This window comes from Streptomyces griseoflavus (assembly GCF_014649995.1).
Classification (GTDB): domain Bacteria; phylum Actinomycetota; class Actinomycetes; order Streptomycetales; family Streptomycetaceae; genus Streptomyces; species Streptomyces griseoflavus.
On the sequence record NZ_BMUC01000009.1, the window covers coordinates 178131 to 285465 of the forward strand.

The window sequence follows — 107335 nt, forward strand, 5'->3', positions numbered from 1 at the left end:
GCCGCTCTCGACCTCGCCCGCGCGATCAACGGGGGTGCTTGGTGAGCCGCCGTGTGCCGTTGCGCTGGCAGCCTGACGACGGCAGTGCCGCGATCCTCACCGCCTACGCCCGCCGTGGTGAACGCCCCGGCCAGGTGCTCCGCCGCGCCCTGCTCCTCCTCGCCCGCGCTGACGGCATCCTCAACAGCCGCGGACGCGTCACACCCCGCGACGGAGGCCGGCCGTGAAGCCTCTGACTCGCCGGCAGCGGGAAGTTCTCGTGCTGGCCGCGAACGGCAACAGCAACGCTCAGATCGCCGCCTGGCGGGGCGTGACCCCGCATTCCGTCGGCGAGATCCTCACCGCCGCCTACCGCCGGCTCGGTGCCGCGGACCGCGCCCAAGCCGTCGCCATCGCATTGGCCGTCGGCGAGATCGGCGTCCACCAAATCCACATCCCCGACCAGCAACGAGAGGCAGCAGCATGACCGACTCCCGCCCCCTGTCCGACGCCGACTTGCTCGCGTGGGCGGTCGTCCTCGCCTACCGCGACCAGCAGGAGCGTGACGGCATCACGATCCTGCTGCTGCCGTTCCCGCCCTGCCCGACCTGCGGGGAGACGGTCCACGAGGCGATCGCTTCGTGGGTGCGCGAACCACTTCGGGAAGAAATGACCATCGACGTCCGCCCCTGCGAGCACGACCACAAGGCGACCATTGCCGACCTCGAGCGGATACACGATCACGCCAGCGAGATGCTCGACAGCCTCCGCCTCGACAACCGGCTCCCCGGTGAGGAGAGTCGGACCACCGAGCAGATCGTCGCCGAAGCCCGTGCCCGCGTCGGGCAGCCGGAACCGACTGCGATGGAAGCGGCCGAGCCCGAGCTGACCGTCGAGGAAGCCCGCGATCTCGTGGACGAGCTCGGCACCGACCTGTACTGGGCCCAGGACCGTCTCGGGTTCATCGGGGAATGCTGCGACATCGCCGACCGGGAACAGCGCCCGATCACGACTGCGGATGTGCGGAAGTGGCTGAAGGGGGCGCGCTGTGGGCGGCAGCTGGCCGCCGACGCGGCAGCAGCGGCCGGAACGACCGAGCCCGCCCCGTGGTCACAACTAGAAGCCCACGCCTTCAACGCCGTGCAACCCGCGTTGAACAAGGCGGGGGCGTGGCTGCCGATGTCCCATCGTCGCGCTGTCGCCAAGGCCGTCCTCGCCGCCGTCCAGCCGCACCTTGCCGGGCACTACCAGCACGCCGTCGACGCTACGGTCGCAGCCGAGCAGCGCGCCGATGAGGCCGAAGCCAAGCTCGCCCGAGTCCAGCAGCTTGTTGACGCCTACCCGTGCAACCTCGACCCCGCCCTGATCGCCGAAGCTCTCAACGAGCCCCGCCCCACCCCCAACACCGGCCCGTCCGTCCGCGAGTGCGCCGAAGCAGACCGCGAGTACTGGGAACGCAAGGACGCCGAGGAGGCGCCGTGAAGTCCTACCGAATCCTCGTCACCGGCAGTCGTGACTGGCCGTCCCCGGGCGTGGTGTGGACTGCGCTCAACGACGTCCAGGCCGAACTCCTCCCGTCCGGCCGGCCGCTGGTCGTTGTCCACGGCGCCTGCCCGACCGGAGCCGACGCGCAAGCAGCTGACTGGGCTGCGATCGCCGGGCAGTTCACCACCGGCGTCGTCGAGGAGCGGCACCCCGCGGACTGGCGGCCCGACGGTGTCCTCGACCGGGGCGCGGGCTTCCGTCGCAACGCCGCGATGGTCCAGGCAGGCGCAGACGTCTGCCTCGCGTTCATCAAGGACGGCTCCCGCGGAGCCAGCCACACCGCCACCCTCGCCGAGAAGGCCGGGATCCCCGTCCGGAGGTGGCCCGCATGACCTCCCACCGAATCGAGGAGAACGCCGGCCACTGGTGGCTCGTCTGCGGGAAGTGGCGGCGCCTCCACGCCGTCCCCGGGAAGGTGATCACCAGGCAGGAGATGCGGGACGGCATCGACGACAACCAGCCCCTCCCCGCCAGGCCGTGTGCGGGATACGCCGCGGCTGGTGGATGCCCGGCATCGGATCACGGCTCGGACTCCGCCGCTGCACCGCATGCTGCCGAGCGCTCGGCATACCCGCCGGCCGCGGAACCCCCGCCAACCAGACCGAGGAGCAGACGTGACGATGAGCCAGGCCCTTGCCTACGTCCGGGCGTGGATCCGGAACCCGCGCGGCCACACCTACCTGTCCACTGGTTGCCGCCACGGGGAGCACGGCTACTGCCAGTCCCACACCGGCCTGTCCGGGGCGAAGAAGCCGAGTCGCTGCAAGTTCTGCGGTACGCACTGTGTCTGCGGATGCCACAAGGAGGCGCGGCCGTGACTGAGCAGCTCGCCCTCGACGTGCCCCTCCCGGCCGCCCCCGTACCGGAGCCCGAGCCGCGCACCTACTGGGAGAACCGCGGGCCGAACCTGTGGGAGCCCGTCACCGTCCGCACCCGCTACGCCATCCCCGGCCCGCCGCCCGACGTGCCCTTCCCGCACCTCGCGACCGGGCCGACCGCCCCGCGGAACGTCCTCGTCGAACGGGCCGACGGCTCCCGGGACGTGCGGCCCGTTCGGCTCCTCCGCACCCGACAACCCCGCGGTCGGTGACCGGGCGCATGACAGCGCCCCCGCTCCTCAGCCCGAGGAGCGGGGGCGCTGGCGTGTCGGGAAGTTAGTCGGCGGGCAGCAACCGGTTGATGGTGGAGCGCGAGACGCCCGTCGTCTGCTGCACCTCCGTGCGCGTGACCTCCGCATCCCGCACCGCCCACGTGATCAGCGGGTCACGAAGGTCCCGCACCGACGCCCAGCTCGCCAGCAGATCTCGTGCCACCGCCTGAGCCAGGCTCCCGCCCGGCATTCCGCCCAGGCCGGGCAGCTCCCACGCCGGGTGGATCGGCGCCTCGGTCGGGTCCGGCGCGAACGCCAGCGCCTTCCGCAGGCCATCCTCGATCTGCCGCTCCAGCCGGGCCACGATCAGCCGCGCGAGCGGCGCCAGGTCGTAGTCGTCGCCCGGGTCGGCCTGCCCACGCTCCGCAGGGGTGGCCATAGCCCGCAGTGCGGACGCGTCGACCTCGTCCACCGGCCGGCCGTACTCTTCGGCGTCCTCTGCCTCGTCGAGCAGACGGCGCGCGCTGTCGAGGTGACTGCGGAGCCGCTTCACCGCGGCGAGGTAGCGCAGCGTCCGCGTCCACGGATCGATGGCGTCGGCTTCCGCCGTACCCCGCTCCTCAGCGGCGAGGGTGCCGGGAACCTCCAGCTTGCAGACGGCGAGTGGCTGGAGTCCGTCCATGAGCTCCAGGCGGACGCCGTGCGCTTCCGTCGAGTCCGCCGCCCAGGTCTGCGTGCCGACGGAGCGGATGACGTACACGCCCTTGTCGCGGGTTTCGGTGGTGATGTCCATCAGGTGTGTCTCCTTGCTGGCGAGGGCGGGTGTCAGGCGGCGAGCTGGGCGCGGAGCTGGCGGGCGAGGTTGATGACCGCGTCCATGGGGATCTGACGGGTGCTCTGGTGCTTGACGCGGAGCCGGCCGCCGTCGAGGAAGGCGATCCCGTTGACGATCTCGTCGGGGCCGTCCTCGATCTGGTCGGTGATCGTGATCTGGGAGGACCGCAGGAGGATCGCGGCGTGGATGCGGTCGCCCTCGTCGGTGATCGCGTTGAGGCGGTCGGCGAAGAGGGGGGCGAGGCCGGTGATGGTGGTCCACGTGTAGCCGGTCTTGCGGGTGCGGGTCTTGACGGTGGGGGTGACGGTCGTGGGCTCGGCGTGGGCGGGGTCGGCGTAGGTGTAGGTAGCGGTGAGGTCGATCACGGGGCCGGTCTCCTTGCGGACGGTGCGCTTCATCGTGCCGATGGCGATGCGGGCGGCGAGGGAGGCCGCATCGATGACCCACCGGCCGGCGACCTTGGCGGCGGCGACGACGCCGCGGCGGCACCAGGTGGTGATGGTGCTGTTGGTGACTCCGGCCTGGGTGGCGGCGGCGGTGGTGTTCATCGAATCCCCCTCGTTTCGATCGGTACGTTAAGACTGTATCGAACGATACGGACACGGGCAAGCGGTGTGCGTGGAACTCCGCCAAAGGACCGCAGTCGTGGCTTCCCGCTGTGCCAGAATGCCGCCCTCAGCACCAAGGGGGGCGCATGATCGAAGTGAAGGGCCACAACGGGCAGATCGCCTTCGACGGCCAGTACGTCACCATCACCCGCAAGGGCATCCTCGGCCGGCTGTCCGTCGGCAAGGGCGAGAAACGCTTCCACATCTCGCAGATCAGCAGCGTCCAGTGGAAGCCCGCCGGCCCGCTCGTCAACGGCTTCATCGCCTTCTCCGCCGCCGGCGGCAACGAACGCCGCTCCCGGTTCGGCAGCCAGACCTCGAACGCCGTCAACGACGAGAACTCGGTGATCTTCACCACCAGGCAGAAAACCGCGTTCGAAGAACTCCGCAAGGCGATCGAAGCCGCCATCGCCAACCACCACAGCGGCAACCCGAGCGCGGCACCCCCGCCCCCGTCTGTCGCCGACGAACTCGCCAAACTCGCCACCCTCCGAGACCAAGGCGCGATCACCGACGCCGAATTCCAACAGCAGAAACAGCGACTCCTCGGCGGATGACACACCAACGCCCCCACCCCTGGATGGGCGGGGGCGTTGCCGTGCTCAGGCGCGCGACACAGTGAGCGCCGCCGGCAGCGGTGGGGCGTCCATGCCGAGCGCTTCCGCGAGAAGCATCCGCGCCACCGTGTCCCGCTCGAAGACGGACCGGCCGACAGGCATCGACAACACCCTCGTCCCGTCCCGCAGGACGACGAATGCGCCGAAGAAGCCCGCGTCGGTGATGCCCGAGTCGACCAGCTCCACATCCAGCTCGGCCAGAAGCCGGGGGAGTGGAGCGTCGAGAAGCCGACGTGTCGACAAAGCGGGCGGCTGCGGGCATGCCTGTGCTGCTACCGTCATGGAAGGCCTTCCTTCTGGCGAGGGATGGACTACAGGTCAGCGAGGTGATGACTCGCTGGTCGAACCGGCCGGGCGGGTGATGACCGCCCGGCCGTTCACGTTCCTGAGGAGGACTCTAGAGCAGGCGGGGAGGGGCGTCCGACCTGCGACTTTCTTATGCCGTCACTCGAATGGGTGAACGGAATTACGGGATGGTTGCACGAGAAGATCAATGCGTTGATGCCGCTCACCTGCGCGAGCGGAAGCCGCCGAATTTCGGCGGGTTGCACGAAATGCGGGGCCGCAATATCGGAACAGCCGGAAACAAGATGACCGGAAGTGATCGGCCTGGCCTGATCAGTGCGGTAGGACGTCGTCGAGGTAGGCCTGCACCGGCTCGTACAGCCCGTAGGGCACGTACTCCTTGATCTCGCTGTGGCTCACCCAGGCGACCGCGTCGAGCTCCTCCTCGTCCGCCACCCGCGCCTCACCCTCCAACGGCTCGCACGCCGTGTAAGACATCAGCCGGCCAGTCTTCGGATGAACCCGCTTACCGAGCACCTTGACCGCGTCCACGACCAGCCCGGTCTCCTCGACCGTCTCCCGCACCGCCGCCTCCTCGACGCTCTCGCCATCCTCGATCGCTCCGCCAGGCAGCGCCCACAGAAGGTCGCCCTCCTGCTCGCTCCTGCGGATCATCAGCAGCCTGCCGTCAGAGACCACGACGGCCATGGACAGTGCGGGATTTTCGGTGGTCGTCTCGGTCGTCATACAGTCGCCTCCAAGGCGTTGAGGATCGGCGGGAAGATCTGATCTGCGGGGATGAAGCGGGTCAGGGCCGAGCGGGGTACGAACGCGACGTCGACGTTCTCGAGCGGGTCCCGGTTCGTGGCGTCCCCGGCGAGGTGGTCGGCCAAGTAGTACGTCGCGAGCACGCCGGTCGCCGGGTGGACGCGCTCCCCGAGCTGCTCGCGGATGGTGCAGTGCACCCCGGTCTCGCCGTGGGTTTCCTGCACGGCCACCGACTCGGGTGCGGCGCCAGGCTTGACCATCCCGGCAGGGAACTGCCAGCGCAGCTCTCCGTCCCCGCGCCGGCACACCAGCAGAACGTCGGGCCCGCGCAGTACGACGGCGATCGCCACCCGCAGCGCCTGGGCTTCTAGGCGCGGGGCCGGCGGGCGCAGTAGGAGTGCGAACCGTCGCTGCACCGTCTCACCCGCCTGTTCATATGCCGTGTCGAGGATCTGCTGCACTTCGGTCCGGTGGGTCATGCCCGGCTGGGCATGCCACCGGCTGATCGTCCGCTCGCTGATACCGAGGTGTTCCGCGAACGCCTCGTTCGTCAGTCTCATCGCCTGCTGCAAAAGGCAGGCGGTGCGGGCGGTCCAGGTCTCTACGACGTCCACTCTGGTGGCTCCCGTGCTCGTGGCGCTCGGGGTTGGCAGGCTGGCGGCAGGCTGATGTCGCCGCCGTGTCGGGTCGGGCTCGTTATGGCGTTGTCGTGTCAGGCTGGCGTCCTTCTGCCGCACGCGCAGGGGGCGTTGGCTGAATGGCATGAAGAACTCCGCAGGTCACTCCGACGGCTCCTGGCTGCTCGGGTCGCTCTTGGCCGGCGGCCTGGGCGGGAGTTCGTCTGTCTCGTGCGTAAGCCAGCGCAGGAAGCCGTTGATGTGGTCGTTCATTGTTGATCCGACCTCGCCGACGGCAGCCTTCGCCTTCTCGTACAGCTCTGGGCTGTCGGGGCGGAAGGTGCGGGCTGTTTTGAGGTGGATTCCGGCTGGCATGGAGAAAGAGTCCCACAGTGGATTGCCACGGTCCAGAGTCCGCGCTACGTTAGTGGAGTGCCACTCGGCAGCGTCTTCCACCGCTACCAGTGCGCCCAAAACCAAAAACGGCCTCACCTCGGGCTTCCACACACCGAGGCAAGGCCTGACCAACAGGTTCTGACAAGGAGACCACGTTGGCTACCACCGATCTTATCGGTGCGCTCGAGCGCACCGACCGCGAGGGCGACACCGCCCCGCTTCCCGCCGGCGCCCTGCCGGTGCTCTCCCGCCTCGAAGCGGCGTTCCCGCTGATCCAGGCGGTCGCCCAGTACGAGACGGCTGTCGTGCACCGCGCTCAGTTCGCCGCGCTCGCCGAGGCCGACAAGCTCACCGACCTCGACGCCGACAGCCTGGCGCACGCCGAGGAGCTGATGGACGGCGCCCGCGCCACCCTCGCCGCCGCCGGCCGCCTCGACCTCATCGGTTTGGCGTCGTGATGGCCGCCGACATTCCCCGCCCGGAGCCGACGCCGGATCTGCCGCCGCTGCCCGCCGACACCGCCGCCCGCCGCCGCGCCCTCAAGGTGCGGAAGTGGTGAGCGTCGCCGAGCAGGGCGCCGCAGCGAAGGCGCTCGCCGCACAGACCCAGCAGCGGATCCAGGAGGCGAAGTCCGCCGCCGCTGCCACCGAAGCCGCCCGCCGGGCCCGGCAGCGCTAGACCCCCTCATACCGCCGCGGGCGGCGGGGATGACGTTCCCCCGCGGCCTCCGCCGCCCGCGGCTTCCAACCCCTTCCACTGCACCCGAAAGGGCACCTCCATGTCTCCGTTCCTGTTCTCCGCCGACCACGCCAACTCCGACCTGGGCGTCCGGTTCCGTTCCTCGATCACCGTCGCCGAGGCGCTGACCATGTCGATCTCCGAGGTGTTCGCCGAGTACGCCGAGGCCCGTAAGGCGGGTGACCGGGTGTGGATGGCCGCGGTCCTCGACTACGCGGCCGGCCTCGACCCGGAGCTGGTCGACGAGCTGACCGGCTTCGACCGCTACCCGGCCGCCGCCTGACCCCACCGACCGCCGCCGCGCGGTTCCACCCCCACCGCGCGGCGGCACCAGCCCTGCACAACCCACTGATCACCAACCGAGAGGAGCCCGCAATGGGGTCGTTCAGCCGCAAGGTTTCCGAGGCCGCCACCGAGGCCGCCGACACTGTCGCGTCCGCCGCCATCCGCGCTGGCCGGAAGGTCGCCGGGGAGAGGGGCGCCGACGCCGCGAACGCACTCACCGGACGCCGCTACGCCCGCTGCCCCGAGGGCTGCATCAACCGTGACCCCAACCACAGCCACTGACCCCCAGCCCCGGACCCGGCGTGACGCTGCCGGATCGACTCCGGCCCGGGGCACGCACCGCCACCATCCACTGACCCGAGAGGAGCCCGTCATGGGTCTGTTCAGCCGCAACAAGCCGGAAGTGATCGCCACCGGACAGGAAATCGACGAGGCCGGCCGGGCGCTCGCGAACGGCGACGAAGGTCCCGCCAACCGCCTGTGCGACCGGACCGGCAAGGACAGCCAGCGGGTCGCCATGGCGATCCTCGCCGCCTCCGTGGACCACACCCCGCCCTCCGGTCACTGATCGCCCCTGATGGCCGCCGACAGCGCACACGGAGCCCGCACCGACGACAACCGCCGTCCGCAGAGCACCGCCTCGTGGCAGACCAGCGCCCCCGGCGACACCCGGATTCAGGGCCTCACCCCGACCACCACCAACGACCACATCCGCCGACACTCCCGCGTCACCGCCAACTGAAAGGACCGTCATGCCCGCGAAGGACGACTGCTGGGTCTGTGGACGCCCCGGAGCCGAACCGGAGCGCACACTCCTCGGCTTCAAGAAGCCCGTCTGCCCGCCCGGACAGGGCTGCTCCAGCAACCAGACCAAGCGCTAACCCACCACCCCAACCGAGAAGGGACCCACCCGCCATGACTGCCAGTCCGCCGAAGGTGAACGGCCACACCCGGCCGCCGGCCCTGCAGGTCTTGGGGGACTGGCAGCCCATAGGAGCCACCCCCACCGAGCCCGCACCGGCCGAAACCCCGGCTCCCAGCCAGACGTCCGCGCCGCAGCCCGAGAGCGACCTCGTCGCCCAGGCGCAGGCCGAAGCGATCCGCGCCAAGGCGTGGGCCGAGTCCGAGGAGCGCCGCCTCGCCGCCGAAGCCGAGAAGGAAGCCGCCCTCAAGCGCGCCGAAGCCGAAGCAGACGCCATCCGCGTCAAGGCCGAAGAGGACGCGCGGAAACTGCGCCTCGCCAACGACCGGGCCGAGCGCAAGGCCATCGAAGAGGCCGCCGCGTCCGAAGCGCGGATCGCCGAACACAACCGGCGCCGCGACGACGCCGACCGCGCCCGCGAAGACGCTGCCCGGCTGGCCGCGGAACAGCAAGCCGCGGTCAGCGCCGAGGCAGCAGAGGTCGCCGAAGCCGAGGACCGGTGGCGCGGCTACGCCCGCAGCTTCTACATCGTGTGCGCGATCGTCGCCCTGCCCGTCCAGGTCGCAGCCTTCTACAACCCGAAGGCGCTGTGGCTGATGGCCGCCCCGCTGATGCTCGAGGGCGGTGCCTGGGTCGTCCTCAAGGGTGCAGCCGCCGCGGTCGCCTCGCACCGCCCGCACTGGCACTACCGGCTGATCGCCTGGCTGCTCGCGTTCCTCGCCGCCGGCATCAACCTGTGGCACGGACTTGCAGCGTTCGACCCCGCCACCGCGATCGGCACGGCCTTCGCTTCGATCGCCGGCCCCGGCGTGTGGGACCTCCACGAGCACGGCCGCATCCGCAAGCGGGACGGGGTCCCCACCCGCCGGGAGCGCAAGGCGGCGGAGAAGGAAGCCGAGCGGATCGCCGCCGAAAAGGTCGCGGAGGAGAAGCGCCGCGCCGCGGAGAAGGAGGCCGCTGAGAAGGCTGCCGAGGAGGAGGCACGGCTGCTTGCCGAGCGCCGCGCGGGCTTCTTCCCGAAGGTGTGGGAGCACGCCGAGAAGCTCGCCGCAGACCTCGGCGAGACGACCGTCACCGAGGCGATCTGGGAGCGCGCCAAGCTCGACGTGGAAGGCGCGAAGCCGGGTGAGTCCGCGGAGGCTCTGCGGATGCGTAACGCGGCCCAGGCGAGGGTCGAAGCGGCTCGCCAGAACCGACCCGTGAACACCCTCAGCAAGACCACAAACGCCCAGCGTGCTGCTCAAATGCCCCCCGGTCCGAACAGGGTGCTGAAGACGCGCGCCACGCGCCGCCCGGGTGACACCCCGAAGTACGTCGGAGTCGCCCGCAAGCAGGCCGCCATCACCGCCAAGAACGCCGCCAGCAACGCCCGCTAACCCACCCCCCTGGAGTGATCAGAAGATGAAGGCCACCATCCGCCGTATCGCCGTCTCGACGACCGCCACGATCGCCCTCCTCGGAGGCGCCGCCGCCACCGCCACCGCGGCGCCGGAGCACGAGGCGACCGTCCTCGCCATCGCCAAGACCGACGCCGAGCCCGGCCGCGACTTCGCCCCTAACGGAGGTGTCGGCGCCCCCCTGCAGAACCCCGGCACCAACCAGATGCCCGCCGGCTACAACGAGCAGATCCAGACCCAGGCATCCGGCGGCGCCATCGGCGTCGGAGTCGTCGCCATCGTGGTCTTCGGCCTCATCGTCTTCTTCCGCGTCAAGGGCGGCCACCTGAAGGTCGGCGACGCGGTCGTCGTCACGTTCCTCGGTGTCGCTCTCGCCGGAACCGCGATCGGCGGCATGGCCGACCAGATCACCGGGTCCGGCGTCGGCGCCCTCAGCAACGTCCTCGGTGGCCTGAGCCGCTAAGCCCGCACGCGGGGCCCCACACCGGGGCCCCGCCCCCTAATCGCGAAAGGACCACCTGGTGGCCACCGAGACCGAGCCCACCGAGCAGCAGCCGGGCATCCCGCCCATGCCCGCCGAGCCGCCCCACGCCGAGCAGCCGTCCCGCGGCGACCGCATCAAGACCGCCTTCACGCAGCAGCGCAGCCACGCCACCGCCCGCACCAAGGACTGGCTCGCCGGACACGACATCGACCACCTCACCGCCATCCAGCTCGCCACCGACAGCAAGCAGCGCAAGCACGACGCGAAACTCGCCCAAGCGCAGCGCATCGTCGCCGAAGCCCACGGCCGCTTCGCCCACGCCAAAGCCCGCGCCGAAGCAGGCGAAGACGTCAACGCCAGCACCCTCGCCAGCCTCGGAGGCCGCGTCGCCGCCGAAGAGTCCAAACTCGCCGCACTCCAGGCCACCGTTGTTCTGCCACCCACCGACCGAGAGATCAACACGGCCCGTGCCAGCAAGAAAGCCGGCCGTGCTGCGATCGTCGCAGGCGGCAGCCTCGGAGGCCTGTCCATCCTCGGCGGGGCGATAGAGCAGGCCGCCACCGGACAGCCCATGCTCCTCACCGTCCTCGGCACCGCCGCCGGCTACGGCTGGTACCTGATCTCCCGCCCCTTCAGCCGCGGTCAGGCAGGTGAGGTCCCTTTCCCGATGACCCCGGCCAGCCTGCCCGCCACGTTCCAGGCGGAGCCGGCCGGGGGAGCGACGAGCATCGGATCGCACGTCGTCATGAACGTCGAGCAGCTCGCCGACGACGCCAAGCCATTCCCGCTGCGCAACGCGCGAACGCCTGACCAGCTCGCCGAGTGCGTCCTCCTCGCCGCCCGCGCGGAGAACGTGCCGATCGTCGAGGTGTCCGACGTACAGCGGCAGCCGTGGGGCTGGCAGTGCATCGTCCGCGTTTCCGACGGCACCCCTGAGGCGATCATCGAGAAGAGCGGCGACCTCGAGACGAAGTTCGACCTGCCCACGAACGCCGTCCGGCCGCAGCCCCTCCGAGCCCGCCGCGCCTGCGCGATCCTGCGCCTGGTCGACGGCGACCCGTTCGCCACCGCCCCTGGCCTCCCGTACCGCGCCCCCAAGTCCCTGTCGATCTCCGACAAGTTCCGCATCGGCACCTCAGTGGGCGGCGACCCGCTCGAGACGTCCCTCGCCGGCGTCATGGGCCTATGGGTCGCCGCTTCCGGTGGCGGCAAGACCAGCATCCTGCAGGCCCTCGCCGAAGGCGTCACCGCCTGCCGCGACAACATCACCATCGACCTCGACCCACACGGCGACGGCCTCGAAGACCTCGGCGACGCCGTCCGGATCACCGCCCGCACCAACGAGCAGATCGAAGCCGTCCTGCTGTTCTTCCTGGTCATGTCGAAGGCGCGCGCCCGACTGAGGGCGAAGCTCGGCATGGGACGGAAGTGGAAGGCCAGCCCGCAGCACCCCGCGGTCACGATCTTCTTCGACGAGTTCCCGAAGGCCACCGACCTGGCCAAGCTCCTCGCGTTCGACCTGCTCCTCGTCGGCCGTAAGGAACTCATCACGCTGGAGCTCGCCTCCCAGGGCGGCACGACCCGGTACCTGAAGGAGAACGTCGCCCAGATGATCGCCCTGCGTGCCGTCGGCCCGTGCAAGGTCGGTGACACCCGCGCAGTCTTTGGCGACGGGGCGGTCAAGGAGGGCTACCTGCCGCACAAGCTGTCCCCGGCCACCGAAACCGACCCCAAGGACGCCGGCCACATCTATGTCCAGGGCGTTCCCGGGATGGCGGACGAGCCGATCGAGTACGCCATCCACGAGATCCCGTCCGCGGTCCTGCGGCAACTCGCCACGGAACGCCTTGAGGCCGGGCTGCTGGACCCGGACCAGGACAGCCTCGACGCCATGAAGGGCGTGGACCTGCCCGAGTACGCCGAACCGGTCTGGGACGCCGAGGGCAACCTGAAGAAGCCGGCCCCGGTCGAGCTCCTGTCGTGGGAGCAGCTGCTGAAGCTGTGCGGTGCCGAACCGCCCGCGGGCTCGGAGTTGACGGACGGGCCAGCGCGGGCCGCAGTCGAGGACTCAGTGGCAGTGATGGAGAAGACGGGCGTCGACCGGATGAAGACCGAGCCGCTGCTCGCCGCCCTCCAAGAGTTTGACCCGGATGCCTACGACGAGCTGGGTCCTGACGAGTTCAAGGCGCTGATGAAGCAGGCGGGTGCCGGGTCTCCGATCACGCTGGGTCCGATCGGTGAGGAGAAGAACCCGCGCGGCTTCAAGCGTGATCGACTCCGCCACCTCCTGTGACCGTTATGTGAAGTATGCGCGGCTGATCGGCCGGAGATCAGCCGCGCTCACACCGAAACGCCGCAGGTCAGCCACTGATCTAGCTCTCGCTCCGTCATCGCTCAGACTCCGCTCCGAGCGACACCTAATCAGACCCTGCGCGGTTGCTGACCTGCACTTTTTCGAAGCGAGCAGCCCCGATCAGCCGGAACAAACCCACACAAACCAGAAACGGAGAACACGACCATGGCCAAGTCCTGGAGTGCCGCGCAGGCGAAGAAGTTCGCGCGCGAAGTCCGCCTCGGCAAGCCCTACTACTTCGTCTACGACGTCGCCCGCAACCGGGCCCCCTACGAGGACTCGAAGCTGTACAGCGAGGTCGTCTTCACCGGCCGCGCCGCCTTCACCGGCAATCCCTGCACCGACAGCGGCTACAGCGCCCACACCCTCTGCCTCAACTACGGCCCCATCTACGACGAGCCGCCCGTCGGCATGCGCAACGTTGCCGGGCCCGGCCCGCAGGTCGGTGCCCCGCTCGGCGAGGACCACTCCGCGTACCTCGACGAGGCGGAGATCCGCGGCATGGAGAAGCTCGCTCGGCAGGGCTCCGTCCCGGGCGCCCGTCGCTGCCGCGGCCGCCGCGCCTGAATCCCCACCCCACCACTAGAAGAAGGAGGCCTGACCTTCATGGGTAGCGACTACACCCACTAGTCCGTCCGTGACTTCGTTACCGCAATGCAGCGCGGTGACAGCGCTGCTGCTGAGCGGATCGCCCACGAGATCACCGAACGACACGAGCGCGGCGCCGCTACCAAGGGCGAACTGTCCGAGTTGTCCTGGGCGAACGCCGCCACCCCACTCGGCGGCAAGTAGCTGTGCCGGGGCGCCCCTCGAATGCCTGGAAGCGACCAGGGGCGCCCCGTCTACCCCATCCACCCGAAGATCGACGAGGAGAGCCCCATCATGCCCCAACCCATGACCGACCAGGAATGGGAAGCCCAGAACCGCTACCTCAGCCAGAACGAGGCAACCATGCTTGGACTGTGCTGGCACTGCGGCGGCCAGGGCGTCAACTGGACCGCGTTCGGCGGTGTACAGCGCGAGGTCACCTGCGGAGTGTGCCTTGGCGACGGCACGGCCAGCTGATGACCACCACCATCACCCGGCCGACGCCGGCGGCTCTCGACCTTGAGACCCGGCTTGCCCTCGTCGAAGCCGCGATGACCGCCCGCCTCGACCAGGCCGCCGTCGCCTTCGAGGTCAACACCGCCCACTTGCCCGGCGCCGACCCCGTACCCGCCGCACCCACCGAAGTCGTCCCGCTAGCCCCGACTGCGGCACCCAGCCCCTACAGCACGCCGATCGCCGACCTCCTTCACCGCGCCCGCATCCGACTCGAGACCGACGGCTGGTGCCGCGACGCCCTCTACGACGAAGACGGTGCCATCTGCCCGATCCGCGCCATCCGCCTCGAAGCCCACGGCGCCCGCAGCCTCGCCGACGACGCCTGCGTGCTCCTCCTCGACCGCATCCAAGCCGACTTCCCAGGGGCGGAGACGATCCCCTCCTGGAACGCCACCCAGACCAGCTCGCAGCCCGTCCTCCAAGCGTTCGACCGCGCCGCCCACCACGCCCACACCCGCGACATCTAACCCCCACCCGAAGGGACCCCAGCATGGCCCTCACCCTCAAGCCCGGACACTCGTGGGACATCCACCAGACCTACGGCCGGCTCCTCGATACCGGAACCGTCCCTGACAAGACCTGGGTCGCCCTCATCGTCGACGACCGCACAGGCGCTTTCGTCGTCGACTCCGGACTCCACGCAACCCGCAGCGAAGCCGTCGCCGCCGCCGTGACCAAGTACAGGCAGTAGCCCGCCCACAACCGCACCAGCGGCGTATAGGCCCGCACCAACAACCAGAAGTGACGCCCGTCACGCTCTATCGGCACTCTCGGAGCCGACGCCAATTCGCATCCCCGAGACAGTAGAGCCACCAACTCGAACCCACCAGGAGGAACCCATGGCACGCAGCCCCAAGGAACTCGCGCAGCAGGTCATCAACGAGATCGCCGAAGGCGCGGTCGACGCCACCCGCCAAAACGTGAACTTCGGCACCCGCTACGGCAGCCAGAGCACCACGAACGTCTCCGTTGGCGGCGACCGCATCAGCGGCGACTACCACGCAGGCGACTACGCCGAGAACGTCTACGGCGACCAGACCAGCTGCTAACCCGGTCGGAAGGCCGTCTACCGCCAGGCGCACGGCTACCCCACCCGCTAACCCGACACGAAGCCCGGAGACCCGCCATGTTCGCAGAGCTGTTCGTCCTGCTGTACGTCGCTCACCTTGCCGCGGACTACCCGCTGCAGACCGACGACCAGGCCGCACACAAGGCGGACTCCGGAGTGAAGGGGTGGCAGGCCAACCTGATGCACGCCGGAACTCACGTCGTGGCGTGCGCGGTCGTCCTCGCGGTCGCGGCCGTCGCCTTGGACGAGACTCCCGGCGTCTGGGAGGGCATCGCGGCGCTCGTCTGGATCGGCGGCACTCACGCGGTCATCGACCGCAGGTGGCCCATCCGCTGGTGGATGGAGAACACCGGGCAGAAGGAGTTCATTCAGCACGGTGGTGCGGCGCACGTCGACCAGGCCGCGCACGTCATCGCATTGGCTGTTGCCGCACTCGGGATGGCTGCCTGATCGGCCGACAACGAGGGGCCCCGGTCGTTCACTCGACCGGGGCCCCTCCTGTCACAACTCGGACACACCGGCCCCACGCTGACCTCGTCCTGGCGCATGATGCCCACCCGAACCAACACCAGGGGGGCCCGTGTTCAACCGTGACCCGGAGAAGGCCGCACAGAAAGCCGCGGCCAAGGCGCAGAAGAAGCAGCAGCGGCAGGAAGCAGCCGAGCAGCGGCGAGCCGACGCCGAAGCACTCAAAGCATGGCGGGCAGCACACCCCGCCGAGAAAACCCTCAACACCGCGGCCATGCTGAAAATGTGGCCCTCGTCGAAGATGGGCGTGACCGCACTCGGCCCGATCAAGGGCGGCACCGCAGAGTTCGTCAACGCCGGCGCCCACAAAGCCTGGACCGCAACCAGGCTCATCGCTGGCGCCGCCACCCTCGGAGCGTCCGCCGTCGCCACCGGCCGGAAGAACAAGGGTGCCGCCGTCATCAACGTGACGTTCGGGAACGGGGCTGCGGAGACGTACACCGTGAAGCCCGAGCCGGCCTATCTCAAGGCCGCCAACCAGTACGTGACCGCGTTCAACACCCTCGCCGCGCAGCTGGCGGAGGAAGACGACGCCTAGCCGGCCACTTCAAGGCCCTGGCCGTCGTCGACGGTCGGGGCCTTCCGTGTGGGTACGGCGCGGGCGAGCCACCGGCCGTCGGTCATGTAGCGGGGCATCATCACCGGCTGGAACCCGGCATCGACCAGCTGCGCGAGGCCTTCGACGCACTCGTCTTCGGTGTCCGCCTGGATACTCACCCGGATCGCCATACCCGCAGTGTGCCCCGCCCAGGAGGCGGGCGGGGCGGAAACACGGAAGCGGCCTGCCGGGGGGGTTGTCCGGCGGGGCGCTTCGTTATGCGGTGCGGACGCCGTTCGAACGACCCGGCATGAGGGGCGGTGGCGGCGTGGGGCTGCGGCGGGGCACGTGGGGAAGGGAGTGGTCGGGTCGGAGCAGGCACCACCAGTCTAGGCCGCTGGCCATGCCGCATTCGTAGCGGTCGGCGCGGGCAAGCTGCGTCTCTTCGCTCATGCTGTGGACTCCTCGTCCGAGCGGACTGGTCCCTCGCGGAACCAGTGGTCGGTGATCAGCGGCGGGCGGGTGGTCATGGGCGCCACGACTCCTTGTAGCCGGGCCGGTCCGCGTAGATAGAAGCTATGATGCGGATCTGCCTGCCGAGTGCGGCTGCGATCTTCACGTAGGAGTCGGCGCCGTCAACGGCCTGCTGGAAGACCTGCTGGTAGTGCGCGAGGGCCTGCCGCTTGGCCTCGACCTCTCGCAGCACCCGCGCCGGATCATGCTCTGCGATGTGGTCGGCTGTCTCGTCCTCATCCGGATGGAGTACGACGGGGATCGGCTCGCCGGCGCGGACCGGGAGGCCCTCTACGGCGACGATCCCAGTGGCGTCTGCGCGGGCCACCCACTCACCGCCGCCGCGCTGCCGTTGAGCCACCCACGCGATCCGCTCGTCCTCGTCGAGCTGGGCGCGTAGCCACTGCACGAGGTCATCCATCCTGCGGCTCCTGGTGGTTGGCCTGCTCTGTCGTCTTCTTGCTGATGCCGGGGCCGCCGATCTGTTCGGGCGCGCGGGTTGGCTGAGTGTTGCCGGGCCAGCGGATGTGCCAGCGGATGTACTCACGGATGAGTCGTGCGCGGTTGCGGTCGCCGACTGCTTTACCAAGGGCTTCCCACTCGTCGTCGGGGATTCGGATCGGGCGCATCGGGGTGTGCCGCTCGGTGTTCTGCTTGGCCATACGGTCATCGTAGGGATGTATATGCATGCGTTCCACCATAGGGGTTGCTGTGTATATGCACTAGGGGCTACGGTGTGCATATACACGAACCGTTCGGTGGTCGCGCACAGCGGCCTGCCGCGTGATCGGAGTCCGCATGACCCACGCCGCCCAGGCCGCGATCGTCGCCGCCGGTACCGCCGTCGTCCTCGCCCCTATTGACCCGCAGCTCCTCCGTGGCGACGAGCCCGAGCCGGCGCCCCTGACCTTCACCGCCCTCCTCCTCGCCCACGCCAAGGCCGAGCTCGCCGCGAAGGTGCGCGCCGCCCTCGGCATGCCCGGCCGCCAGATGCGCGAGAACGAGAGCGAGACCGCCCGCCGCGTCGGCGTGTGGTCGCAGCACGAACTGAACGCCGTGTACGAGCGGGTCGGCGGCACCGTCACCACCCGCACCGTCCAGCGCTCCACCTACGGCAGCGAGTCGACGTGGGAGGCCACCGAGATCACCGTCACCGTCGACCTGCCCGGCGTCGGCACCGTCGAGGTGTTCACCGACTGGTACGAGGAGTACGGGGGGCGCGACCTGCCCCTCATGCAGGCCATCGCTGGCGCCGACCTCATCGCCGCCTGAACCAACTCCAGGGCCCGGCCCACCGGCCGGGCCCGCCGATCCACCGCGCAACCGAAACCGGGGGAACCACCCATGCGCAACTACGCCACCGCCCAGCTGATCGGCGACCGCACCCACCAGTGCGACGCCACCGCCGTGTCCACCGCCCCGTCCGGGGCCCGCGCCTACGTCCTCCTCGACGGCATCGGGTCGTCCGACGAGGTGCGGGACTGGACCCGCCAGGCTGCCCGCCGTCTCGCCCGTGCCGCCGCGCGTCGCGGTGACGCCGAGGCCGGCCTGCGCGCCGTCTACAGTCGGTACGCGTCCGAGCCCGACCGGCAGGGACCGTGGGGAATCGGCGCCAAGGCCGCTGCTGTCGTCGCCGTCACCGCGCCCGGCCAGCCGCTCACCGTCGCCTGGTGCGGCGACGCCCGCGCCTACGCGGTCCGCGGCAGCACCGCCCGCCGGCTCACCAACGACCACAACCTCCGCCGCATCTTCCCGCCCCGCGACGGCAGCCCCGGCGGCAACCGCAACATCGTCACCTCCTGCCTCGGCGCGGTCGAGACCGACGAGGAGACCATCAACGAGTGCGGGCACCCCGCCATCGAAACCGCCGTCTACCGCGCCGACACCTTCCGCCTGGTGCTCGCCTCCGACGGCGCCTACGAGCCGCACGAGGACGCCGGCCACCACCTCCCCGACCAGCTGATCGGCATGCCCGGCGAAGCCGCCCGCCACTTCGTCGACACCGCCGTCGCGACCGCCCGCGCCGTCGCCAACCCGTATGCCGACAACGCCACCGTCCTCATCGCCGACATCCGGCCCAAGTAGGGAGCCTCGCATGCCCGCCGTCCCCGCCTTCACCCCCTGCCCCGGCGGCTTCATCACCGCCCAGACCCTGCCCGACGGCCGCTACCTCGTCGAGGGCTTCGTCCTCACCCTCAACCCCATCGACGACCCCGACACCCCCCGCACCGACCCCGCCTACCACTGGATCGCCGCCAACGAGGACGAGGCCCGCAAGCTCGTCGCCGAGTTCACCGCCGACCTCACCCGCCTCGCCAGCCGCAAGGACGCCTGATGCCCGTCACCATTGCCTTCCACCGCGTGGTCGTCCGCGCCCCCAGCGAGGAGACGGCCACCGGCTGGCACGTGGTCATCCCGCCCGCCGACGCCTTCGACCCGCTCCACGTCCGCGTCACCCCGGTCGCCGAGGTTCGGGCCGGCGACACGGTGATCGGCACGATCCAGCCCCACCACGACCACCTGCTGAACCCGATCGACCGGGCGCAGTGGGTGTCCTACTTTTCCCACGCCTCGAAGCCGCAGACCGGGGACGCCCACCCGTTCGACCCCCGGCACTGCGGCTGGTGCACCCACAACGGGCAGCTCCGGCAGATCGGCGCCGGCTCCGACTGGTGGACCGTCGACGGCTGCACCACCTACTCGCCCGACAGCCTCCTCCTCGTCGTACCCCGCGAACTCGTCTGACCCCGGAAGGATCCCGCATGAACGCCGAAACCCAGCTCGCCATCGCCGTCGCCCACGAGAAGGCCGCCAGCCTGTGGGAGCAGGCCGCCTACGAAGCCGACATGGAAGGCGACGCCGCCACCGCGATCCTCCGCATGGAAGCCGCCGACCACAACAGGCGCGCGGCCCAGGACGTACTCCCCGCCGACCGGTGGGAAGTCCGCCGCGGAAACGAACTCCTCCACGTCGCAACCACCCGGAACGAGGCGGAGGCCCGAGGGCAGGAACTGATCCGTAAGGAGACCGAAACGCCGGACGTCGACATCCGGTGGGTGTGCCTGGGCTGCGAGTACGAGGACATCGAGTGCCCGACCTGCGAGCAGGGCCCGCCGAAGTACCTGACGGCGCGAGGGGCTCTCACCAGCTTGACCTACTCCATCGACCGCTACACGACGGCGTGACCGTCACCCTGGGAGGCCTTCGTGTTTGACATCCCCGACACCGTCACCGAGACCATTCGCGTCGGCCAGCTCACCGCGGGCCGCATCATCTTCCTGCCCATGGCCGGACACCGAGTCGAGGTGGAGTCGGTGCGCGCCGATGGCCGGTACGTCCACGTCGACACCACGCACGGACACGCGTTCATGTGGCTCGCCACCGACCACCTGCGCGCCCTCCGTTGAACCAGCCCAGGTGGGCCCGCACCGAACCAGTGCGGGCCCACAAGCATGCCCGACCGTGCCATTGGCCCAGCAATGTCAACCCTGTAGTGCACCATTGGCTCAAGCGTCACCCGCTTCCCGCACCACACGAGGAGCCCGCCGTGCACGACCACCCCACCCCCGAAGACGGCTACGAATGGCCGACCTGCGTCACCCCCCGCTGCAAGCGGCAGCTCTGGGTCGCCGAAGCCAATCGATGGGCATGCAGGCCCTGTGAGGACGCCACCGCCCAACGCATCCGCGAACTCCCCGCCCTCTTCGCCCAGCTCGACACGACCGCGGCGTTGATGCGCGGCTCCCGACGACCCGGCGGCGCCACCTCCGGCAGCAAGACCCCGCCGATTCCACCCCGGCTGGAAGTCCTCGCCCTTGTCGGCCCCGGCGGAATCGACGCCCGACTGTCCGCAATCGAAGACGCGTGGCGATCCGCCCTCGGCTGGACCATCGCCCCCTGGCGCGGCTCCCCCAAGCAAGCCATCCCGCACCTGGTCGAGTTCCTCAGCAACAACCTCCTTTGGGCCTGCTCCAGCTATGAGGAGATCGGGCAAGACATCGACGACCTCCGCAAGCTCCACGCCGAATGCGCCGCCCTCGCAGCAGGAGAGAAACGGCCCGGCCGCGTCCAAATAGGCCTCTGCCCCACCGTCGTTAACGACAACTGGTGCGGCACACAGCTCACCGCATCCACCGGCAGCCACCGCATCCACTGCCCCGAATGCGGCAACAGGTGGGAAACGCTGGGGGAGTGGCGGGAACTCCGCGCCGCACAAGAACGGGTACTCGCAGAAGCGGCAGGAGTTGCGGCATGACGATCGCCATCCTCGCCATCGTCATCAGTCTCGGCTCCATCATCGTCAGCGGCATCTCGATCTACCTTGAATGGAGGTGGCGATGACCTGCACCGGTCGACTCGCCAGCTGCGGGCCGGTCGTTGCCCGCTGGACCGGCCACAACGGCTACACATTTCTGCTCTGCCAGTCCTGCCTCGACGCCTGGTTCGACAACGCCGACGACGATGACGCCCTCGAACCGGCGGCGTGGGAATGGATCGAGAAGCGACGCGTCTGGAAGTTCCACTCGATGATGGTCCTCCCCGACCCACCACACGTCGCGGAGGCCATCCGCGACCTCCGCCGCTATGGCGCGGCGCGCTACTGGAGGTGAGGGCAACGTGACCGCCCCGCTGCCGCATGCGGCGGACAGTCTGCCGATCGTCACCGCCAACGACGGCCAGCCATACCTGCCCTGCGAAGCCGTCCTCATCCTCCTCCGAGCCATCGCCACCTCCTGCCGAGACCTCGCCGACGACCTCGACTGCGACCTCCACACCGCCGGCGCCGCCATCGACGTTGAAGCAGACGCCCTCGAGTTCCGCGCCATCGCAGCCACCCAGGAGACCCCATGAGCGACATTGCCGACTTCCTGCGGGCCCGGTACGGCGAACGGCGGGCCGTCGCCGAAGCGGCAGCATCCCTGCAAGACGATCCGGAGAACGGCTGGGTGATCGCCGACGACTCTGCCTATGCCATGCCGGGCAAGCGGCGATACATCTCCCCGCACATCGGCCTGACGCACGAGCCGGAGTCAGCCGACCACATAGTCGCCAACAACCCCGCCGTCGTCCTCGTCGACCTCGACGCCAAGCTTGCTCTGATCGACGAGATCGAACCGCAGCTCGAAGAAGACCCACCAACCGATGCAGAACTACACGCCCTCGAATCCCACCCTGCCTGGAAGTACCGCACCACCAGCGGACCCCGGAAACAATGGGCCGACGTCGACGTGCCACCCTGCGACGACCACGGAGAACCCGAACCCGGCTGGGAACGCAACGTGGATGCAGGCCGCGACGGCTGGGAACGGTGGGACTACACCGAAGAGTCCTACTGGCGTCGACTACGACCCGAGGGACCACTCAAGCCGCGCATCCCGCGCGCGCTGAAGATCCTCGCCCAGCCGTTCGCCGGTCATCCCGACCACAAGGGCGAGGAGTGGGCTCCGTGACCGCCCCACCCTGGGGGCACAAACCGCCCGCCGTCGAAGACGTCACCACCTACTGGACCAGCAAGCCACCCTCCATCTCCCAGCGATGCAACTACTGGATCATGCGGCACCACAACGGAACATGGCGAACCAACCGATGGCTACGGCGAGACGGCTACCACGCCGCCGCCGAACGACTCGGCATATGGATCTGGGAATACCTTCACCTCATCCGCCCGCTCCTCGACGAAGACGACAGCCGGAACTAGGCAAGCCACTTGACGAAAATCCGCCTATCTGTAATCGTGATCCTTGATCGTGGAACACGAGTCACCACACGCTTCTGGAGCCCCCGCCGTAAACATCCCGGTGGGGGCTTTCGCGTACCCAGGGGAGGTGCCGTGGTCGCCTACCCCAACCCCGACGGGCTCGACATCCACTTCGCTCAACTCGAAGGCAACCGCGACCTCGGCGACCTCTGGGAAGCCGCCCGCACAGCCGGCGTGAAACCCGGCACCATTCGTGTCTGGGTCACCCGCAAGAAGATCGAACCAGTCCTCATCGCCGAGACCGGACCCGTCTTCCACCTCCCCACCGTCAAAACCGCAGCGGAAGGCGGCGCCAAACACCGGCCCGCCGACCCCGCAGCCAACAGCCGTGGCCCTCACCAGCACGCTGCCTGATCTCCCTGCGCTGGTCATCGCAGGGCCGGCCTCGTAGCGCCATCGCGCTCGGCCACTCGTCCGCCCTGGTCCTAGTGGGGGGCCAGGGCGGACAACAACCCCGTGCGGGGCGGACCGGTCGCCGCCCCAGTCCCGCCGCCCACCCCGTCCCGGGCGGCGGGACACCCAACAGCAAGCGGTCTGATTGGAGAACGCAATGGCCAGCATCGTCTTCAATCAGGCCCTCGGCCGCATCGCACACCTCGCTTCCCTCCCCGCAGCGAACGACGGCCTCGTCCTCATCGCCCTCGAAGCCAGCGGCCTCGAAACCGACGCCGTCCTCCGCGACAAGCAGACGTTCGCCGCCGTCGTCGCCGGCACCACCAACGAACAGACCAGCGTCGGCCGCAAGCCGCTCAGCGCGGTCACGGTCACCGTGGACGACGCCAACGACCGCGTCGCCATCGACGCCGCCGACATCACCTGGACCGCCCCCACCGGCAACCCCGTCGGCGCCGTCGTCATCTGCTACGACCCCGACACCACCAGCGGCACCGACGCAGACCTCATCCCGCTCACCAAGCACGACCTGACCTGGACCCCCGACGGCAACAACTTCGTGCTGACCATCGCGGACTTCTGCCGAGTCAGCTCCACCGCCTGAGCCGTGGCCAGCATCAGCGACGACTTCAACCGCCCCAACAACAGCGACCTCGGCGCCAACTGGATTGAGGTGTCCGGCGACTGGTCCATCGCCTCCAACCAGCTGTCCCCAGGCGCATCCGGCGGCACAATCATCCTCCGCGCCGCCACACCCATGGCCAGCAGCGACCACTACGCGCAGGTCACCATCGCCGCCACCACCACAGCCAGCCAAGGCGTCTGGTGCCGCGGCAACGCCAACATCACCTCCGGCTACCTGTGGCGCAACAGCGGCACCTCCTGGGACCTCTTCGCCGTCGTCGGCGGCTCCTTCGTCATGATCGGCACCTACGCTGTCGCAGCAGCACCCGGCGACACCGCCCGAGTCCAAGCCGTCGGCTCCACGATCAAAGCGTCCGTCAACGGCGTCCAGCGGGTCTCCGTCACCAACACCGACGTCCCCACCGGCACCAACGTCGGCATCCGATCCGAGTCCGTCGGCGCCCTGCGCTACGACGACTTCACCGCAGCAGACATCGCCGCAGGCGCCACCCTCGGCACCGCGGCCTCCACCGACACCGCGCAAACCCTCGCCGGCGCCAAGACAGCTGTGCTCAGCCCTGCGCTCCAAACCGCGACCGCACGCAGCCTTGTCGGGGCCAAGGCGTCGCTGCTACCCGCCGCGGTACAAACCGAGGCCGCCCAGCCCCTCGCGGGCACGGTCAGCCGAAGCCTCGACACCGCCACAACCCACGAGGCGGGCCGGCCCCTCGAAGGCGCCAAAAACGCCGCCCTCGCCCCCGCCCTGGAGACCAACACAGCGAGACCACTCGTCGCAGCAGGCCCCGACCAGGACATCGACATCACCGTAGGCACGCCACACAGCGCGCCCTACACGGCAAGCCCACCGGCCGCCAGCAGCTGGAAGGTGGGCGCGCCATGCTGATCCCCGCCACCTCCACCGAATACCTGCACATCCCCGTCACCGCCCCCGCCGGCATCGACCTCACCAGCACCCCAGTGCGGATCGCCGTCGTCGCACACGGAGACAACCCCGCCGCCGGCGAGTGGCAAACAGCCGAATGGGCCGACAGCCAAGCCCGCATCCTCATCGGCCCCGACAGCGGCACACTCCTCACCCGCGGCACCTACCGCGTCTGGATCGCCATCGACCCACCCGGGCCCGAAAACATCGTCCGCCTCTCCGGCACCCTCAACATCACCTAACCCCCCCTCGCGCCCGCGGCGCCCAACCGAGGAGGCCGCGTGGCCGACAACCTGACCAACACCGGCGAGAACCGCGTCCTGGACTTCATCCTGGGCCTGTCCGCCACAGCCCCCACGCCACCACTGAAGGTGGCGCTCGTGACCGCCGCAGGCAGTGACGCGGCAGCCGGAACCGAAGTGACCGGCGGCTCCTACGCCCGGCAGAACCTCAGCGTCGGTGCCGCGGTCGGCGGGGCCACCACCTCCTCGGCCGACCTCGTCTGGGCAGGAATGCCCGCCGGGACGATCGTCGGCTGGGAGATCTGGGACTCCGCAGGCACACCGGTGCGACTCTGGTACGGGCCGCTCAACGAACCGAAGACCCTGTCGGCAGGCGACGAGTACAGGATCGCGGCCGGCGATCTGGACCTGTCGATCAGTTGAGGGAGGCGACATGCCGTCCCTGTCCACGCTGGTCGACAACTTCAACGCCGCAGCGCTGAGCCCGGAATGGGGCAACGCCTACGGCGGCACGTCGGTGGTGGCAGGCCAGGCCCGGGTGCCCTGCACGGTCGGCTACGCCGGCTGCCAGACCGGGTACGCGTGGACCCTCGCCGGAGCAAGCTTCTTCGTGCAGGTGCCGACGACGCCGAACCCGACCGGCGCGACCGCCGAAGCCTATGCGGCAGTGACCGTGCAGGGCACCGTCGAAGGCACGCGCGTCGGCTTCATCATCAACAAGGTCACCGGCATGCTGCGGTGCGTGTCCGAGACGGGCTACTGGGACGACGCCGCTGTCGAACTCGCCTACGACCCGGTCGCGCACCTCTTCCTCCGGCTCGCCGACGACGGCACCAACCTCACCTGGTCCACCTCACCCAACGGGACGACGTGGACAACCCGGCGCACCCTCGCCACCCCAGCCTGGATCGCGGCCGACGCCGAACTGTGCGCCCTCGACATGAGCGCCCACCGCGACGGCGGAGCCGACGACTACGCGGCCTTCGACTACTTCAACACGCTCGATGACGGCGCCGTCAGCTTCGGCAGCGGCGAAGGCAGCGCCCAATCCTCCGCCACCGCGGTCGGCATCCTCGTCGCCCACGGCACCGCTACAGGCGCAGCCACGGCCACAGCCACCACAGCCGGGGCAGCCGCCTACCACGGCACCGCCACCGGCAGCGCCCAGAGCAACGCCACCGCCGTGTCCGCCGACACCGACATCCCGGAGGTGGCCGAGTTGTCCGCCGGAGACTGGGACCTGTACATCGAGCAAGGCGCCACCTTCCTCCAGCGCTTCACCGTCGACGACGACCCCGACTTCACCTGGGACGGCTGGACAGCCCGCTCACAAATCAGGTCCGAAGCCTCCGCGCACGGCGACCTCCTCCTCGACCTCACCGACTACCTCACCATCGACGGGCCAGAGATCCGCATCCAAATCCCCGCCACAATCACCGAAACCCTCACCCGCAACGGGCGCTGGGACCTCGAAGTCGTCAACGGCTCGACCGTCGTCCGCCTCCTCAACGGCCGGGCCATCGTGTCGCCGGAGGTGACCCGGTGAGGATCCGAGTCTCCGGTGAACGCCCCATCGACGCGATCACCGTCAACGGCGCCCCCTCCCGCATCGTCACCGTGACCGCCGGCCTCGTCTCCTCCGTCAACGGGAAGACCGGCGGCGTCACCATCGACGCTGAAATGGTCGGCGCCGACCCGGCAGGCTCCGCCGCGGCAGTCCTCGACACGGCAGTCCAAGCAGCCACCGACGCGCAGGCTGCGGCCATCGAGACAGCCGCAGCCGACGCCACCGCGAAAGTCACCGCACACGCCACCGCGACCGACCCCCACGGCGACCGCGCCTGGGCCAGCGGCCAGTTCCTCCCTGCCAGCGGCGGCACCCTCACCGGCGGATTCTTCGCCGACCTGCCCGTCCGAGTCCTCTTCGCCAAAACCACCAGCACGACGCAGCACGCCGGCACCTTCTACCAGGCAGGCACATCCGGCGCGCACGTATCCGCACTCAACGTCGTCTCCGACAACCCGCAAGGCAGCGCGTTCCAGCTGTCCGGCAAAGAGACCGGCCTCGGCACCGCGAAGATCTCCCACCTCAACCCCGGCCCCGACATCAACAGCGACGCCGGCGCCGCAGCCCTGTCGCTGGACCTGAAGCGCAACGGCATGGGCGGCACGGCCGCGCAGGGCATCTTCGTCACCGCGACCGAAGGCGCCACCACCGGCAACCTCATCGTCCTCCGCAACAACGGCAGAGACGACTTCGTCGTCAAAGGCAGCGGACGCGCCGGCGTCGGAATGGACATCGGAGAAGCACCCGAAGCGTCACTCGAGGTCAAGCAGCCCGACACGACCACACCCGGCCTCGTCGTCTCCGGCATCGCCTCCACCACGTCGCCGCTGTTCCAGACCAAGACCAGCGCCGGCACCGCCACCTTCGAGATCGGCAGCAGCGGGGCGATCGTGCACCGAGCTGTCGCCTTCTTCACCGGCGCCCTCCAGCTCGGCTCCACCAGCACCGACTTCGGAGGCTCCGGCGGCGTCGTCCTGTCGATGAAGAACGCCACCACCGCACCGTCGACGAACCCCACCGACGGGGTGATCGCCTACGCGCAAGGCGGCGTCTTCAAGGTCCGCTCCGCCGGCGGAGTCATCTTCGACACCACCCGGCGCACCGTCACCGGCGCCAAGGGCGGCAACGCCGCGCTGACCAGCCTGCTCACACAGCTCGCCACCATCGGACTCATCACCGACAACACCACCTAACCCACACCCCGGAGGCCCGCGCCCATGGCCGCCACACCAGACCTGCCCCTGTGGGCATGGAATCTGATCATCGCCATCCAGCGACACGAAGAACTCCACGGCAAGGAAGACGCCTGCCTCGGGGGCGTCCTCAAAGCCGTACCCGCCGACGTCCGTCACCAGGCAGAAGCGATCAGCAGCTACGTCCAGAAGGCCAGCGGTAACCAGATCGCCGACAGCGCCCTCAAGAACTTCGCGAACATCATGGGCGACTTCTTCAGCGACGCCAGCCCTCGGCAGGAGGAGGCGGTCGACGGATGACGCAGCCCCGCGAGTCCGGCCTCTACGACTGCCCGCACTGCACGGACGCCGTCGTCGACCTCGACGAGCACCTCAAGACATGCACCGCGCGCAAGCAAGACGAACTCGCCGACGCCCACCGGCTCATCGCCGAACACGAGCAGCAGCAGACCAAAGCCTGCCTCGCCGAGATCGAGCAGGTGCTCGCCAAGTACGGGCGCCGCCTCCAGATCACCCAACCGCAGATCAGCATCGTCCCCACGTAGGAGACCGCCATGCCCACCAGCGACAACGAGGGCAAGGACTGGTCCCTCGACAAGTTCCGCTACCACCTGCCGAACACGGTCACGGATGTCGGGCCGGGTGAGGGGACCTACGCGAAGCTCTTCCGACCCGTGCACGGGGGCGTGTGGTGGACCTGCATCGAAGTCCACGGACCCTACGTGAAGCGCTTCCGCCTGAAGTCGACGAAGACCCGCAAGATGTACGACGAGCCCCACGTCATGGACGCCCGCAAGGCGCCCGACCACCTCTTCCACCGGGATCTCGTGATCTTTGGGGATGTGCTGGAGCACGTCGAGCGGGACGACGCGGTCGCCCTGCTCCAGCGCGCAGAGGCGGCCGGGGCGTGGAACATCCTCGTCAGCGTGCCGATCGTCGACTCCCCGCAGGGCGAGGTCGACGGCAACCCGCACGAGGCGCACCTGCACCAGTGGGATGCGGACGACATGGACGCCGTGATGGCGAGTCTCGGCGGGAAGGTCGAGTCCATGCGTGGGAACACGCTCGGCTGCTGGTGGTGGACGCGGACGTGACCGCCCAGATCTTCCGCTTTGAGGTTCCCGTCGACGACCGGTGGCATGAGATCGCCGGATGCAGCACCCCGCTGCACGTCGGCTGCCGCAGCCCCTGGACCGTCGAGTTCTGGGCCTGGCAGCGCGAAGACCTCCCCGCCCGACGCTTCCGCGTCTTCGGCACCGGACAGCCCATCCCCGACGGCACCCACTACCGGGGCACGACCATCGCACCCGGCGGACAACTCGTCTGGCACCTCATCGAACACCCCTGAACCACAGGAGCCCGCGCCATGGCCCGCTACCGCAAGCGCCCCGTCGAGATCGAAGCCCACCAGTGGCACCAGAACGGAGACCACCCGCAGGACGGACCGGCTGACCGAGAAGGCAAGGTCGTCCGCTACTTCCGGCGACCCGAACCGGAGTACAGCGGTCAGCTCACGCACGAGCCGTGCGGCCGGATCTGGCACGACCACGGCTGGATCGACACCCTCGAAGGCGGCCACACCGTCTGCCCCGGAGACTGGATCATCACCGGAGTGCAGGGTGAGTTCTACCCCTGCAAGCCCGCCATCTTCGCCGCCACCTACGAGGCGGTGACCGGCTGATGGCAGGCGTACCCAGCTACCGGCAGCTCGCCGAACGCACCCTCGACCAGACCGCGCAGGAACTCAACGCCATGCCGCAAGGCACCGTCTCCACCCACGAGATCCAGGCCCGCGCAGCCAAAGCCCAGGTCTACGCCCTGGTCGCAGCCACTCAGGCCCTGCTGGAGATCGGCGACGTCCTCCGCGAGAACCTCAAGCGAGGTGACGCCTGATGGCCCGCCTGCAGATCCTCGAACTCCCCGAAGGCAGCGGCGACGACCGGCCGCCGTTCGTCCTCGTCATCGACCAGTGGGACGTCGACACGCTCGAAGCCACCACCATGCTCACCGAGTACTGGGACGCCTTCGGCAAGAAGATCGGCGCCCGAGGCGTCCTCTTCTGCGACCGCACCATCGACATCCCCGCCAACGACACCACCGCATACCTCGACGCCCCGTCCGCAAGGCAGGAAGTCGTAGTCGAGCTCGCCGGACAAGACCCGCAAAGCGTCATCGACGCAGCGATACGGAAGGCCAAGGACGACCCGCAAGCAAGGCTCCAGTGAGCGGCGATACCGAACGCAGCCCTGAGGAGTAGACGTGCCGGCCTATCTCGTCATCCACCCGCGGGACCAACGGCGCGACGACCTCCGCCTCTCAGGCGACGACCTCACCCTCCGCTTCGAAGCCGGCTGGGCCATCTTCACCGACAGCCAAGGCGACTGCCTCGCCATCCCTTGCGGGCAAGGTGCCAGCATCCAACGCGACGATGAGCCGCTGCCCGAGGGGGAACTGACAGGCGGTGCGCAGGCGTTGAATAAGTAGGACCCCGGCGAGTGCGCTAACACTCCCGGGGCGTGGCCGATCTGATGAGAGCAGACCGACATGACCAACGCTACACGCCTCTGTGACCGCTGCGGCGCAGACATCAGCGCCCTGCACCGGAACGCCCGGCGCTGCAAGACCTGCCCCACCCGCCAGCCACTGGGTGCCATACCCGAACGCGCCTGCGAGATCTGCGGCACCATCTACATCCCGAAGCGGCGAGACTCCGTCTGCTGCTCACGGGCTTGCAACGGGCTCCGCTACAACCGCCTCTACGCCGCCCGACAGAAGGCCGCAGAACCAGAGCGGACCTGCCCCGGCTGCGAGACCACCTTCAAGGCGTGGCGCACTGATCAGAAGTACTGCACCCCCGAGTGCGGTAACCGGCACCGAGCCCGCCGCGCTTACCAGTACGCAGACCTTTCTGACCGCCCCTGTCAGCGCTGCGGCACAGTCTTCACCCCCAAGCAGTCCACCTCCGTGTACTGCTCCCGGTTGTGCAGCCGCCGTGTCACCTACGCCCGATACCGGCCGCAACGCCTCGCAGCCACCAAGGCTTGGGTGAAGGCCAACCCGGAACTGCGACGAGCCATAGCGGCGCAATACAAGGCCAATCGCAGGATGTGGGAGCAGCTCAACCCAGGCAGCGTCGGCATCCTCAGCAAGGACTGGCGCAAGCTCGTCCGCCACTACCGCCACCGCTGCGCCTACTGCGGCGGCAACGAAGGCGGCATCCACATGGAGCACGTCATACCTCTCTCCCGCGGAGGCCGGCATGCCATCGGCAACGTCCTCCCCGCCTGCCAAAGCTGCAACCTGTCAAAGGGAGCCAAGCTCGTCGCTGAATGGAAGCGAGATGATTCCGCATGGTCGCCGGACGTGAAGCAACCCCCGGAGATGCCGCTGACACTGAGCGCCTGATGCGCTACTGGGCCGAGGGCCCCGGTGCAGCCAAGATCGCCTGGGGATCAGAGGGGGACTTCGAGCGCTGCCGAGTCCAGCTGGGGAAGTACGTCAAGCCCGGCCGGATGCTCGACGGCCTCTGCTCCAACCTGCACAAGCGGGCCACCGGAGAACGCCCCGGCCCCAACGCCCACGGCGGCAAGGACACAGACTGATGCCCAGCCAAGGCCGGCGATCATCACCCCTGCCGAAGGGCTGGCACCGCATCCGCGGCCGCATCCTCAAGCGGGACGGCCACGTCTGTCAGTGGCCCCTCGCAGCCGGCGGCCTGTGCGGAGAGCCAGCCAACCAGGTGGACCACAAGCAAGGCGCCGCCCTGGGCGTCGACGATCACAGTGACGCGAACCTCTGGGCCCTGTGTCAGTGGCACCACGATCAGAAGACAGGTCGTGAGGCATCGGCCGTGGCACATGCCAAGCCTCCTCGGCGACGGCCGGCCGAGGCTCACCCCGGCTTGATCAACTGAGTCAAGTCGACCTTGATCGATCTCAGGGTGATCATGCCTCCAAGATCACCCTGGGGGGTGCCTCCAAGATCATTTAGATCTGAGGATCGGGCACGTTAGCTTGGCGCGATGCGCGCGACTCTGGGGATCTCGTGATCATGGCCTGACCTGCGGAAACGCCCCTGAGGCGTCGCCGGCCTGCACGGCCCCTCGCGTGTCACGAACCTGTATCAGTGCAGGTCACAGCACAGATTGGCGTCACGCATCGCCGTAGACTGGGATGCATGAAGACGAAGCGCTGCGAGCACTGCCGGGAGCACCTTGGTGCACGGCATGCGCACAATGCGCGCTTCTGCTCGGGCCGCTGTCGCATGGCTGCTCACCGAGCCCGCCAGCGGAAGTCGGATCCGGTCCCGGCCGCGATGACACGCCGTTCTCAGTGGGTTCGGTACAGCGACCGCAAGGTGCCGTTGTCGGCCCGCGGCCCAAGGAGGGCGCCGGCCTCGTCGACCGACCCGGAGACCTGGAGCTCATACAGTGCGGCGAAGCGGTCGACGACTGGAGTGGGTGTCGGCTTCGTCTTGAGCCCGGTGGATCGCCTGGTGTGCATCGACCTCGACCACGCCTTGCATGGCGGCGTGCTGGCCGGCTGGGCGCGAGAGATCGTAGATCGGGTGCCGCGCACGTACATTGAGGTGTCGCCGTCCGGTACTGGCCTGCACATCTGGGGCTACGGAACCGTAGGCCGGGGGCGCCGGATCAGGCGCGGAGAGGCCTGCGTCGAGGTGTACGACCGTGGCCGCTACATCACGATGACGGGCAAGCCGTTCGAGGGTGCTCCGTCTTCATTGGCTGATCTCTCGAAGGTGCTCGACGACTTGCTGTGAGGGGGTGACCCTGATGGCTGGTCGCGGCATGGCGCCGAAGGCGACGCGGTCACGCGCCCGGGATTCGAAGGCCCGGGATGCGGAGCTGAACCGCGTAGAGGACGACGGGGAGCTGCGCGGCCCGCTACTCCCCGAGGGTGTTCTTCCCGACGACGAGGATTGGCATCCGCGGACCCGGCAGTGGTGGGAGACGTGGCGTAGGTCGGCGCAGGCGCAGGTGTTCATCGAGACGGACTGGGACTTCCTCCTCGACACAGCTCTGCTGCACCACGTGATGTGGACGAAAGGCCGCTGGGAGTTCGCGTCTGAGGTGCGGCTGCGCGCAGCGAAGTACGGGGCCACCCCGGAGGACCGGATGCGGCTCAAGCTGAAGATCGAGACTCCGGCTGACAAGCAGGCTCCAGTGGAGACGCCGCGGTCGACGTCGGATCGGCGGAAGAACCTGCGGATTGTGAGCGAGGACGCCGGTTAGGGGGTGCCATGCCGTGGCGTGGCCCCCAGTACGACGGCGAGTTCCCTTCGCTCGGGCATCAGATCGTCGACCACATCGAGGAGTACCTCTGTCACGGCCCTGGCGACGTTGTCGGCGAGCCGATCGAACTGGACGATGAGTTCTACGCGTTCATCGTCAAGGCATACCGGCTGGATCCGGAGACGGGCCGGCGGGTCTACCGCAGGGCTTTCCTGTCCCGGGCGAAGGGCCGGGCAAAGTCGGAGATCGCCGGGATGCTGGTGTGCGCCGAGGCGTTGTTCCCGGTGCGGTTCGACGGTTGGGATGCGAATGGGGAGCCTGTCGGCCGGCCGGTGAAGTCGCCGTTCATCCGGTGCCTGGCCACGGAAGAGGGCCAGTCCGGGAACACCTACGACAACGTGTCGACGATGCTCGAGTATCTCATCGAGCACCATGGCGATGACTTCCCCGGTATCGACATCGGCAAGTCGGCGCAGTCGTCGAGCCGGATCATCCTTCACCACCAGCGGGGTGAGATCACTCCGTCGACTGCGTCGTCCGCAGCGAAGGATGGCGGTAAGGAGACCTTCGCGGTCTTCGACGAGACCCACCTGTACGTGCTGCCGGAGCTGCGGCGCATGCACGGCACGGTCCGCAGGAACTTGCGTAAGCGCAAGGAAGCCGAACCGTGGTGCCTTGAGACGTCGACGATGTACGAGCCGGGTCAGGACTCGGTCGCCGAGGCGACGCACACCTACTTCAAGGCCATCCGTGAGGGCAGGATCCGTGACGCCGATGCGGCGGGCCTGCTCTTCGATCACCGGCAGGCCGCGGACGGCATTGACCTTGCTGACCGAGACGCCTTGCTCGCTGGCCTCAAGGAGGCTTACGGGCCGGCGGCGGCCTGGATGGACCTGGACGGCATCATCGCCGAGATCTGGGATCCCCAGTCCGCGCCCTCCGACTCCCGCCGGTACTGGCTGAACCAGCCGGTCGCTGCGGAGGACGCGCTACTGGACCCGGGGGAGTGGGCCAAATGCGCGTCGGATGAACGTCTGAAGGACGGGGACGAGATCGCGCTCGGCTTCGACGGCGGCAAGACCGACGATGCGACTGCGCTCATCGCAATGCGGGTCTCCGACCGGCTCGTGCAGCCGCTAGGAATCTGGGAGCGCCCCGAGGGCCCGCTGGGCAAGAACTGGGAAGTCGACCGCAAGCAGGTCTCCGACCTGGTGGCGCACGCCTTCGGCCGCTTCCAGGTCCGGGCGATGTTCGCGGACGTCAAGCTGTGGGAGTCGTACATCGACGAGTGGGGCGAGACGTACCGCGACGAGCTGTTGGTGAAGGCGTCGGCACGGTCGCTGATCGGATACGACATGCGCGGCCATCAGCAAGAGCTGACGAAGGCTACCGAGGCGCTGGTGCAGGCCATCCTCGACCGGAAGATCGTGCATACCGACGACCCGGTTTTGAAGCGGCATGTAGCCAACGCCCGCCGCAGGCCGAACAAGTGGGGCGTCTCCTTCGGTAAGGAGTCGCGGGAGTCCCCGAAGAAGGTGGACGGTTTCGCGGCGATGCAGTTGGCGGACATGGCCAGGCGCGCCTTGCTGGCGTCGCCGGACTGGTCCAAGAGGCAGAAGAAGCGGCAGCGCACTGGGCGCGTCCACGGGTTCGCGTGAGCGAGGGAGGGGGCGCGCTGTGCCGTTGATGGGCAATGACGAGGCGGTGTCGACGGCACGGCGGCTGCTGAAGCTGCGCGAGGTGGAGCAGCCACGGCTCCAGCGGATCGCCGACTACATGGCCGGCAAGCACGCGAGCGTCTACGTTCCTGCGGGTGCGCGTGCCGAGTACCGGTGGCTGATCGAGCGGGCGAAGGTGAAGATCCTTCCGCTGGTCGTCACGGTGGTATCGCAGAACATGTATGTCGACGGCTATCGGCCGAAGGGCGCGGACGACAACGCTTCGCCCTGGCGGGTGTGGCAGGCGAACAGGCTGGACGCCCGCCAGCATGGCGTGCACCGGGCTGCCCTCACCTACGGCGCCGCCTATGTGGTGGTGATGCCGGGCAAGCCGGTTCCCGTGATCACGCCGTTCTCGCCGCGGCGTCTGACTGCGCTGTATGCGGATCCGGTGAACGACGAGTGGCCGCTGTTCGCGATCGAGGACCGCGTGGAGAACACGGCGAAGGGCCAGCGGCGTGTGGTGCGTGTGTACGACGACCAGGCCCGCTACACGCTTGTCGGCAACGTCGACGGCTCCGGTCTGAAGCTGGACGAGAACGGCGTGATGCGACACGACTTGGGCGTGTGCCCGGTGGTCCGCTTCGTCAACACGGATGACCTTGACGGCGACGGCGTGATCGGTGAGGTCGAGCCGCTCATCGATGCGCAGGACCAGTTGAACATGACCACGTTCAACCTGCTCATGGCGCAGCAGTATGCGGCGTTCCGGCAGCGCTGGGTCACGGGGATGGCGCCGCCTCAGGACGACGACGGCAACCCGATCGAACCGTTCCGCTCGCGCGTCGACGGCGTCTTCATCGCCGAGGACGCGGACACCAAGTTCGGCGAGTTCGGCCAGACGGACCTCAAGGGATATCTCGAAAGCCGCGAGGCGACGATCCGGCACATGTCGACTCTGTCGCAGGTGCCGCCCTACCACCTGCTCGGACAGATGGTGAATCTGTCCGCTGAGGCACTCGCCGCGGCCCGTGACGGTCTCGACCGGAAGATCGATGAACGAGAGTCCCTGTTCGGTGAGGGCTGGGAGCAGGCTCTTCGCCTCGCCGGCCTGGCCTCGGGTGACCACTCGGCGTGGGAGGACACCGAGGCCCAGGTCGTGTGGCGGGACACGTCAGCGCGGTCGCTCGCCCAGACGGTGGACGCCCTGGGCAAGCTCGTGACGATGCTGGGGGTGCCTCCGCAGGAGCTGTGGGAGAAGATCCCGGGCGTCACGCAGACCGACGTGGAGCGCTGGAAGACGACAGCCGAGCAGGGTGACTCGCTGGGCCGGCTGAACGGCATCATCGAGAAGCAGATGAAGGCATTGGATCCTCCACCTGCTGAGCCCTCTCCGATGCCGGACCTGGTGCTCTGATGGCCAACCCCGGAGCGCCCCAGCGGTATCGGCGTATCCAGGCCCTGGCGGCGGCCCGCCTTGCACGGCACGTCTTGCAGGTGTGGCGAGAGCTGATGAATCCGGCGAAGATCGACGCCTCCTGGCCGGCTGTTCAAGCAGCGCTCAAGCCGGTGGTGCAGGAAGCCCGCGAGCAGTCCGCGGTTCTGGCCCGGTCCACTTACATGGACGCTCGCCGCGATGCGGGGATCGACGACGGCGACTTCACCCCAGAGGATCCACTGCCGCTCCTCGTCCACCGCCTGGAACGCGCTCTCGACGTGACGGGTCCAGTCGAGTTCAAGAAGGCCATTGCCGCAGGCAAGACGCCTCAGCAGGCCATGGATGCTGCCGCTGTCCGTCTCGTCGGGAGCACTCAATACCTGGCCTTGGAAGGCGGCCGGCAGGCCATGCAGCGGTCGATCGAGGCCGACGAGCAAGCCACGGGCTGGGCGCGGGTCACGGACGCTGATCCGTGCGCTTGGTGCGCGATGCTCGCCTCGCGAGGGCCGGTGTACAAGTCAGCGAAGACCGCGGGTGATCCACGGCAGGGCGGCAACCGCTACCACGACCACTGCGGGTGCCAGGCGTGGCCTGCGTTCACGAACGACGAGCCGTTCATCGGTGTCGCCGAACAGCTTTATGACGACTGGCTGCGGACAACGCGAGGCCACGGCGGCAAGCACGCCGTCAACGCGTTCCGCCGCTGGTGGGAGTCCGAGGGCAGGGCCGCCTACACCGCGCCCGACCGCCCCTGATCTCAAGCTCTGGCGTCCTGGTGGCGTCAGCTAACCGAATATCGCCCGCGTCTGCGGGGACCTTAGGGCCGTGCTGGACACGGCCCTTTCTCATGCCCAGAACGAGGAGGGACCGTGCAGGACACGGCCGACACCACGCAGACTGCAGGACAGTCTGACGCCAACACCGCCGACATCGCCCAGCAGCCGGACGTACAGCCCGGCGGCGGAACGCAGGACACCTCGGCAAACCAGCAGCCCCAGGGAACGGACCCGTGGGCGGACCCCGAGGCGGCCCGCAAGGAGATCGAGAAGCTCCGTAGGGAATCGGCGGGCTGGCGCACAAAGTACCGCGAGGCCGAGCCGCAGCTGACCGAGTACCAGCAGTGGCAAGAGTCGCAGAAGACCGAGCAGCAGAAGCTCCTCGACGCCAAGGAGGCGGCGGAGCGCCAGCTCGGTGACCTGCGCGCCACCAATACCCGCCTGATGGCGGCGGCCACGCACAACATCCCGCCGGACCTGATCGACCTGCTCGGCTCCGGCAGCGACGAAGAGATCAACGCGCGTGCGGAGATCCTCGCCGAGCGACTCAAGGCGTCCGCGCCGGCCGCCGCTCCCGCATCGCAACGGCCCGTCGAGGCCCTCACCCCGGGCGCCGCTACGGCGTCCGGATCAGCCACGGCCAGCCCGGACGAATGGATCCGGCGCATGGCCGGCCGCTAACCACGTTCACCGCAGCACCGGAATCACCCGCACGGGGCCGGGGTCGCTGCATTCTCGAAGGGAGACCCCGTGCCTTACAACTCGCTCATCAGCCGGGACGCCAGCAACGACCCGCTGGTCCCGGAGCCGGTGTCCGCCGACATCATCCAGGACCTGCCGGGCGCTTCGGCGCTCCTGCAGCGGGCCCGCAGGGTGCCGATGTCGTCCAAGACGCAGCGCCAGCCCGTCCTCGACGTGCTGCCGCTGGCCTACTTCGTCGGCGGCGACACCGGGCTGAAGCAGACCACGTCGCAGGACTGGAAGAACGTCGACCTCGTCGCCGAGGAGATCGCCGCCATCGTGCCGATCCCGGAGGCTTACCTCGACGACGCCCAGATGCCGATCTGGAACGAGGTCCGCCCCCGGCTCGTGGAGGCGATCGGCGCCAAGCTCGATGCGGCCGGCCTGTTCGGCCTGGACAAGCCGTCCACCTGGCCGGCAGCCGTGTACCAGTCCGCGGTCGCCGCGGGCAACACCGTCATCTCCGGTGCCGGCGTCGACTTCGCTGTCGACGTCGCGGAGGCCGCAGGCAAGGTCGCCGCGGACGGCTTCGCGGTGAACGGCTTCATCAGCCGGCCCGGCCTGACGTGGAAGCTGAACACCATGCGCTCCGAGCAGGGCGTGCCCATCTACCAGCCGAACCTGCAGGGGCAGCTGGGCGGCACCCTCTACGGCTACCCGATGTCGGAGCTCACCAACGGCGCCTGGGACATGTCCGAGGCCGAGCTGCTGATGGGCGACTGGTCCAAGGCGATCGTGGGTGTGCGTCAGGACATCAGCTTCAAGCTGTTCACCGAGGGCGTCATCTCCGACGACGACGGCAAGGTCGTCCTCAACCTGATGCAGCAGGACTCCGTCGCGATGCGCGTGGTGATGCGGGTGGCGTTCGCCACGGCCAACCCGGCGACCCGCCTCAACACCAACTCGGCGACCCGGTCCCCGTTCGCCGCGGTGCAGACGACCACGGCCGCGTCCTGACCCGGGCCTGGCCGGCAGCCCCATCCGGTGGGCTACCGGCCAGGCGCAGATCGGAGTCCTTGTGCGGGTCTTGGCGATGCTCCACGCCTACCCTCCGGCCCACAACGCGGGTGCCGAGTGGGCGGCGCACAGCCTGCTGCGTGAACTCGCGGCACGCGGCCACGACGTAGATGTACTGCTGTCGCAGCCTGCGGCGGCGGAAAGCGCCTACGAGGTCGATGGCGTTCGTGTCCACCCGTACCGCGGCAAGAGCGACCCCGGGCCGTGGCTACGGGGCGACGGCCGCGCCCAGGTGATCGTCACCCACCTGGAGAACACGCCCCGGGCGTCCGTGCTGGGGGAACTGCACCGCATCCCGGTCGTGCACCTGCTGCACAACACCTTCGACAAGTCGAAGGCGTGGCTGGTGAAGGGGTCGCCCATGCTGGTGGTGTACAACACCGCGTGGATGGCGGCGGATGCGGAAGCCTGGTGGCGGGTCAACCGAGGGGACCGGCCGATGCCGTGGGGCATCACGGTGCACCCTCCAGTGGCTGTGGAGGACTACCGGGCGACTCCGGGAGACCGGATCACACTGATCAACCTGACCGCGGAGAAGGGCGCGGAGGTCTTCTACGCTCTGGCGGAGCGGATGCCTCGCCGGAAGTTTCTGGGGGTGGTCGGCGGCTACGGGCAGCAGATCATCCGCGAGGACTTGCCGAACGTGGAGATCATGCCGCATACGCCTGGCCATCGGATGGCGAAGGACGTGTACGCCCGTACCAAGTTCCTTCTCGTGCCGTCGGTGTACGAGTCCTATGGGCGTGTCGCGGTCGAAGCCATGTGCTCCGGCATTCCCGTGATCGCGCATCCAACGCCTGGTCTCACAGAGGCACTCGCCGAGGCGGGCACCTTCTGTGACCGCGACGACTTGGATGCATGGGAGGACGCCGTCCGACGGTTGTCCGCACCTGCCGCATACAAGCAGGCTTCGCAGGCGTCGACGTCCCGCGCAGCGGAGCTCGACCCGGCAAGCGAACTCGACGCGTGGTGCCTGGCCATGGAGGGAGTGGTCAAGCGTGGAACCCCTCGCTAGCGTCGCAGATCTCCAGGATCGCCTCGGGCGCCCTCTCGCCGCTCAGGAAGAAACCAGAGCGCAAGCGCTACTCGCGGACGCCTCGGCACTCGTCCGGTCCTACACGGGCCGAACGTTCAGCCGCACCGACGACGACACCGTCGTCATGCGCGCCCAGCAGGGGGAAATCCGCCTGCCGCAAACACCTGTTTTGAGCGTTACCGCTGTTGTGGCCGTGGGCGCGGGCGGCGCTCCTGACCTACCCGTCATCGGCTGGCGGTGGGACGGCATCGACACCATCCGCACATCACCGGAGAGTCCGGCTATCAACCTGCCCGAACTCTGGGCTGACGAGGAATTTGAGTCCTACCCCGGCACCTACCGGGTGACCTACAGCCACGGCTCAGCCGAAGTACCGGCCGACGTGGTTGCTGTCGTGGCCCGCATGGCGCTGCGCACCCTGACGTCGCCCACCATGGCGGGCGGTGTAACCGGGGAGACGATCGGCCCGTACAGCTACCGCACAGATGGATCAGGGGTCGGAACCGCGGTGACATTGACCGACGACGACCGCAGGATGCTCGAGCTGGCGGGATACCGGCGCAAGGCCGGCACAACCATGGCGAGGTGGCGATGAACAGCCGTCTTCGCATCGTCGCCAGAGTGCATGCCATGCCGCCCGAACATAACGCAGGCGCAGAGCACATGCTCGTCTCCATGCTTCAGGCACTCGTCGAACGCGGGCACGACGTAGAAGTATGGCTGTCACGCCGCGCGACGGCGACGGACATCTACGAGTACGACGGTGTACGGGTGATCCCGTCGGCGGCCCGCCTCGACTTCACCTCCCAGGTACGCCACGCGGATGTCCTGGTCTCGCATCTGGAGTGCGTCCCGACCACGGCGGCCCTCGCTCGCGGCTTCGGCAAGCCGATGGTCGTGGTCTGCCACAACGACCACAGGCCGACACTCAGAGACATCGCGTCCGGCGCGACTGCTCTGGCCGTCTACAACTCCGAGTGGATGAGCCGTGAGGCCGGAGTGTTCTTCTCGGAGTTCCCTCCAACCTTCCAGCCCACCCGAACCCTCGTGGTCCGCCCGCCCGTACACGCGAAGCGCTACGCGGTGAAGCCGGGCCAGGCTGTCACGCTCGTCAACTGCAACGCCGACAAGGGAGGGCTGCTGCTCGCCGATCTCGCGCGACGTATGCCCGACCAGCAGTTCCTCGCCGTCGAAGGCGCCTACGGCGAGCAGATCCTGCCCGACCTGCCCAACGTGCGCGTCTTGAAGCACGCCCCTGGCGGCGAGATGGCCACGAAGGTGTACCGGCACACCAAGGTGCTGCTCATGCCATCGGTCTACGAGTCATGGGGGCGCGCCGGCGTGGAAGCCATGGCAAGCGGCATCCCCGTCATCGCCCACCCGACGCGAGGGCTTTGTGAGTCGCTTGGGGAAGCCGGTGTCTTCGTGGACCGCAATGACCCCGAGGCGTGGCAGACGGCGCTACAGCGTCTCCTGGGGGATGCGGCGGAGTACCGGCTCGCCTCCAAGCGCGCCCGGGCCCGAAGCGCAGAGCTGGATCCCACTGAGGACTTGACCGCTTGGTGCGACGCGGTTGAGGAGGTGGCCAGTGCGCGAGCTGCCTCACGGTGACGTTGTCACCATCGTCCGGCCAGGCCCGTCCACGCAGGACGAGTACGGCAACGACAAGCCTGGCCCACCCGTGGAAATCCCCGTAACCGGATGCGCCTTCGCACCCCGTAGCGGGTCGGGCGCTTCCACCGAGCTCACTGATGCCCGCGACACCGTCATCACGGGCTTCACCTTGTACGCCCCCTACGGCACAGACATCCGGGCCACCGACCGAATACGCGTAGACGGGCAGATGTACGAGGTCGAGGGCCTGCCTGGCTCCTTCCGATCTCCCTTCACAGGCTCGACCGGACCCGTAGTCGCTGCCCTCGAACTCGTCACCGGTTAGGAGGCGAAAGATCTCGTGGCCGCAAGGTTCAAGGTGAAGCGGAAAGGCATCGGAGAAATGCTGCGCATGCCCGGTATGCAGGCAGAGATGCTGCGCCGCGCCGAGCGCATCAAGACGATCGCCCAGGCCACTTCCCCCGTCGACGAAAACAGCCCACGCCCCGGCCACTACAAGGCGAGCTGGGAGACGGACAGCACTGCCCGGGGCGGACGGAAACGCGACAGGGCAGTTGCCTACGTCCGCAACACCGCCTACTACGCCCGCTGGGTGGAGTACGGCACGGAGCGAGTTCCCGCCCACCACGTCCTGCTCCGCGCGGCACAGACAGGCGGAGCAGACTGATGTGGCCCGATGTCGAGGCGGAGCTGATCGCCCGTCTCAGCGCGGCCCTCAGCGTGCGCCACGTCACCGACCTGCCTGCCAACCTCCTCGACGCGTTGCCCATCAACCAGGTGCAACGAATCGGCGGCGAGGACGACGGGATCCGCCTGGATCGTGCGCTGGTCACGGTGGACAGCTATGCCAACGACCGTGCCGGCGCCTCGCTGCTTGCACGGCGAACACGTCAGGAACTGGTCGAACGTCTGAGGGGCGTACAGACCACCCGAGCGGTCTTCGGACGGGTAGCGACGATCTCGGCGCCCGCCTGGCGGCCGTATGAGAACACTGCTCTGCGCCGCATGGGCGCCACCTACGAGATCTACTTCCACCCGGTCTCCTGACCGGCTGTTTGGCCCGCGCCAGGCCCCTTTCAGTTCCCGCCCGTGCGCGGGCTTCACGCATGTCTGGAGACATCATGGTCAACATCACCCGCGCAGCGGATCTGCTTGCGGTGGGAGCCAATGGTGGGGGATGGACGGCTCCCGTCGGGTCGACGTCGCCGGGGGACCCGGAGATCCAGCCGGTGTCGCCGTGGCTGCCGCTTGGCGCCATCAGCGACGACGGCCTGGTGCAGGGGTTCGAGGAGGACTCGGAGTCGTTCACCCCGTGGGGGTACACGGCGCCGATCCGCACCACCATCACCAGCAGCCTGAGGACGTTCGGGCTGACGGTGTGGGAGACGGGTCGGACGACGGTGCAGGCGCTGCAGTACCGCCTGGACACGGCTGACCTGACCCCGACTGCGGGCCTCACCACGTTCGCGGAGACCGCGTCCCCGTCGCCGGACCGGCGGGCGTTCTGGTTCGTCGTCCTCGACGGTGACGCCTTCCAGCGCGGCTTCTACGTGCCGGAGGGGGAGATCACGGAGCGGTCGGACGTGAACCACAAGCAGGACGAGATCGCGGCCTACGAGTGGACGATCACCGCCTACCCGGACGCCGCCGGCAACACCGTCTACCACTACGACAGGGTGCCGGAGACCGCGGAGTACACCGGGTCCTGAAGACGGGTGGACGGGCCGTAGGCACCCCCATAGGGCCAGGTGCCGCCGTTGGCGCGGGCACGGCCCGTCCACCTCTACACCATGCCCGCGCCGCACGATGAGAAGGAGCCCGCGCCGTGGCCAGTACGCGCAACACGACCAGCACCAGCAGGAAGCCTCGCAGCGCCTCGCGCGCTGCGACCCGTCCCGCGCGCCGTGAGGAGCCGGACGTCGAGCCGGAGACCGCAGACACCGAGGTGTCGCCGGCGGAGGCGCAGGAGATCGAGGCCGAGGGGTACGTCACCGCAACACTGTGTGGCGAGGAGGTTCAGGTTCTCCCGCCGTCGATGTGGCGCATCTCGTGGCAGAACCTACTGGCCACCGGGCAGCTGTACGCCTTCGCCGAGAAGGTGCTGCACCCGGAGGACTACGACTTTTTCGTTGAGATCGATCCGACGAACGCCGAGTTCGAGGCGTTCGTTGCGGAGGCCGGCGATCGGGCGGGGGAGTCGATGGGAAAGTCCAGGGGACGATCGCGATCTGGCGGAGGCACTCGGAGGCGGTAGAGGCCGATCTGATTGATCGCCACTACGACATCGCCGAGGTGCTCACTGGCAAGCGATCGTGGCGGTGGCTGCGCGTGTTCATCGAGCACCTGCCGTCGGAGTCGCACACGATGACCGCTCTCCGTAACGAGCTGACCCCGATGCAGCTTGCTGAGCAGGCGGACCGGGGTGAGCCGGAGAAGGGCCGCTGGTCGCAGCAGGAGCAGCTCCTTGCGGCGGCGGTGGATGCGATCCGCCGTCTTGAGTGGGTGCTGATCTGCGTCAACGTCGACAAGAAGAGCAAGCGGCCTGATCCGCCAGAGCCGATGCGCCGGCCTGGGGCGGGGCCGAAGAAGACGAGGGCGCAACTCACTGAGGGCAGTGCGAACCGGCTGTTTGAGCTGCTGCAAGGGGGCGCCGCGTAGGGCGCTGGGAGGGGGCTCCTGGTGCCTGCTATCTCCGTCGGCTCCGTTGAGGTCGATGTTCTGCCGAACGCTCAAGGCATCCAGTCGCGGCTTCGTGCCGCGCTGGTGCCGGCGGCGACGACGGTGGGTGATGAGGTCGGTCGGATCATCGGCCGGCAGATCGTTACTCACATCACTCCGGCTGTGCGGGACGGGGTCCAGGGCGGGGCGAGGGCTGCTCGGCCTGCGGCGACTCGGGGCGGGGAGCAGGCTGGCGGGGCGTTCGCCCGGTCTCTGCGGGCCCGCCTTGAGGCGGCTTTCCGCAGCATGCCTCGTCTGGATGTGCGCCTGTCGGACACGGGTGTCGACGCGGACCTGGCCCGTCTTCGGGCTCGCCTGGAATCCCTTGCGGGCAAGACGGTCGGGATCGACATTGACGCGGCGTCCGCTCGGGCGCAGGCCGCTGATATCGAGGAGCGGCTGCGCCGTATCGGTGCCGCCCACCCCAACGTCGCCGTCCGCGCGGACACGGCGGCTGCGATCGCGCAGCTGCAGTTGCTGCAGCAGCAGATCGACGAGGTCAGCCGCGATCCTGCCCGGATCCGGGTGGAGACGGATGGCACGTTCGGGCAGCGCCTGCGGGCTCAGGTGCAGGCGGCTGAGGCGTCGCTGCCGAACATCAATCTGACCGCCGACTCCAGCGCCGCCGAGGTGGAGATTGCTCGGCTGCGGGCGCAGCTGACCGCGCTGCGGGATGTGCGGATCGGTGTCGACATGGACACTGCTACGGCGACGGCGCGGATAGAAGCGATTCAGGCTCGCTTGCAGGCGTTGTCGGCGTCCGATGCGGACGTGGCTGTGCGTGTGGACGCCGGGGCTGCTCACGCGCAACTGCTTGCCTTTCAGGCGCAGGTGAATCGGCTGGATGGCCGGCGGGTGCGTGTCGATGTCGACACGGGTGTGGCGCAGGTTGCGCTGGGCAATTTGGCGTTTGCTGCTGTCGCCTTGGGCCCGGCGCTGTTGCCGATTCTGCCGGTGGCGGCTGCTGGTCTGGGCGCGATCGCTGCTGCGGCGACTGCTGCGGCCGTGGGCATCGGATCGATCGCTCTGGTGGCGGTTCCGGCGTTCATGCAGATCGGGAAGGTTTTGCAGGCGCAGAAGGCTGCGCAGGATGCGTCGACGCAGGCGACGATGCGCGGGGGGCAGGCGTCTGGGCAGGGCGCTCAGAAGGCCTTGCAGATGGCGTCGGCTCAGCAGTCGCTGGCGTCGGCGCACCGGAATGCGGCCCGGCAGATCCGGCAGGCTGAGCAGGGTGTTTCGGATGCGGTCCGGAATGCGGCGGAGGCGAATGAGCGGGCCGCCGACCAGGTGAGTTCTGCCCGTCAGGGCTTGGCGGATGCGGTTCAGCAGGCCGCGGACCGGCAGGAGCAGGCGCTTGAGCAGGTGCGCAGCGCTGAGGAGTCCCTTGCCAACGCGCAGCGCTCCGCCCGGCAGGCTCAGGAGGACCTCAACGACGCCCGTGAGGACGCGGCCCGACGGCTTGAGGACTTGGAGTCCCGGCTCGCGAACGCTTCCCTCAGCGAGCGGGATGCTGTGCTGGCGGTGCAGGACGCCCAGGCCAGACTCACTCGCATGCGGGAGGCTGGCGACGCTGTCGCCTTCGCTGACCAGCAGCGGATCCAGCTTGCCTACGACCAGGCGGTGCAGCGGCTCGCAGATCAGCGCACGGAGACGAAGCGTCTGACGGCTGAGAAGAAGGCTGCGGACAAGGCTGGGGTTGAGGGCTCGGATCTGGTGCTGGACGCGCAGGAGCGTCTGCGTCAGGCCGAGGCGGGTGTTGCTAGTCAGCAGAAGGCTTTGGCGAAGGCGCGTAGGGATGCGGCTCGTCAGCAGGTGCAGGCGCAGCGGGATATTGCTGAGGCGCAGTTGCGGGTTGCTGAGGCTCAGCGGAATGTGACGCGCACGCAGGAGGATGGCGCGCGCTCGGTGGCGCGGGCTCAGGAGAGTCTTGCTGCGGCTCAGCAGTCGGCGGCGGATTCGATTGCTTCGGCTCAGCGGCAGATTGCCTCCGCGTCGCTTTCGGCGGCCGGGGGCGTGGATCAGGCTGCCCTCGCTCAGCAGAAGTATGAGGCGGAGCTGGCCAAGCTGACTCCGTCGGCGCGGGAGACGTTGAACGCCTTCGTCGGTTTGAAGGATGCGTTCGGCGCTTGGTCGCGGTCGCTGCAGCCTGCTGTGATGCCGCTGTTCACGCGGGCTTTGATCGGTTTGAAGAACGCGCTGCCTGGGTTGACGCCGTTCGTGCTGGAGGCGGCGGATGCGATCAGCGGGCTGCAGGACCGAGCGTCGCGCGGTTTCCGGTCGCCGTGGTGGAAGGAGTTCAAGTCCGACCTTGAGGGCTCCATCAAGCCGGCGATCACCGGCCTGGGTATCGCCTTCGGGAACGTTTTCAAGGGAATGGCCGGCGTCATGCAGGCCTTCTTCCCGCGCATGGATTCGATCTCCTCGCGGATGCAGACCATCACCGGCCGCTTCGCGAATTGGGGCACGTCGCTGAAGGGCAGCCCGGAGTTCGAGCGGTTCCTGTCGTATGCGTCGGAGCATGGGCCGATCTTGGCGGATGTGTTCCGGCAGATCGGTTCCGCGTTCATGAACGTGGGGCAGGCCCTGTCGCCGCTCTCTGGCCCGCTGCTGAAGTTGATTGGTGGGGTAGCGGAGTTCATCGCGGTCGTCGCGGACAAGGCGCCGTGGTACATCATGCTGCTGTACGGGATCGTCATCGCGACGAAGCTGTGGACGATCGCGATGGCGGCCCTCAATTTTGTGATGACCGCCAACCCGTTCGTGCTGATCGGTATGGCCATCCTCGCCGTCATGGCGATCGTCATCTATGCCTACAACCGGTTCGGATGGTTCCGGGCGGGTGTGCAGGCGGTCTGGGACGGCATCAAGGTCGGGGCGCTGTTCCTGTGGAACTCGGTGCTCAAGCCTGCGTTCGCCGGGATCATGACCGGTTTGAAGGCGGTCGGTGGTTGGGCTCTGTGGTTGTGGAGCACGGCTATCAAGCCTGCTTTCGACGGCATTGTCTTCGTCGGTCGGATCTTGCTGACGGCTCTGGTTACGGCTGTTCTGCTGCCGATCATTGCCGCGTTCAAGCTGGTCGGCTGGTTCGGTACGTGGTTGTGGAACACGGCGTTGAAGCCGGCGTTCGATGCGATCGCGGCTGGCGCGTTGTGGTTGTGGAACACGGCCTTCAAGCCCGCCTTCCAGTGGATCGGTGACAAGGCGAAGTGGCTGTGGAATGCGGCAATCAAACCGGCCTGGGCGGGTATTCAGGCGGGCGCGAAGTGGATGTGGGAGACCATCCTCCGTCCGATCTTCCGCGCTTTTGTAGATGGGCTGAAGACGCTCGGGGGCTGGGCGAAGTGGCTGTGGCAGTCGGCCATCAAGCCTGCCTGGGACGGGATTGTCGCGGCGGGGAAGTGGGCGTGGGAGAAGGGCATCAAGCCTGTCTTCGACGGCTGGAAGAAGATCATTCGCGGTCTGGGTGGTCTCTTCAGTGACGCGGTCGCGTCGATCAGGACGCAGTGGGACAAGCTGAAGGACGTCGCACGCAAGCCCGTCCAGTTCATCGTCGACACCGTCTACAACAAGGGCATCGTCGGCGTCTGGAACAAGGTCGCGGACGCGTTCGGTGCCCCGACACTGAAGGAGTTCAAGTTCGCTTCTGGCGGCATCATGCCTGGTTACACGCCGGGCCGTGACGTCCACCAGTTTGTGTCCCCGACGGGTGGCCGGCTGGAGCTCAGTGGTGGCGAGGCCATCATGCGGCCCGAGTTCACCCGCGCTGTCGGTAGCAATTTCGTCGGCACGATGAACTCGATCGCCAGGTCTGGTGGGGCGCAGGGCGTGAAGGCCGCTCTTGCTCCGATGCTGGGCGGCAACCCGCGCACCCCGACGGACACGTCGCTGCGCTACTCCGGCGGCGGAGTCGTGCAGCGGTTCGCGGACGGCGGCATCTTCGGCTGGATCAAGGGCGCCGCGTCGTCTGCGGTCGGCGCCGGTTCGGATGCCTGGAACGCCATCAAGAAGGGCGCTTCCTGGCTGAAGGACGGGCTGGAGAACTCGGCCCGTGCCGGTGTGAAGCACGTCGTCGACCCGCTCCTGCGTTCCTTCCCGGGCATGGACACCGGCTTCGGAGCCATGCTGCGCCGCATCCCCGATCGGATCATCGACTCGCTGTTCGGCTACAGCAAGGAGGCCGACAAGCGGGGCGCCGGCGGTGTGGGCGGACCGCGTATCGCGGCAGCGCTCAAGTGGGCGAAGACGCAGGCTGGCTTGCCTTACCAGTGGGCCGGAAACGGCAACCCCTCGTGGGACTGCTCCGGCTTCATGAGCGCGATTGAGAGCGTCATCCGAGGTCAGAAGCCTCACCGCAGGTGGGCGACGATGGCGTTCTCGGGGCGGACTGCACCTCCCGGGTGGGAACTGCGGAAGAAGTCCCCCTTCATGGTCGGCATCACCAATGCGGGTGTCGGTCACACCGCGGGAACGCTCGGCGGGGTGAATGTGGAGTCCCGCGGCGGTGACGGCGTGGTCGTGGGTAAGCGGGCCCGCTCGTACAAGGACCGCCTGTTCGACTCCTGGTACGGATTCAAGCCGGGGTCCTACGACTCCGGCGGCTACCTGCAGCCGGGCCTCAACCTCGCCTTCAACGGCACTGGCCGGCCGGAGCCAGTGTTCACGACGGCGCAGGCGAACGCTCTGACGTCGCTCGCGGCGCGGTCGGCGCAGCAGCAGCTCGGCGATCTGCAGGTGGCGGTGTACGTCGGCGACCAGCAGATCACCGACATTGCGCGCGCAGAGGTCCGCACGGCGCAGGGCGAGCTCATCCAGGTACTGAACGCGGGCTGAGGAGGTCTCCATGCCGATTCCCGGGAATCTCCTCAGTCCGACGACGGAGATGGTCGATCCGAACATCTCCGGTTGGGCGGCGAAGCTGAACGCGACGCTGGTGAAGGGCGTGGGCGGCCGGAACGGGGACGGCTGCCTCGTCGTCAAGAGCGTGGCGGCGGGGGAGGTGCAGGCCCGCACCGTCTCCTCCTACCCCGTCGCGGCCGGGACGACGTACTACGCGTTTGCGGACGCGTCGGGGTCGGTGCCGGAGCGGATCGGGATCCGCTGGCTGTCGGCGACGGGCACGGAGGTGTCCGTCTCGTGGTCGCTGACGACGCTGGCGGCGTCGTCGGGCTGGCATCGGGTGTCGGTGGCGGCGGTAGCTCCGGTGGGGGCGGCGCAGGCGCAGGTGCTGCTGTCGTCCACGCCGGCCGGGGCTGCGGTCAACCACTTCTGGGAGAACGTCTACCTGGGGCAGCCGATCCGCACGACCGGCAACCTCCTCCCCTTCACGACGGAGTCCACGGAGGTGGACGCGTCGGGCTGGACGCCGGTCGTCAACGCGACGATCAGTCGGCAGGTGCCGGTCATCAGCTGGTCCGTGACCAACTACCTGGCCGGCGGTCACGCGCTGGCGATGACGGCGGTCGCCGCGGGCAACGCGTCCATTCTGGCGGTGGACCGGCCGACGGTCACGCCGGGCGAGGAGTACCTCGCCTACGCCTACCTGCAGCCGCCCACCGTCGCCTCGACGGCGTGGATCGAGCTCCGCTTCTACGACAGCGTCGGCAACCAAATCCAGGCCACCCGAAGCGTGCTGGCGCCTCCGACTCCGGCGACGGGCATGTACCGGCAGCAGGTCGCCGCGACCGCCCCCGCGAACGCGGCCACCTGCTCGATCGCGGCAGGCCTGGATGGCGCGTCGGCGGGGCAGGTGCTACGGCTGGAGACGGTCGCGATCCTGGCCGCGCCTGAGCTTCAGTCCGGGAGCGTCCTGCCGTATGCCGATTCCAGCTTCGAGCAGGGCATCGCCGGGTGGACGGTGGCCTCCGGGGTGGCTGCGCTGGCTCGCACCGCACCGTGGGGGGCGTCCGGTCTGGCGGGGTCGTATGCGCTCGCCGTCACCAGCAGCACCGCCACCCAGTCCGTCCTCCGCTCGGTGACGATGCCGGTCACCGAGGGTCGAAACTGGCGGGCCATCGCCTACGCGCACCCGGCGGCCGGAACGTGGTCGACGGTCACCGTGCGGGTCCGCTGGTACGACGCCGCGGACACGGACCTGGGCGTCAGCGCGGGCACGACCTACCTGCTCCCGGGCTCGTCCTGGTACGGCATGCAAGCCGACCAGGTCGCGCCGGCGGGCGCGGTACGGGCGGCGATCGAGATCGTGCCGACGGCATCGAGTGCGGGCGCGGTGCTGCACCTGGACTGGATCGCCCTGTGGGAGGTGCTGCCGCTCACCACGGTGGCCGCCGATTCCGGTAGCGGCTACGTCACGCTGACGCTGCGGGAGCTCCCGCCGGACTCGACGCTGACCGTGTACCGGGTGGGGTCGGACGGTGCCCGCACCCTGGTGCGCGGCGAGGGCGGGCTGATCGACGGTCAGGCCATCACCGTCGATCTGCTGGTGGTGGAGGACCATGAGGCGCCGCTCGGACGGCCGGTGTCCTACCGCATCGAGATCCGGGACGCGGACGGCGACCTGTCCACGCGCGGCTCGGACACCGTCAGCCTGGCCCTGGACGACATCAACCTCGCGTGGTTGAAGGACCCTGGGAACCCACAGAGGAACCTGCGGGTGATGGTGGAGACGGCGCCGAACTGGCAGCGCCCCATCGAGCAGAGCAGCCACATCGTCCGCGGCCGACGCAACAAGGTCATCTTCTCTGGGCGCAGGCAGGGCCTCGAGGGGGACCTGTCCGTCTGGACTCGCTCCGACGAGGAGCGCGAGTCGCTGCACCTGCTCCTCGACTCCGGCAACACCCTGCTGTGGCAGGCGGCACCGGGCATGGGCGTCGACGACATGTACGTCGCCGTCGGCCAGGCCACCGAGGGCCGCACCAGCCCGCTGGCGCAGGACGAATGGCGGGCCTGGCAGCTACCGCTCGTCCAGCAGGACATGCCCACCACCACCGGCGTCAACGGCGCCGCGGGCCGCACCTGGCGTGACGTCCTCACCGAGTTCGCCACTGTCGCGGACGTGCTGGACGTGTACGACACCACCGAGGATCTGCTGCTCGATCGCCGGGGGTGAACGGTGTACCCGGTATCGGATCGCTTCCTGGCGCGGCTCGCCGAGTCGCACACGCCGGCCACGCAGGTGCAGCTGCTGCTGACCAGCGGGCGGGTCATCGACCTGGACCACACGGGCGGCAGCGTGACCGTGGACCGGGGGCAGGCGATCCGCCGCACCTGCACGGTTACCGTCCCCGATCCGGCGCTCATCCCGCGCACGCCGACGGATCAGCTCGCCGTGTACGGGGCCCGACTGCGGGTGTCCCGAGGCGTCGAGTACGGCGACGGCACCAGCGAGTTGGTTCCACTGGGGGTGTTCCGGCTGGACTCTGTGGGCGGCGACGTCTCCGAAGGGCCGGTCACCCTGCAAGGCAAGGGCCTCGAGGCGTGCGTCGCCGACGACAAGTTCACCGTCCCGTACCGGGTGGCGGGCACGGTCACCTCGGCGGTCACCGAGCTGGTGCGCCGGAGCCTGCCGGGCGCGGACATCGTCAGTGAGATCGCCGACCAGCCCATCGGCAGCAGGGTGTTCGATGTCGAGGCGGATCCGTGGGCGGGCTGCCAGGAGGTCGCTGCCGCAGCCGGCGCCGAGGTGTACGCCAACGCCGACGGGGTGTTCGTCATCCGGGTGATGCCCGACCTGGCCACAGCCGACCCGGTGTGGGCGGTCGAAGCGACCGAGGGCGGCGTGTATATCTCCGGCAGCCGGGCCATGACCAGCGACGGCGTCCACAACGCGGTCCTCGCCCGTGGGGAGAACACGACCGACGGCATCCCGCCCGTCTCCTACCTGGCCGTCGACGACGACCCGGGCAGCCCCACCTACTGGGGCGGCCCCTACGGGCACCGGCCCGCCTTCCACTCCTCGCCCACCCTCGTGAGCGTGGGCGCCTGCCAACTCGCCGCCCAGCTAAAGCTGCAGGCGGCGAAGGCCCCGAACGCCTCCGGCGACATCAGCTCCCTGCCGAATCCGGCGCTGGAGCCGGGGGACGTCATCCGGGTCACGCACCCCGACGGCAGCCGCGAACTCCACCAGATCGCGAGCTTCTCCGTGCCGCTCGACCTGGGCGGCGACTTCCCCATCGCCACGATCAGCGCGAAGGAGGACTCGTGACGTCCGGGCACTCCACCAACCGGCAACTCGGCGCCGCACTGAAACGTGCCGCGCAGCGCGCCGGCGAGCAGACCCCGGTGGTGCGCGGCGCGGACTGGCGGCTCGCCACCGTCACCGCCGTGTCCGGCGGCGGCCTCGTCGAAGTCGACGGTGTCCTCGAGGTCCGCCGTCTCGCCTCCTACGCGGCGCCCGCGGTCGGCCAGGTCATCGTCATCAGCCAGTCCTCCAGCGGTAACTGGCTCGCGCTCGGACCCCTCGCCACCTGATCACACGACTCTAGGAGGGGCGCGTGCCCACATCAGATGCGTTCGGCCAGGGCATCAGCCTCATCTCACTGACCGACGCCCCCGACATGTCGAAGGCGATCGCCGACCTCGCCGCCGGCGTCATACCCCGCAGCATCCTGCGGTTCGCTTCGGCGTCCGCGCGGACGGCCGCGCTCGCCGGCGACGCCGCGCCCGTCGAGGGCATGCTGTCCTACCTGATGGACGTCGACCGGCTGGACGTGTACACCGGGTCGGCCTGGGTGGAGGTGAGCACCAAACGGGAGGCGTCGTCGGTGGTGATGGCCAGCACCGGCCAGACCAGCGGCCAGCTCCTCACCGGTCTGTCCGTCACCATGGCGACCCGCGCGGGCGCCACCTACCGGCTCGAAGCGAGCGGCCTGGTCCGCTCCACCCTCGCCAACGACCGCATCGACCTCCTCATCCGCCGCGGCACCACCGTCAGCGGCACGCAGGTCGGCGGCGGCGTCCACTTCTCCAACGCGGGCGCGACGGGGGAGAGCCTCACCGCGGTCGGCTGGGACACCCCCGGCGCAGGCACCACCACCTGGGTCGTGACGATTAGCGGCGTCGGCTCCGGACTCGTCGACCTCACCGCATCCACCGCCTTCCCGGCCACGTTCACCGTGAAGGAGATCTGATGGGCTACCTGACGACCGCCGGCTACGAGCTGGCCGGCATCATGGCCACCGACCCGTGGCAGCCGGCATCTGGGTCGCTCGCCCTCGGCGCGCTGGAGACCCGCGCGATTCCCGTCGACCTGTCGTCCACCTCGTACCGGACGCTGTATCGGGTCGTCCTGGGCGCCGTCACGCCCGGCGACATGCTGCGCATCGACGCCGACGCCCGCGTCACCAACAACTGCGGGTACACCATCGGCGTCGGCTGGCACCTGTGGATGTACGACTACAACAACCCGCTCAAAACCAACGGGCCGTGGTGGCGGATCTCCCACCTCATGGGCGACAACGTCGACCGCACCCGGCACCACATGCCGCTCCACATCAGCACCCTCTACCGGATGCCCGACGACTGGCCCGCCGGCCACCGGCCCGTCATCGTCCTGCGCGCCGACGCCCACTCCACCGCATGGCAGTCCGGCGACACCCTCACCGTCGACGCCGGATACGGGCAGCTCATCGTCGAGCACTACAAGCCCACCATCTGACCCTCGACCCCTCGCACGCCCTGAGCCACCCAGGCCGGGGCCTTTCTCATCCCTGGAGGCCTCATGGCCTGGTATCCCGGTGCGGTCAAGATGGAGCTGCAGCCGGAATCGGACGCACAGCCCGCGATCCGGCCCACACAGCTCATCGTCCACAGCATCGTCGCCCCGTGGACGGCCCGCCGCACCTACGAGTACTGGCGGGACTCGACGAACCTGGAGTCGCACTTCGGTCTCGGCTACGAAGGCGACCTGGCGCAGTACATCGGGACCGAGACCCGGGCTGACGCCAACGCGGACGCGAACCGGCGCGGCGACGGCACCGGTGCGGTGTCGATCGAGACCGCGTCAAACACCTCCGCGACGGACCCGTGGACGGACAAGCAGATCGAGAAGCTGATCGCCCTCGGCGTGTGGCTGCACCAGAAACACGGCATCCCTCTGCGGATCTGCCGCAGCCACTCCGACCCCGGCTTCGGCTACCACTCCCTGCACCGCGAGTGGTCCACCAGCGGAACCGCCTGCCCGGGCAAGGCGCGCATCGCCCAGTTCCGGGAGGTCGTCTTCCCCGGGATCGTGGCCCGCGCCAAAGGCGGCACCGCCCCGGCACAGCCGAAGCCGTCCACCACCCCGACCACGGAGAACAGCATGGACCTGACCAGTCAGGTGGCCCTCGGCGACTGGGTCCCCAAGGCGTGGCCCGACGACAAGGGCCTCGCCGACAAGCAGATCACCGTGAACACGGCGCTCGGCTCCGGCTACGCCCACAGCCGGCGGGCCGCCGAGAACACCGCCGCCATCCTCAAGCAGCTCGAAGCGCTGCGCATCGAGGTCGCCCAGCTGCGCGCGGCCGTCACCAAGGGAGCCTGACCCATGAAGATCTTCGGCAGAGAGCCTGCGCTCCTCATCGCCACCGTGTCCGCGGGCCTGTCGCTGCTCGTCACGTTCGGCTTCGGCCTGTCCGCCGAACAGGCCGGCGCGATCGTCGCCGTCATCAGCGCCGTGTTCGCCGCGGCGACCGCCGCCGTCACCCGGCCCATCGCACCCAGCGCGTTCACCGGCCTCGTCGCCGCCGTCGCCGCGCTCCTCGCCGCCTACGGCCTCGACCTGTCAGCGGAGAAGGTCGGTGCCATCAACGCCGTCGTCCTCGCCGGACTCGCCCTCCTCACCCGCGTACAGGTCACCCCGTCCAGCCCGGCCGCGCCCGCCATGGCCGAACCACCCCGGGCCGTCTGATGCCCTGCCGTGCGGCCCGGCGGCTCTACAAGGCCCTGGGCCGCCGCGGCACGTTCCTCGCGATCCTCGGCGTCGGCAAAACCTGCTGGGGCGTGTCCTTCCTCGTGACGCCGCCCGAGGACCACGGCCTCCAGCTGCTCACCGACCTGTGCTCACTACGCCACTGGTCCTGGCTGTGGATCGTCTGCGGGCTCGTCACCTTCGGCTCCGCCTTCCTGCGGATCGGACGAGACAAGCTCGGCTTCCTCGCAGCCTTCATACCCCCCACCGTGTGGGCGCTCGCCTACACCGTCGCCGTCATCACCGGCGACTACTCCCGCGGCGGCTTCGTCGCCATCTGGTATCTCACCTCGCACGTCGGGGTCATCTGGTGGGCGAGCACGGTGCCCGAATACTCGGTCCCCCCAGCGCCGCGACCGCCCAGGAGAGGCAAGGCGCCATGAACGTCGCCGAATGGGCGGGCATCATCGGAGCCGCAGGAAGCGTCCTCGGAGGCGGCAGCTGGTGGATATCCCGCGCCACCAGGGATGCCGCCCAAGCAACCGCCGCAGCGACCGAAGCCGCCGCCCGCGCCAACGCCGCACCGCAGCAGCAAGCCGCGAACCTGGCCGTCCTCGAAGCGACCGTTCGACGCGTCGACGAAGAGAACGGGCAACTGAGGGGCAAGATGTCGCGCCTGGAATCGATCGTGCGGGCCTTCGCCTGGACGACCGATCGGTGGGCGCGGCAGATGCACGACGCGAGGATCACGCCGGAGCCTCCGCACCCGCTGGTGGACGAGTACAACCGAACTGGAGTGTGAGATGCCGGAACCGCGCGAGCGTCGGCCGCGCCACGACGACACCGCCGCCGACGTCGGCACCCTCGTCCGCCTCGGCCGCGAAGAACCCCAGCCCATACCCGCGCCCGCGATACGGCCATTCCTGGAGCCGGTCTATCCCGGACTGCCCGACGGGTACACGCCCGACGAACCCGCGTGACTGTGCCATGCTGGTGGTGCGGGTAGCTCACTGGGTACAGAGTGGCCGGGGTCACACTCGGCACGGACGCCGGTTCGACTCCGGCCCCGCGTGAACGACAGCGCCCCGCCCCCCTGCTTCGGCAGGGGAGCGGGGCGCTTTGCTGTGCCCAGCATCAGTCAAAGCGTGCCCGGTTGGGCGGTGCCACTCTCGATAACATGCCATATCGCGGGCGCAAAAACGGTACAATTAGGCATGGCTAAAGATGACTTGCGTGAGCCCGGCGTGATCGCCTATCAGTCGGCGGATGGTCGAACCCTGTTCTGCCTGCAGCATGCTCCCGAGGGGCTCTCCAGTGACATGACCCCCATGGGCGCTGAAGACCTTCCGGACGGTGGGATCTGCGCCGGAACGCGATGCGGCGTCGACGTACTAGCGCAGCCGGAGGCGCTGTGGCGTCTGTAACCAGCACCGACGGCGAGGCGGCCAAGAAGATTCGCATGCCGGTCCAGCTTGAGCTTCCAGAGCCTTCGGTCTCATCGCGTCGATCAGTTGGCGTGCTTCGCGACCTCTCCGACTGCAAAGACGGCAAGCGTGTCACGCAGCCGAAGAATCCTTCGATCCTCCCGCGTGCAAGGCAAGTGCAGGTCCCGCAGGCCGCTGCTTCCCAGTCGGAGCCAGTCTCCGGTCCGCCTGTAGAGCGCGATGGACTTCCGATGCGCAAGGTGGCGGCACACCGCATCGCGCGGATCGCTGCCCCTCGCGAAAAGCGAACCCACTGGACGCTTTCGCAGCACGTCGACCACCAGACCTCGATGGCTGATGCCCGCATTGCGCTCTGTGTCGCCGAAGGGATCTCGCTCGATGACATAGACCCCGCCAGCGGGTACAGCTTGAGCCGCGCGTCCTACGAGTCGGTGCGCGAGTCCTGGCGGTACACGGTGAAGGCGCATGGCTGGAGCGAGTGCTACCGAGGCGACCTGGAAGAGGTCAGGGCCTACTGGTCCGAACGTCGCCCCGAGTTCACCGAAGGCGACGACTGGCTGGCGGGGCTCGTGGACCATTGCGAGGGTGCGGAGGGGGGCGCATGACCGACCTCATCCCCCGCCAGCCGGACGCCACCCTCGCCGCCTACGACGCTGCGACGCTCGCCGTCCTCGCCGCCATGGAGAAGGCCGCCGACGAACACCTCGAACGGCTGATCCCGAAGAACACCAAGCGCGGCTACGAGAACGACTGGGCTCTCTGGGAGAAGTTCCACGACTGGCTCGCCGAACGCACCGGCCACCGCATGCCATCAACCGCCGTCACCAAGGGCACCCTTGTGGGCTTCGTCGTCTGGCTCGACACCATCATGCTTGCCGCGCCGACCTCCATCGACAGGCGCATCACCGGGGTAACCGTCACCGCTCGCCGCGAACACGGGGTAGAGGTGCCGAAGGAAGCAACCGAAGCCGCACGCAAGGCTCTCAAGCCGCTCAAGAACGACCCCGAACGCATGGCACGCGGACGCGGCAAAGCCGCAGCCGCCACCCCCGAACAACTCCGTCAGATGAACGCCGCCGTCACCGACGGACTCACCGGACTCCGCGACCGCGCCCTCTGGCTCACGGCCTTCGCCATCGCCGGACGATCCGCCGAAGTCGCCGCCCTCCGCGCCGACACCATCGCCCACGTCAGCCAAGGACTCGAAGTCCACGTCCCCGCAGTAAAGGGGAGGCCACCCCGAGACGTCGTCGTCCACTACGGCCGCAACCCCGACACCTGCCCCGTCCGCGCCTGGCTCACCTGGCGCGCCGCCGCCGGCATCACCAGCGGACCCGCCTTCCTACCCATCACCGTCCACGGCCGCCTCGGCGACCGCGCACTCTCACCCGAAGCCGTCCGCGAGATCATCGCCCGCAACGCCGAACGCGCCGGGCTGTCCGTCCGGCTCACCGGCCACTCGATGCGAGCCGGATTCATCACCACCTCTCGACGCGCAGGCAAGCGAGAAGAGAAGATCCGCGAACAGTCCGGCCACGCAGAGAACAGCCCCGCCTTCTGGGGCTACATCCGCGAAGCCGACAAATGGACCGACGCCGCATCGGAGGACATCGGACTATGACAGAGACGCCGTTCAGCGAGTTCCTCAAGAGCACCAAACCCGGCCCGCAGCGCCGGTGCACCGGCTGCAACACCTTCAGCCTCCGCACGCACACGGAGCCGGCTAGCCAGGAGGAGGAGGTCGTGTGTACGAACCCGGCCTGCCGCGAGTCCCCGCTTCACCGGGAAGACTGACCGGCGCCGCGACACATCGACGGGCACGCACAATCCCCCCCACGTGTCACCCCTTTGGGTTACAGTCGTACCAACACAACTTCATGCACCTCCCGGTGCGCAGGTCTCGGCTACTTCTTTGGAAAAGTGCCGCCGCGGCCGTCCTTGATCTCGGGAGGCACAGCATCGGGGGTGCCCGGTGCGCAGGCGACGGTTACTTCCACTGTTAATGGGGTGGTTGCGGGTTCGAGTCCCGCCGGGGGCTTAGCGGCTTCCGTAGCTCAATCGGCAGAGCGCCTACGTTCCCGTCACCGACTTTGATCTCGGGCACCCCACTGCTGGACCTCCCCTCCCATGTGAGGGGCTTTCTTATGTCGCGCTTCAACCAGCGCAGTGTCCGTCCCGCCGTCCACTCGCCCGTGACCACGACCGGGGAGCGGACCGTCACCCACGAGGGCGCCACCGGCTATGTCCGCGAGGCGAAGAGTGAGCTCTTCCTGCTCGCGGTGTCCAACTTCGTCGGCGCCGACACCTTCTACGAGAAGGGCGGCGACCGCGACGACCGCTACACCCAGCTCGTCCGGCAGCTTGCCGTCGAAGACCCGGCGTGGACGGTCGGTCTCCTCGGCTGGCTCCGAGGCGAGGGCAACATGCGGACCGCTTCCCTGGTTGGCGCCGCAGAGTTCGTGAAGGCCCGCCTCGACGCAGCGGCGGCCGGCGACCTCGTGCCGGACACGCGGACGGAGAACGCGCAGGGCGGCGGCTGGAACCGCCGAGCCATCGACGCAGTCCTGCAGCGGGCGGACGAGCCGGGGGAGATGCTCGGCTACTGGACCAGCAAGTACGGTCGCAAGCTGCCGAAGCCGGTGAAGCGCGGTATTGCCGACGCCGTCCAGCGCCTCTACAACGAGCGGTCTCTCCTCAAGTACGACACCGACTCCAAGGGCTACCGGTTTGGCGACGTCCTCAACCTCGTCCACGCCGGGCCCGCCGCCGACAAGCCGTGGCAGGGCGACCTGTTCAAGCACGCCCTCGACCGGCGCCACGGGCGGGGCGAGGCGATCCCCGCCAGCCTTCCGATGCTTGAGCAGCGGGAACAGCTCACCAACGCGCTCACCGTCGAGGGACGCCGGGCGCTGCTCTCGACCGAGGAGGGGCGTCAGCGAATCCACAACGCCGGCATGACGTGGGAGGCGCTCGCCGGCTGGCTGCAGGGGCCCATGAACAAGCAGGCGTGGGAGGCAGTCATCCCGTCCATGGGCGTGATGGCCCTCGCTCGAAACCTGCGGAACTTCGACGAGGCGGGCGTGTCCGACGAGGTGGCCGCGCAGGTCTGCGCACGGTTCACGGACCCGGAGCAGGTGGCGAAGTCGCGCATGTTCCCGTTCCGTTGGTGGGCCGCCTACAAGCACGCCCCGTCGCTGCGGTGGGCGCACGCCCTGGAGCAGGCCCTCGGTCACAGCCTCGTCAACGTGCCGCGCTTGTCGGGGAGCACGCTGATCCTGGTGGACCGGTCGCCGTCGATGTTCCCCGGCTACGGGTTCTCCACCCCGAACCGGTCGGACATCACGCTCGCCGAGCAGGCCGCCGTGTTCGGGTCGGCGTTGGCTCTGCGGGCGGAGAAGCCGACCCTCGTCGAGTTCGGCGGCGAATCCAAGGAGATCCCCGTCCCCAAGGGGGGCAGCGTCCTGAAGCTCATCGAGGGCTACGGGCAGATCGGCGGCACGGACATCCCGGCCGCGGTCAAGCGCCACTGGTTCGCCCACGACCGGATCGTCATCGTCACCGACGAGCAGACCCGGCCGGGCTGGCTGCCCTCCAACATGTGGGGCCACGGCGGCATGCGGGAGACGCAGATCGACGACCTCGTACCGAAGGCGACTCCCGTCTACATGTGGAACATGGCCGGCTACAAGCCGGGCGCCATGCCGTCCGGGAAGACGGGCCGGCACACGTTCGGCGGACTCACCGATCAGGCGTTCCGCATGATCCCGCTGCTGGAGCGGGGACGTGACGCGCGCTGGCCGTGGGAAGAGGGCCCCGCCGCCTGACGTTCGTGCCACACTGCTGTACGGCCCGCCAAGCATCCCCCGTCTTGGCGGGCCGTCTGTCATCCTGGTGGTGGGCGGCATGCTCCCGGGGATGCTCTCCGGACACATCGCTGTGACGGCCGCCGCCCTCTGTCGCGCCGTTCGTGGTGCTCAGTGGCGACAGCCTGGCGTGGTCGCCGAACCTTGAGTGCCCGCCCCTGATGCGTGGGGGCGGGCACTCGTGCTGTCAGTGCTCCCACATCTCTGGCCCGCCGCCCCGCCACTCGATCAGCCCGGTGCGCACCACGTCCATCTCGTCGAACGACTGCAGCCCGGCTTCCTGTATGAAGGCGGCGACGTCCCGCACGGAGAACGCACGCCCGGCGATCTGTCCGTCGATGCGGATGCGCCGGCCGCCGTCCTCATCGGGCGGGTAGACGACGACGGGGCGATCGGTGGCCATGCGTCCAGGGTGCGGGCCCCGGCGGGCGGGCGCGCGGCGGGAGGGGCCATGCTGGGGACGTGCACCCGGACCGGTACCACGTGACCCTCGTCCTTGCGGGCCGGCCTGCGCTGCATGGCTGGTGGGGGAGTGAGCCGATCGCCCGCGCCCAGTTCACCGGGCTCGTCGGCCGGTACGGGCAGCCCGGTACCCGTATCACCCTGGTTGACGAGGAGACCGGCGCGACGTTGACGGAGTGGCCCGAGACGTCGTGAGCCTCTGCCATCCTGGCGGGGAGCAGAGGAGACGCCATGGCCTACCGCCCGTACCCGAACGTCGACCGCGCCCTCAACCAGGTCGGCCGCCACTATCAGGTCCAGCCCGTCGTGGAGTTGGAGTGCCTGCGCCCGATGAGCGAGTCCTTCACCCGACTGCGGGAGAGCGCGCGGAAGGTCCTCGCGGACCAGCCTGGCCGCTATGTCCTGTCGACGCGACGGGACTCCGGGCAGATCAGGGTGACCGGTGGCGAGTCGTCGTCGGGAATCGCCATCGACAGCATCCGCCCGTGGACGCGCTCGGAGGTCGAAGGCTGGTACCGCGGGGAAGGCTCGCCGCGCCCCGGCACTGTCAGCGGGTCCTCGTAGACTGGTCGCACTATCAGCCCATGCTTGGCGCTGAGCTGAGCCGCCCCGCCGGTTGTCACGGACCGACGGGGCGCGCTGCTGTCAGGGGTCGATGATTTGGAGAAGCTCGTCTGCCGCTCCGGCCTGGAGTTCCTGCTCGGTGTAGCCGATCGCCTGGAAGTGAGCCGCCGTCGCAACGATCTGCCGGTCTAGGCCCAAGCCGACGGTGATAGCCGAGACGAGTTGAGGCGTCACCTTGAAGCCCTTGCCGGTGATGATGTTCCCCACGAGACTCTTGCTGGGAGCCCAGCTCGACTGCGGGTCCACGGCAGAGGCAGCGAACTCGCGCGTGGTCATGCGACGGCCTTCTCCCACGTGCAGCATCATGAGCTCGGTGAGCGCGTCTCGCTGCTGATACATGCCGTCAGTCCTCCGGGTGCCGGACGGCCCGCTTGAGTGCCATCTCGACCTTGTGCCGGTCGGCCCTCGTCTCGGCCGCGAACGCGGCCACCCCCGCCTGCACGGCGTCGGCCTGCTCGACGGTGAGAGTCCCGGCCTGGATCGCCGCCCACGCGGTGCGTTCGAGGTCAAGCAGGGGGGTGGGGAAGTCGAAGGTGCTCACGGGCGGATCCTATGCCGGGCCGTCCTGTGGCTCGGGGGCGGCTGGCCGTCGCGGGTGGTCGGCGCCGACGCGGCGGACGTACCACTCCATGAAGCGGCGGAGTTCGGCTGACCGGTCGCTGTCCGCGCGCGTGACTGCGTCGCCGAAGTCGGTCCAGAGCTGGTCGTCGACTCCGCGCACGCCGCGCAGTTTCTCCCGGTGCTTGTTCGCCATGAGGCAATCATGCCGGGGTGGTTGACCACCTGTCTACGGGGTGCGAACATGTCAGTGGTTAACCACCTTTGGTCAGGGAGGAAAGATGGCGAAGGTGCTGAAGGTCGGCGTCGAAATGGGCGGCTCCAAGGATGAGGCCGACATCGCGCTGCCCGACGACTGGGACGGGATGAGTCCCGAAGAGCAGAGGCAGTGGGCGGACGAGGTACTTGACGTCCACGTCTCCAACAACGTCAACGCCTGGTGGAACGTGGAGGACGAGTAGATGGAGACCGCTGCGGCCGGTCGCCCCCTTCGATGCACCAAGTGCGGCAGTCAAGTCAACGTCGTGGAAGACGTCGACGGGACCGTCGATTGGGGTCTCGCCGTGGTGGACGAGGATGGCACGGTCCGGCCCGCCGTGCGACACATGGAGTTCCATACCGGAGAGCCAGTGCGCACCCGCGCCGTGTGCGACGACCCGAGTTGCGGCCACCAATGGACGCTACGGCGTCGCTTCGACCCCACTCGCGGCGAGGAGCCCTCACGTAGCTACTCGCCCGTCAGAGGATGGAGCGGCTAAAGGTCCGGCCTGACGAATGGCGCCTGCACGACACAGCGCCCCCGACCTAGGGAAAGTAGGTCGGGGGCGTTCGCATTTCAGCCTACGCCGCCTTGACGATCTCCTCGCGGACGGCCTGCACCCACTCATCCCGCAGGCGTTCGTACCGCTCCCGCGTCGGCCCCCACAACCAACCACCCGTCGCCACAAGCAGCGCACGGATCTCCGCATCGACCACGACAGACGGCCGCGCGGAACCCTGCGCCAGGGAGTTGGGGGACATGCTCCTGATCGTATCCGCGGCCTCTGACAGGGGGCTACGCATTCGGCGGCTGCGGCAACTCCGTGACGAACGTGCCGATCCCCGGTTGCATCTCCGCCAGGCCGGCCGTCCGCAGCTCTTTCAATACCCGCTTCGCCGTCACCTGGCTGATGCCGAACTCGTCGCACACAGCCATCGCGGAGGGGAGCCGACTCTCGGGCGGGTAGGTGCCGTCCAGGATCCGCTCGGACATCACGGCGTACACCTGCCGCCACCTCGGAATCTCCGGCTCCCACTTCATGATCCGGGACCGTAAGCGGGCAGGCCCGACTGAGCGAGACCAGACAGCGCAGACGGCCTATACCGCCTATCCCGCAGGGGTACTCTGCAATTGCAGGACCCCCGCGACCGCGCGACCGGCCCGGGGGCATGGCCGACAGCCGCAAGGAGCCGTCAGCGTGGACGAGCGTAAAGAGCAAAAGCCACCCGCCGGAAGACGGGCGACACTCCCACCCCCCAGCGTGCGCCTCAGCCCCGTGCAGGAGGCGTGGCAGCGGTACGTCCGCCACAGCCTCCGCCTATGCGACACCTGCCGGCGCGTCGACGGCAGCGCCTGCGAGGACGCCGAGACGCTGTACGCCGACTATCAGCGGATCGCGCACGCCGCCATGGATCATGTGGCCGGTCGGGCGCCGTTGCCGGATGGGCAATGATCTCCACCGTGGTGTTGTCCTCCAGGAAAGCCCAGGCCACAGGCTGCACTGCCAGTCACGGAAACGGTGCGGACGCGCACGCTCCGCAAGAAAATGGGTGGCGCGACCCACTTCCCTGAGCGTTCAACTTGTTGTTGACTTTCCGTCGATAACCACGGTCAGGAAAGCGGCCGCCCCGGTGCCCTAGCCGTGCAGGAGGTCGGTCACGTGCACACCCAGAACCCAAGCGACCTTCCGGAGAGTCCCGATCCGCACATCCACCGTGCCGGCCTCGATGGCCTGATAGGTGGAGCGGGAGATGCGGGCGGCCAGGAACACGGACTCCTGCGTGCGGTTTTGCCTCAGGCGCGTGACGCGGATGCGGTCGCCGATGGCGCGCTGCTCCGCGAGGAGCCAGTCGTCGTCATCGGGGAGCGTGGGCACGGGTCACACGCTCGACCGAAGATGATCATAAGTCAGCCCTGTTTACCGGGCATTCTGTGATCTTGAATCCGGCCCAGCCCTGCGGTGGAATGGCGTATGTCGCAGGGCTCCATGCGGTGTCCGACAATCGAACAAACGTTCACTCGAAAGAGTGAACCCCATGCTCAGCGTGCATCCGGACGTGCAGCCGGGGCACCAGGGCACCGCCACCCCCCTGCGCCCACAGCCGGTCGACTCAAGGAGCGCCCGATGGAAAGACTGCAGATCCTCGCCCGATACGACTGGGCCGACGGATGCTGCTTCCGGCACCCCAGCAAGGGGGAGGTGCCAACAGCTCCGGTCGGCCTGGTCCTCCCGCCCGGGAATGGCGGCCACGAAGTGCGTGCCTGCGTCGGCTGCGTCATTGCGATGGAGGACATGAAACGTGAATCGAGTCGTCGCGCCACAGGGAACTGCCAGCCCACCGAGCGGCGGTCGTCGCCCAGCTCAGCACCGCCCCGAGAGGTCTAGATGCGGGGAGGATCTGGGGAGCGAGGGCCCGCGGGGAGTCCTTGGGGAGACCCAGAAACGCCACTCGACACCACGGGGTACCATTCACGACCACTGGAAACCACCAGTTCAGAGGGACGACGCCTTCCGTCGGAGCATCACCCACGGGTGGCACCGCCCTCGCCTGGCAGAACACGGCTTACAACCAGCCTCCGCACACCGGCTTCTTCATAGGAGCCGGCATGCCGACCCCACCGAGGCCGACGGTGTACGCGCCCTGAACCCCCGACCGGCGGGAACGCACCACGGCGCCCCGCTCCCCCGCTTCGGCGGGGGAGCGGGGCGCCTCGCCGTCCGCTCAACCAGTGATCGTGCCGCTGAACTCCGGGAAGTCGAGGCTGAAGTCGTCACTGCTGCGCTGCACCGTCACCACGATCTTCTTGCCGTACTTCGTCTCGATGGTGTTGTCGTGGTTCTTCGTCGTCGACACCCCCGGCGCCAGTCGGCCCTCGAGCGGCTGCGACCCGTTCTCGAAAAGGGTGAAGGCGGCCTCGCCTCCGTTCGTGGCCCCCTCGACGATGAGCGACAGGTCGTCCAGAGCCACGGGCTTCTTGCCGCCGTTCTCCAGCTTCAGACCCACCCGGAAGCCGATGCTGCCGGGCTCCGCCGACTCCAGCAGGTCCTCGTTGTAGTCGGTGAACACCTTCGCGTCCACCACGGTCACCTCCAGCCCGTCCGGCCATGTGTAGGGCTCCCCGAACTCCAGGCCGACGGCCTGCCGGCCGGTGCTGTCCCCGCCCGGTTCGGCTCCCTCGTCGGAGCAGTGGGCCATCCAGTCGGCCTGGCTGATGTTCTCGTCCATGCAGTCGACCGCCGGTGCGGTCGTGGAAGCCTTGCCCTTCGCTTCCGTGCCGCCGTCGTCTCCACCGCCGCACGCGGTGAGTGCGGCCAGCAGCAGGGCGGCCGTGGCCGCAGTGGCGCGAACGCGCATAAGTCCCCCCAAGGTTGAACGTCGGATCACCGTAGACCGGCCGCGGGCAAGGTGCCGGGCGCTGTCACCGAGCCGTGACACAAGATCACCCGAGTACGGGCCCGCCTTCACACCGCGAGCTGCCTGCACTCCCGAGCCCGCTCGACGGGCTCCCCGTCCGGCCCCGCCTGCACGCGGAACAGGCGGGCGCCGGGGACCCGTGTCACCGCCTCGTCGAGCCGGCCGTCGGTGAACAGGGCACCCACCCCGTCCTCCACGGCCCAGCCGGCGGGCAGCGTCCCGCCCGCCACGGCCGCCCGGTAGGAGTCACGACGGCCCGGCTCACTGTCGTAGTGCGGACACACCGAGCCGGGCAACAGCCCCAGCCCGTCCGGCAGATGCCTCAGCGGGCCGAAGGAGTCGGTGTGCGACCCCTCGGCCCAGCAGTTGGCCCCGGCACTGATCCCGCACAGCAGGGTGCCGAGCCCGTAGGCCTCCCGCAGCAGCCGGTCCACACCGTGCACGCGCCACACCGCCAGCAGGTTGGCGGTGTTGCCGCCCCCGACGTACACGACGTCCTGGGCGAGCAGGTGGTCCCGCAGCGCCTCGTCGGCCGACTCCCGCCGGAACAGCGGCAGCACCGACGGCTCGCAGTCACGCGCACCGAACGCGTCGAGGAACTTCTCCGCGTACCCGGGGGCGTCCCCGCCGGCCGTGGGGACGAAGCACACCCGCGGCCGGCGGCTGCGGGCGTGAGAGAGCATCCAGTCGTCCAGCAGCCCGTCGTCGTCGGTGGAGAAGCCCCCGCCGAGGAGGGCGATACGGCGTGCCGGGACGTCCGTCATCGGGCACCCGCCGGCACGTCGTCGGGGCGGGGCGTGCTCCGCAGTCTCTCGAACGCGGTGGGGGAGGTCTGCCGCGGGAGGAAGGCGCTGATCCGCCCGGCGCAGTCCGCCGCGCTGTTCGCCGCCGTGTCGCACTCGATGTCGTACACACCGTGGGAGTGGACCTGTGCGAACTGCCGGGCCGCGAGGCCGGCCGGGCGGTCGCCGCGGGCCTCCTCGCGCCGGCGCAGTTCCGCCAGTGGGCAGCGCACCCCCACCAGCACGACGTCCCGCGCGGGGAAGAGCTCCAGACAGTCCCGCAGGCGCCACTCCTCACTCAGCACGTGGTCGACGACCACGTTGTTCCCCGCGGCGGCCATGCCGGCGACGGCCCGGTGGAAACCCCGCCAGGTGCGGTGCAGCACGCCGGGGAGGTCGTCGGCGGGGATCTCCCGGCGTGAGCGCATCGCGTGGAAGGAGTCCACGGGCATGTGGAAGTACGGCTCGTCCAGCACCCGCAGGAGTTCCCGCGCGATGCTGGACTTGCCCGAACTGGACGTGCCGTTCAGGAAGATGATGCGGCCGGGCACCCGTGGCTCCCTCGCTGTCGCCGGTGGAGTGGAGGGCCCATTCTCCACCGGCGGGTCTCAGCGCACCGCGCAGGCCCGGTCACCCAGCCCGAAGGCCGTCGGTGCCGTGTTCGCCGCCGATCTGGCGGCCGTGAAGCCGAAGGCGGCCGACGAACCCGGCGCGACCGTCGTGTTCCAGTCGGTGTTGCGTACCGTCACCGCGGGGCCGGACTGGGTGTGGGACCCGTTCCAGAGCTGGGAGATCCTCTGGCCGTCCGCGAAGGACCAGGTGAGGGACCAGCCGTTCCAGGGGGCCGGGCCCGTGTTGGTCAGCCGGACCTCGGCCTGGAAGCCGCCGTCCCACTGGTTGGTGATCCGGTAGGTCACCTCGCACGTGCCGGACGGGCCGGGGTCAGGGTCCGGATCGGGCCCGGTGTCCGACGTGTCGCCGTAGACGACGCCGCGGCCGTTGGTCGCCACGTACACGCGGCCGTAGACCCGCGGGTCGCCGGTGATCGCCGCTCCGGTCCAGCCCCACTGGTGGGCGTCGTCGTTGACGCGGGTCCAGGTCGCGCCCCGGTCCGTGGAGCGGAAGATGCCCCGCACACCGTCGATCTGCGCGCTGGTGAACAGGGTCTGGTACGAGGCGCCCGGTGCCGCCTTGCCGAAGCCGACGGTGTCGGCCTCGTCGACGCCCGGCAGTTTCGTGAACGACGCCCCGGAGTCCGTGGAGTGCCACAGACCGTACGGTCCGTCGCTCGCCCCGCCCGCCAGCCAGACGTCGCCCTTCGTGCCGGGGAGCGCCTTGAAGCGCACGCTGTCGCCGGCCGGGAGCCCCGTCGCCGCCGACGCCTTGAACGTCGCGCCGCCGTCCGTACTGACGTAGAACGTGCCGGACTTGAAGCCGTAGAAGGTCTTCGGGTCCACCCGGTCGGACTCGACGACCGCTCCGGACGGGATGCCGGACGACGGGGACCAGGAGGTGCCGAACCCGGTCGTGTGGTGCACGCCCGCGCCCTGCGGGCTCCACACGAACCGGCTGCCGTCGGCCGCCGCCGCGACCGTGCCGCCGCCGCTCACACCCGACGGGTCCGTCCCCGCGAACCAGTTGGCACCGTTGTCCGTGGAGAACGCGATGTGCGGGCCGGAGTCCAGGTTGCCGGACCGGACCACGATCCCCGGGTCGGACTCCGCGAAGTCCAGACTGGTCGTCGACATGAAGTTCGGCTGGGTGAACATCATCGGCGGCACCTTGGTGAGGTCCGTGTGCCGGAAGCCTCCGACGTCACCGAGCGCGCTGATCAGCGGGGCGCCCGAGGGAGGGGAGACCAGGTCGTTGACGGCCGTCTCCTCCAGACCCCGCACCATCGGGGTGATGGTGAACGACGTGTCCTCGTCCCAGTTCGTCAGGTTCTCCGTGCCGTAGACCGTCGCACCCGTCCCGTACATCATCCGGTCGGAGTCGAACGGGTCGATCTCCAGCGCCTCCGTCATCCAGCCCAGCTTCGGCGTCTGTTCGGGCGGGGACGGGTTCGCGCCCCAGGTCAGCCAGGGTGACGACGAGACATCCATCGTGTAGCGGTTCTGACGGTTCGGGTACGAGGTGTAGCTCCACGCCTGCGTCCACGTGCCGCCGCCGTCCGTCGAGCGGAAGATCTGCGTGTCCGGCCACCAGGAGCTGTACGCCGTCGCCATCACCGTGCCCGGGTTCTGCCGGTCCACGGTCAGTCCGCTGAAGCCGTAGTAGGTGTCGGCCTCCGCGACGGGACTGATGTCCGTCCAGGTGCCGGTCGCCGTGGCGTACCGGTACAGCCGGCCCTTGCCGCCGTCGTAGGGGCCGCCCGTGTCGCTGTACGCGAGGTACAGGTAGCCGTTCTCGGCGTCGAGGACGCCCTTGTGCGCCAGGTGGCCGGTGGGCTGCCCGGCGATCCGCTGCCAGGTGGCGCCCGCGTCCGTCGACCGGTAGACCGCGTTCTCCTTGTCGGCGACGCCGACGTAGACCGTCTTCGTCGCCGTCCCCGCGCTGCCCGTCGACTCGTCGAAGGTGACCCAGACGATGCCCTGGTTGTCGGAGGCGTACCCCGAGGTGTCGCTCGGGTCCTGGGCGTAGTTCCCGGGGTTGGGGAAGGACGTGACCCTGGACCAGCTCGCCCCCGAGTCGGTCGACCGCCACAGCCCGTTCCCGCTGGGCGCGCCCAGGTACAGCACGCTGTTGCGGTTCGGGTCGACCGCCAGGCGTTCGCCCATGCCGCGCCCCGGCATGTTCCCGCCCAGCTTGAAGGGCAGGTCCGCCTTCCGCCAGCTCGCGCCCCGGTCGGTGGAGCGCAGCACCGCGCCGTTGCCCGGGTCCCAGTCGTTGGTGTACGTGCCGACCGCCGCGTACACCCGGTCCGGGTCGGCGGTGTCGGAGGCGAGGCTCACCACGCCCGTGTGGCCCCAGTCGTCCCAGCCGACCGAGTCCAGCAGCGGGGTCCAGGTCTTCGAGGACTCCTGCCAGCGGTAGGCGCCGCCGATGTCGGTCCGGGCGTACGCCAGGTCCTTCTCACCGCGGTTGAAGACGATGCCGGGCACGAAGCCGCCGCCGTCGATGCGCGCGTTCTTCCAGGTGTAGGTGTCGGCGGCGAGCGAGGTGGCCGGCTCGGGGGCGCCGGCGGCCAGGGCGGGCGGGCCGCCGGCGAGCAGACCGGCCGCCAGCGCGAGCACGGTCGTGAGGATGCGGGTTCTTCGCACGGTGCGTTCCTTCCTCATGGGGGGAGGGGAGGTGGAGGGAGCGTGCGAGGACCGGGCGGCCCCGCGTGGGACGACAGGACCCACGCGGGGCCGCCCGGCCGGTGGTGGCCCCGGCGTCAGGTACCGGGGCCGGTACGCGGAGCGTCGGCGGGGGCTATTCGAGAAGCTCCGCGTACGAGCCCATGGCCAGGGCGATGTCGGCCTGGGCCCAGAAACGGTGGTACGTGAAGGTGGGCGCGGCACCGCCCGCCAGGTAGGACTCGATCTTCGACCACGCCGGGTCGTCCTGGTAGAAGGAGCGGATCGAGGCGAAGGTCGACGACGAGTTGATCGTGTCGCCGTTGGGCATGGTGCCGGTCCAGCCGCTCGGGACGTGGACCGGGTCGTCGAAGCGGTTGTAGTCGGCGCGGGTCTCCGGGACGGCGATGCCGAGCGCGGTCTGGTTGTTCTTCCACATGCCGTCCAGCAGCGCCTTCGCCGTGGTGGCCGCCTGCGTGTCACCGGAGCGGTCGGCGTAGTACGTCAGCGTCTTGGCGTACGCCGCGGCCACACCGACGTCGTTGGTGTAGTCGGCCACGGTGACGTGCAGCCCGCTGTTGACGCCGGGCGACGACGCGTTCCAGGTGTCGGGCTTGCCCGACCACCGCAGCGTCGACGGCATCAGGAAGGAGCCGTCGGGGTTGATCGTGGTCTCGGACAGCGCCCAGTCCACCCACTTGTCGAGGACCGACTTGGCGAGCGCGTTGCCGGTCTGCTGGTACAGCTCGGCGACCCGCTCCATCGACCACGCCTGGAAGCCGAACCACTGGTTGGACGGCGGGTCGTGGTAGACCGGCTTCTCGTCGTAGTGCATGCCGTAGAAGGTCGGCGTACCGGCCGGCGGGGTCGTGTACCGGCCCGCCCAGCTGTTGGTCGCGCCGCCCGCGATACCGCCCTCGTCGGACTGCAGCCAGCGGTAGAACTCCAGTTGCCGCTGCATCGACTTGGCCCAGTCGTCCGCGCCCGTCGCCGACTTCGGCTTCAGCGGCGCGTAACTGCTCAGCGCGTACGCGGCGAGGGGGTTCTGGTAGCCGCCGTGCGCGTGGCTGGAGCCGATGCGCCAGGCCCAGCCCGCCGAGGTGTCGGTGGCGCCGCCCCACGCGTAGTACCAGGACAGCAGGTAGTGCGAGGCGTCCTTGCCGGTGCCGGCCGGGCAGGACGGGCTGGTGCAGTTGCCGACCTTCTTGAAGTACTTGTCGTACATGGCGTAGCGCAGGTAGTCACCCATCTTCGCGGCCTTGGCGACCGTCGCGGAGACCTGGGAGCCCTTGCCCTGGTCCTTGGCCCACAGGTCCGCCCAGTACGCGGCCTGCACGGCCCGCGCGTCGGCGTCCGGGGCGTTGGTGAACTTCCACTGCTTGGCGTAGGACGCGTCCTTGGTGAACAGGTCCAGGTAGCCGTTCTTCCCGCCGTACTTGAAGGCGTCGCAGGTGGGCTGCGGGACGGTCTCCCACACCGACTCCTGCGGTCCGCGCTGGAAGGTGTTGATGTACGACGGTCCGGTGTCCGCCGGGCCCGCCTCGCACTTGCCGGGCGAGTTGCCGTAGCCGTACACGTTGTCGACGTCCTGGATCCAGTGCATGCCGTAGACGTCGTCCGTGCCGTAGGCGGACCTCAGCTCGGCCGCGATCGGGTCGGGGCCGACGGAGACGCCCGAGTCGAGCTGCGACGGGTACTCGTTCGGGGTGTCGTGCTCGGGCGCGTACGTGGCCGGCTTCGAGGCGTTGTAGAAGGAGTTCGTCGGCTGGTCGGCGTGGGTCGGGATCATGAACTTCTCCATGATGTCCCAGGCACCGTTGAACCGGGACCAGTCACCGGTGACCTTGCCGTACATCGCCTGCAGCCACAGCAGGTAGCTGTACGCCTCCGAGGTCGTCTCGTGACCGTGGTCGGGTGCCTCGACGATCAGCGTCTCCACCGAGTGGTACGGGATGCCCTCGGGGGAGAAGTAGCCGTTGGCCGGGTTGGTGATCTTCCCGTACAGCTCCAGGAAGCGCGCGTCGTACGTCTTCGCCGCGCCCAGCTGCGTCACCGTGACGGCCGCCTTGGCGTGGCCGGGTGCCGTGGACTCGAAGACCGCCGAGCCGCTGCCGGAGTCGTCGGCGGCGATCGTCACCCGCTGCGCGGTGTTCCAGTTGGACGGTGTGAAGGTGAGCGAGGCGCCGGAGGAGACCGACAGTCCCGTGTTGCCGCTCGCCCGCGTCGTCGTGACGGTCGTGTTCGCGCTCGGCTGCTTGGACAGCTTCACCTCGAACGTGCCGGACTCGCCCTGCTGGACGCCGAGTTGGGAGGGGGTGGCGACCACGGCGGGACCGGCGGCGACCGTGATGCCGACCGGCGTCGAGCTCGCGGAGGCGCCCATGCTGTCGTACGCCTTCGCCACCAGGGAATGACTGCCCACGGTCAAGCCAGCGACCGAAAGGGTGAAGGGGGCGCTGGTGTCGGTGCCCAGCAGCTCGGTGTCGTCGTAGAACTCCACCTTGGTGACCGTCGCCTGGTCGGCCGCGGCGGCGGTGGCCGCGAGCGGGACCGCCTCCCCCTGCGTGTAGACCGCGCCGGCCGCCGGGCTGGTCAGTACGGTGATCGGCGGCTGGTGGGCGCCGGCACAGGTGGTGCCGTTGACCGCGAAGGACGTGGGGGCCGCGTTGCTGCCGCTGTAGGTGAACTGGCCGCCGGCCGTGACGGCGGCGCCGGCGGCGATCCTCGCGTTGTACCCGGCGTTCTTCACGGTCACGGTGGAACCGGACTGCGACCAGGTGCCGTTCCAGCCGTTCACCAGCCGCTGGTTGCCGGTGTAGCCGTACGTCAGGGTCCAGCCGTCGATGGCCTCGGTCCCGCGGTTGGTGAGGGTCAGCTCCGCGGTGAACCCGGAGCCCCAGTCGTTCGCCTTGTAGTCGACGCTGCACTGGACAGCGGCCGCCTGGGCGGGGGTCGAACCGGTCGAGAGCATCGTCAGCGGCAGGGCCAGAGCCGCCGCCGCGGCCGTCAGCAGCCGCCGGACGCCGCCGCGTCTCCTGGGTGGGGCAGGTGGGGGATGCATGTGCTGGTTCCTCCTGCGACTCGGTCATTGTCAAGCCTTGAACCAGTGGGAGCGCTCCCATAGTGGGGACGGGGGGGTGAGCGGTCAAGCCTTGTGAAGAATCGAAAAGATTCGACGATTCGAGTCGCGTGAAAGTCGGTAGGCCCTCTGTTCTTCACCGTCGGTTGGCGCTAGCTTCAAGAGCACCAGTGGGAGCGGTTCCATCAGTCGACGCGTCCGCCACGACGCGTCCGAGCTGCAAGGAGTCGCTCATGCGCCACCCCCCGCGTTCAGTACTTTGAGCCACCCCGTGCACGTGTGGAGCACCTGACGCGGGATCGCTCCTCCCCGTGGGATCCCTGTGCCGTCGCGTGCTGCCCGGAACATCCGGCAGGCGCAGCGGACCCGTACGCACCGGGTCCGGACGGCACGCCCACCCCCGTAAGGCACCAGGCCGCGTGCTCGTCCGCGCGCGCCCCGAAGGACAGCCCCCTACGGATAGGAAACCCGCACCATGAGTCGCACCAGAACCGCGCTCCTCGCCGCCACGGCGCTGGTCGCAGGCGCCGCCGGGACGGCGATGGCAGCCGTCCCCGGCGACGTCGGCGCGGCCGCCGTCCCCTGCACCGTGGACTACCAGGTGCAGAACCAGTGGAACACCGGCTTCACCGCGTCCGTGAAGGTCACCAACAACGGCGCGGCGAAGTCGTCGTGGTCGGTGAAGTGGTCCTACGCCGGCAACCAGCAGGTCACCAGCGGCTGGAACGCCAAGGTCACCCAGTCCGGCGCGAACGTCACCGCCGCCAACGAGTCCTACAACGGCACGCTCGCCACCGGCGGTTCGGCCACCTTCGGCTTCCAGGGCACCTACAGCGGCAGCAACGCGGTCCCCGCCACCTTCACCCTCGACGGCGTGACCTGCAATGTCGACACCGGCGGCCCGACCGATCCGCCGGACCCGACCGACCCGCCCCCGCAGGGCGACCGGGTGGACAACCCCTACAGCGGCGCCAAGGTGTACGTGAACCCGGAGTGGTCCGCGAACGCCGCCGCCGAGCCGGGCGGCAGCCGCATCGCCAACCAGCCCACCGGCGTCTGGATGGACCGCACCGCCGCCATCAACGGTGCCAACGGCAAGATGAGTCTGCGTGAGCACCTCGACGAGGCCCTGCGGCAGAAGGGCTCGGGCGAACTGGTCTTCCAGGTGGTCATCTACAACCTGCCCGGCCGCGACTGCGCCGCCCTCGCCTCCAACGGCGAGCTCGGCCCGACGGAGATCGACAAGTACAAGACGCAGTACATCGACCCGATCGCGGCGATCCTCGGCGACGCGAAGTACGCCTCGCTGCGGATCGTCACCACGGTCGAGATCGACTCCCTGCCGAACCTGGTCACCAACGTCTCGCCGCGGGCCACCGCCACGCCCAACTGCGACGTCATGAAGGCCAACGGCAACTACGTGAAGGGCGTCGGCTACGCCCTGAACAAGCTCGGCGACGTGCCCAACGTCTACAACTACGTGGACGCGGGCCACCACGGCTGGCTGGGCTGGGACGACAACTTCGGCGCCTCCGCCGAGGTCTTCAAGCAGGCCGCCACCGCCGAGGGCGCCACCGTCGCCGACGTGCACGGCTTCATCGCCAACACGGCCAACTACAGCGCGCTGAAGGAGCAGCACTTCACCATCAACGACAACGTGGCCGGCAAGTCGGTGCGCGAGTCGAAGTGGGTCAGCTGGAACCGCTACGTCGACGAGCTGTCGTACGCCCAGGCCCTGCGCGAGAAGTTGGTCTCGCTCGGCTTCGACTCGAAGATCGGCATGCTGATCGACACGTCCCGCAACGGCTGGGGCGGGGCGAACCGGCCCACCGGACCCGGTGCCACGACGAGCGTGGACACCTACGTCGACGGCGGACGCTACGACCGCCGCTTCAACACGGGCAACTGGTGCAACCAGTCGGGAGCCGGCCTGGGCGAGCGGCCGAAGGCCTCCCCCGAGCCCGGGATCGACGCCTACGTGTGGATGAAGCCCCCGGGCGAGTCCGACGGGTCGAGCAAGGCCATCGACAACGACGAGGGCAAGGGCTTCGACCGGATGTGCGACCCCACGTACACCGGCAACCCGCGCAACGACAACAACATGTCGGGCGCCCTGCCCGACGCCCCCGTCTCCGGGCACTGGTTCTCCGCCCAGTTCCAGGAGCTGATGAAGAACGCCTACCCGCCGCTGTCGTGACGGGCTGAACCCCCGGTCCGCCGGGTCCGGGCCCCAGTGGCCCGGACCCGGCGGACCGCCGCACGCCCTCACCCCGGATCCGTCCTTGCGGAAGCGGCAACATCGTTTGCCCGCGCCCGGTGCGTCGTCGCACGCTGGCGGCATCCGAGCGGAGAGGCTGACCCCCATGGCGCACCACCACGACAACGACCGGCACGGACACGGACACGGGCACGGACACGGGCACGGACACGGGCACGACGACGGCGACATCGACTGGGCCGAGATGGCCCACCTGCTCGAAACGCAGGCGGAACTGTTCAGCCCGCTGTACGAGCACGCCCTGAGCTGGCTGGCGAAGGAGGTGACCGAACCGGGACTGATCGTGGACGCCGGCAGCGGTCCCGGCGTGATCGCGTGCCTGTTCGCCGAGACCTTCCCCGGCGCGCGGGTGGTGGCCGTCGACGGCTCCGGGCCGCTGCTGGAGCGCGCCCGCGCACGGGCCGAACGCGAGGGCTTCGCCGACCGGTTCGGCACCGTCACCGGTGAACTCCCGGACGTGCTCGGCGAACTGGACTACCCGGCGGACCTGCTGTGGGCCAGCCGCAGCGTGCACCACCTGGGCGACCAGCGGGCCGCGCTGGCCGCCTGCGCCGAACGGCTCGCCCCCGGCGGCACCCTCGCGGTGATGGAGGGCGGGCTGCCCGCCCGTTTCCTGCCCCGTGACATCGGATTCGGCCGGCCCGGGCTCCAGGCACGCATCGACGCGGTGGAACAGGACCGGTTCAGCCGTATGCGCGCCGAACTCCCCGGCTCGGTGGCCGCGGTGGAGGACTGGCCCGCCCTGCTGGTCTCGGCCGGCCTGCGCCACACCCGCTCACGCACCTTCCTGCTGGACCTTCCCGCCCCGGCCACGGACCGCGCCCGCGCCTACGTGGCCGCCGCGCTCACCCACACCCGCGACCACCTCGCCGAGTACCTGGACGCCGACGACCGCGCCACCCTCGACCGGCTCCTCGACCCCGGCGACCAGGCGAGCGTGCACCACCGGCCGGACGTGTTCGTCCTCGCGGCCCACACGGTCCACTCGGCGGTGCGCCCCGTGTGACGGCTTGACCTGGAGAGCGCTTCAAGTGATGGACTCCCCGGCACACGACGAGACACAGGGGGTTCCCATGACCGACGACACGCGGGTCACGCTCATCACCGGAGGTGGCTGGGGGTCCCCCCGGCTCGAGCGAAGCCGAGAGGTGGGGGAGGGATCGGCGCCGCCGTCGCACGGCGGCTGCTGGACCAGGGACAGCGGGTGGTCGTCACCGGGCGGGGAGAGGAGCGGCTGCGCGGTTTCGCCAAGGAACTGGGCGAGCCCGAGGGGCTGTTGACCGTCCGGGGCGATGCGGCGGTGTACGACGACGTGCGCTCAGCGGTCGACACCGCGCTGACGGAGTTCGGCCGGCTGGACACCGTCGTCGCCAACGCGGGCTTCGCCACCCACGACTCGGTCGCCGAGGGAGACCCCGCCGGCTGGACCCGGATGGTGCTGACCAACGTCCTCGGTCCCGCGCTGCTGATCAGGGCGGCCGTCGACGCGCTGAAGGAGACCCGCGGACGCATCGTCCTGGTCGGCAGCGTCGCCGGCTTCGTGCCGACGCCGGGCAACCTGTACGGGGCGACCAAGTACGCGGTGACCGGGCTCGCGGAGAACACCCGGCGGCAGGTCACCGAGTGGGGCGTGGGCGTCACCCTGATCGCGCCCGGCCGTGTGGAGACCCCCTTCTGGGACGCCTACGGCGGCCTCCCGCCCGGCCACCTGCTCACCGCCGGTCAGATCGCCGACTCGATCGTGTGGGCCATGGCGCAGCCCGCCGGAGTCGACGTCAGCACCGTCGTCGTACGGCCCCTCGGGCAGCCCAACTAGACATGGGGGCGGCCTCCCCGCACCGGGGAGGCCGCCCCGCGTGACGTCAGTTGACGTCCGCCGGGTCCGAACCGATCCGCCGGTCCTCGTTGAGGGCGCTGATCGCGGCGAGGTCCTCGTCGTCCAGGACGAAGCCGAAGACGTCGATGTTCTCCGCGATCCGCGACGGCGTCACCGACTTCGGGATGACGACGTTGCCCAGCTGGAGGTGCCAGCGCAGCACCACCTGGGCCGGCGTGCGGCCGTGCTTCTGCGCGATCGCCACGATCGCCGGGATCTCCAGGATGCCCTTGCCGGACCCGAGCGGCGACCACGCCTCCGTGGCGACGCCCTGCGCGGCGTGGTACTCACGCGCGGCCCGCTGCTGGAGGTGGGGGTGCAGTTCGATCTGGTTGACCGCCGGGACGACGGACGTCTCGGCGATCAGGTGCTCCAGGTGCGACGGCAGGAAGTTGGACACGCCGATGGCGCGGGCCCGGCCGTCGGCGTACAGCTTCTCGAACGCCTTGTATGTGTCGACGTACCGGCCCCGGGCGGGCGTCGGCCAGTGGATGAGGTACAGGTCCACGTAGTCGAGGCCGAGCTTCGACAGGGACGTGTCGAAGGCGCGGAGGGTGGAGTCGTAGCCCTGGTCGCTGTTCCACAGCTTGGTGGTGACGAAGAGGTCCTCGCGGGGGACGCCCGAGCGCGCGAGGGCCCGGCCGGTGCCCTCCTCGTTGCCGTAGATCGCCGCGGTGTCGATGCTGCGGTAGCCCGCTTCCAGCGCCGTCGCCACGGCCGTCTCGGCCTCCGCGTCCGGCACCTGCCAGACGCCGAACCCCAGCTGAGGCATCTCGACGCCGTTGTTCAGGATGATCGGGGGGACCTTGCTCACGAGCTCTCTCGATCCTTCGGTGGTGGTCGGCTGTTACCCCCATCGTCAACGATCACGGCCCGTGGCGCATTCCTGACCGGAGAATTCACGCGCGGTAGAGCGCCTCGATCTCTTCCCCGTACGTCTTCTCGATCGCCCTGCGCTTCAGTTTCAGCGACGGTGTGAGCAGCCCGTGCTCCTCGCTGAACGGCTGCGCCAGGATGCGGAACGTGCGGATCGACTCAGCCTGCGAGACCAGGGTGTTGGCCGTGACCACCGCGCGCCGCACCTCCGCCTCCAGGTCCGCGTCGAGCACCAGCTCGGCCGGCGGAATCGGCGCCTTGCCGCGCATCGCCAGCCAGTGCTCCACGGCCTCCTGGTCGAGGGTGACCAGCGCGGCGACGTAGGGGCGGTCGTTGCCGACCACGATGCACTGGCCGACCAGCGGGTGGTCCCGCACCCGCTCCTCCAGCACGGCCGGGGAGACGCTCTTGCCGCCGGAGGTCACCAGGATCTCCTTCTTGCGCCCGGTGATGGTCAAGTAGCCGTCGCCGTCCAGGGATCCGAGGTCGCCGGTGGCCAGCCAGCCGTCGTGCAGGGTCTCGCCGGTGGCCTTGGCGTTGTTCAGGTAGCCCTGGAAGACGTTGTCGCCGCGCAGCCAGATCTCGCCGTCGTCCGCGATGCGCACGGTCACCCCGGGGACGGGCCGGCCGACCGTGCCGTAGCGGGTGCGCTCGGGCGGGTTGGCGACGGCCGCCGCCGTCGACTCGGTGAGCCCGTACCCCTCGTAGACGTGCACGCCGGCCCCCGCGAAGAACAGCCCGAGCCGGCGGTCCATCGCCGAGCCGCCCGACATGGCGTGCCGGATCCTGCCGCCCATCGCCGCGCGGATCCTGGTGTAGACGAGCTTGTCGAAGAGCTGGTGCCGCATCCGCAGCGCCGCGGACGGGCCGGGCCCGATGCCCCAGGCCTTCTCCTCCATGGCGTCCGCGTATCGGACGGCCACGTCGACGGCCTTCTCGAAGGGCCCCGAGCGGCCCTCGCGTTCGGCCTTGCGCCGGGCGGCGTTGAACACCTTCTCGAAGATGTACGGCACGGCCAGGAAGAACGTCGGCCGGAAGGCGGCCAGATCGGGCAGCAGGGCCGCCGCGTGCAGCTGCGGCTGGTGGCCGAACCGCACCTTCCCGCGGATCGCCGCGACCTGCACCATCCGCCCGAAGACGTGCGCGAGGGGCAGGAAGAGCAGGGTGGACGCCTCGTCGCCCCGGCGGGAGCGGAACACCGGCTCGTAGCGTGCGATGACGGTGTCCGCCTCGTACATGAAGTTGCCGTGCGAGAGCACGCAGCCCTTGGGGCGGCCGGTGGTGCCCGAGGTGTAGATGACCGTCGCCACCGAGTCGGGCGTGACCGCCTGCCGGTGCCGGTGCACCACCTCGTCGTCGAGGTGGGCGCCCTCGTCGTACAGCTCCTGCACCGCGCCCGCGTCGAGCTGCCACAGCCGGCGCATCCGGGGCAGCCGGTCGATGACGGTGGCGATGGTCATCGCGTGGTCCTCGTGTTCCACGATCGCGGCCGTCACCTCCGCGTCGTGCAGCATCCAGTAGCACTGCTCGGCCGAGGACGTGGGGTAGACGGGCACGACCTGCGCGCCGACGGTCCACAGCGCGAAGTCGAACAGGGTCCACTCGTACCGGGTGCGGGACATGATCGCGACCCGGTCGCCGAACCGGACTCCGCCCGCGAGCAGGCCCTTGGCGAGGGCGAGCACCTCGTCGCGGAACTCGGCGGCGGTCACGTCCCGCCAGCGGCCGGTGTCGTCCTTGCGGCCGAGCGCGACCCGCGAGGGGTCCTCCTCGGCGTACCGGAAGACCACGTCGGCCAGACCGCCCACCGGAGGCTCCAAGGCCAACGGAGGGTTGGTGAACTCGCGCAAACCCCGCTCCCCGCTCCTCGGCGCCCGGACTGCCGCGGGACGCCGTCGTCCCGCGGGGCGCCGTGAAAGCTACCCCACGCCGACGGAGGGCGGGAGGGGGCCGGAGAACCGGCGCGGTGGCCGTCCGCGCTGGTCAGCGGGAGAAAAAGCGCGCACAAGGGGAAGGGCCGGACAGAAACCTGACCGTCGAGCAAGTTTCGGTGGAGCTATCTCCACCGAATCTGTACGACCCCATGACCGGCCCTTGGGCCGGCACGGCGGCCCCCCGCCGGCCCCGGCGTGCGCACCGCCCCGACCGTCACCCCCGTCCGCCGCGGTGCAGCCGGTCGCCGCCCGCGAGGATCGCCGCCGCCAGCGCGTCGGCGGCGCCCCGCGCGGCGGGCCGGTGCCGGCCGTGCACCACCACGAAATCCACCTCGCCCGGCTGCGGCAGCCCCGCACGGTCGGGCACCCGCTCCAGCCCCGGGGGGATCAGCCCCCGCGAGTGCACCATCACGCCCAGCCCGGCGCGGGCCGCCGCGAGCAGACCGTTGAGACTCCCGCTGGTGCAGACGATCCGCCACTGACGGCCCTCCCGCTCCAGCGCCCGCAGGGCCAGGGCCCGGGTGATGCCCGGCGGCGGGTAGACGATCAGCGGCACCGGACGGCTCGGGTCCACGCGCAGTCCCGGCGTACCGATCCACACCAGCTCGTCGTGCCAGACCAGCTCGCCCCGGGGATCCTCCGGCCGCCGCTTGGCGAGCACCAGGTCGAGTCCGCCCGCGGCGAGCCGCTCGTGCAGGGTGCCCGACAGCTCGACCGTCAGCTCCAGATCGACCTCCGGGTGCTCGTGCCGGAACCGTCCGAGGATCTCCGGCAGCCGGGTCAGGACGAAGTCCTCCGACGCGCCGAACCGCAGCCGCCCGCGCAGACGCGTCCCGGTGAAGTACTGCGTCGCCTGCTCGTGCACGTCCAGGATCCGCCGGGCGAAGCCCAGCATGGCCTCGCCGTCCTCGGTCAGCTCCACCGAGTGCGTGTCCCGGCTGAACAGCTGCCGCCCGGTCGCCCCCTCCAGCCGCCGCACGTGCTGGCTCACCGTCGACTGGCGCAGCCCGAGCCGTCGCGCCGCCTGCGTGAAGCTCAGCGTCTGCGCCACCGACAGGAACGTCCGCAACTGGGTCGGGTCGTACATGACACCCCAGGATAGCCACGGCCATCGCGGAACGTGATGACAGTGAGAGCGGTGTACCCGATTCCCGATCACGGGCGGAGGGAGCAGGATGGGACGGCACGACATCCGGCAGGGAACACAAGCAAGTGGAGCACCGCACACCGTGAAACGCCCGCACTGGCCGAGTCGGACACCGGTCGACCCCTACGTCCTGCTCCTCCTCGGAACGGTGGGGCTCGCCGCGCTGCTGCCCGCCCGGGGTGTGGGCGCCGACCTCGCCTCCGGCGCCTCCACCGCCGCCGTCGCGCTGCTCTTCTTCCTCTACGGCGCCCGCCTCTCCACCCGTGAGGCACTGGACGGCCTGAAGCACTGGCGGCTCCACGTCACCGTGCTGGCCTGCACCTTCGTCCTCTTCCCGGTGCTCGGTCTCGCCGCCGGCGGACTCGTCCCGGTGCTCCTGACCGATCCGCTGTACCAGGGCCTGCTCTTCCTCACCCTGGTCCCCTCCACCATCCAGTCCTCGATCGCCTTCACCTCCATCGCCCGCGGCAACGTGCCCGCCGCGATCTGCGCCGGCTCCTTCTCCTCGCTGGCCGGCATCGTCCTCACCCCGCTGCTCGCCGCGGCGCTGCTGGGCGGCAGCGGCGGCGGGTTCTCCGGGGGATCGGTGCTGAAGATCGTGCTCCAGCTGCTGGTGCCGTTCGTCGCCGGACAGCTGCTGCGCCGCTGGATCGGCGGGTTCATCACCCGCCACCGCAAGGTACTGGGGCTGGTCGACCGGGGGTCGATCCTGCTGGTCGTCTACACCGCGTTCAGCGCGGGCATGGTGCAGGGCATCTGGGACCGGGTGAGCCCCGCCCGGCTCGGCGCCCTGCTCGCCGTCGAGGCCGTCCTGCTCGCCGTGATGCTGCTGGCGACCTGGTACGGGGCCAAGGCGCTGCGGTTCGGCCGGGCGGACCGGATCGCGATCCAGTTCGCCGGGTCGAAGAAGTCGCTGGCCGCCGGGCTGCCCATGGCGAGCGTGCTGTTCGGGGCTCAGGCCGCGCTCGCCGTGCTGCCGCTGATGCTGTTCCACCAGATGCAGCTCATGGTGTGCGCGGTGATCGCCGGGCGCCGCTCGCGTGACCCCGTGGAGGAGGCGTCCGGTCGGGCCCCGGACGGGGTCACTCCCGCGGACCGAGCCGGACCGTCAAGAAGCGCGGCCGGTACAGGGACACGTTCCGGCTGAGCATGGCGGCGGCCGCGGACATCTCCAGCCAGTTCACGTCGTAGCTCAGCACCAGCCGCCCGTCCCCGCTGAGCTCCGGGTGCGTCTGCGGGTTGTAGGCGGCCGTCCCGTTCCCGGGCAGCGCGGGGGTGAACCGGTGCGCCGGCCCGTGCCACGGCCCGGTCGGGGAGCAGGCCCAGTACGACGCCACCGTGGTCAGCCCCTCGGCGCCCGCGGCCATCGTGAACAGGACGTACGTCCCCTCGTCCCGGGCCACCGAGAACGCGCTGCCCACCCCGGTGCGCAGCCCGTCGCCGAGCACGGGACGCGGACGGGCGCGGGTCTGCCACTGGGAGCCGTCCCAGAACTCCCATGCGGCCGGGTCGCCGAGCCCGCCCTCCGGGACGCGCGCCACGTACGCGTGCGAGGCCGGACGGGAGGCGGGACGGCCGTCGTCGCCGCCGAACACGTACGTCCAGCCGTCCTCCTCGACGAGGGTGGTCCCGAACAGCACCCGCCGGGACGGATCGGCGACCTGCTGCTGGTCGAGCACCGTGACGACGGACTCCAGCCGCAGGTCGGGCAGGGAGAGCGTGGCGACCTCGGTGGCCGTGGGGACACCGTAGATCCACGGGTGCTGTCCGTCCCGGCGCACCCACAGCAGGACCTTCACGACCTGCTCGGAGGAGCCGGGGGCGCGCGCCTCGACGCGGGCGGCGACCGGCCAGCGCCACTGGCCCGGGGCCGGGTCGGGGAAGAGCGGGGCGGGCAGGGTGCCCTCCAGCCGGCCGTCGCGCATCAGCACGGCCGAGTTGCGCACCATCGGCGCGGTGGTGTCCCGCCAGGTGTACGACTCGCCGACCGGGTTCGGCGGGCGGTGCACCCGGCCCAGGAAGGTGTCGGAGAACAGCCACAGCAGCCGGCCGTCGGGCAGCCGCACCGAGTGCGTGCCGTCGCCGCCGGTCCAGTCGTCGGTGCGGCCGGCGTCGTCGCCGTAGCGGGCGAACTCGTCGGTGAGGGCGGTGTCGGCGCTCCAGGAGGTGACCGTACGGGGCCGGCAGTCGTCGGCGTCCGGTCCGCTGTCGTCGTCGGGCCGGCCCGTGACCAGGACGGCGCCGAGGACCAGGGCCAGCGCCAGCGCGATCCCGGTCCCCGTCCGCTGCCGTGCTCGTGCTGCGTCGTCGGGCACCCCGGTGACGTTAGTGGATCCTCGCGGGCCGGGTCCACGGGGCCCGGCCTCCGTGCCGGGCAGGGGGTGCGGTACGGACGCCGGGCACCCCCGTGGCGGTTCAGTCCCGGGCGGCCGCGGCCCCCAGGGCGACGCGGTCCTCACCCGCGTACACGTTCATGGAACGGCCGCGCAGGAAGCCCACCAGGGTCAGCCCCGTCTCCGCCGCCAGGTCCACGGCCAGCGAGGACGGCGCCGAGACGGCCGCCAGCATCGGGATGCCGGCCATGACCGCCTTCTGCGCCAGTTCGAAGGAGGCCCGCCCGGACACCAGCAGGATCGACCGGGACAGCGGCAGGCCGCCGCTCTGCAGGGCACGTCCGACCAGCTTGTCGACCGCGTTGTGCCGGCCCACGTCCTCGCGCACGTCGAGCAGTTCGCCCCGCTCGTCGAAGAGGGCCGCGGCGTGCAGGCCGCCGGTGCGGTCGAAGACCCGCTGCGCGGCGCGCAGCCGGTCCGGGAGGCCGGCCAGCAGCTCCGGGTCCACGCGCAGCGGGGGAGTGTCGGCGATGGGGTGGCGGGCCGTCGTGCGCACCGCGTCGAGGCTGGCCTTGCCGCACAGTCCGCAGGAGGACGTGGTGTAGACGTTGCGTTCCAGCGTGATGTCCGGGGCCGCCACATGGGCGGCGGTCTGCACGTCGACCACGTTGTAGGTGTTCGACCCCTCGGCGGTGGCCCCGGCGCAGTAGACGATGTTCCGCAGGTCGTCCGCCCCAGCCAGCACCCCCTCGCTCACCAGGAAACCGGCCGCCAGCGCGAAGTCGTCGCCCGGGGTGCGCATGGTGATGGCGAGGGGCTTGCCGTTGAGCCTGATCTCCAGGGGTTCCTCGGCGACGAGTGTGTCGGGCCGGCTGGAGACGGCTCCGTCCCGGATGCGGACCACCTTGCGTCGTTCCGTGACTCGTCCCATGCCTCCACCCGTTCCGCTCGGTCCCGGCCTCCACGATCTCATGGTCCCGCAGCGGGGGCGTGGGGCCGCTGGTGATCCCGGTGAGGCTTTGTGCAGCACCGGTGGTGGTCTCTTCAACCGTCTTCTCAAGGGCCCGCCCCGTCCCTACGGTGGAGGATTCATGAGTCCCCCCGTCGCACCGCCGGGCTGGAGCCGCTGGCTCGTGCCGCCCGCCGCGCTCTCCGTCCATCTGTCCATCGGCCAGGCCTACGCGTGGAGCGTGTTCAAGCCGCCGCTCGAGTCGGCCCTCGGTCTCAGCGGCACCCAGAGCGCGCTCCCCTTCCAGCTCGGCATCGTGATGCTCGGCCTGTCCGCCGCGTTCGGCGGCACCCTCGTCGAACGCCGGGGCCCGCGCTGGGCGATGACCGTCGCCCTGGTGTGCTTCTCCTCCGGCTTCCTGCTCTCCGCGCTGGGCGCGGCCACCGAGCAGTACTGGCTGATCGTCCTCGGCTACGGCTTCGTCGGCGGCATCGGCCTGGGCATCGGCTACATCTCACCCGTCTCCACGCTCATCAAGTGGTTCCCCGACCGGCCGGGCATGGCCACCGGCATCGCCATCATGGGCTTCGGCGGCGGCGCGCTGATCGCCTCACCCTGGTCCGCGCGGATGCTCGACTCCTTCGGCACCGACAACGCCGGCATCGCGCTCGCCTTCCTCGTGCACGGGCTGACGTACGCGGTGTTCATGCTGCTCGGCGTGCTGCTGGTGCGGGTGCCCCACACCGTGCGCGAGACGTCCGGCACGCCCGCCGTGCTCACCGGGCCGCAGGTCTCGGCCCGCTCGGCGGTGCGCACCCCGCAGTTCTGGCTGCTCTGGCTGGTGCTGTGCCTGAACGTCACCGCGGGCATCGGGATCCTGGAGAAGGCCGCACCGATGATCACCGACTTCTTCGCCGACACCTCCGCACCCGTCTCGGCGACCGCCGCCGCCGGCTTCGTCGCCCTGCTCTCGGCGGCGAACATGGCGGGCCGCATCGGCTGGTCGACCACCTCCGACCTCATCGGCCGCAAGAACATCTACCGGGTCTACCTCGGCGCCGGCGCGCTGATGTACGCGCTGATCCGGCTGCTCGGCGACTCCTCCAAGCCCCTGTTCGTGCTGTGCGCCCTGGTGATCCTCTCCTTCTACGGCGGCGGCTTCGCCACGGTCCCCGCCTATCTGAAGGACCTCTTCGGCACCTACCAGGTCGGCGCCATCCACGGCCGGCTGCTCACCGCGTGGTCCACGGCCGGAGTGCTCGGGCCCCTGATCGTGAACTGGGTCGCCGACCGCCAGGAGGAGGCGGGCCGCCACGGCCCCTCCCTGTACGGACTGTCGCTGGTCGTCATGATCGGGCTGCTCGTCGTCGGGTTCGTGGCCAACGAGCTGATCCGGCCCGTCCACCCCCGCCACCACCTTCCCGTTCCCGAGGCGCCGAAGAAGGAGGCCGCCGATGAGCGGCGACAGCAGTCAGAGTCCGCCTAGTGCCGGCCGCCGGGGCCTGATCGCCTTCTCCTGGCTGTGGGTGGGGGTGCCGCTCGCCTACGGCCTGTACGAGCTGGTGCGCAAGGCGGCACAGCTGTTCACCGGCTGAGCCGCCGCGCGCCCGGCCGGGCGAGGGCTGACGGAAGCCGACAAGGCTGGTGCGCGTTTCCTGTCGCTTCACCTGCCCTCGTACCGGTGAGTCACTGATCAGACTGGTGCATCCCGCAACCTGAAACGAGGGGGATCCACCCATGATCGGCTCGCGCATCGCCGCCGTCGGCCACTACCAGCCCGCCCGGGTCCTCACCAACGAGGATCTGGCGGGCATGGTCGACACCAGCGACGCGTGGATCACCAGCCGGGTGGGCATCCGGACCCGCCACATCGCGGGTCCCGACGAGCCCGTCGACGAACTGGCCGCGCACGCCGCCGCCAAGGCCCTGGCGGCGGCCGGCCGCACGCCCGCCGAGATCGACCTGGTCCTGGTCGCCACCTCCACCGCGATCGACCGCTCGCCCAACATGGCCGCCCGGGTCGCCGCCCGCCTCGGCATGCCCGGGCCCGCCGTCATGGACATCAACGTGGTGTGCGCCGGTTTCACCCACGCCCTCGCCACCGCCGACCACGCCGTACGGGCCGGCGGCGCGAGCCGGGTGCTGGTCGTCGGCGCCGACAAGATGTCCGAGGTGGCCGACTGGACCGACCGCTCCACCTGCGTCCTCGTCGGCGACGGGGCGGGCGCCGCCGTGGTGGAGGCCTGTACCCCGCGGGAGCCGGCGGGGATCGGCCCGGTGCTGTGGGGCTCGGTGCCCGAGATGGGGAACGCGGTGCGCATCGAGGGGACGCCGCCGCGGTTCGCCCAGGAGGGGCAGAGCGTCTACCGCTGGGCGGCCACCCAGCTGCCGGTCGTCGCCCGCCAGGCCTGCGAGAAGGCGGGACTGGCCCCCGCGGACCTCGCCGGAGTGGTGCTGCACCAGGCCAACCTGCGGATCATCGAACCCCTCGCCCGCCGCCTCGGCGCCGTCAACGCCGTCGTGGCCCGCGACGTCACCGAGTCCGGCAACACCTCCGCCGCGAGCATTCCGCTGGCCTTCTCCAAGCTCGTCGAACGGGGCGCCGTGTCGACCGGCGACCCCGTGCTGCTCTTCGGCTTCGGCGGGAACCTGTCGTACGCGGGACAGGTCGTCCGCTGCCCCTGAACGGCCCTGTGCGACCCCGCTCCTGACGGCCGGACACCTACACCGGGACACCGTCGCGGACACGCCTTTGTCCTGTGAGTGGAAAAAGTAGGGGTCAATTCCTGCGCGACTTCTTCCCACCTCCGGCAGGCGCTGCTACTTTCCCATCCGAAGGAACGCCACACACGTGGCCGGAATCCGGCACGCACAGGCCGGCGAGGCGGGGAGGGGCTCGTGAGACGCATGACGGCGCGACCCGCGAACGCCCATCAGGCCCGGTTGCTGAGGCTGCTGCGTGACGGCGGCCCCAACTCCCGCGCCCAGCTGGGCGACCAGGTCGACCTCTCACGGTCGAAACTGGCCGTGGAGGTGGACCGGCTGCTGGAGACGGAACTCGTCGTGGCCGACGGACTCGCCGCCTCGCGCGGCGGCCGGCGCTCCCACAACATCCGTCTCAACCCGCACCTGCGCTTCCTCGGCGTCGACATCGGCGCGACCTCGGTCGACGTCGCCGTCACCAACGCCGAACTGGAGATCCTCGGGCACATCAACCAGCCCATGGACGTACGCGAGGGACCGGTCGCGGTCTTCGAGCAAGTGCTGGCCATGGCAGCGAAGTTGAAGGCCTCCGGGTTCGCGGAGGGGTTCGACGGCGCCGGCATCGGCGTCCCGGGCCCGGTCCGCTTCCCCGAGGGTATCCCGGTGGCTCCGCCGATCATGCCGGGCTGGGACGGCTTCCCCGTGCGGGAGGCGCTCAGCCAGGACCTCGGCTGCCCGGTCATGGTCGACAACGACGTGAACCTGATGGCCATGGGGGAGCAGCACGCCGGTGTCGCCCGCACCGTCGGGGACTTCCTCTGCGTCAAGATCGGCACCGGCATCGGCTGCGGCATCGTCGTCGGCGGTGAGGTGCACCGCGGCGCGACGGGCAGCGCGGGCGACATCGGGCACATCCAGGCCGTGCCCGACGGCCGTCCGTGTGCCTGCGGCAACCGGGGCTGCCTGGAGGCGCACTTCTCCGGCGCGGCCCTCGCCCGGGACGCCACGGAGGCCGCCCAGCAGCAGCGCTCCGCGGAACTCGCGAGCCGACTGGAGTCGAACGGCACGCTCAGCGCCGTCGACGTCGCCGCCGCGGCCGCGGCCGGTGACGCCACCGCCCTCGACCTGATCCGTGAGGGCGGAAACCGTACCGGCCAGGTCATCGCCGGCCTGGTCAGCTTCTTCAACCCCGGCCTGGTGGTGATCGGCGGCGGGGTGACCGGTCTCGGCCACACCCTGCTCGCCGCGATCCGCACCCAGGTCTACCGCGGGTCGCTGCCCCTGGCCACCGGCAACCTGCCCATCGTCCTGGGGGAGCTGGGCCCCACCGCCGGAGTCATCGGCGGAGCCCGGCTGATCAGCGACCACCTGTTCTCACCCGCGTAAGCATCCCGGCCCCGCCCCACCCCTGCTCCACCGCACTCCACCGCACGGAACAGCTCCGCCCCGCACCACGTCCGCTCCACCGCACGGAACAGCTCCGCCCTGTAGCACCTGGTTCCACCCACCACCCGCGCCCCACCGCACGGAACAGCTCCGCCCCGGTCCCGCCCGCCCCGCACCCCGTCATCCCCGCTTCACCACAAGGCTCGACTCCCGCCGTCCGCCGCATCCACCACCCCGAGCACCGGCGCCCGCCACCGCGCCGCTCCGCCCTGCCCGAAAACGCCTGCCCCGCGAGGGGACCCGCCCTGACACCGGCCCCGCACGCCCGCCGAGGGGAATCCGCATGGCACCACAACCACCGCTGCTCAGCATGTCCGGCATCACCAAGTCGTTCCCCGGAGTCCGGGCCCTGGACGGCGTCGACCTCGACGTCCAGGCCGGCGAGGTGCACTGCCTGCTCGGCCAGAACGGCGCCGGCAAGTCCACCCTGATCAAGGTGCTGGCCGGCGCCCACCAGCCCGACTCGGGCACCATCCGCTGGCGCGGCGACGACGTCACACTCCGCTCGCCGATCGCCGCCATGCGTCTCGGCATCGCCACCATCTACCAGGAACTCGACCTGGTGGAACACCTGTCGGTCGCCGAGAACGTCCACCTCGGCCACGAACCCACCACCGCCGGGTTCGTCGTACGGGGCAGGGCCGCCAAGGCGTCGACCGCCCGACTCCTCCAACGGCTCGGCCACCCGGAGATCGACCCCGCCCGGCTGGTGGGGGACCTTTCGGCGGCACACCAGCAGATCGTGTCGATGGCACGGGCCCTCTCCCACGAGGTGCGCCTCATCGTCATGGACGAACCGTCCGCCGCCCTCGACCCGGACGAGGTCGACAACCTCTTCCGCATCGTCGGCGACCTCACCGCCGACGGCGTCGCCGTCGTCTACATCTCGCACCGGCTGGAGGAGATCCGCCGCATCGGCGACCGGGTCACCGTCCTGAAGGACGGCCGGGCCGTGGCCGGCGGACTGCCCGCCAAGTCGACGCCGACCAAGGAGGTGGTCGCGCTGATGACGGGACGCAACGTCGAGTACGTCTTCCCGCCGCGGCCCGCCTCCGCCCCACAGGGCGACCCGGTGCTGGTCGTCGAAGGGCTGTCCCGCAAAGGGGAGTTCGCGCCGATCGACCTCCAGGTGCGCCCGGGTGAGATCGTCGGGCTGGCCGGACTCGTCGGATCGGGACGCTCCGAGATCCTGGAGACGGTCTACGGCGCCCGCAAACCCGACACCGGCCGCGTGCTCGTCGACGGGAAGCCGCTGAGGCCGGGCAGCGTACGGGCCGCCGTGCGCGCCGGGCTCGGACTGGCCCCCGAGGAACGCAAGGCGCAGGCGCTGCTCATGCTGGAGTCCGTCACCCGCAACGTGTCGGTCTCCTCCATGTCCCGCTTCGCCCGGCTCGGCTGGATCGACCGCGGCGCCGAACTGGGGGCGGCGCGCGCGGCGGTCCGCGAACTGTCCCTGCGGCCCGACAACCCGGACGTGCCCGTGCGCACCCTGTCCGGCGGCAACCAGCAGAAGGCCGTGCTCGCCCGCTGGCTGCTGCGCGGCTGCCGGGTGCTGCTGCTCGACGAACCCACCCGCGGCGTCGACGTCGGCGCCCGCGCGGAACTGTACGCGGTGGTGCGGCGGCTGGCCGACGAGGGCCTCGCCGTGCTGCTGGTCTCCAGCGAGGTGCCCGAGGTCCTCGGCCTCGCCGACCGCGTTCTGGTCCTGCGCGAGGGCGACGTCGTCCACACCGCGCCCGCCCGCGAACTCGACGAACACCGTGTACTCGACCTGGTCATGGAAGGAAGCCCGGCGTCATGACGCAGCCCGTCTCCCCGCCGCGGGACAGCACCGACAAGGTGCCGTCGGCCGCCGAACCACCCGCCTGGCGCGCCGTGCTGTTCCGCGCCGACGTCCGCACGATGTCCCTGCTCGGCGTACTCGCCGTGCTGATCCTGATCGGCGGCATCACCAAACCGGACCAGTTCCTGGACACCCGCAACCTCCAGCTCGTCCTCACCCAGGCCTCCGTCATCGGTGTCGTCACCGTCGGCATGACCTTCGTCATCATCTCCGGCGGCATCGACCTCTCGGTCGGCGCGATCGTCGCCCTCGCCTCGGTGTGGGCCACCACGGTCGCCACCCAGGAGTACGGTTTCGGCGGCATCCTCTTCACCGCCGTCCTGGTGGGCCTCGGCTGCGGGCTGGTCAACGGGGTGCTCATCGCGTACGGCGGGATGGTGCCCTTCATCGCCACCCTCGCCATGCTCGCCTCGGCCCGCGGTCTCGCCCTGCAGATCACCGACGGACGCACGCAGATCGTCACCGTCGACGGCGTCCTCGACCTCGGCGAGCGCGACTCCTATGTGCTCGGCATCCCGCCGCTGGTCCTGGTGTTCGCGGCCGTCACCGTCATCGGCTGGCTGGTGCTCAACCGGACCACCTTCGGCCGCCGCAGCGTCGCCGTCGGCGGCAACGCGGAAGCCGCCCGGCTGGCCGGCATCGACGTCCGCCGCCAGCGGCTCTACCTGTACCTGCTGTCCGGACTGTGCTGCGGCATCGCGGCCTTCCTGCTGATCGTGCTGGCCGGCTCCGGCCAGAACACCAACGGCAACCTCTACGAACTCGACGCCATCGCCGCCGCGATCATCGGCGGCACCCTGCTCACCGGAGGCCGCGGCACCATCGTCGGCTCCGTCCTCGGCGTCCTGATCTTCACCACCATCACCAACATCTTCGCCCTGAACAACCTGCAGAGCGACGTCCAGCAGATCGCCAAGGGCGCGATCATCGTCGCCGCCGTGCTGGTCCAGCGCCGTACCGCGAGCACGACCTGAGGAAAGGGTTCACCGCCATGCCCGAGACACCTTTCACGAGCCGCAGAGGACTGCTCTTCGGAGCCGCCGCCGTATCCGCCGGCGTCCTCGTCACCGGCTGCACGAGCAACGAGTCCAGTGACGACAAGCCGGCCGCCGACAACCAGCCCGCCGCCGACGACAAGCCCGGCAAGCCGGTCACCATCGGCTTCGCCGGACCGCAGGCCGACCACGGCTGGCTCAACGCCATCAACGACAACGCCAAGAAGCGCGCGGAGAAGTACAGCGACGTCACCCTGGAGATCACCGAGGGCTCCAACGACACCGCCCAGCAGATCGGCCAGATCGAGACCCTCATCAACAAGAAGGTCGACGTGCTGGTGATCCTGCCCGCCGACGGCAAGGCCCTCACCCAGGTCGGACTCAAGGCGATGCGCGCCGGCATCCCCGTCGTCAACCTCGACCGCATCTTCAACACCCCGCAGGCGTACCGCTGCTGGGTCGGCGGCGACAACTACGGCATGGGCCTGAACGCCGGCCACTACATCGGCGAGAAGCTCAAGGACAAGCCGGACGCCAAGGTCATCGAGCTGGCCGGCCTGGACAACCTGGAGCTCACCAAGCAGCGCACCCAGGGCTTCGACGACGCGCTGAAGAACTACCCCAACATCAAGAAGGTGGCCCGCCAGGCCGCCGAGTTCACCGTGGAGTCCGGCCAGGCCAAGATGGCCCAGCTGCTCCAGGCGCAGTCGCAGATCGACGCACTGTGGAACCACGACGACGACCAGGGCGTGGGCGCGCTGCGCGCCATCGAACAGGCCGGGCGCGACGAGTTCCTGATGGTGGGCGGCGCCGGAGCGCTCTCCGCCTTCCAGGCCATCAAGGCCGACAGCGGTGTCCTGAAGGCCACCGTCCTGTACCCGCCGACCATGGCCGCCTCCGCGATCGACCTCGCCCGCGCCCTCGGCCAGGGCAAGGGCGTCGGCGGCCTCGCCGAGTTCGAGATCCCCTCGTCGGTGACCTGCTACTCGGCCGTCGTCGACAAGGACAACGTGGACCAGTACATGTCCACCGGCTTCAAGTGAGGAGCCCCGCCCCACGGGCCTGACCAGCCCACCGGGCGGGGTCCACCCCCGCCCGCCACGACGACGAGGAGGACATCCGCATGGCACAGCCGCAAGCGTCCGAAGGGGACCGGACGGGGAAGCCACCGCTGCGCATCGGCATGGTCGGTTACGCGTTCATGGGCGCCGCCCACTCCCAGGGGTGGCGCACCGCCCGGCACGTCTTCGACCTGCCGCTCACCCCCGAACTGGCCGTGATCTGCGGCCGGGACGCCGACGCCGTGCGCGCCGCGGCCGACCGGCACGGCTGGGCCGGGACCGAGACCGACTGGCACGCCCTGGTCGAGCGGGACGACATCGACCTCGTCGACATCTGCACCCCCGGCGACAGCCACGCCGAGATCGCGCTGGCCGCGCTCGCCGCGGGCAAGCACGTGCTGTGCGAGAAGCCCCTCGCCAACACGGTCGCGGAGGCCGAGGCGATGGCCCGCGCCGCGCAGGAGGCCTCCGAGCGCGGCCAGTTGGCGATGGTCGGGTTCAACTACCGCCGGGTGCCGGCGACCGCGCTGGCCCGCCGGATGGTGGCCGAGGGACGGATCGGCACGCTGCGGCACGTGCGGGTGGCGTACCTCCAGGACTGGCTGGTCGACCCGCAGTTCCCGCTGACCTGGCGGCTGCGCCGGGAGCAGGCGGGCTCCGGGTCGCTCGGTGACCTCGGCGCCCACATCGTCGACCTGGCCCAGTACCTGGCCGGCGAGCGGCTCGCGGGCGTCTCCGCGCTCACCGAGACGTTCGTACGGGAGCGGCCCCTGCCCAGCGCCCCCGGCAGCGGTCTGGCCGCCGTCTCCGCGAGCGGCACCGGACAGGTCACCGTCGACGACGCCGCCCTGTTCACCGGCCGCTTCACCTCCGGCGCCCTCGCCTCCTTCGAGGCCACCCGGTACGCCACCGGGCGCAAGAACGCCCTGCGCATCGAACTGAACGGCGAGCGCGGCTCGCTCGCCTTCGACCTGGAACGGCTCAACGAGCTGGAGTTCCACGACGGCACCGAGCCCGCCGCGCAGGCCGGGTTCCGGCGCATCCTCGTCACCGAACCCGACCACCCCTATCTGGAGGCGTGGTGGCCGCCGGGCCACGGCCTCGGCTACGAGCACACCTTCGTGCACCAGGCCCGCGACCTGGTCCACGCGGTCGCCGAGGGCCGCGGCCCCGAACCCTCCTTCGCCGACGGACTCCAGGTCCAGCGCGTCCTGGCGGCGGTGGAGGAGAGCGCCGAGAAGAACTCCGTCTACACCCCGATCGCCGCCTGAGAGGACGGAAAACGGATGCCGCGCACCTTCACACTCTTCACCGGCCAGTGGGCGGACCTGCCCCTGGAGGAGGTCTGCCGACTCGCCCGCGACTTCGGCTACGACGGCCTCGAACTCGCGTGCTGGGGAGACCACTTCGAGGTGGACAAGGCGCTCGCCGATCCCGCCTACGTCGCCGGGCGCCATCAGCTGCTGGAGAAGTACGGCCTGAAGTGCTGGGCGATCTCCAACCACCTGGTCGGCCAGGCGGTCTGCGACGCCATCATCGACGAACGCCACCGGGCGATCCTGCCCGACCGCATCTGGGGCGACGGCGATGCCGAGGGCGTACGGCAGCGCGCCGCCGCCGAGATCAAGGACACCGCGCGCGCGGCGGCCCTGCTCGGCGTCGACACCGTCATCGGCTTCACCGGGTCCGCCATCTGGCACCTGGTCGCCATGTTCCCGCCCGCCCCCGAGTCGATGATCGAACGCGGCTACGAGGACTTCGCCGAGCGCTGGAACCCGATCCTGGACGTCTTCGACACCGAGGGCGTGCGCTTCGCCCACGAGGTGCACCCCAGCGAGATCGCCTACGACTACTGGACGACCGTGCGCGCCCTGGAGGCCGTCGACCGCCGGCCGGCCTTCGGCCTCAACTTCGACCCCTCCCACTTCGTGTGGCAGGACCTCGACCCGGTCGGCTTCCTGTGGGACTTCCGCGACCGGATCTACCACGTCGACTGCAAGGAGGCCCGCAAGCGCCTCGACGGCCGCAACGGCCGCCTCGGCTCCCACCTGCCGTGGGGCGACCCCCGGCGCGGCTGGGACTTCGTCTCCGCCGGCCACGGCGACGTCCCCTGGGAGGACGTCTTCCGCATGCTGCGCTCCATCGACTACCAGGGGCCCGTCTCCGTCGAGTGGGAGGACGCCGGCATGGACCGTCTCCAGGGCGCCCCCGAGGCGCTGACCCGCCTCAAGGCCTACGACTTCGAGCCGCCCAGCGCCTCCTTCGACGCCGCGTTCAACAGCTGACCCGAGCCTCCGGCGACGGTTCCCGCCCCGGGGGCCGCCGCCGGAGGCAGGCAGGGGCCGGGGGACCGGTGAGTCCGCCGGCCCCCGGTCAGGCCTGCCCGCATCCCGCTTTGTCCTGAACTGGGAAAAAGTTCAACCGGGCTTGGCCCAAGGGCTGTTCGGCCCGGAAGAACGCGGTTACCGTCCCTGAAGTGTTCAGGACACCCACGTCTCCGGGGTGACGGCGCACCCCGGCGCCCGCACGCACCGCACGCACCACATGTCTTCGCACCTGTTCCGTACGGCCCCACCCCGTTCCCGGAGGGACTTCGTGCACAGAAGCAGACTCACATCCACCCACGCCCCGAGGCGTCGACCCCGACTGCGCACCGGACTCGCCCTGTTCACCGGACTGCTGCTGGCCGTGGGCACCCCGGCCACCGTCGCCGGAGCCCACCCCGGACACCCGGAGCACGACGGACCGGCGGCCGCCGAGGGGCAGTTCCAGCAGGTGCCGCTCGCCAAGGGCGAGCCCGAGATGGGCGAGCCCATGTCGCTCACCGTGCTCCCGGACCGCAGCGTCCTGCACACCTCGCGCGACGGAACCCTCCGCCTCACCGACCAGGGCGGCGTCACCAAGGTCGCCGGCAAGATCCCCGTCTACAGCCATGACGAGGAGGGCCTGCAGGGCGTCGGCGTCGACCCGGACTTCGAGAACAACCGGGCGATCTACCTCTACTACGCCCCGCCGCTCGACACCCCGGAGGGCGACGCCCCGGAGAACGGCACCGCCGCGGACTTCGCGAAGTTCGACGGCGTCAACCGCCTCTCCCGGTTCGTCCTCAACCCCAACGGCACGCTGGACATGGCCAGCGAGAAGAAGGTCCTGGACGTCGCGGCCTCCCGCGGCATCTGCTGTCACGTCGGCGGCGACATCGACTTCGACGCCGAGGGCAACCTCTACCTGTCCACCGGCGACGACACCAACCCCTTCGCCTCCGACGGGTACACGCCCATCGACGAACGGCCGGACCGCAACCCGGCCTTCGACGCCCGCCGCAGCTCCGGCAACACCAACGACCTGCGCGGCAAGATCCTGCGCATCAAGGTCGCCGAGGACGGCTCGTACACCGTCCCGGACGGCAACCTCTTCGCCCCCGGCACCGAGAAGACCCGCCCCGAGATCTACGCGATGGGCTTCCGCAACCCGTTCCGGATGAGCGTCGACGACAAGACCGGCACCGTCTACGTCGGTGACTACGGCCCCGACGCCGGCGCCGCCGACCCGAACCGCGGCCCGGCGGGCCAGGTCGAGTTCGCCAAGGTCACCGAGGCCGCCAACTTCGGCTGGCCGTTCTGCACCGGCGACAACGACGCCTACAACGACTACGACTTCGCCACCGGCGCCTCCGGCGCGAAGTTCGACTGCGCCGCCCCGAAGAACACCTCCCCGCACAACACCGGCCTCACCGACCTGCCGCCGGCCCAGGCCGCCTGGATCCCCTACGACGGCGGCAGCCTGCCCGAGTTCGGCAGCGGCTCCGAGTCCCCGATGGCCGGCCCCGTCTACCGCTTCGACCCCGAGCTCGACTCCTCGGTGAAGTTCCCCGAGGCGTACGACGGCGATTTCTTCGCGGGTGAGTTCGGCCGCCGCTGGATCAAGCGGATCGAGCAGACCGAGGACGGCGCCGTCGCGAAGATCAACGACTTCCCGTGGACCGGCACGCAGATCATGGACATGGAGTTCGGCCCCGACGGCGCGCTCTACGTCCTCGACTACGGCGTCTCCTGGTTCCAGGGCGACGAGAACTCCGCCCTCTACCGGATCGAGAACGCCGAGGACGGCTTCTCCCCGATCGCCGAGGTCAGCGCGGACAAGATGTCCGGCGCGGTCGGCCTGAAGGTGAAGTTCACCGCCTCCGCCAAGGACGCCGACTCCCCGGACCTCACCTACGGCTGGGACTTCGGCGACGGCACCACGGGCGAGGGACTCACCCCCACCCACAAGTACAAGAAGGCCGGCACCTACACCGCCACCTTCACCGCGAAGGACCCCGACGGCAACACCGGCAACGCCAGCATCCGGATCGTGGTCGGCAACACCGAACCCACGGTGAAGATCGATGTCCCGGGCAACGGCAGCCTGGCCGCCTTCGGCGAGCCCGTCCCGTTCAAGGTGACCGTCACCGACCCCGAGGAGCGGGTCGACTGCTCCAAGGTCAAGGTCGTCTACAGCCTCGGCCACGACTCCCACGCCCACGAGCTGACCAGCGAGACGGGCTGTGAGGGCACCCTCAAGCCGCCCCCCGGCGACGGCGGCCACGACCCCAACGCCAACATCTACGGCGTCGTCGGCGCCAGTTACACCGACGGCGGGGCGAACGGCCAGGAGTCCCTGACCGGCACCGCCCGCACCGTGCTCCAGCCGCTGCACCGCCAGGCCGAGCACTTCACCACCCAGCAGGGCGTGTCGGTGATCGACAAGACCGGCGCCAACGGCGGCAAGACCGTCGGTGACATCCACGACGGCGACTGGATCTCCTTCACCCCCTACCGGTTCGACGGGCAGAAGAAGGTGACCGTACGGGCCTCCTCCGGCGGCTCCGGCGGCTTCGTCGAGGTGCGCACCGGCTCGCCCGACGGCACGCTGCACGGCTCGGCGTACATCCCGCCGACCGGCGGCTGGGAGACGTTCCAGAACGTCGACGTGCCGCTGCGGTCCCTGCCGAAGAAGACCACGGAGGTCTACCTGGTCTTCCGGGGCGGCGAAGGCGCGCTGTACGACGTGGACGACTTCGAGTTCTCCAAGGAGCCCTTCAAGCAGGGCAAGAAGGTCCTGGTCTTCTCCAGGACCGCCGGCTTCCGGCACGACTCCATCGGGGTCGGCGTCGCCGCCCTGAAGGAACTGGGCGCCCCGGCGGGCATCACCGTCACGGCCACCGAGGAGGCCGGGCAGTTCACCACCGCCAACCTCGCCAAGTACGACGCGGTCGCCTTCCTGTCCACCACCGGTGACGTCCTGAACGCCGAACAGCAGAAGGCGTTCGAGAACTACGTCAAGAACGGCGGCGGCTACATGGGCATCCACGCCGCCGCCGACACCGAGTACGACTGGGAGTTCTACGGCGGCCTCGTCGGCGCCTACTTCGACTCGCACCCGGCCATCCAGAAGGCCACCGTGCGCGTCCACGACCACGACCACCCGTCCACCGCGCATCTCGACGACACCTGGGAGCGCACCGACGAGTGGTACAACTACCGCACCAACCCCCGTGAGCAGGCCAAGGTCCTCGCCACCCTCGACGAGACCACCTACCAGGGCGGCACCATGAAGGGCGACCACCCGATCGCCTGGTGCCAGGCCTACGGCGGCGGCCGCTCCTTCTACACCGGCGGCGGCCACACCAAGGAGTCCTACGCCGACGCGGCGTTCCGCGACCACCTGCTCGGCGGCCTGCAGTACGCCACCGGCCAGGTCAAGGCGGACTGCAAGCCGGACAAGGGCTACCGGGAGATCTTCAACGGCCAGACCCTGGACGGCTGGAAGCAGGCCGGCCCCGGAAAGTTCAACGTCAAGGACGGCACCCTGGAGTCCGAGGGCGGCATGGGCCTGCTCTGGTACCAGGCCAAGGAGCTGACGTCGTACTCCCTCAAGCTCGACTGGAAGATGCGGGGCGACGACAACTCCGGGATCTTCGTGGGCTTCCCCGCCTCCGACGACCCCTGGTCCGCGGTGAACAAGGGCTACGAGATCCAGATCGACGCCACGGACGCGCCCGACCGCACCACGGGCTCCGTCTACTCGTTCAAGTCGGCGAACATCAAGGCCCGTGACCAGGTCCTGCGCCCGCCCGGCCAGTGGAACTCCTACGAGATCAAGGTCCAGGGCGAACGCCTCCAGGTGTTCCTCAACGGAGTCAAGATCAACGACTTCACCAACAAGGACCCCGAGCGGAGCCTGACCGACGGCCACATCGGCCTGCAGAACCACGGCGCCGACGACCATGTCACCTTCCGCAACATCCAGTTGAAGGAACTGCCCTCCTAGGGCGACCGGAACGGCGGCGGGCGGAGGACGCCGGACCTCCGCCCGCCGTCCCGTCGGGCCCGCGCGCCCGGCACCCCGCGCGTCCCCCTCCGGCGCTCGCACCCGGTTCGCGTAAGACAAGGAGGCTGCCCATGTCCGCCGAACCGTCGTCCCTCCCCACCCCCACCCCCACCCCTTCCCCGGCCCCCCGCTTCGGCGTCTGGTTCGTCGGAGCCCGCGGATCCGTGGCCACCACCGCGATCACGGGATCCGCCGCCGTCGCCGCCGGGCTCCACCCGCCGACCGGCATGGTCACCGAGACCCCCGACTTCGCCGCGTGCGGCCTGCCCCCGCTGTCGTCCCTCGTCTTCGGCGGCCACGACACCGTCGACTGCCCGCTGCCCAAGCGCGCCGAGCACCTCGCGGCCGGCGGTGTCCTGCCACACGGCCTGCCGTCCGCCGTGCACGCCGAACTCGCCGCCGCCGACGCCGAGATCAGGCCGGGCGGCCCCCTGCCCGGAGACACGGACGGCGGCCCGGCCCGCACCGACGACGACTGGATCGCCGTGTTCACGGCCGACATCCGCGACTTCGTCGACCGCCAGGGCCTCGCGGGCGCCGTCGTGGTGAACGTCGCCTCCACCGAGCCCGCCCCCGCCGACGGCTCCCTCCCGCCCAGCTCCCTCTACGCGGCCGCCGCGCTGCGCGCCGGCTGCCCCTACGTCAACTTCACCCCGTCCACGGGCCTGCACCACCCGCGGCTGGCCAAGCTCGCCGAGTCCTCGGGCCTGCCGTACGCGGGCCGCGACGGAAAGACCGGACAGACCCTCCTGCGCTCCGTACTCGGCCCGATGTTCCTCCAGCGCGCCCTCGCCGTACGTGCCTGGTCCGGCACCAACCTGCTGGGCGGCGGCGACGGCGCGGCCCTCGCCGACCCCGCGGCGGCGGCGGCCAAGAACGCCGGCAAGGAACGCGTCCTCGCCGACACCCTCGGGGCCGCGCCCGAGGGCGAGGTCCACATCGACGACGTACCGGCGCTGGGCGACTGGAAGACCGCCTGGGACCACATCGCCTTCGACGGTTTCCTCGGCTCCCGCATGATCCTGCAGACCATCTGGCAGGGCTGCGACTCCGCCCTCGCCGCCCCCCTCGTCCTCGACCTGGCCCGCCTGACCCTCCGCGCCCGGCAGAAGGGCCTGAGCGGCCCCCTGACCGACCTGGGCTTCTACTTCAAGGACCCGGTCGGCGACGGCCCGTCCGCCCTCGCCGAGCAGTACGTGCGGCTGCGCCACTTCGCCGGCCGGCTGAGCACGGCCCCCGACGCCTCCGGAGCGCCCCGGTGACCCGCCGGGAGGGCGCGTCGTCGCAGCGGGCCGGGGCCGGGGGAGGGGGCGGTCCTGAGGTGCCCGTGCCGGCCGGTACGGGGGCGGACGGGGGCGGGCCGGAGGCCCCCGCGGCCGACCCGGCCGTCGGGGCCGGGGCCGCGGCGGCACAGGGACGTGCCGCCGCACCGCCCGCCGGCGGGGGCCTTCGCGCTCCCGGAGCCGGCCCGCCGTCGCACCGGCCGGCCGCGGGGGCGGAACGTTCCCGCACCGGCCCTGGGGCGACGGCCGGCGGGCCCGCCCCCGGGGCCGGTTCGGCGCCCCGCGCGCCCCGCTCCGGGCGCGCGGCCGCCTGGGCCGAACTGCTGCGCCTGCCCGCCCTCTTCACCGTCCCCGGAGACGCCCTGGCCGGCGCGGCCGCGGCCGGCGTACGCCCCGGCCCCCGCACCCTGCTGGCCATCGGGTCCTCCCTGAGCCTGTACGCAGCCGGCATGGCCCTCAACGACTGGGCGGACCGGGCCGAGGACGCCGTGGAGCGACCACACCGGCCGATCCCCTCCGGCCGGGTCCGCCCGGCCGCCGCACTCACCGCGGCCGGGGCCCTCACCGGCACCGGACTGGCGCTCGCCGCCGCCGCGGGACGCCCCGCGCTCGCGGTGGCCACACCGCTCGCGGCGACCGTCTGGGCCTACGACCTGGGACTCAAACACACCCCGGCCGGCCCGGCGGCCATGGCCGCCGCGCGCGGCCTGGACCTGCTGCTCGGCGCGGCCGCCACCGCCGGCGGCACCCGAGGCGGCACATGGAGTGGCACCCGGACCGGCGCCTGGGGCGGCACCCGGACCGGCGCCTGGGACGGCACCCGGGCCGCACTGCCCTCCGCCGCGCTGCTCGGCAGCCACACCCTCGCGGTCACCACCGTCTCCCGCCGCGAGACCACCGGCGGCTCCGTCGCGGCACCCCTGGCGGCGCTCGCGGCCACGGGGGTCCTCGCCCGGCTGGCCGGCCACCGCCGCACCCGACTCCCGGCAGGCCGACGGGCAGCAGCCGCCCCCGGCCTGCCGGGCCCCGGCCCGGCCGGGAACCCGCCCCGCGCCGGCGACCTCCTCGCCGGCGCCCTGGCCGCCGCCTATGCCGCCACAGCCGCCCGGCCCTGCTTCCACGCCGCGCTCAACCCCTCACCCCAGCTCACCCAGCGCGCGGTCGGCGCGGGCATCCGCGCCACGGTCCCGCTCCAGGCCGCCCTGGCCGCCCGCTCCGGCGCGACCACCACCTCCCTCCTGGTCGCCGCCCTCGCCCCGGCCGGCCGGATGTTCGCGAGGCGGGCCGGCATGAGGAAGGTGAGCATCACATGAGCCCGAACCCGTCCCCGCTCCGCTTCGGCTACGGCACCAACGGCCTCGCCGACCTCCGCCTCGACGACGCCCTCGCCCTCCTCGCCGACCTCGGCTACGACGGCGTCGGACTGACCCTCGACCACATGCACCTCGACCCCCTCGCCCCCGACCTCGCCGCCCGCACCCGCCGGGTCGCACACCGACTGGACGAACTGGGCCTCGGTGTCACCGTGGAGACGGGCGCCCGCTACGTGCTCGACCCCCGGCGCAAGCACGGCCCCTCCCTGCTGGACCCGGACCCCGACGACCGCGCCCGCCGCGCCGACCTGCTGCTGCGGGCGGTCCGCGTCGCCGCCGACCTCGGCGCACACGCCGTGCACTGCTTCAGCGGCGTCCTCCCCGACGGCACCGACGAGGACACCGCCTGGAAACGCCTCGCCGAGACCCTCACCCCCGTCCTCGACGCCGCCGCCACCGCCGGCGTCCCCCTCGCCGTCGAACCCGAACCCGGCCACCTCCTCGCCACCCTCGCCGACTTCCACCACCTGCGCCGCACGCTCGGCGACCCCGAGCCCCTCGGCCTCACCCTGGACCTCGGCCACTGCCAGTGCCTCGAACCGCTCCCGCCCGCCGACTGCGTACGCGAAGCCGCCCCCTGGCTGCGCCACGTCCAGATCGAGGACATGCGCCGAGGCATCCACGAACACCTCCCCTTCGGCGACGGCGAGATCGACTTCCCGCCCCTCCTCGCGGCCCTCGCCGCCACCGGATACCAGGGCCTCACCGTCGTCGAACTGCCCCGCCACTCCCACGCGGGCCCCCACTTCGCCGCCCGCTCCCTCCCGTTCCTCCACCGGGCCGCCCGGCAGTCGGCGCCCCTCCCCCCGCACGGCGATCCCTCCGCCACCCCCGAAGGGAGCAGCACCCCATGAACCGGCCCCACGCCACCCCGGCCACCCCGGAGGCGGACACCCCGGTAGGACCGGCGGCCCACGGTGACGGCACCACCCCCGCCCTCATCCCGCCCGCCGCACTGCACCGCCACCTCACCGACCGGCTCGACGGCGCCGCCCGCGCCTGGCTCGACCAGGCCCTGGACGAGGCCACCGCACACTCCGGAACCCACGGCCCCATCTCCGTGTGGGAGCTGCGCCTGGCCGAAGCCGGCCGCCGCTGCGGCCCCGCCCACGCCGACGCCGCCCGCGTCCTCATCCTGCACGCGGCCCACGCCGACGCCGACGCGCTGACCCGGGTCTACTTCCAGGGCACCGCCGACGAACGACGCGCCGTCCTGCACGCCCTGCCCCACCTCCTGACCGGCGCCGACGCCCTCCCACTCGTCGAGGACGCCCTGCGCACCAACGACACCCGGCTCGTCGCCGCCGCCGTCGGCCCCTACGGCGCCCGCCACCTGGACGCCCACGCCTGGCGGCACGCCGTACTGAAGTGCCTGTTCACCGGGGTCGCCCTCGACCAGGTCGCGGACCTCGCCCGCCGCGCCCGCGGCGACGGCGAACTCGCCCGCATGCTCGGCGACTACGCCGAGGAGCGCTCCGCGGCCGGCCGCCCCGTCCCCGCGGACCTGCACCGCGTCCTGGCCCTGACCGAGCCCGCCACCCTCACCGGGACGCGCGGGACGGACGACCCCCACGGCAAGGAGTCCTGATGCGCATCTTCGACCCCCACATCCACATGACGTCGCGCACCACCGACGACTACGAGGCCATGTACGCCGCGGGCGTCCGCGCCGTCGTCGAACCCGCCTTCTGGCTCGGCCAGCCCCGCACCTCCCCGGCCTCCTTCCTCGACTACTTCGACGCACTCCTCGGCTGGGAACCCTTCCGCGCCGCCCAGTACGGCATCGCCCACCACTGCACCCTCGCCCTCAACCCGAAGGAGGCCAACGACCCCCGCTGCACACCGGTCCTCGACGCACTGCCCCGCTACCTCGTCAAGGACAACGTGGTCGCCGTCGGCGAGATCGGCTACGACTCCATGACCCCCGCCGAGGACACCGCCCTCGCCGCCCAGCTCCAGCTCGCCGCCGACCACGGCCTGCCCGCGCTGGTGCACACCCCGCACCGCGACAAGCTCGCCGGGCTGCGCCGCACCCTCGACGTCGTCCGCGAGTCGGCGCTGCCCATGGACCGCGTCCTGGTCGACCACCTCAACGAGACCACCGTCAAGGAGGCCAGGGACAGCGGCTGCTGGCTCGGCTTCTCCGTCTACCCGGACACCAAGATGGACGAGGAACGGATGGTCGCGATCCTGCGCGCCCACGGCCCCGAGCGCGTCCTGGTGAACTCCGCCGCCGACTGGGGGAAGAGCGACCCGCTCAAGACCCGCAAGGTCGCCGACCTGATGCTCGCCGAAGGCTTCACCGAGGACGACGTCGACCGGGTGCTGTGGCGCAACCCCGTCGCCTTCTACGGACTCAGCGGCCGCCTCCGCCTCGACGTCGACACCCCGGAGCCCACGCACGAGGGCAACTCCATCCTCCGCGGCACACCGAGAGACGCACCACGGCCCGCCGGCGCCTCCGCCACGGAGGCGTGAGCCATGCGCTTCCGCCACCCCGACGGCTCCACCGTCCACCTCGCCTACTGCACCAACGTGCACCCCGCCGAGACCCTCGACGGCGTCCTCGCCCAGCTCCGCGACCACTGCGAGCCCGTCCGCCGCCGCCTCGGCCGGGACAGGCTCGGCATCGGCCTGTGGCTCGCCAAGGACGCCGCCCACGCCCTCGCGACCGACCCCGCCGCCCTGCGCGGACTGCGCTGCGCCCTCGAACAGCGCGGCCTCGAGGTCGTCACCCTCAACGGCTTCCCCTACCAGGGCTTCGGCGCCCAGGAGGTCAAGTACCGCGTCTACAAGCCGGACTGGGCCGACCCCGAACGCCTGGAACACACCGCGGCCCTCGCCAGGGTCCTCGCCGGACTGCTCCCCGACGACGTCACCGACGGCAGCATCTCCACCCTGCCCCTCGCCTGGCGCACCGCTCACGACGAACAACGCGCCCGGACGGCCCGCACCGCCCTGCGCACCCTCGCCCAACGGCTCGACGCGCTCCACGAACTGACCGGACGCTCCCTCCGCGTCGCCCTGGAACCGGAACCCGGCTGTGTCGTCGAGACCACCCGGGACGCCATCGCCCCGCTCACCGCGATCGGCCACGACCGCATCGGCATCTGCGTCGACACCTGCCACCTCGCCACCTCCTTCGAAGACCCGCACACCGCCCTGGACGACCTCACCCGGGCCGGCGTCCCCGTGGTCAAGTCCCAGCTCTCCGCCGCCCTGCACGCCGAACACCCCCACCTCCCCGAGGTCCGCGGGGCCCTCGCCGCCTTCGCCGAACCCCGCTTCCTGCACCAGACCCGCACGGCGACCGCCGCCGGCCTGCGCGGCACCGACGACCTCGACCAGGCCCTCGCCGGCGACACCCTGCCCGACGCGGGCCCCTGGCGCTCCCACTTCCACGTCCCCCTGCACGCGGCCCCCGCCCCGCCCCTCACCTCCACCCTCCCCGTCCTGAAAACCGCACTGACCCGGCTCGTCGGCGGCCCCCACCCGCTCACCCACCACCTCGAGGTGGAGACCTACACCTGGCAGGCCCTTCCGCCCGCACTGCGCCCCCGCGGCCGCGCCCAGCTCGCCGACGGAATCGCCGCCGAACTCACCCTGGCCCGCGACCTCCTGACGGACCTCGGCCTGAAGGAACTCCCATGAGCGACCCCACCCCCCTCCTCGTCCTCGACGTCGTCGGCCTCACCCCCCGCCTCCTCGACCACATGCCCCACCTCAAGTCGCTCGGCCAGTCGGGCTCCCGCGCCCCGCTCGGCACCGTCCTGCCCGCTGTCACCTGCGCCGCCCAGTCCACCTTCCTCACCGGCACCCCGCCCTCCGAGCACGGCATCGTCGGCAACGGCTGGTACTTCCGCGAGCTGGGCGACGTACTGCTGTGGCGGCAGCACAACGGCCTCGTCGCCGGCGACAAGCTCTGGGACGCCGCCCGCCGCGCCCACCCCGGCTACACCGTCGCCAACATCTGCTGGTGGTACGCCATGGGTGCCGACACGGACATCACCGTCACCCCCCGCCCCGTCTACTACGCCGACGGCCGCAAGGAACCCGACTGCTACACCCGGCCACCCGCCCTGCACGACGAACTCACCGAGAAGTTCGGCACGTTCCCCCTGTTCCACTTCTGGGGCCCCGGCGCCGACATCGTCTCCAGTCAGTGGATCATCGACGCCACCCGCCACATCATCCGCACCCGCCACCCCGACCTCACCCTCTGTTACCTCCCGCACCTCGACTACGACCTCCAGCGCTTCGGCCCCGACGACCCCCGCTCCCTGAAGGCGGCCGCCGACCTCGACGCCGCCCTCGCCCCGCTCCTCGACGACGCCCGCGCCGAGGGCCGCACCGTCGTCGCCCTGTCCGAGTACGGCATCACCCGCGTGAACCGGCCCGTGGACATCAACCGCGCCCTGCGCCGCGCCGGCCTCCTGGAGGTGCACACCCAGGACGGCATGGAGTACCTCGACCCGATGGCCTCCCGCGCCTTCGCGGTCGCCGACCACCAGCTCGCCCACGTCTACGTGCGCCGCCCCGAGGACCTCGACGCCACCCGCGCCGCCCTCGACGGACTGCCCGGCATCGAGCGACTCCTCGACGACGAAGGCAAGAAGGCCCACCAGCTCGACCACCCGCGGGCCGGTGAACTTGTCGCCGTCGCCGAACCCGACGCCTGGTTCACGTACTACTACTGGCTCGATGACGCCCACGCCCCCGACTTCGCGCAGCTCGTCGAGATCCACCGCAAACCCGGCTACGACCCGGTCGAACTGTTCATGGACCCCCTCGACCCCTACGTCAAGGTCAAGGCCGCCACCGCACTGGCGCGCAAGAAGCTCGGCCTGCGCTACCGCATGGCGGTCGTGCCTCTGGACCCCTCACCTATTCGCGGCAGCCACGGCCGCCTCCCCGCGAGCGACGACGACGGTCCGCTCCTCATCTGCTCCACCCCCCGCGCCGTCGGCGACCGCGTCGCGGCCACCGATGTGAAACAACTCCTGCTCCGGCTCGCCGGACTCGGCTGACACCGCACCACGCACGGCCGCAGACATCCGACTACCGAGAGTGAAACACACGACACTGACAACGGCCGGTCCCGGCCGCCCCGGGACCGCCCCGAACCGCAGAAGGCAGGCCACTGGTGACCCAGCACTCCTCCGACCCGTCCCACACCCCCGACGCCGAGACGACCCTGGACGAGGGACTGCGCCGCAGCCTCGGCGTCGGCCGGCGCCGCTTCCTCAGCACCTGCACCGCCGTGGCGGCCGGAGCCGTCGCCGCCCCCGTGTTCGGCGCGGCCCCCGCCCTGGCCCAGAACGGGGACAGAGGTCACGGACACGGCCACGACCACGGCCGGGGGCAGGTACTCGTCCCGCCGCGCAAGCGCGGCATCATCCTCTACACCGTCCGTGACGCCACCGCCCGCGACCCCCTCGCGAGCGACCTGCCCTCAGGCTTCCGCGAGGTGTTCAAGCAGCTCGCCCGCCACGGCTACCGCCAGGTGGAGTTCGCCGGCTACCGCCAGCACGCCAACGCCCCCGGCGGCGACAACCTGGAAACCGTCCAGGGCGCGAAGCTGCTGCGCCGCTGGCTCGACGACTACGGTCTGCGCGCCCAGGGCAACCACGGGTTCATCCCCTCCTCCTGGCCGCTGACCACGGCGGACAAGGACACCTTCAAGAAGCACCTGGAGATCGCCAACATCCTCGGCATGGACCACATGGGCACCGGCGGCGACCCCACCGGCAGCTCCTACCGCGCCGACTGGGACGTGGCCGCCGACAAGTGGAACGCCCTCGGCGCGATAGCCCGCCGGGAGGGCATCAAGCTCTACACCCACAACCATGACAGCGCCTACGGCTTCCTGCTCGACCGGGGCCCGCTGGACGACCAGGGCCGCCCGACCCGCAGCTCCGGCATCCGGAAGCTGGAGTACTTCCTGAAGGTCACCGACCCGAGGCTCGTCTGGCTGGAGATGGACATCTTCTGGGCCCACGTCGCCCAGTACAAGTTCCACACCTACACCGCCCCCGACGGCTCCACCCGCAGGAGCGTCTTCGACCCGGCCGGCCTGGTCGCGCGCCACAACAAGCGCTACCCGCTGTTCCACGCCAAGGACGGCGTCGTCGACACGACCAACGGCATGGGCTACGACATGGTCCCCTTCGGCACCGGCGACATCGACTACACGACGTTCTTCTCCCGGGTCGGGCAGAGCAACTACCGCAACCCGATGGTCGAGGACGACAACTCCCCGAGCGCCACCGACCCCGCCCAGTCGCTCCGCGAAGCCAAGATCAGCTACGACAACATGGCGGCCCTGCGCAAGCGCCGCCACTAGCCACCCCGCCCGGGAGTACGACGCCGGCCCGTCCCGCGGCACCCGCGGGACGGGCCGGCGTACCGGCGTACCGCCCGCATGATCACGGTGTGCTCCCGACCGCTGCCCAGGGCACGGAAACGCAGGTGAAAGGCACTGCGAAACCTTGGTATGGTTGTCCATGTCGCCGCGCGGAACACCCCGCACAGGCGGCGGACACCTTGTCCGGGTGGCGGAATGGCAGACGCGCTAGCTTGAGGTGCTAGTGCCCTTTATCGGGCGTGGGGGTTCA

Annotated in this window: 134 protein-coding genes, 2 tRNA genes and 1 pseudogene; 111 read left to right on the forward strand and 26 right to left on the reverse strand. The window is 70.1% G+C overall.

Annotated elements, in window-relative coordinates:
* Positions 1 to 41: 41 nt before the first annotated feature.
* The 6 genes from IE172_RS20115 (at position 42) to IE172_RS20140 (ending at position 2614) form a co-directional block, all read left to right on the forward strand.
* Positions 42 to 227: a hypothetical protein gene (locus tag IE172_RS20115; RefSeq protein WP_190098634.1), complete on the forward strand. Its 186-nt coding sequence runs from the start codon at positions 42 to 44 to the stop codon at positions 225 to 227.
* Positions 224 to 466: a helix-turn-helix domain-containing protein gene (locus tag IE172_RS20120; protein WP_190098635.1), complete on the forward strand. Its 243-nt coding sequence runs from the start codon at positions 224 to 226 to the stop codon at positions 464 to 466. Before IE172_RS20115 ends, IE172_RS20120 begins: the two co-directional genes overlap by 4 nt.
* Positions 463 to 1461 (forward strand): hypothetical protein, encoded by a 999-nt coding sequence (locus tag IE172_RS20125; protein WP_190098636.1) that lies wholly within the window; start codon positions 463 to 465, stop codon positions 1459 to 1461. The genes IE172_RS20120 and IE172_RS20125 overlap by 4 nt, the downstream gene beginning before the upstream one ends.
* Positions 1458 to 1856, forward strand: coding sequence for an SLOG family protein (locus IE172_RS20130; RefSeq protein ID WP_190098637.1), 399 nt, complete (start codon positions 1458 to 1460; stop codon positions 1854 to 1856). Before IE172_RS20125 ends, IE172_RS20130 begins: the two co-directional genes overlap by 4 nt.
* A 288-nt stretch (positions 1857 to 2144) precedes the next feature.
* Positions 2145 to 2342: a hypothetical protein gene (locus tag IE172_RS20135; protein ID WP_190098638.1), complete on the forward strand. Its 198-nt coding sequence runs from the start codon at positions 2145 to 2147 to the stop codon at positions 2340 to 2342.
* Positions 2339 to 2614, forward strand: coding sequence for a hypothetical protein (locus IE172_RS20140; RefSeq protein ID WP_190098639.1), 276 nt, complete (start codon positions 2339 to 2341; stop codon positions 2612 to 2614). Before IE172_RS20135 ends, IE172_RS20140 begins: the two co-directional genes overlap by 4 nt.
* Before the next feature lie 64 nt (positions 2615 to 2678).
* Here IE172_RS20140 and IE172_RS20145 read toward each other — a convergent pair whose 3' ends face one another.
* Complete coding sequence (locus tag IE172_RS20145) at positions 2679 to 3407, reverse strand: hypothetical protein (RefSeq protein WP_190098640.1); 729 nt, start codon at positions 3405 to 3407, stop codon at positions 2679 to 2681.
* A gap of 32 nt (positions 3408 to 3439) precedes the next feature.
* Positions 3440 to 3997 carry a helix-turn-helix domain-containing protein gene (locus IE172_RS20150; RefSeq protein ID WP_190098641.1) on the reverse strand — a complete coding sequence of 186 codons (558 nt, stop codon included), beginning with the start codon at positions 3995 to 3997 and terminating at the stop codon, positions 3440 to 3442.
* A 146-nt stretch (positions 3998 to 4143) separates the two neighbouring features.
* Here IE172_RS20150 and IE172_RS20155 point away from each other — a divergent pair, with 146 nt between their 5' ends.
* Positions 4144 to 4614, forward strand: coding sequence for a DUF4429 domain-containing protein (locus IE172_RS20155; RefSeq protein WP_190098642.1), 471 nt, complete (start codon positions 4144 to 4146; stop codon positions 4612 to 4614).
* A gap of 45 nt (positions 4615 to 4659) precedes the next feature.
* On the opposite strand, the gene IE172_RS20160 is transcribed toward IE172_RS20155, so the two are convergent.
* From IE172_RS20160 to IE172_RS20175, 4 genes are all read right to left on the reverse strand, one after another.
* Entirely contained in the window at positions 4660 to 4956 is a 297-nt protein-coding gene (locus IE172_RS20160) for a hypothetical protein (RefSeq protein ID WP_190098643.1), read from the reverse strand.
* A gap of 336 nt (positions 4957 to 5292) precedes the next feature.
* Positions 5293 to 5706, reverse strand: a complete 414-nt coding sequence (locus IE172_RS20165; protein WP_190098644.1) for an NUDIX hydrolase — start codon at positions 5704 to 5706, stop codon at positions 5293 to 5295.
* A complete protein-coding gene (locus IE172_RS20170) occupies positions 5703 to 6341 on the reverse strand; it encodes an NUDIX hydrolase (protein WP_190098645.1) in 639 nt (212 codons plus the stop codon). The genes IE172_RS20165 and IE172_RS20170 overlap by 4 nt, the downstream gene beginning before the upstream one ends.
* Positions 6342 to 6506: 165 nt before the next feature.
* Positions 6507 to 6719 carry a hypothetical protein gene (locus tag IE172_RS20175; RefSeq protein WP_190098646.1) on the reverse strand — a complete coding sequence of 71 codons (213 nt, stop codon included), beginning with the start codon at positions 6717 to 6719 and terminating at the stop codon, positions 6507 to 6509.
* Positions 6720 to 6895: 176 nt separating this feature from the next.
* On the opposite strand from IE172_RS20175, the gene IE172_RS20180 reads away from it, so the two are divergent.
* The 18 genes from IE172_RS20180 (at position 6896) to IE172_RS20255 (ending at position 16158) form a co-directional block, all read left to right on the forward strand.
* A complete protein-coding gene (locus tag IE172_RS20180; protein WP_190098647.1) occupies positions 6896 to 7198 on the forward strand; it encodes a hypothetical protein in 303 nt (100 codons plus the stop codon).
* Positions 7199 to 7295: 97 nt separating this feature from the next.
* Complete coding sequence (locus tag IE172_RS35135) at positions 7296 to 7418, forward strand: hypothetical protein (RefSeq protein WP_268253482.1); 123 nt, start codon at positions 7296 to 7298, stop codon at positions 7416 to 7418.
* Positions 7419 to 7518: 100 nt separating this feature from the next.
* Positions 7519 to 7761, forward strand: coding sequence for a hypothetical protein (locus IE172_RS20185; protein WP_190098648.1), 243 nt, complete (start codon positions 7519 to 7521; stop codon positions 7759 to 7761).
* 92 nt (positions 7762 to 7853) lie between these two features.
* On the forward strand, positions 7854 to 8045 hold the full coding sequence (locus IE172_RS20190) for a hypothetical protein (protein ID WP_190098649.1): 192 nt from the start codon (positions 7854 to 7856) through the stop codon (positions 8043 to 8045).
* 91 nt (positions 8046 to 8136) lie between these two features.
* Positions 8137 to 8331 carry a hypothetical protein gene (locus IE172_RS20195; protein ID WP_190098650.1) on the forward strand — a complete coding sequence of 65 codons (195 nt, stop codon included), beginning with the start codon at positions 8137 to 8139 and terminating at the stop codon, positions 8329 to 8331.
* Positions 8332 to 8340: 9 nt separating this feature from the next.
* A complete protein-coding gene (locus tag IE172_RS20200) occupies positions 8341 to 8505 on the forward strand; it encodes a hypothetical protein (protein ID WP_190098651.1) in 165 nt (54 codons plus the stop codon).
* Between the two features lie 10 nt (positions 8506 to 8515).
* Positions 8516 to 8644, forward strand: a complete 129-nt coding sequence (locus IE172_RS35140) for a hypothetical protein (RefSeq protein ID WP_268253483.1) — start codon at positions 8516 to 8518, stop codon at positions 8642 to 8644.
* Positions 8645 to 8678: 34 nt separating this feature from the next.
* On the forward strand, positions 8679 to 10061 hold the full coding sequence (locus IE172_RS20205; protein WP_190098652.1) for a hypothetical protein: 1383 nt from the start codon (positions 8679 to 8681) through the stop codon (positions 10059 to 10061).
* 25 nt (positions 10062 to 10086) lie between these two features.
* Entirely contained in the window at positions 10087 to 10545 is a 459-nt protein-coding gene (locus IE172_RS20210; RefSeq protein ID WP_190098653.1) for a hypothetical protein, read from the forward strand.
* A gap of 58 nt (positions 10546 to 10603) precedes the next feature.
* Positions 10604 to 12859 carry a hypothetical protein gene (locus tag IE172_RS20215; RefSeq protein WP_190098654.1) on the forward strand — a complete coding sequence of 752 codons (2256 nt, stop codon included), beginning with the start codon at positions 10604 to 10606 and terminating at the stop codon, positions 12857 to 12859.
* A 225-nt stretch (positions 12860 to 13084) separates the two neighbouring features.
* Entirely contained in the window at positions 13085 to 13486 is a 402-nt protein-coding gene (locus IE172_RS20220; RefSeq protein WP_190098655.1) for a hypothetical protein, read from the forward strand.
* Between the two features lie 87 nt (positions 13487 to 13573).
* Complete coding sequence (locus IE172_RS20225; protein WP_190098656.1) at positions 13574 to 13711, forward strand: hypothetical protein; 138 nt, start codon at positions 13574 to 13576, stop codon at positions 13709 to 13711.
* 102 nt (positions 13712 to 13813) lie between these two features.
* On the forward strand, positions 13814 to 13984 hold the full coding sequence (locus tag IE172_RS20230) for a hypothetical protein (protein WP_229886205.1): 171 nt from the start codon (positions 13814 to 13816) through the stop codon (positions 13982 to 13984).
* On the forward strand, positions 13984 to 14490 hold the full coding sequence (locus IE172_RS20235) for a DUF6197 family protein (protein ID WP_190098658.1): 507 nt from the start codon (positions 13984 to 13986) through the stop codon (positions 14488 to 14490). Before IE172_RS20230 ends, IE172_RS20235 begins: the two co-directional genes overlap by 1 nt.
* A 23-nt stretch (positions 14491 to 14513) precedes the next feature.
* Entirely contained in the window at positions 14514 to 14714 is a 201-nt protein-coding gene (locus IE172_RS20240) for a hypothetical protein (RefSeq protein ID WP_190098659.1), read from the forward strand.
* Positions 14715 to 14862: 148 nt separating this feature from the next.
* A complete protein-coding gene (locus IE172_RS20245; RefSeq protein WP_190098660.1) occupies positions 14863 to 15072 on the forward strand; it encodes a hypothetical protein in 210 nt (69 codons plus the stop codon).
* A 77-nt stretch (positions 15073 to 15149) separates the two neighbouring features.
* On the forward strand, positions 15150 to 15542 hold the full coding sequence (locus tag IE172_RS20250) for a DUF3307 domain-containing protein (protein WP_190098661.1): 393 nt from the start codon (positions 15150 to 15152) through the stop codon (positions 15540 to 15542).
* A 130-nt stretch (positions 15543 to 15672) separates the two neighbouring features.
* Positions 15673 to 16158, forward strand: coding sequence for a hypothetical protein (locus tag IE172_RS20255; RefSeq protein WP_190098662.1), 486 nt, complete (start codon positions 15673 to 15675; stop codon positions 16156 to 16158).
* On the opposite strand, the gene IE172_RS20260 is transcribed toward IE172_RS20255, so the two are convergent.
* The 3 genes from IE172_RS20260 to IE172_RS20270 form a co-directional block, all read right to left on the reverse strand.
* Positions 16155 to 16349 carry a hypothetical protein gene (locus IE172_RS20260; protein ID WP_190098663.1) on the reverse strand — a complete coding sequence of 65 codons (195 nt, stop codon included), beginning with the start codon at positions 16347 to 16349 and terminating at the stop codon, positions 16155 to 16157. The two genes, IE172_RS20255 and IE172_RS20260, sit on opposite strands and share 4 nt — an antisense overlap.
* 335 nt (positions 16350 to 16684) lie before the next feature.
* Positions 16685 to 17092, reverse strand: coding sequence for a DUF6221 family protein (locus tag IE172_RS20265; protein ID WP_190098664.1), 408 nt, complete (start codon positions 17090 to 17092; stop codon positions 16685 to 16687).
* Positions 17085 to 17333 carry a hypothetical protein gene (locus IE172_RS20270; protein ID WP_190098665.1) on the reverse strand — a complete coding sequence of 83 codons (249 nt, stop codon included), beginning with the start codon at positions 17331 to 17333 and terminating at the stop codon, positions 17085 to 17087. Before IE172_RS20270 ends, IE172_RS20265 begins: the two co-directional genes overlap by 8 nt.
* 136 nt (positions 17334 to 17469) lie before the next feature.
* Here IE172_RS20270 and IE172_RS20275 point away from each other — a divergent pair, with 136 nt between their 5' ends.
* The 59 genes from IE172_RS20275 (at position 17470) to IE172_RS20565 (ending at position 59755) form a co-directional block, all read left to right on the forward strand.
* The gene (locus IE172_RS20275; RefSeq protein ID WP_190098666.1) at positions 17470 to 17943 is read left to right on the forward strand and encodes a hypothetical protein; all 474 of its coding nucleotides are present in this window, start codon (positions 17470 to 17472) and stop codon (positions 17941 to 17943) included.
* A 72-nt stretch (positions 17944 to 18015) separates the two neighbouring features.
* Positions 18016 to 18756, forward strand: coding sequence for a PP2C family serine/threonine-protein phosphatase (locus tag IE172_RS20280; RefSeq protein WP_190098667.1), 741 nt, complete (start codon positions 18016 to 18018; stop codon positions 18754 to 18756).
* 10 nt (positions 18757 to 18766) lie between these two features.
* Positions 18767 to 19006 (forward strand): hypothetical protein, encoded by a 240-nt coding sequence (locus IE172_RS20285; protein ID WP_190098668.1) that lies wholly within the window; start codon positions 18767 to 18769, stop codon positions 19004 to 19006.
* Positions 19006 to 19416 carry a hypothetical protein gene (locus tag IE172_RS20290; RefSeq protein ID WP_190098669.1) on the forward strand — a complete coding sequence of 137 codons (411 nt, stop codon included), beginning with the start codon at positions 19006 to 19008 and terminating at the stop codon, positions 19414 to 19416. Before IE172_RS20285 ends, IE172_RS20290 begins: the two co-directional genes overlap by 1 nt.
* 17 nt (positions 19417 to 19433) lie before the next feature.
* Entirely contained in the window at positions 19434 to 19856 is a 423-nt protein-coding gene (locus tag IE172_RS20295) for a hypothetical protein (protein ID WP_190098670.1), read from the forward strand.
* Between the two features lie 21 nt (positions 19857 to 19877).
* Positions 19878 to 20078, forward strand: coding sequence for a hypothetical protein (locus IE172_RS20300; protein ID WP_190098671.1), 201 nt, complete (start codon positions 19878 to 19880; stop codon positions 20076 to 20078).
* 140 nt (positions 20079 to 20218) lie between these two features.
* Positions 20219 to 20926: a hypothetical protein gene (locus IE172_RS20305; protein WP_190098672.1), complete on the forward strand. Its 708-nt coding sequence runs from the start codon at positions 20219 to 20221 to the stop codon at positions 20924 to 20926.
* Between the two features lie 82 nt (positions 20927 to 21008).
* Positions 21009 to 21281 carry a hypothetical protein gene (locus IE172_RS20310; protein WP_190098673.1) on the forward strand — a complete coding sequence of 91 codons (273 nt, stop codon included), beginning with the start codon at positions 21009 to 21011 and terminating at the stop codon, positions 21279 to 21281.
* Positions 21282 to 21288: 7 nt separating this feature from the next.
* Positions 21289 to 21522, forward strand: a complete 234-nt coding sequence (locus IE172_RS20315) for a hypothetical protein (RefSeq protein ID WP_190098674.1) — start codon at positions 21289 to 21291, stop codon at positions 21520 to 21522.
* Positions 21519 to 22121, forward strand: coding sequence for a DUF6221 family protein (locus tag IE172_RS20320; RefSeq protein ID WP_190098675.1), 603 nt, complete (start codon positions 21519 to 21521; stop codon positions 22119 to 22121). The genes IE172_RS20315 and IE172_RS20320 overlap by 4 nt, the downstream gene beginning before the upstream one ends.
* Before the next feature lie 380 nt (positions 22122 to 22501).
* Positions 22502 to 22783: a hypothetical protein gene (locus tag IE172_RS20325; protein WP_190098676.1), complete on the forward strand. Its 282-nt coding sequence runs from the start codon at positions 22502 to 22504 to the stop codon at positions 22781 to 22783.
* A 196-nt stretch (positions 22784 to 22979) separates the two neighbouring features.
* On the forward strand, positions 22980 to 23426 hold the full coding sequence (locus IE172_RS20330) for a hypothetical protein (RefSeq protein ID WP_190098677.1): 447 nt from the start codon (positions 22980 to 22982) through the stop codon (positions 23424 to 23426).
* Between the two features lie 3 nt (positions 23427 to 23429).
* A complete protein-coding gene (locus IE172_RS20335; protein WP_190098678.1) occupies positions 23430 to 24350 on the forward strand; it encodes a hypothetical protein in 921 nt (306 codons plus the stop codon).
* Positions 24344 to 24631, forward strand: coding sequence for a hypothetical protein (locus IE172_RS20340; protein ID WP_190098679.1), 288 nt, complete (start codon positions 24344 to 24346; stop codon positions 24629 to 24631). Before IE172_RS20335 ends, IE172_RS20340 begins: the two co-directional genes overlap by 7 nt.
* 39 nt (positions 24632 to 24670) lie before the next feature.
* Positions 24671 to 25054, forward strand: a complete 384-nt coding sequence (locus IE172_RS20345) for a phage tail fiber protein (RefSeq protein WP_190098680.1) — start codon at positions 24671 to 24673, stop codon at positions 25052 to 25054.
* Positions 25055 to 25064: 10 nt separating this feature from the next.
* Complete coding sequence (locus tag IE172_RS20350; RefSeq protein ID WP_190098681.1) at positions 25065 to 26177, forward strand: hypothetical protein; 1113 nt, start codon at positions 25065 to 25067, stop codon at positions 26175 to 26177.
* Positions 26174 to 27391, forward strand: a complete 1218-nt coding sequence (locus tag IE172_RS20355; protein ID WP_229886207.1) for a hypothetical protein — start codon at positions 26174 to 26176, stop codon at positions 27389 to 27391. Before IE172_RS20350 ends, IE172_RS20355 begins: the two co-directional genes overlap by 4 nt.
* Positions 27392 to 27415: 24 nt before the next feature.
* Entirely contained in the window at positions 27416 to 27691 is a 276-nt protein-coding gene (locus tag IE172_RS20360; RefSeq protein WP_190098682.1) for a hypothetical protein, read from the forward strand.
* Positions 27688 to 27936, forward strand: a complete 249-nt coding sequence (locus IE172_RS20365; RefSeq protein WP_190098683.1) for a hypothetical protein — start codon at positions 27688 to 27690, stop codon at positions 27934 to 27936. Before IE172_RS20360 ends, IE172_RS20365 begins: the two co-directional genes overlap by 4 nt.
* Positions 27937 to 27945: 9 nt before the next feature.
* Entirely contained in the window at positions 27946 to 28485 is a 540-nt protein-coding gene (locus tag IE172_RS20370) for a class I SAM-dependent methyltransferase (protein WP_190098684.1), read from the forward strand.
* Positions 28482 to 28739 carry a DUF7352 domain-containing protein gene (locus IE172_RS20375; RefSeq protein ID WP_190098685.1) on the forward strand — a complete coding sequence of 86 codons (258 nt, stop codon included), beginning with the start codon at positions 28482 to 28484 and terminating at the stop codon, positions 28737 to 28739. The genes IE172_RS20370 and IE172_RS20375 overlap by 4 nt, the downstream gene beginning before the upstream one ends.
* An 18-nt stretch (positions 28740 to 28757) precedes the next feature.
* Positions 28758 to 29072 carry a hypothetical protein gene (locus tag IE172_RS20380; RefSeq protein ID WP_190098686.1) on the forward strand — a complete coding sequence of 105 codons (315 nt, stop codon included), beginning with the start codon at positions 28758 to 28760 and terminating at the stop codon, positions 29070 to 29072.
* Positions 29072 to 29284 (forward strand): hypothetical protein, encoded by a 213-nt coding sequence (locus tag IE172_RS20385; protein WP_190098687.1) that lies wholly within the window; start codon positions 29072 to 29074, stop codon positions 29282 to 29284. The genes IE172_RS20380 and IE172_RS20385 overlap by 1 nt, the downstream gene beginning before the upstream one ends.
* Entirely contained in the window at positions 29284 to 29616 is a 333-nt protein-coding gene (locus IE172_RS20390; RefSeq protein ID WP_190098688.1) for a hypothetical protein, read from the forward strand. The genes IE172_RS20385 and IE172_RS20390 overlap by 1 nt, the downstream gene beginning before the upstream one ends.
* 34 nt (positions 29617 to 29650) lie before the next feature.
* Positions 29651 to 29875 (forward strand): hypothetical protein, encoded by a 225-nt coding sequence (locus tag IE172_RS20395; RefSeq protein ID WP_190098689.1) that lies wholly within the window; start codon positions 29651 to 29653, stop codon positions 29873 to 29875.
* Between the two features lie 60 nt (positions 29876 to 29935).
* Entirely contained in the window at positions 29936 to 30796 is an 861-nt protein-coding gene (locus tag IE172_RS20400) for an HNH endonuclease (RefSeq protein ID WP_190098690.1), read from the forward strand.
* Complete coding sequence (locus IE172_RS20405) at positions 30796 to 30993, forward strand: hypothetical protein (RefSeq protein ID WP_229886209.1); 198 nt, start codon at positions 30796 to 30798, stop codon at positions 30991 to 30993. The genes IE172_RS20400 and IE172_RS20405 overlap by 1 nt, the downstream gene beginning before the upstream one ends.
* A 574-nt stretch (positions 30994 to 31567) precedes the next feature.
* On the forward strand, positions 31568 to 32170 hold the full coding sequence (locus tag IE172_RS20410) for a bifunctional DNA primase/polymerase (RefSeq protein WP_190098692.1): 603 nt from the start codon (positions 31568 to 31570) through the stop codon (positions 32168 to 32170).
* A 13-nt stretch (positions 32171 to 32183) separates the two neighbouring features.
* Positions 32184 to 32642, forward strand: a complete 459-nt coding sequence (locus IE172_RS20415) for a phage terminase small subunit (RefSeq protein ID WP_229886233.1) — start codon at positions 32184 to 32186, stop codon at positions 32640 to 32642.
* An 8-nt stretch (positions 32643 to 32650) separates the two neighbouring features.
* Positions 32651 to 34300, forward strand: a complete 1650-nt coding sequence (locus IE172_RS20420) for a terminase large subunit domain-containing protein (protein WP_190098693.1) — start codon at positions 32651 to 32653, stop codon at positions 34298 to 34300.
* A 28-nt stretch (positions 34301 to 34328) separates the two neighbouring features.
* Positions 34329 to 35717: a phage portal protein gene (locus IE172_RS20425; RefSeq protein ID WP_190098798.1), complete on the forward strand. Its 1389-nt coding sequence runs from the start codon at positions 34329 to 34331 to the stop codon at positions 35715 to 35717.
* On the forward strand, positions 35717 to 36493 hold the full coding sequence (locus tag IE172_RS20430; protein ID WP_190098694.1) for a VG15 protein: 777 nt from the start codon (positions 35717 to 35719) through the stop codon (positions 36491 to 36493). The genes IE172_RS20425 and IE172_RS20430 overlap by 1 nt, the downstream gene beginning before the upstream one ends.
* Before the next feature lie 114 nt (positions 36494 to 36607).
* Positions 36608 to 37195: a hypothetical protein gene (locus IE172_RS20435; protein ID WP_190098695.1), complete on the forward strand. Its 588-nt coding sequence runs from the start codon at positions 36608 to 36610 to the stop codon at positions 37193 to 37195.
* Positions 37196 to 37264: 69 nt separating this feature from the next.
* Positions 37265 to 38212 carry a phage major capsid protein gene (locus tag IE172_RS20440; protein ID WP_190098696.1) on the forward strand — a complete coding sequence of 316 codons (948 nt, stop codon included), beginning with the start codon at positions 37265 to 37267 and terminating at the stop codon, positions 38210 to 38212.
* 76 nt (positions 38213 to 38288) lie between these two features.
* Complete coding sequence (locus tag IE172_RS20445; RefSeq protein ID WP_190098697.1) at positions 38289 to 39287, forward strand: glycosyltransferase family 4 protein; 999 nt, start codon at positions 38289 to 38291, stop codon at positions 39285 to 39287.
* A 145-nt stretch (positions 39288 to 39432) separates the two neighbouring features.
* Positions 39433 to 39903, forward strand: coding sequence for a hypothetical protein (locus IE172_RS20450; RefSeq protein WP_190098698.1), 471 nt, complete (start codon positions 39433 to 39435; stop codon positions 39901 to 39903).
* Positions 39900 to 40919 carry a glycosyltransferase family 4 protein gene (locus tag IE172_RS20455; protein WP_190098799.1) on the forward strand — a complete coding sequence of 340 codons (1020 nt, stop codon included), beginning with the start codon at positions 39900 to 39902 and terminating at the stop codon, positions 40917 to 40919. Before IE172_RS20450 ends, IE172_RS20455 begins: the two co-directional genes overlap by 4 nt.
* Positions 40897 to 41247 carry a head-tail adaptor protein gene (locus IE172_RS20460; protein ID WP_190098699.1) on the forward strand — a complete coding sequence of 117 codons (351 nt, stop codon included), beginning with the start codon at positions 40897 to 40899 and terminating at the stop codon, positions 41245 to 41247. Before IE172_RS20455 ends, IE172_RS20460 begins: the two co-directional genes overlap by 23 nt.
* Before the next feature lie 15 nt (positions 41248 to 41262).
* Positions 41263 to 41589, forward strand: coding sequence for an HK97 gp10 family phage protein (locus IE172_RS20465; protein WP_190098700.1), 327 nt, complete (start codon positions 41263 to 41265; stop codon positions 41587 to 41589).
* On the forward strand, positions 41589 to 41969 hold the full coding sequence (locus tag IE172_RS20470) for a hypothetical protein (RefSeq protein ID WP_190098701.1): 381 nt from the start codon (positions 41589 to 41591) through the stop codon (positions 41967 to 41969). Before IE172_RS20465 ends, IE172_RS20470 begins: the two co-directional genes overlap by 1 nt.
* Positions 41970 to 42028: 59 nt before the next feature.
* Positions 42029 to 42631: a phage tail tube protein gene (locus IE172_RS20475; RefSeq protein ID WP_229886212.1), complete on the forward strand. Its 603-nt coding sequence runs from the start codon at positions 42029 to 42031 to the stop codon at positions 42629 to 42631.
* A 116-nt stretch (positions 42632 to 42747) separates the two neighbouring features.
* Positions 42748 to 43176, forward strand: coding sequence for a hypothetical protein (locus tag IE172_RS20480; RefSeq protein WP_190098702.1), 429 nt, complete (start codon positions 42748 to 42750; stop codon positions 43174 to 43176).
* Positions 43177 to 43250: 74 nt separating this feature from the next.
* Positions 43251 to 43580 (forward strand): hypothetical protein, encoded by a 330-nt coding sequence (locus IE172_RS20485; protein WP_229886213.1) that lies wholly within the window; start codon positions 43251 to 43253, stop codon positions 43578 to 43580.
* Between the two features lie 21 nt (positions 43581 to 43601).
* Positions 43602 to 48470 (forward strand): hypothetical protein, encoded by a 4869-nt coding sequence (locus tag IE172_RS20490; RefSeq protein WP_190098703.1) that lies wholly within the window; start codon positions 43602 to 43604, stop codon positions 48468 to 48470.
* Positions 48471 to 48480: 10 nt separating this feature from the next.
* Positions 48481 to 50706 carry a hypothetical protein gene (locus IE172_RS20495; RefSeq protein WP_190098704.1) on the forward strand — a complete coding sequence of 742 codons (2226 nt, stop codon included), beginning with the start codon at positions 48481 to 48483 and terminating at the stop codon, positions 50704 to 50706.
* Between the two features lie 3 nt (positions 50707 to 50709).
* Positions 50710 to 51801 (forward strand): DUF5047 domain-containing protein, encoded by a 1092-nt coding sequence (locus tag IE172_RS20500; protein WP_190098705.1) that lies wholly within the window; start codon positions 50710 to 50712, stop codon positions 51799 to 51801.
* Entirely contained in the window at positions 51798 to 52067 is a 270-nt protein-coding gene (locus IE172_RS20505; protein WP_190098816.1) for a hypothetical protein, read from the forward strand. Before IE172_RS20500 ends, IE172_RS20505 begins: the two co-directional genes overlap by 4 nt.
* A gap of 23 nt (positions 52068 to 52090) precedes the next feature.
* Positions 52091 to 52726, forward strand: coding sequence for a hypothetical protein (locus tag IE172_RS20510; protein ID WP_190098706.1), 636 nt, complete (start codon positions 52091 to 52093; stop codon positions 52724 to 52726).
* Positions 52726 to 53253, forward strand: a complete 528-nt coding sequence (locus IE172_RS20515; RefSeq protein WP_190098707.1) for a hypothetical protein — start codon at positions 52726 to 52728, stop codon at positions 53251 to 53253. Before IE172_RS20510 ends, IE172_RS20515 begins: the two co-directional genes overlap by 1 nt.
* Before the next feature lie 63 nt (positions 53254 to 53316).
* Positions 53317 to 54120, forward strand: coding sequence for a peptidoglycan recognition protein family protein (locus IE172_RS20520; RefSeq protein ID WP_190098708.1), 804 nt, complete (start codon positions 53317 to 53319; stop codon positions 54118 to 54120).
* 3 nt (positions 54121 to 54123) lie between these two features.
* The gene (locus IE172_RS20525; RefSeq protein WP_190098709.1) at positions 54124 to 54486 is read left to right on the forward strand and encodes a hypothetical protein; all 363 of its coding nucleotides are present in this window, start codon (positions 54124 to 54126) and stop codon (positions 54484 to 54486) included.
* Entirely contained in the window at positions 54486 to 54929 is a 444-nt protein-coding gene (locus tag IE172_RS20530; RefSeq protein WP_190098710.1) for a hypothetical protein, read from the forward strand. The genes IE172_RS20525 and IE172_RS20530 overlap by 1 nt, the downstream gene beginning before the upstream one ends.
* Entirely contained in the window at positions 54926 to 55288 is a 363-nt protein-coding gene (locus tag IE172_RS20535; RefSeq protein WP_190098711.1) for a hypothetical protein, read from the forward strand. The genes IE172_RS20530 and IE172_RS20535 overlap by 4 nt, the downstream gene beginning before the upstream one ends.
* Position 55289: 1 nt before the next feature.
* Positions 55290 to 55466: a hypothetical protein gene (locus IE172_RS20540; protein WP_190098712.1), complete on the forward strand. Its 177-nt coding sequence runs from the start codon at positions 55290 to 55292 to the stop codon at positions 55464 to 55466.
* Between the two features lie 16 nt (positions 55467 to 55482).
* Positions 55483 to 55559, forward strand: a tRNA-Val gene (locus tag IE172_RS20545).
* Between the two features lie 338 nt (positions 55560 to 55897).
* A complete protein-coding gene (locus IE172_RS20550; protein WP_190098713.1) occupies positions 55898 to 56536 on the forward strand; it encodes a hypothetical protein in 639 nt (212 codons plus the stop codon).
* Positions 56533 to 57552, forward strand: a complete 1020-nt coding sequence (locus IE172_RS20555) for a tyrosine-type recombinase/integrase (RefSeq protein ID WP_190098714.1) — start codon at positions 56533 to 56535, stop codon at positions 57550 to 57552. Before IE172_RS20550 ends, IE172_RS20555 begins: the two co-directional genes overlap by 4 nt.
* A gap of 346 nt (positions 57553 to 57898) precedes the next feature.
* Positions 57899 to 57969 (forward strand) — tRNA-Ser (locus IE172_RS20560).
* Between the two features lie 106 nt (positions 57970 to 58075).
* On the forward strand, positions 58076 to 59755 hold the full coding sequence (locus IE172_RS20565; RefSeq protein WP_190098715.1) for a TROVE domain-containing protein: 1680 nt from the start codon (positions 58076 to 58078) through the stop codon (positions 59753 to 59755).
* Positions 59756 to 59981: 226 nt separating this feature from the next.
* Here the strand turns inward: IE172_RS20565 and IE172_RS20570 are convergent, their stop codons facing one another.
* Positions 59982 to 60197, reverse strand: a complete 216-nt coding sequence (locus IE172_RS20570; RefSeq protein ID WP_190098716.1) for a hypothetical protein — start codon at positions 60195 to 60197, stop codon at positions 59982 to 59984.
* Between the two features lie 59 nt (positions 60198 to 60256).
* Here IE172_RS20570 and IE172_RS20575 point away from each other — a divergent pair, with 59 nt between their 5' ends.
* Positions 60257 to 60451, forward strand: a complete 195-nt coding sequence (locus IE172_RS20575) for a hypothetical protein (protein WP_190098717.1) — start codon at positions 60257 to 60259, stop codon at positions 60449 to 60451.
* A gap of 36 nt (positions 60452 to 60487) precedes the next feature.
* The gene (locus tag IE172_RS20580) at positions 60488 to 60820 is read left to right on the forward strand and encodes a hypothetical protein (protein ID WP_190098718.1); all 333 of its coding nucleotides are present in this window, start codon (positions 60488 to 60490) and stop codon (positions 60818 to 60820) included.
* Positions 60821 to 60901: 81 nt separating this feature from the next.
* On the opposite strand, the gene IE172_RS20585 is transcribed toward IE172_RS20580, so the two are convergent.
* From IE172_RS20585 to IE172_RS20595, 3 genes are read right to left on the reverse strand one after another with little or no spacing between them, the layout of a single operon-like run.
* Positions 60902 to 61219: a hypothetical protein gene (locus IE172_RS20585; protein WP_229886215.1), complete on the reverse strand. Its 318-nt coding sequence runs from the start codon at positions 61217 to 61219 to the stop codon at positions 60902 to 60904.
* Between the two features lie 4 nt (positions 61220 to 61223).
* Complete coding sequence (locus IE172_RS20590) at positions 61224 to 61421, reverse strand: hypothetical protein (RefSeq protein ID WP_190098719.1); 198 nt, start codon at positions 61419 to 61421, stop codon at positions 61224 to 61226.
* A 9-nt stretch (positions 61422 to 61430) separates the two neighbouring features.
* Positions 61431 to 61634, reverse strand: coding sequence for a hypothetical protein (locus IE172_RS20595; protein WP_190098720.1), 204 nt, complete (start codon positions 61632 to 61634; stop codon positions 61431 to 61433).
* Between the two features lie 85 nt (positions 61635 to 61719).
* On the opposite strand from IE172_RS20595, the gene IE172_RS20600 reads away from it, so the two are divergent.
* Positions 61720 to 61899: a DUF7167 family protein gene (locus tag IE172_RS20600; protein ID WP_190098721.1), complete on the forward strand. Its 180-nt coding sequence runs from the start codon at positions 61720 to 61722 to the stop codon at positions 61897 to 61899.
* 379 nt (positions 61900 to 62278) lie between these two features.
* Here the strand turns inward: IE172_RS20600 and IE172_RS20605 are convergent, their stop codons facing one another.
* Positions 62279 to 62458: a hypothetical protein gene (locus tag IE172_RS20605; RefSeq protein ID WP_190098722.1), complete on the reverse strand. Its 180-nt coding sequence runs from the start codon at positions 62456 to 62458 to the stop codon at positions 62279 to 62281.
* Between the two features lie 34 nt (positions 62459 to 62492).
* A complete protein-coding gene (locus IE172_RS20610; protein WP_190098723.1) occupies positions 62493 to 62738 on the reverse strand; it encodes a winged helix-turn-helix domain-containing protein in 246 nt (81 codons plus the stop codon).
* 157 nt (positions 62739 to 62895) lie between these two features.
* Between IE172_RS20610 and IE172_RS20615 the strand changes: the two genes are divergently transcribed.
* Positions 62896 to 63150: a hypothetical protein gene (locus IE172_RS20615; protein ID WP_190098724.1), complete on the forward strand. Its 255-nt coding sequence runs from the start codon at positions 62896 to 62898 to the stop codon at positions 63148 to 63150.
* A 183-nt stretch (positions 63151 to 63333) separates the two neighbouring features.
* Here the strand turns inward: IE172_RS20615 and IE172_RS20620 are convergent, their stop codons facing one another.
* The gene (locus IE172_RS20620; protein ID WP_190098725.1) at positions 63334 to 63573 is read right to left on the reverse strand and encodes a helix-turn-helix transcriptional regulator; all 240 of its coding nucleotides are present in this window, start codon (positions 63571 to 63573) and stop codon (positions 63334 to 63336) included.
* A 662-nt stretch (positions 63574 to 64235) separates the two neighbouring features.
* Between IE172_RS20620 and IE172_RS35450 the strand changes: the two are divergent.
* Positions 64236 to 64343, forward strand: a pseudogene (locus IE172_RS35450) (rhamnogalacturonan lyase family protein); the annotation flags it as partial.
* Between the two features lie 77 nt (positions 64344 to 64420).
* Here the strand turns inward: IE172_RS35450 and IE172_RS20625 are convergent.
* The 5 genes from IE172_RS20625 to IE172_RS20645 form a co-directional block, all read right to left on the reverse strand.
* Entirely contained in the window at positions 64421 to 65053 is a 633-nt protein-coding gene (locus IE172_RS20625; protein ID WP_190098726.1) for a hypothetical protein, read from the reverse strand.
* 107 nt (positions 65054 to 65160) lie between these two features.
* The gene (locus tag IE172_RS20630; protein WP_190098727.1) at positions 65161 to 65877 is read right to left on the reverse strand and encodes a Type 1 glutamine amidotransferase-like domain-containing protein; all 717 of its coding nucleotides are present in this window, start codon (positions 65875 to 65877) and stop codon (positions 65161 to 65163) included.
* Positions 65874 to 66446, reverse strand: coding sequence for a chloramphenicol phosphotransferase CPT family protein (locus IE172_RS20635; RefSeq protein WP_190098728.1), 573 nt, complete (start codon positions 66444 to 66446; stop codon positions 65874 to 65876). The genes IE172_RS20630 and IE172_RS20635 overlap by 4 nt, the downstream gene beginning before the upstream one ends.
* A gap of 57 nt (positions 66447 to 66503) precedes the next feature.
* Complete coding sequence (locus IE172_RS20640; protein ID WP_190098729.1) at positions 66504 to 69155, reverse strand: cellulose binding domain-containing protein; 2652 nt, start codon at positions 69153 to 69155, stop codon at positions 66504 to 66506.
* Positions 69156 to 69309: 154 nt separating this feature from the next.
* Positions 69310 to 72234, reverse strand: a complete 2925-nt coding sequence (locus tag IE172_RS20645) for a glycoside hydrolase family 48 protein (protein ID WP_190098730.1) — start codon at positions 72232 to 72234, stop codon at positions 69310 to 69312.
* Positions 72235 to 72727: 493 nt separating this feature from the next.
* Here IE172_RS20645 and IE172_RS20650 point away from each other — a divergent pair, with 493 nt between their 5' ends.
* From IE172_RS20650 to IE172_RS20660, 3 genes are all read left to right on the forward strand, one after another.
* The gene (locus IE172_RS20650) at positions 72728 to 74449 is read left to right on the forward strand and encodes a glycoside hydrolase family 6 protein (RefSeq protein ID WP_190098731.1); all 1722 of its coding nucleotides are present in this window, start codon (positions 72728 to 72730) and stop codon (positions 74447 to 74449) included.
* Positions 74450 to 74615: 166 nt separating this feature from the next.
* The gene (locus IE172_RS20655) at positions 74616 to 75536 is read left to right on the forward strand and encodes a class I SAM-dependent methyltransferase (protein ID WP_190098732.1); all 921 of its coding nucleotides are present in this window, start codon (positions 74616 to 74618) and stop codon (positions 75534 to 75536) included.
* A 108-nt stretch (positions 75537 to 75644) separates the two neighbouring features.
* Positions 75645 to 76346, forward strand: coding sequence for an SDR family oxidoreductase (locus tag IE172_RS20660; protein WP_190098803.1), 702 nt, complete (start codon positions 75645 to 75647; stop codon positions 76344 to 76346).
* Positions 76347 to 76392: 46 nt separating this feature from the next.
* On the opposite strand, the gene IE172_RS20665 is transcribed toward IE172_RS20660, so the two are convergent.
* From IE172_RS20665 to IE172_RS20675, 3 genes are all read right to left on the reverse strand, one after another.
* Positions 76393 to 77220, reverse strand: coding sequence for an aldo/keto reductase (locus IE172_RS20665; protein WP_306432798.1), 828 nt, complete (start codon positions 77218 to 77220; stop codon positions 76393 to 76395).
* Positions 77221 to 77305: 85 nt separating this feature from the next.
* The gene (locus tag IE172_RS20670) at positions 77306 to 79132 is read right to left on the reverse strand and encodes an AMP-dependent synthetase/ligase (RefSeq protein WP_190098733.1); all 1827 of its coding nucleotides are present in this window, start codon (positions 79130 to 79132) and stop codon (positions 77306 to 77308) included.
* A gap of 298 nt (positions 79133 to 79430) precedes the next feature.
* Positions 79431 to 80303: a LysR family transcriptional regulator gene (locus IE172_RS20675; RefSeq protein ID WP_190098734.1), complete on the reverse strand. Its 873-nt coding sequence runs from the start codon at positions 80301 to 80303 to the stop codon at positions 79431 to 79433.
* Positions 80304 to 80445: 142 nt separating this feature from the next.
* Here IE172_RS20675 and IE172_RS20680 point away from each other — a divergent pair, with 142 nt between their 5' ends.
* A complete protein-coding gene (locus tag IE172_RS20680) occupies positions 80446 to 81510 on the forward strand; it encodes a bile acid:sodium symporter family protein (RefSeq protein WP_190098735.1) in 1065 nt (354 codons plus the stop codon).
* Here IE172_RS20680 and IE172_RS20685 read toward each other — a convergent pair.
* Both IE172_RS20685 and fdhD read right to left on the reverse strand, forming a co-directional pair.
* Positions 81446 to 82678 carry a DUF5005 domain-containing protein gene (locus IE172_RS20685; RefSeq protein ID WP_190098736.1) on the reverse strand — a complete coding sequence of 411 codons (1233 nt, stop codon included), beginning with the start codon at positions 82676 to 82678 and terminating at the stop codon, positions 81446 to 81448. The genes IE172_RS20680 and IE172_RS20685 overlap by 65 nt on opposite strands.
* Positions 82679 to 82778: 100 nt before the next feature.
* On the reverse strand, positions 82779 to 83627 hold the full coding sequence (gene fdhD, locus IE172_RS20690; protein ID WP_190098737.1) for a formate dehydrogenase accessory sulfurtransferase FdhD: 849 nt from the start codon (positions 83625 to 83627) through the stop codon (positions 82779 to 82781).
* Between the two features lie 160 nt (positions 83628 to 83787).
* Here fdhD and IE172_RS20695 point away from each other — a divergent pair, with 160 nt between their 5' ends.
* The 18 genes from IE172_RS20695 to IE172_RS20780 all read left to right on the forward strand — a co-directional run bounded on the left by IE172_RS20695 (position 83788) and on the right by IE172_RS20780 (position 107064).
* Complete coding sequence (locus IE172_RS20695; protein WP_190098738.1) at positions 83788 to 85131, forward strand: OFA family MFS transporter; 1344 nt, start codon at positions 83788 to 83790, stop codon at positions 85129 to 85131.
* A complete protein-coding gene (locus IE172_RS20700; RefSeq protein WP_190098739.1) occupies positions 85100 to 85240 on the forward strand; it encodes an MFS transporter small subunit in 141 nt (46 codons plus the stop codon). The genes IE172_RS20695 and IE172_RS20700 overlap by 32 nt, the downstream gene beginning before the upstream one ends.
* A gap of 142 nt (positions 85241 to 85382) precedes the next feature.
* A complete protein-coding gene (locus IE172_RS20705) occupies positions 85383 to 86330 on the forward strand; it encodes a beta-ketoacyl-ACP synthase III (protein ID WP_190098740.1) in 948 nt (315 codons plus the stop codon).
* A gap of 222 nt (positions 86331 to 86552) precedes the next feature.
* Positions 86553 to 87734: an ROK family protein gene (locus IE172_RS20710; protein WP_190098741.1), complete on the forward strand. Its 1182-nt coding sequence runs from the start codon at positions 86553 to 86555 to the stop codon at positions 87732 to 87734.
* A gap of 343 nt (positions 87735 to 88077) precedes the next feature.
* Entirely contained in the window at positions 88078 to 89595 is a 1518-nt protein-coding gene (locus tag IE172_RS20715; protein ID WP_190098742.1) for a sugar ABC transporter ATP-binding protein, read from the forward strand.
* Complete coding sequence (locus tag IE172_RS20720) at positions 89592 to 90611, forward strand: ABC transporter permease (RefSeq protein WP_190098743.1); 1020 nt, start codon at positions 89592 to 89594, stop codon at positions 90609 to 90611. The genes IE172_RS20715 and IE172_RS20720 overlap by 4 nt, the downstream gene beginning before the upstream one ends.
* 17 nt (positions 90612 to 90628) lie before the next feature.
* A complete protein-coding gene (locus tag IE172_RS20725) occupies positions 90629 to 91675 on the forward strand; it encodes a substrate-binding domain-containing protein (RefSeq protein ID WP_190098744.1) in 1047 nt (348 codons plus the stop codon).
* 80 nt (positions 91676 to 91755) lie between these two features.
* Positions 91756 to 92964, forward strand: coding sequence for a Gfo/Idh/MocA family protein (locus IE172_RS20730; protein ID WP_190098745.1), 1209 nt, complete (start codon positions 91756 to 91758; stop codon positions 92962 to 92964).
* A gap of 15 nt (positions 92965 to 92979) precedes the next feature.
* The gene (locus tag IE172_RS20735; RefSeq protein ID WP_190098746.1) at positions 92980 to 93978 is read left to right on the forward strand and encodes a sugar phosphate isomerase/epimerase family protein; all 999 of its coding nucleotides are present in this window, start codon (positions 92980 to 92982) and stop codon (positions 93976 to 93978) included.
* Between the two features lie 310 nt (positions 93979 to 94288).
* A complete protein-coding gene (locus IE172_RS20740) occupies positions 94289 to 98005 on the forward strand; it encodes a ThuA domain-containing protein (protein ID WP_190098747.1) in 3717 nt (1238 codons plus the stop codon).
* Between the two features lie 131 nt (positions 98006 to 98136).
* On the forward strand, positions 98137 to 99327 hold the full coding sequence (locus IE172_RS20745) for an inositol-3-phosphate synthase (RefSeq protein WP_190098748.1): 1191 nt from the start codon (positions 98137 to 98139) through the stop codon (positions 99325 to 99327).
* Between the two features lie 341 nt (positions 99328 to 99668).
* On the forward strand, positions 99669 to 100661 hold the full coding sequence (locus IE172_RS20750) for an SCO3242 family prenyltransferase (protein WP_190098805.1): 993 nt from the start codon (positions 99669 to 99671) through the stop codon (positions 100659 to 100661).
* Positions 100658 to 101575 (forward strand): sugar phosphate isomerase/epimerase family protein, encoded by a 918-nt coding sequence (locus tag IE172_RS20755; RefSeq protein ID WP_190098749.1) that lies wholly within the window; start codon positions 100658 to 100660, stop codon positions 101573 to 101575. Before IE172_RS20750 ends, IE172_RS20755 begins: the two co-directional genes overlap by 4 nt.
* Positions 101572 to 102309 (forward strand): EboA domain-containing protein, encoded by a 738-nt coding sequence (locus tag IE172_RS20760; RefSeq protein WP_190098750.1) that lies wholly within the window; start codon positions 101572 to 101574, stop codon positions 102307 to 102309. The genes IE172_RS20755 and IE172_RS20760 overlap by 4 nt, the downstream gene beginning before the upstream one ends.
* On the forward strand, positions 102309 to 103199 hold the full coding sequence (locus tag IE172_RS20765) for a TatD family hydrolase (RefSeq protein WP_190098751.1): 891 nt from the start codon (positions 102309 to 102311) through the stop codon (positions 103197 to 103199). The genes IE172_RS20760 and IE172_RS20765 overlap by 1 nt, the downstream gene beginning before the upstream one ends.
* A 3-nt stretch (positions 103200 to 103202) precedes the next feature.
* Entirely contained in the window at positions 103203 to 104372 is a 1170-nt protein-coding gene (eboE, locus tag IE172_RS20770) for a metabolite traffic protein EboE (protein ID WP_190098752.1), read from the forward strand.
* Positions 104369 to 105748, forward strand: coding sequence for an alkaline phosphatase family protein (locus tag IE172_RS20775; RefSeq protein ID WP_190098753.1), 1380 nt, complete (start codon positions 104369 to 104371; stop codon positions 105746 to 105748). Before eboE ends, IE172_RS20775 begins: the two co-directional genes overlap by 4 nt.
* A 116-nt stretch (positions 105749 to 105864) precedes the next feature.
* Positions 105865 to 107064 (forward strand): sugar phosphate isomerase/epimerase family protein, encoded by a 1200-nt coding sequence (locus tag IE172_RS20780; RefSeq protein WP_190098754.1) that lies wholly within the window; start codon positions 105865 to 105867, stop codon positions 107062 to 107064.
* The last annotated feature ends 271 nt before the right edge of the window (positions 107065 to 107335 follow it).

What these genes read in the sequence shown, in the direction of transcription:
- IE172_RS20125 (WP_190098636.1), top strand. Translation starts at nt 463, where the DNA reads ATGACCGACTCCCGCCCCCTGTCCGACGCCGACTTGCTCGCGTGGGCG.
- IE172_RS20135 (WP_190098638.1), top strand. Translation starts at nt 2,145, where the DNA reads ATGAGCCAGGCCCTTGCCTACGTCCGGGCGTGGATCCGGAACCCGCGC.
- IE172_RS20145 (WP_190098640.1), bottom strand. Translation starts at nt 3,407, where the DNA reads ATGGACATCACCACCGAAACCCGCGACAAGGGCGTGTACGTCATCCGC.
- IE172_RS20150 (WP_190098641.1), bottom strand. Translation starts at nt 3,997, where the DNA reads ATGAACACCACCGCCGCCGCCACCCAGGCCGGAGTCACCAACAGCACC.
- IE172_RS20155 (WP_190098642.1), top strand. Translation starts at nt 4,144, where the DNA reads ATGATCGAAGTGAAGGGCCACAACGGGCAGATCGCCTTCGACGGCCAG.
- IE172_RS20160 (WP_190098643.1), bottom strand. Translation starts at nt 4,956, where the DNA reads ATGACGGTAGCAGCACAGGCATGCCCGCAGCCGCCCGCTTTGTCGACA.
- IE172_RS20165 (WP_190098644.1), bottom strand. Translation starts at nt 5,706, where the DNA reads ATGACGACCGAGACGACCACCGAAAATCCCGCACTGTCCATGGCCGTC.
- IE172_RS20175 (WP_190098646.1), bottom strand. Translation starts at nt 6,719, where the DNA reads ATGCCAGCCGGAATCCACCTCAAAACAGCCCGCACCTTCCGCCCCGAC.
- IE172_RS20185 (WP_190098648.1), top strand. Translation starts at nt 7,519, where the DNA reads ATGTCTCCGTTCCTGTTCTCCGCCGACCACGCCAACTCCGACCTGGGC.
- IE172_RS20190 (WP_190098649.1), top strand. Translation starts at nt 7,854, where the DNA reads ATGGGGTCGTTCAGCCGCAAGGTTTCCGAGGCCGCCACCGAGGCCGCC.
- IE172_RS20195 (WP_190098650.1), top strand. Translation starts at nt 8,137, where the DNA reads ATGGGTCTGTTCAGCCGCAACAAGCCGGAAGTGATCGCCACCGGACAG.
- IE172_RS20200 (WP_190098651.1), top strand. Translation starts at nt 8,341, where the DNA reads ATGGCCGCCGACAGCGCACACGGAGCCCGCACCGACGACAACCGCCGT.
- IE172_RS35140 (WP_268253483.1), top strand. Translation starts at nt 8,516, where the DNA reads ATGCCCGCGAAGGACGACTGCTGGGTCTGTGGACGCCCCGGAGCCGAA.
- IE172_RS20205 (WP_190098652.1), top strand. Translation starts at nt 8,679, where the DNA reads ATGACTGCCAGTCCGCCGAAGGTGAACGGCCACACCCGGCCGCCGGCC.
- IE172_RS20210 (WP_190098653.1), top strand. Translation starts at nt 10,087, where the DNA reads ATGAAGGCCACCATCCGCCGTATCGCCGTCTCGACGACCGCCACGATC.
- IE172_RS20220 (WP_190098655.1), top strand. Translation starts at nt 13,085, where the DNA reads ATGGCCAAGTCCTGGAGTGCCGCGCAGGCGAAGAAGTTCGCGCGCGAA.
- IE172_RS20225 (WP_190098656.1), top strand. Translation starts at nt 13,574, where the DNA reads ATGCAGCGCGGTGACAGCGCTGCTGCTGAGCGGATCGCCCACGAGATC.
- IE172_RS20230 (WP_229886205.1), top strand. Translation starts at nt 13,814, where the DNA reads ATGACCGACCAGGAATGGGAAGCCCAGAACCGCTACCTCAGCCAGAAC.
- IE172_RS20235 (WP_190098658.1), top strand. Translation starts at nt 13,984, where the DNA reads ATGACCACCACCATCACCCGGCCGACGCCGGCGGCTCTCGACCTTGAG.
- IE172_RS20240 (WP_190098659.1), top strand. Translation starts at nt 14,514, where the DNA reads ATGGCCCTCACCCTCAAGCCCGGACACTCGTGGGACATCCACCAGACC.
- IE172_RS20245 (WP_190098660.1), top strand. Translation starts at nt 14,863, where the DNA reads ATGGCACGCAGCCCCAAGGAACTCGCGCAGCAGGTCATCAACGAGATC.
- IE172_RS20250 (WP_190098661.1), top strand. Translation starts at nt 15,150, where the DNA reads ATGTTCGCAGAGCTGTTCGTCCTGCTGTACGTCGCTCACCTTGCCGCG.
- IE172_RS20260 (WP_190098663.1), bottom strand. Translation starts at nt 16,349, where the DNA reads ATGGCGATCCGGGTGAGTATCCAGGCGGACACCGAAGACGAGTGCGTC.
- IE172_RS20265 (WP_190098664.1), bottom strand. Translation starts at nt 17,092, where the DNA reads ATGGATGACCTCGTGCAGTGGCTACGCGCCCAGCTCGACGAGGACGAG.
- IE172_RS20270 (WP_190098665.1), bottom strand. Translation starts at nt 17,333, where the DNA reads ATGGCCAAGCAGAACACCGAGCGGCACACCCCGATGCGCCCGATCCGA.
- IE172_RS20275 (WP_190098666.1), top strand. Translation starts at nt 17,470, where the DNA reads ATGACCCACGCCGCCCAGGCCGCGATCGTCGCCGCCGGTACCGCCGTC.
- IE172_RS20280 (WP_190098667.1), top strand. Translation starts at nt 18,016, where the DNA reads ATGCGCAACTACGCCACCGCCCAGCTGATCGGCGACCGCACCCACCAG.
- IE172_RS20285 (WP_190098668.1), top strand. Translation starts at nt 18,767, where the DNA reads ATGCCCGCCGTCCCCGCCTTCACCCCCTGCCCCGGCGGCTTCATCACC.
- IE172_RS20290 (WP_190098669.1), top strand. Translation starts at nt 19,006, where the DNA reads ATGCCCGTCACCATTGCCTTCCACCGCGTGGTCGTCCGCGCCCCCAGC.
- IE172_RS20295 (WP_190098670.1), top strand. Translation starts at nt 19,434, where the DNA reads ATGAACGCCGAAACCCAGCTCGCCATCGCCGTCGCCCACGAGAAGGCC.
- IE172_RS20310 (WP_190098673.1), top strand. Translation starts at nt 21,009, where the DNA reads ATGACCTGCACCGGTCGACTCGCCAGCTGCGGGCCGGTCGTTGCCCGC.
- IE172_RS20320 (WP_190098675.1), top strand. Translation starts at nt 21,519, where the DNA reads ATGAGCGACATTGCCGACTTCCTGCGGGCCCGGTACGGCGAACGGCGG.
- IE172_RS20330 (WP_190098677.1), top strand. Translation starts at nt 22,980, where the DNA reads ATGGCCAGCATCGTCTTCAATCAGGCCCTCGGCCGCATCGCACACCTC.
- IE172_RS20340 (WP_190098679.1), top strand. Translation starts at nt 24,344, where the DNA reads ATGCTGATCCCCGCCACCTCCACCGAATACCTGCACATCCCCGTCACC.
- IE172_RS20350 (WP_190098681.1), top strand. Translation starts at nt 25,065, where the DNA reads ATGCCGTCCCTGTCCACGCTGGTCGACAACTTCAACGCCGCAGCGCTG.
- IE172_RS20360 (WP_190098682.1), top strand. Translation starts at nt 27,416, where the DNA reads ATGGCCGCCACACCAGACCTGCCCCTGTGGGCATGGAATCTGATCATC.
- IE172_RS20365 (WP_190098683.1), top strand. Translation starts at nt 27,688, where the DNA reads ATGACGCAGCCCCGCGAGTCCGGCCTCTACGACTGCCCGCACTGCACG.
- IE172_RS20370 (WP_190098684.1), top strand. Translation starts at nt 27,946, where the DNA reads ATGCCCACCAGCGACAACGAGGGCAAGGACTGGTCCCTCGACAAGTTC.
- IE172_RS20380 (WP_190098686.1), top strand. Translation starts at nt 28,758, where the DNA reads ATGGCCCGCTACCGCAAGCGCCCCGTCGAGATCGAAGCCCACCAGTGG.
- IE172_RS20385 (WP_190098687.1), top strand. Translation starts at nt 29,072, where the DNA reads ATGGCAGGCGTACCCAGCTACCGGCAGCTCGCCGAACGCACCCTCGAC.
- IE172_RS20390 (WP_190098688.1), top strand. Translation starts at nt 29,284, where the DNA reads ATGGCCCGCCTGCAGATCCTCGAACTCCCCGAAGGCAGCGGCGACGAC.
- IE172_RS20400 (WP_190098690.1), top strand. Translation starts at nt 29,936, where the DNA reads ATGACCAACGCTACACGCCTCTGTGACCGCTGCGGCGCAGACATCAGC.
- IE172_RS20405 (WP_229886209.1), top strand. Translation starts at nt 30,796, where the DNA reads ATGCGCTACTGGGCCGAGGGCCCCGGTGCAGCCAAGATCGCCTGGGGA.
- IE172_RS20410 (WP_190098692.1), top strand. Translation starts at nt 31,568, where the DNA reads ATGAAGACGAAGCGCTGCGAGCACTGCCGGGAGCACCTTGGTGCACGG.
- IE172_RS20415 (WP_229886233.1), top strand. Translation starts at nt 32,184, where the DNA reads ATGGCTGGTCGCGGCATGGCGCCGAAGGCGACGCGGTCACGCGCCCGG.
- IE172_RS20420 (WP_190098693.1), top strand. Translation starts at nt 32,651, where the DNA reads ATGCCGTGGCGTGGCCCCCAGTACGACGGCGAGTTCCCTTCGCTCGGG.
- IE172_RS20425 (WP_190098798.1), top strand. Translation starts at nt 34,329, where the DNA reads ATGGGCAATGACGAGGCGGTGTCGACGGCACGGCGGCTGCTGAAGCTG.
- IE172_RS20430 (WP_190098694.1), top strand. Translation starts at nt 35,717, where the DNA reads ATGGCCAACCCCGGAGCGCCCCAGCGGTATCGGCGTATCCAGGCCCTG.
- IE172_RS20445 (WP_190098697.1), top strand. Translation starts at nt 38,289, where the DNA reads ATGCTCCACGCCTACCCTCCGGCCCACAACGCGGGTGCCGAGTGGGCG.
- IE172_RS20450 (WP_190098698.1), top strand. Translation starts at nt 39,433, where the DNA reads ATGCGCGCCCAGCAGGGGGAAATCCGCCTGCCGCAAACACCTGTTTTG.
- IE172_RS20455 (WP_190098799.1), top strand. Translation starts at nt 39,900, where the DNA reads ATGAACAGCCGTCTTCGCATCGTCGCCAGAGTGCATGCCATGCCGCCC.
- IE172_RS20470 (WP_190098701.1), top strand. Translation starts at nt 41,589, where the DNA reads ATGTGGCCCGATGTCGAGGCGGAGCTGATCGCCCGTCTCAGCGCGGCC.
- IE172_RS20475 (WP_229886212.1), top strand. Translation starts at nt 42,029, where the DNA reads ATGTCTGGAGACATCATGGTCAACATCACCCGCGCAGCGGATCTGCTT.
- IE172_RS20495 (WP_190098704.1), top strand. Translation starts at nt 48,481, where the DNA reads ATGCCGATTCCCGGGAATCTCCTCAGTCCGACGACGGAGATGGTCGAT.
- IE172_RS20515 (WP_190098707.1), top strand. Translation starts at nt 52,726, where the DNA reads ATGGGCTACCTGACGACCGCCGGCTACGAGCTGGCCGGCATCATGGCC.
- IE172_RS20520 (WP_190098708.1), top strand. Translation starts at nt 53,317, where the DNA reads ATGGCCTGGTATCCCGGTGCGGTCAAGATGGAGCTGCAGCCGGAATCG.
- IE172_RS20525 (WP_190098709.1), top strand. Translation starts at nt 54,124, where the DNA reads ATGAAGATCTTCGGCAGAGAGCCTGCGCTCCTCATCGCCACCGTGTCC.
- IE172_RS20530 (WP_190098710.1), top strand. Translation starts at nt 54,486, where the DNA reads ATGCCCTGCCGTGCGGCCCGGCGGCTCTACAAGGCCCTGGGCCGCCGC.
- IE172_RS20535 (WP_190098711.1), top strand. Translation starts at nt 54,926, where the DNA reads ATGAACGTCGCCGAATGGGCGGGCATCATCGGAGCCGCAGGAAGCGTC.
- IE172_RS20540 (WP_190098712.1), top strand. Translation starts at nt 55,290, where the DNA reads ATGCCGGAACCGCGCGAGCGTCGGCCGCGCCACGACGACACCGCCGCC.
- IE172_RS20555 (WP_190098714.1), top strand. Translation starts at nt 56,533, where the DNA reads ATGACCGACCTCATCCCCCGCCAGCCGGACGCCACCCTCGCCGCCTAC.
- IE172_RS20565 (WP_190098715.1), top strand. Translation starts at nt 58,076, where the DNA reads ATGTCGCGCTTCAACCAGCGCAGTGTCCGTCCCGCCGTCCACTCGCCC.
- IE172_RS20570 (WP_190098716.1), bottom strand. Translation starts at nt 60,197, where the DNA reads ATGGCCACCGATCGCCCCGTCGTCGTCTACCCGCCCGATGAGGACGGC.
- IE172_RS20580 (WP_190098718.1), top strand. Translation starts at nt 60,488, where the DNA reads ATGGCCTACCGCCCGTACCCGAACGTCGACCGCGCCCTCAACCAGGTC.
- IE172_RS20585 (WP_229886215.1), bottom strand. Translation starts at nt 61,219, where the DNA reads ATGTATCAGCAGCGAGACGCGCTCACCGAGCTCATGATGCTGCACGTG.
- IE172_RS20595 (WP_190098720.1), bottom strand. Translation starts at nt 61,634, where the DNA reads ATGGCGAACAAGCACCGGGAGAAACTGCGCGGCGTGCGCGGAGTCGAC.
- IE172_RS20600 (WP_190098721.1), top strand. Translation starts at nt 61,720, where the DNA reads ATGGCGAAGGTGCTGAAGGTCGGCGTCGAAATGGGCGGCTCCAAGGAT.
- IE172_RS20605 (WP_190098722.1), bottom strand. Translation starts at nt 62,458, where the DNA reads ATGTCCCCCAACTCCCTGGCGCAGGGTTCCGCGCGGCCGTCTGTCGTG.
- IE172_RS20610 (WP_190098723.1), bottom strand. Translation starts at nt 62,738, where the DNA reads ATGAAGTGGGAGCCGGAGATTCCGAGGTGGCGGCAGGTGTACGCCGTG.
- IE172_RS20625 (WP_190098726.1), bottom strand. Translation starts at nt 65,053, where the DNA reads ATGCGCGTTCGCGCCACTGCGGCCACGGCCGCCCTGCTGCTGGCCGCA.
- IE172_RS20630 (WP_190098727.1), bottom strand. Translation starts at nt 65,877, where the DNA reads ATGACGGACGTCCCGGCACGCCGTATCGCCCTCCTCGGCGGGGGCTTC.
- IE172_RS20645 (WP_190098730.1), bottom strand. Translation starts at nt 72,234, where the DNA reads ATGCATCCCCCACCTGCCCCACCCAGGAGACGCGGCGGCGTCCGGCGG.
- IE172_RS20650 (WP_190098731.1), top strand. Translation starts at nt 72,728, where the DNA reads ATGAGTCGCACCAGAACCGCGCTCCTCGCCGCCACGGCGCTGGTCGCA.
- IE172_RS20655 (WP_190098732.1), top strand. Translation starts at nt 74,616, where the DNA reads ATGGCGCACCACCACGACAACGACCGGCACGGACACGGACACGGGCAC.
- IE172_RS20675 (WP_190098734.1), bottom strand. Translation starts at nt 80,303, where the DNA reads ATGTACGACCCGACCCAGTTGCGGACGTTCCTGTCGGTGGCGCAGACG.
- fdhD (WP_190098737.1), bottom strand. Translation starts at nt 83,627, where the DNA reads ATGGGACGAGTCACGGAACGACGCAAGGTGGTCCGCATCCGGGACGGA.
- IE172_RS20695 (WP_190098738.1), top strand. Translation starts at nt 83,788, where the DNA reads ATGAGTCCCCCCGTCGCACCGCCGGGCTGGAGCCGCTGGCTCGTGCCG.
- IE172_RS20700 (WP_190098739.1), top strand. Translation starts at nt 85,100, where the DNA reads ATGAGCGGCGACAGCAGTCAGAGTCCGCCTAGTGCCGGCCGCCGGGGC.
- IE172_RS20705 (WP_190098740.1), top strand. Translation starts at nt 85,383, where the DNA reads ATGATCGGCTCGCGCATCGCCGCCGTCGGCCACTACCAGCCCGCCCGG.
- IE172_RS20710 (WP_190098741.1), top strand. Translation starts at nt 86,553, where the DNA reads ATGACGGCGCGACCCGCGAACGCCCATCAGGCCCGGTTGCTGAGGCTG.
- IE172_RS20715 (WP_190098742.1), top strand. Translation starts at nt 88,078, where the DNA reads ATGGCACCACAACCACCGCTGCTCAGCATGTCCGGCATCACCAAGTCG.
- IE172_RS20720 (WP_190098743.1), top strand. Translation starts at nt 89,592, where the DNA reads ATGACGCAGCCCGTCTCCCCGCCGCGGGACAGCACCGACAAGGTGCCG.
- IE172_RS20725 (WP_190098744.1), top strand. Translation starts at nt 90,629, where the DNA reads ATGCCCGAGACACCTTTCACGAGCCGCAGAGGACTGCTCTTCGGAGCC.
- IE172_RS20730 (WP_190098745.1), top strand. Translation starts at nt 91,756, where the DNA reads ATGGCACAGCCGCAAGCGTCCGAAGGGGACCGGACGGGGAAGCCACCG.
- IE172_RS20735 (WP_190098746.1), top strand. Translation starts at nt 92,980, where the DNA reads ATGCCGCGCACCTTCACACTCTTCACCGGCCAGTGGGCGGACCTGCCC.
- IE172_RS20745 (WP_190098748.1), top strand. Translation starts at nt 98,137, where the DNA reads ATGTCCGCCGAACCGTCGTCCCTCCCCACCCCCACCCCCACCCCTTCC.
- IE172_RS20755 (WP_190098749.1), top strand. Translation starts at nt 100,658, where the DNA reads ATGAGCCCGAACCCGTCCCCGCTCCGCTTCGGCTACGGCACCAACGGC.
- IE172_RS20760 (WP_190098750.1), top strand. Translation starts at nt 101,572, where the DNA reads ATGAACCGGCCCCACGCCACCCCGGCCACCCCGGAGGCGGACACCCCG.
- IE172_RS20765 (WP_190098751.1), top strand. Translation starts at nt 102,309, where the DNA reads ATGCGCATCTTCGACCCCCACATCCACATGACGTCGCGCACCACCGAC.
- eboE (WP_190098752.1), top strand. Translation starts at nt 103,203, where the DNA reads ATGCGCTTCCGCCACCCCGACGGCTCCACCGTCCACCTCGCCTACTGC.
- IE172_RS20775 (WP_190098753.1), top strand. Translation starts at nt 104,369, where the DNA reads ATGAGCGACCCCACCCCCCTCCTCGTCCTCGACGTCGTCGGCCTCACC.